92 protein-coding genes and 2 pseudogenes (1 of these 94 running past the window's edge) are annotated in these 115,343 nt (G+C 72.2%); 37 read left to right on the forward strand and 57 right to left on the reverse strand.

Annotated elements, in window-relative coordinates:
* Positions 1-184: 184 nt before the first annotated feature.
* From V6R91_RS07825 to V6R91_RS07855, 7 genes are all read right to left on the reverse strand, one after another.
* Entirely contained in the window at positions 185-1,099 is a 915-nt protein-coding gene (locus tag V6R91_RS07825; protein ID WP_336395069.1) for an ROK family protein, read from the reverse strand.
* On the reverse strand, positions 1,096-2,766 hold the full coding sequence (locus V6R91_RS07830) for an ABC transporter ATP-binding protein (protein WP_336395070.1): 1,671 nt from the start codon (positions 2,764-2,766) through the stop codon (positions 1,096-1,098). Before V6R91_RS07830 ends, V6R91_RS07825 begins: the two co-directional genes overlap by 4 nt.
* Positions 2,763-3,647, reverse strand: a complete 885-nt coding sequence (locus V6R91_RS07835; RefSeq protein WP_336395071.1) for an ABC transporter permease — start codon at positions 3,645-3,647, stop codon at positions 2,763-2,765. The genes V6R91_RS07830 and V6R91_RS07835 overlap by 4 nt, the downstream gene beginning before the upstream one ends.
* A complete protein-coding gene (locus V6R91_RS07840) occupies positions 3,644-4,672 on the reverse strand; it encodes an ABC transporter permease (RefSeq protein ID WP_084344699.1) in 1,029 nt (342 codons plus the stop codon). The genes V6R91_RS07835 and V6R91_RS07840 overlap by 4 nt, the downstream gene beginning before the upstream one ends.
* A gap of 10 nt (positions 4,673-4,682) precedes the next feature.
* Complete coding sequence (locus tag V6R91_RS07845) at positions 4,683-6,494, reverse strand: peptide ABC transporter substrate-binding protein (RefSeq protein ID WP_336395072.1); 1,812 nt, start codon at positions 6,492-6,494, stop codon at positions 4,683-4,685.
* A 265-nt stretch (positions 6,495-6,759) separates the two neighbouring features.
* Positions 6,760-8,247, reverse strand: coding sequence for a M81 family metallopeptidase (locus V6R91_RS07850; RefSeq protein WP_442928108.1), 1,488 nt, complete (start codon positions 8,245-8,247; stop codon positions 6,760-6,762).
* A 186-nt stretch (positions 8,248-8,433) separates the two neighbouring features.
* A complete protein-coding gene (locus V6R91_RS07855) occupies positions 8,434-9,597 on the reverse strand; it encodes an ROK family transcriptional regulator (RefSeq protein ID WP_271060378.1) in 1,164 nt (387 codons plus the stop codon).
* A 125-nt stretch (positions 9,598-9,722) separates the two neighbouring features.
* Here V6R91_RS07855 and V6R91_RS07860 point away from each other — a divergent pair, with 125 nt between their 5' ends.
* From V6R91_RS07860 to V6R91_RS07870, 3 genes are read left to right on the forward strand one after another with little or no spacing between them, the layout of a single operon-like run.
* On the forward strand, positions 9,723-10,799 hold the full coding sequence (locus V6R91_RS07860) for a M4 family metallopeptidase (RefSeq protein ID WP_271060377.1): 1,077 nt from the start codon (positions 9,723-9,725) through the stop codon (positions 10,797-10,799).
* Entirely contained in the window at positions 10,774-11,316 is a 543-nt protein-coding gene (locus tag V6R91_RS07865; protein WP_336395073.1) for a protealysin inhibitor emfourin, read from the forward strand. The genes V6R91_RS07860 and V6R91_RS07865 overlap by 26 nt, the downstream gene beginning before the upstream one ends.
* 37 nt (positions 11,317-11,353) lie before the next feature.
* A complete protein-coding gene (locus V6R91_RS07870; protein WP_336395074.1) occupies positions 11,354-11,635 on the forward strand; it encodes a hypothetical protein in 282 nt (93 codons plus the stop codon).
* Positions 11,636-11,644: 9 nt separating this feature from the next.
* On the opposite strand, the gene V6R91_RS07875 is transcribed toward V6R91_RS07870, so the two are convergent.
* From V6R91_RS07875 to V6R91_RS07895, 5 genes are read right to left on the reverse strand one after another with little or no spacing between them, the layout of a single operon-like run.
* Positions 11,645-12,556 (reverse strand): ROK family protein, encoded by a 912-nt coding sequence (locus V6R91_RS07875; protein WP_336395075.1) that lies wholly within the window; start codon positions 12,554-12,556, stop codon positions 11,645-11,647.
* Positions 12,553-13,266 (reverse strand): N-acetylmannosamine-6-phosphate 2-epimerase, encoded by a 714-nt coding sequence (locus tag V6R91_RS07880; RefSeq protein WP_336395076.1) that lies wholly within the window; start codon positions 13,264-13,266, stop codon positions 12,553-12,555. Before V6R91_RS07880 ends, V6R91_RS07875 begins: the two co-directional genes overlap by 4 nt.
* Positions 13,263-14,132: a carbohydrate ABC transporter permease gene (locus V6R91_RS07885; protein WP_271060372.1), complete on the reverse strand. Its 870-nt coding sequence runs from the start codon at positions 14,130-14,132 to the stop codon at positions 13,263-13,265. Before V6R91_RS07885 ends, V6R91_RS07880 begins: the two co-directional genes overlap by 4 nt.
* Entirely contained in the window at positions 14,119-15,099 is a 981-nt protein-coding gene (locus V6R91_RS07890; protein WP_271060371.1) for a carbohydrate ABC transporter permease, read from the reverse strand. Before V6R91_RS07890 ends, V6R91_RS07885 begins: the two co-directional genes overlap by 14 nt.
* A gap of 10 nt (positions 15,100-15,109) precedes the next feature.
* On the reverse strand, positions 15,110-16,396 hold the full coding sequence (locus tag V6R91_RS07895) for an ABC transporter substrate-binding protein (protein ID WP_336395077.1): 1,287 nt from the start codon (positions 16,394-16,396) through the stop codon (positions 15,110-15,112).
* Between the two features lie 124 nt (positions 16,397-16,520).
* On the opposite strand from V6R91_RS07895, the gene V6R91_RS07900 reads away from it, so the two are divergent.
* Both V6R91_RS07900 and V6R91_RS07905 read left to right on the forward strand, forming a co-directional pair.
* The gene (locus V6R91_RS07900; protein WP_067249035.1) at positions 16,521-17,237 is read left to right on the forward strand and encodes a GntR family transcriptional regulator; all 717 of its coding nucleotides are present in this window, start codon (positions 16,521-16,523) and stop codon (positions 17,235-17,237) included.
* Positions 17,238-17,283: 46 nt separating this feature from the next.
* Positions 17,284-18,795 carry a DUF4127 family protein gene (locus tag V6R91_RS07905; RefSeq protein ID WP_336395078.1) on the forward strand — a complete coding sequence of 504 codons (1,512 nt, stop codon included), beginning with the start codon at positions 17,284-17,286 and terminating at the stop codon, positions 18,793-18,795.
* 37 nt (positions 18,796-18,832) lie between these two features.
* Here V6R91_RS07905 and V6R91_RS07910 read toward each other — a convergent pair whose 3' ends face one another.
* Positions 18,833-19,810, reverse strand: coding sequence for a hypothetical protein (locus V6R91_RS07910; protein ID WP_336395079.1), 978 nt, complete (start codon positions 19,808-19,810; stop codon positions 18,833-18,835).
* Between the two features lie 86 nt (positions 19,811-19,896).
* On the opposite strand from V6R91_RS07910, the gene V6R91_RS07915 reads away from it, so the two are divergent.
* On the forward strand, positions 19,897-20,691 hold the full coding sequence (locus V6R91_RS07915) for a ribonuclease H family protein (RefSeq protein ID WP_336395080.1): 795 nt from the start codon (positions 19,897-19,899) through the stop codon (positions 20,689-20,691).
* A 364-nt stretch (positions 20,692-21,055) separates the two neighbouring features.
* Here V6R91_RS07915 and V6R91_RS07920 read toward each other — a convergent pair whose 3' ends face one another.
* Positions 21,056-21,466 carry a hypothetical protein gene (locus V6R91_RS07920; RefSeq protein WP_336395081.1) on the reverse strand — a complete coding sequence of 137 codons (411 nt, stop codon included), beginning with the start codon at positions 21,464-21,466 and terminating at the stop codon, positions 21,056-21,058.
* The gene (locus V6R91_RS07925; RefSeq protein WP_336395082.1) at positions 21,463-22,959 is read right to left on the reverse strand and encodes a hypothetical protein; all 1,497 of its coding nucleotides are present in this window, start codon (positions 22,957-22,959) and stop codon (positions 21,463-21,465) included. Before V6R91_RS07925 ends, V6R91_RS07920 begins: the two co-directional genes overlap by 4 nt.
* A gap of 263 nt (positions 22,960-23,222) precedes the next feature.
* On the opposite strand from V6R91_RS07925, the gene V6R91_RS07930 reads away from it, so the two are divergent.
* The gene (locus V6R91_RS07930) at positions 23,223-23,933 is read left to right on the forward strand and encodes a DUF3800 domain-containing protein (RefSeq protein WP_336395083.1); all 711 of its coding nucleotides are present in this window, start codon (positions 23,223-23,225) and stop codon (positions 23,931-23,933) included.
* A 339-nt stretch (positions 23,934-24,272) separates the two neighbouring features.
* Here the strand turns inward: V6R91_RS07930 and V6R91_RS07935 are convergent, their stop codons facing one another.
* The 4 genes from V6R91_RS07935 to V6R91_RS07950 all read right to left on the reverse strand — a co-directional run bounded on the left by V6R91_RS07935 (position 24,273) and on the right by V6R91_RS07950 (position 29,077).
* The gene (locus V6R91_RS07935; RefSeq protein ID WP_336395084.1) at positions 24,273-26,309 is read right to left on the reverse strand and encodes a BCCT family transporter; all 2,037 of its coding nucleotides are present in this window, start codon (positions 26,307-26,309) and stop codon (positions 24,273-24,275) included.
* Between the two features lie 263 nt (positions 26,310-26,572).
* Complete coding sequence (locus V6R91_RS07940) at positions 26,573-27,556, reverse strand: SRPBCC family protein (RefSeq protein WP_336395085.1); 984 nt, start codon at positions 27,554-27,556, stop codon at positions 26,573-26,575.
* Between the two features lies 1 nt (position 27,557).
* A complete protein-coding gene (locus tag V6R91_RS07945) occupies positions 27,558-27,959 on the reverse strand; it encodes an ArsR/SmtB family transcription factor (RefSeq protein ID WP_271060364.1) in 402 nt (133 codons plus the stop codon).
* Between the two features lie 341 nt (positions 27,960-28,300).
* Positions 28,301-29,077: an alpha/beta fold hydrolase gene (locus tag V6R91_RS07950; protein WP_336395086.1), complete on the reverse strand. Its 777-nt coding sequence runs from the start codon at positions 29,075-29,077 to the stop codon at positions 28,301-28,303.
* 108 nt (positions 29,078-29,185) lie between these two features.
* Here V6R91_RS07950 and V6R91_RS07955 point away from each other — a divergent pair, with 108 nt between their 5' ends.
* On the forward strand, positions 29,186-29,887 hold the full coding sequence (locus tag V6R91_RS07955) for a hypothetical protein (RefSeq protein ID WP_336395087.1): 702 nt from the start codon (positions 29,186-29,188) through the stop codon (positions 29,885-29,887).
* Here the strand turns inward: V6R91_RS07955 and V6R91_RS07960 are convergent.
* The gene (locus tag V6R91_RS07960; protein WP_336395088.1) at positions 29,884-31,620 is read right to left on the reverse strand and encodes an ABC1 kinase family protein; all 1,737 of its coding nucleotides are present in this window, start codon (positions 31,618-31,620) and stop codon (positions 29,884-29,886) included. The two genes, V6R91_RS07955 and V6R91_RS07960, sit on opposite strands and share 4 nt — an antisense overlap.
* Positions 31,620-32,210 carry a PadR family transcriptional regulator gene (locus V6R91_RS07965; RefSeq protein WP_219085026.1) on the reverse strand — a complete coding sequence of 197 codons (591 nt, stop codon included), beginning with the start codon at positions 32,208-32,210 and terminating at the stop codon, positions 31,620-31,622. The genes V6R91_RS07960 and V6R91_RS07965 overlap by 1 nt, the downstream gene beginning before the upstream one ends.
* 159 nt (positions 32,211-32,369) lie before the next feature.
* Between V6R91_RS07965 and V6R91_RS07970 the strand changes: the two genes are divergently transcribed.
* A complete protein-coding gene (locus tag V6R91_RS07970) occupies positions 32,370-33,200 on the forward strand; it encodes a G5 domain-containing protein (protein ID WP_336395089.1) in 831 nt (276 codons plus the stop codon).
* A gap of 121 nt (positions 33,201-33,321) precedes the next feature.
* Complete coding sequence (locus tag V6R91_RS07975) at positions 33,322-35,331, forward strand: DUF6541 family protein (protein WP_336395090.1); 2,010 nt, start codon at positions 33,322-33,324, stop codon at positions 35,329-35,331.
* A 12-nt stretch (positions 35,332-35,343) separates the two neighbouring features.
* Here V6R91_RS07975 and V6R91_RS07980 read toward each other — a convergent pair whose 3' ends face one another.
* Both V6R91_RS07980 and V6R91_RS07985 read right to left on the reverse strand, forming a co-directional pair.
* On the reverse strand, positions 35,344-36,717 hold the full coding sequence (locus V6R91_RS07980; protein WP_336395091.1) for a polysaccharide deacetylase family protein: 1,374 nt from the start codon (positions 36,715-36,717) through the stop codon (positions 35,344-35,346).
* Positions 36,714-37,802, reverse strand: coding sequence for a lysylphosphatidylglycerol synthase transmembrane domain-containing protein (locus tag V6R91_RS07985; protein ID WP_336395092.1), 1,089 nt, complete (start codon positions 37,800-37,802; stop codon positions 36,714-36,716). The genes V6R91_RS07980 and V6R91_RS07985 overlap by 4 nt, the downstream gene beginning before the upstream one ends.
* Before the next feature lie 244 nt (positions 37,803-38,046).
* Between V6R91_RS07985 and V6R91_RS07990 the strand changes: the two genes are divergently transcribed.
* The 9 genes from V6R91_RS07990 (at position 38,047) to V6R91_RS08030 (ending at position 49,340) form a co-directional block, all read left to right on the forward strand.
* Positions 38,047-39,072, forward strand: coding sequence for a LacI family DNA-binding transcriptional regulator (locus tag V6R91_RS07990; protein WP_336395093.1), 1,026 nt, complete (start codon positions 38,047-38,049; stop codon positions 39,070-39,072).
* A gap of 113 nt (positions 39,073-39,185) precedes the next feature.
* Complete coding sequence (locus tag V6R91_RS07995) at positions 39,186-40,076, forward strand: ROK family protein (RefSeq protein WP_336395094.1); 891 nt, start codon at positions 39,186-39,188, stop codon at positions 40,074-40,076.
* A complete protein-coding gene (locus V6R91_RS08000) occupies positions 40,073-41,938 on the forward strand; it encodes a class I mannose-6-phosphate isomerase (RefSeq protein WP_336395095.1) in 1,866 nt (621 codons plus the stop codon). The genes V6R91_RS07995 and V6R91_RS08000 overlap by 4 nt, the downstream gene beginning before the upstream one ends.
* A gap of 170 nt (positions 41,939-42,108) precedes the next feature.
* Positions 42,109-43,377 carry an ABC transporter substrate-binding protein gene (locus V6R91_RS08005; RefSeq protein WP_336395096.1) on the forward strand — a complete coding sequence of 423 codons (1,269 nt, stop codon included), beginning with the start codon at positions 42,109-42,111 and terminating at the stop codon, positions 43,375-43,377.
* An 8-nt stretch (positions 43,378-43,385) separates the two neighbouring features.
* The gene (locus V6R91_RS08010; protein ID WP_271062368.1) at positions 43,386-44,261 is read left to right on the forward strand and encodes a carbohydrate ABC transporter permease; all 876 of its coding nucleotides are present in this window, start codon (positions 43,386-43,388) and stop codon (positions 44,259-44,261) included.
* A 1-nt stretch (position 44,262) separates the two neighbouring features.
* Positions 44,263-45,075 (forward strand): carbohydrate ABC transporter permease, encoded by an 813-nt coding sequence (locus V6R91_RS08015; protein ID WP_271062369.1) that lies wholly within the window; start codon positions 44,263-44,265, stop codon positions 45,073-45,075.
* Positions 45,076-45,095: 20 nt separating this feature from the next.
* On the forward strand, positions 45,096-47,222 hold the full coding sequence (locus V6R91_RS08020; RefSeq protein ID WP_336395097.1) for a hypothetical protein: 2,127 nt from the start codon (positions 45,096-45,098) through the stop codon (positions 47,220-47,222).
* A 226-nt stretch (positions 47,223-47,448) separates the two neighbouring features.
* Positions 47,449-48,615 (forward strand): DUF4185 domain-containing protein, encoded by a 1,167-nt coding sequence (locus V6R91_RS08025; RefSeq protein ID WP_336395098.1) that lies wholly within the window; start codon positions 47,449-47,451, stop codon positions 48,613-48,615.
* A complete protein-coding gene (locus tag V6R91_RS08030; RefSeq protein ID WP_336395099.1) occupies positions 48,612-49,340 on the forward strand; it encodes an SGNH/GDSL hydrolase family protein in 729 nt (242 codons plus the stop codon). Before V6R91_RS08025 ends, V6R91_RS08030 begins: the two co-directional genes overlap by 4 nt.
* 63 nt (positions 49,341-49,403) lie before the next feature.
* Here V6R91_RS08030 and V6R91_RS08035 read toward each other — a convergent pair.
* Positions 49,404-49,724: pseudogene (locus V6R91_RS08035) on the reverse strand (PIN domain-containing protein); the annotation flags it as partial.
* 110 nt (positions 49,725-49,834) lie between these two features.
* Positions 49,835-50,071, reverse strand: coding sequence for a FitA-like ribbon-helix-helix domain-containing protein (locus V6R91_RS08040; RefSeq protein WP_271062074.1), 237 nt, complete (start codon positions 50,069-50,071; stop codon positions 49,835-49,837).
* Between the two features lie 255 nt (positions 50,072-50,326).
* On the opposite strand from V6R91_RS08040, the gene purL reads away from it, so the two are divergent.
* Positions 50,327-52,651: a phosphoribosylformylglycinamidine synthase subunit PurL gene (gene purL / locus V6R91_RS08045; protein ID WP_336395100.1), complete on the forward strand. Its 2,325-nt coding sequence runs from the start codon at positions 50,327-50,329 to the stop codon at positions 52,649-52,651.
* A gap of 505 nt (positions 52,652-53,156) precedes the next feature.
* Here purL and V6R91_RS08050 read toward each other — a convergent pair.
* The 6 genes from V6R91_RS08050 to V6R91_RS08075 form a co-directional block, all read right to left on the reverse strand.
* Entirely contained in the window at positions 53,157-61,082 is a 7,926-nt protein-coding gene (locus V6R91_RS08050; protein WP_336395101.1) for a DUF7927 domain-containing protein, read from the reverse strand.
* A gap of 566 nt (positions 61,083-61,648) precedes the next feature.
* Positions 61,649-63,334, reverse strand: coding sequence for an ABC transporter ATP-binding protein (locus tag V6R91_RS08055; protein ID WP_336395102.1), 1,686 nt, complete (start codon positions 63,332-63,334; stop codon positions 61,649-61,651).
* A complete protein-coding gene (locus V6R91_RS08060) occupies positions 63,331-64,128 on the reverse strand; it encodes an ABC transporter permease (protein ID WP_067248709.1) in 798 nt (265 codons plus the stop codon). Before V6R91_RS08060 ends, V6R91_RS08055 begins: the two co-directional genes overlap by 4 nt.
* Positions 64,125-65,150 (reverse strand): ABC transporter permease, encoded by a 1,026-nt coding sequence (locus tag V6R91_RS08065; RefSeq protein WP_336395103.1) that lies wholly within the window; start codon positions 65,148-65,150, stop codon positions 64,125-64,127. The genes V6R91_RS08060 and V6R91_RS08065 overlap by 4 nt, the downstream gene beginning before the upstream one ends.
* A 25-nt stretch (positions 65,151-65,175) precedes the next feature.
* Complete coding sequence (locus V6R91_RS08070; protein ID WP_336395104.1) at positions 65,176-66,774, reverse strand: ABC transporter substrate-binding protein; 1,599 nt, start codon at positions 66,772-66,774, stop codon at positions 65,176-65,178.
* Positions 66,775-66,802: 28 nt separating this feature from the next.
* Positions 66,803-68,026, reverse strand: coding sequence for a metal-dependent hydrolase family protein (locus V6R91_RS08075; protein WP_067248719.1), 1,224 nt, complete (start codon positions 68,024-68,026; stop codon positions 66,803-66,805).
* Between the two features lie 139 nt (positions 68,027-68,165).
* On the opposite strand from V6R91_RS08075, the gene V6R91_RS08080 reads away from it, so the two are divergent.
* Together V6R91_RS08080 and V6R91_RS08085 are read left to right on the forward strand one after the other, a co-directional pair.
* A complete protein-coding gene (locus V6R91_RS08080) occupies positions 68,166-68,948 on the forward strand; it encodes a GntR family transcriptional regulator (RefSeq protein ID WP_067248722.1) in 783 nt (260 codons plus the stop codon).
* Between the two features lie 213 nt (positions 68,949-69,161).
* Entirely contained in the window at positions 69,162-69,299 is a 138-nt protein-coding gene (locus tag V6R91_RS08085; RefSeq protein ID WP_219085011.1) for a hypothetical protein, read from the forward strand.
* A 140-nt stretch (positions 69,300-69,439) separates the two neighbouring features.
* Here V6R91_RS08085 and V6R91_RS08090 read toward each other — a convergent pair whose 3' ends face one another.
* On the reverse strand, positions 69,440-71,995 hold the full coding sequence (locus V6R91_RS08090; RefSeq protein WP_336395105.1) for a PQQ-binding-like beta-propeller repeat protein: 2,556 nt from the start codon (positions 71,993-71,995) through the stop codon (positions 69,440-69,442).
* Positions 71,996-72,190: 195 nt separating this feature from the next.
* On the opposite strand from V6R91_RS08090, the gene V6R91_RS08095 reads away from it, so the two are divergent.
* Both V6R91_RS08095 and V6R91_RS08100 read left to right on the forward strand, forming a co-directional pair.
* Entirely contained in the window at positions 72,191-72,514 is a 324-nt protein-coding gene (locus V6R91_RS08095) for a cupin domain-containing protein (protein WP_219085008.1), read from the forward strand.
* 70 nt (positions 72,515-72,584) lie between these two features.
* Positions 72,585-72,947, forward strand: coding sequence for a TraR/DksA family transcriptional regulator (locus tag V6R91_RS08100; RefSeq protein ID WP_336395106.1), 363 nt, complete (start codon positions 72,585-72,587; stop codon positions 72,945-72,947).
* A 77-nt stretch (positions 72,948-73,024) separates the two neighbouring features.
* On the opposite strand, the gene V6R91_RS08105 is transcribed toward V6R91_RS08100, so the two are convergent.
* Together V6R91_RS08105 and V6R91_RS08110 are read right to left on the reverse strand one after the other, a co-directional pair.
* Entirely contained in the window at positions 73,025-74,554 is a 1,530-nt protein-coding gene (locus tag V6R91_RS08105; RefSeq protein WP_336395107.1) for a multicopper oxidase family protein, read from the reverse strand.
* Positions 74,551-74,976 (reverse strand): hypothetical protein, encoded by a 426-nt coding sequence (locus V6R91_RS08110; protein WP_336395108.1) that lies wholly within the window; start codon positions 74,974-74,976, stop codon positions 74,551-74,553. Before V6R91_RS08110 ends, V6R91_RS08105 begins: the two co-directional genes overlap by 4 nt.
* Before the next feature lie 161 nt (positions 74,977-75,137).
* Between V6R91_RS08110 and V6R91_RS08115 the strand changes: the two genes are divergently transcribed.
* Together V6R91_RS08115 and V6R91_RS08120 are read left to right on the forward strand one after the other, a co-directional pair.
* Positions 75,138-76,319 (forward strand): sensor histidine kinase, encoded by a 1,182-nt coding sequence (locus tag V6R91_RS08115; RefSeq protein ID WP_336395109.1) that lies wholly within the window; start codon positions 75,138-75,140, stop codon positions 76,317-76,319.
* Complete coding sequence (locus tag V6R91_RS08120) at positions 76,316-76,984, forward strand: response regulator transcription factor (protein WP_336395110.1); 669 nt, start codon at positions 76,316-76,318, stop codon at positions 76,982-76,984. The genes V6R91_RS08115 and V6R91_RS08120 overlap by 4 nt, the downstream gene beginning before the upstream one ends.
* Before the next feature lie 63 nt (positions 76,985-77,047).
* Here V6R91_RS08120 and V6R91_RS08125 read toward each other — a convergent pair whose 3' ends face one another.
* The 9 genes from V6R91_RS08125 to V6R91_RS08165 form a co-directional block, all read right to left on the reverse strand.
* A complete protein-coding gene (locus V6R91_RS08125; protein WP_336395111.1) occupies positions 77,048-80,266 on the reverse strand; it encodes a hypothetical protein in 3,219 nt (1,072 codons plus the stop codon).
* 189 nt (positions 80,267-80,455) lie between these two features.
* Positions 80,456-82,120, reverse strand: coding sequence for a hypothetical protein (locus tag V6R91_RS08130; protein WP_336395112.1), 1,665 nt, complete (start codon positions 82,118-82,120; stop codon positions 80,456-80,458).
* 43 nt (positions 82,121-82,163) lie between these two features.
* Positions 82,164-83,057, reverse strand: coding sequence for a carbohydrate ABC transporter permease (locus V6R91_RS08135; protein WP_336395113.1), 894 nt, complete (start codon positions 83,055-83,057; stop codon positions 82,164-82,166).
* Entirely contained in the window at positions 83,054-84,028 is a 975-nt protein-coding gene (locus V6R91_RS08140; protein ID WP_067248088.1) for a carbohydrate ABC transporter permease, read from the reverse strand. Before V6R91_RS08140 ends, V6R91_RS08135 begins: the two co-directional genes overlap by 4 nt.
* 1 nt (position 84,029) lies before the next feature.
* A complete protein-coding gene (locus V6R91_RS08145) occupies positions 84,030-85,307 on the reverse strand; it encodes an extracellular solute-binding protein (protein ID WP_219085000.1) in 1,278 nt (425 codons plus the stop codon).
* Positions 85,308-85,527: 220 nt separating this feature from the next.
* Complete coding sequence (locus tag V6R91_RS08150) at positions 85,528-86,403, reverse strand: Gfo/Idh/MocA family oxidoreductase (protein ID WP_271061315.1); 876 nt, start codon at positions 86,401-86,403, stop codon at positions 85,528-85,530.
* On the reverse strand, positions 86,400-87,500 hold the full coding sequence (locus V6R91_RS08155) for a Gfo/Idh/MocA family protein (RefSeq protein ID WP_336395114.1): 1,101 nt from the start codon (positions 87,498-87,500) through the stop codon (positions 86,400-86,402). The genes V6R91_RS08150 and V6R91_RS08155 overlap by 4 nt, the downstream gene beginning before the upstream one ends.
* A gap of 46 nt (positions 87,501-87,546) precedes the next feature.
* Entirely contained in the window at positions 87,547-88,575 is a 1,029-nt protein-coding gene (locus tag V6R91_RS08160) for a Gfo/Idh/MocA family protein (protein ID WP_336395115.1), read from the reverse strand.
* A gap of 59 nt (positions 88,576-88,634) precedes the next feature.
* The gene (locus V6R91_RS08165) at positions 88,635-89,654 is read right to left on the reverse strand and encodes a LacI family DNA-binding transcriptional regulator (protein ID WP_336395116.1); all 1,020 of its coding nucleotides are present in this window, start codon (positions 89,652-89,654) and stop codon (positions 88,635-88,637) included.
* A 132-nt stretch (positions 89,655-89,786) separates the two neighbouring features.
* On the opposite strand from V6R91_RS08165, the gene V6R91_RS08170 reads away from it, so the two are divergent.
* Both V6R91_RS08170 and V6R91_RS08175 read left to right on the forward strand, forming a co-directional pair.
* A complete protein-coding gene (locus tag V6R91_RS08170; RefSeq protein WP_271061318.1) occupies positions 89,787-90,581 on the forward strand; it encodes a 6-phosphogluconolactonase in 795 nt (264 codons plus the stop codon).
* A complete protein-coding gene (locus tag V6R91_RS08175; RefSeq protein ID WP_336395117.1) occupies positions 90,578-91,720 on the forward strand; it encodes an N-acetylglucosamine-6-phosphate deacetylase in 1,143 nt (380 codons plus the stop codon). Before V6R91_RS08170 ends, V6R91_RS08175 begins: the two co-directional genes overlap by 4 nt.
* A gap of 432 nt (positions 91,721-92,152) precedes the next feature.
* Here V6R91_RS08175 and V6R91_RS08180 read toward each other — a convergent pair whose 3' ends face one another.
* The gene (locus tag V6R91_RS08180; RefSeq protein WP_336395118.1) at positions 92,153-92,836 is read right to left on the reverse strand and encodes a GntR family transcriptional regulator; all 684 of its coding nucleotides are present in this window, start codon (positions 92,834-92,836) and stop codon (positions 92,153-92,155) included.
* 127 nt (positions 92,837-92,963) lie between these two features.
* Between V6R91_RS08180 and manD the strand changes: the two genes are divergently transcribed.
* The 6 genes from manD (at position 92,964) to V6R91_RS08210 (ending at position 97,737) form a co-directional block, all read left to right on the forward strand.
* Positions 92,964-94,202 (forward strand): D-mannonate dehydratase ManD, encoded by a 1,239-nt coding sequence (manD, locus tag V6R91_RS08185; RefSeq protein WP_271061321.1) that lies wholly within the window; start codon positions 92,964-92,966, stop codon positions 94,200-94,202.
* A 46-nt stretch (positions 94,203-94,248) separates the two neighbouring features.
* Complete coding sequence (locus tag V6R91_RS08190) at positions 94,249-94,755, forward strand: gluconokinase (RefSeq protein ID WP_336395119.1); 507 nt, start codon at positions 94,249-94,251, stop codon at positions 94,753-94,755.
* 31 nt (positions 94,756-94,786) lie between these two features.
* Positions 94,787-95,101 (forward strand): hypothetical protein, encoded by a 315-nt coding sequence (locus V6R91_RS08195; protein ID WP_336395120.1) that lies wholly within the window; start codon positions 94,787-94,789, stop codon positions 95,099-95,101.
* 81 nt (positions 95,102-95,182) lie between these two features.
* Positions 95,183-95,884: an SGNH/GDSL hydrolase family protein gene (locus tag V6R91_RS08200; RefSeq protein ID WP_271061324.1), complete on the forward strand. Its 702-nt coding sequence runs from the start codon at positions 95,183-95,185 to the stop codon at positions 95,882-95,884.
* A gap of 48 nt (positions 95,885-95,932) precedes the next feature.
* Complete coding sequence (locus V6R91_RS08205; RefSeq protein WP_336395121.1) at positions 95,933-96,883, forward strand: hypothetical protein; 951 nt, start codon at positions 95,933-95,935, stop codon at positions 96,881-96,883.
* Positions 96,880-97,737 carry an SMP-30/gluconolactonase/LRE family protein gene (locus V6R91_RS08210; RefSeq protein WP_336395122.1) on the forward strand — a complete coding sequence of 286 codons (858 nt, stop codon included), beginning with the start codon at positions 96,880-96,882 and terminating at the stop codon, positions 97,735-97,737. Before V6R91_RS08205 ends, V6R91_RS08210 begins: the two co-directional genes overlap by 4 nt.
* Before the next feature lie 186 nt (positions 97,738-97,923).
* Here the strand turns inward: V6R91_RS08210 and V6R91_RS08215 are convergent, their stop codons facing one another.
* The 3 genes and pseudogenes from V6R91_RS08215 to V6R91_RS08230 form a co-directional block, all read right to left on the reverse strand.
* On the reverse strand, positions 97,924-98,787 hold the full coding sequence (locus tag V6R91_RS08215; RefSeq protein ID WP_271062912.1) for a fumarylacetoacetate hydrolase family protein: 864 nt from the start codon (positions 98,785-98,787) through the stop codon (positions 97,924-97,926).
* A 35-nt stretch (positions 98,788-98,822) separates the two neighbouring features.
* On the reverse strand, positions 98,823-99,830 hold the full coding sequence (locus V6R91_RS08220) for a C-terminal binding protein (RefSeq protein WP_336395123.1): 1,008 nt from the start codon (positions 99,828-99,830) through the stop codon (positions 98,823-98,825).
* An 88-nt stretch (positions 99,831-99,918) separates the two neighbouring features.
* Positions 99,919-101,072: pseudogene (locus V6R91_RS08230) on the reverse strand (MFS transporter).
* Positions 101,073-101,258: 186 nt separating this feature from the next.
* On the opposite strand from V6R91_RS08230, the gene V6R91_RS08235 reads away from it, so the two are divergent.
* Together V6R91_RS08235 and V6R91_RS08240 are read left to right on the forward strand one after the other, a co-directional pair.
* The gene (locus tag V6R91_RS08235; RefSeq protein ID WP_336395126.1) at positions 101,259-102,008 is read left to right on the forward strand and encodes an SDR family NAD(P)-dependent oxidoreductase; all 750 of its coding nucleotides are present in this window, start codon (positions 101,259-101,261) and stop codon (positions 102,006-102,008) included.
* Positions 102,001-102,342 carry a nuclear transport factor 2 family protein gene (locus tag V6R91_RS08240; protein ID WP_219084986.1) on the forward strand — a complete coding sequence of 114 codons (342 nt, stop codon included), beginning with the start codon at positions 102,001-102,003 and terminating at the stop codon, positions 102,340-102,342. Before V6R91_RS08235 ends, V6R91_RS08240 begins: the two co-directional genes overlap by 8 nt.
* A gap of 137 nt (positions 102,343-102,479) precedes the next feature.
* Here the strand turns inward: V6R91_RS08240 and V6R91_RS08245 are convergent, their stop codons facing one another.
* The 5 genes from V6R91_RS08245 to V6R91_RS08265 all read right to left on the reverse strand — a co-directional run bounded on the left by V6R91_RS08245 (position 102,480) and on the right by V6R91_RS08265 (position 108,017).
* Positions 102,480-103,277: an SDR family NAD(P)-dependent oxidoreductase gene (locus tag V6R91_RS08245; protein ID WP_336395127.1), complete on the reverse strand. Its 798-nt coding sequence runs from the start codon at positions 103,275-103,277 to the stop codon at positions 102,480-102,482.
* A complete protein-coding gene (locus V6R91_RS08250) occupies positions 103,274-104,356 on the reverse strand; it encodes an enolase C-terminal domain-like protein (RefSeq protein ID WP_336395128.1) in 1,083 nt (360 codons plus the stop codon). The genes V6R91_RS08245 and V6R91_RS08250 overlap by 4 nt, the downstream gene beginning before the upstream one ends.
* Positions 104,353-105,114, reverse strand: a complete 762-nt coding sequence (locus V6R91_RS08255; RefSeq protein WP_336395129.1) for an SDR family NAD(P)-dependent oxidoreductase — start codon at positions 105,112-105,114, stop codon at positions 104,353-104,355. The genes V6R91_RS08250 and V6R91_RS08255 overlap by 4 nt, the downstream gene beginning before the upstream one ends.
* Positions 105,115-105,190: 76 nt before the next feature.
* Complete coding sequence (locus tag V6R91_RS08260; RefSeq protein ID WP_336395130.1) at positions 105,191-106,579, reverse strand: hypothetical protein; 1,389 nt, start codon at positions 106,577-106,579, stop codon at positions 105,191-105,193.
* Positions 106,580-106,658: 79 nt separating this feature from the next.
* A complete protein-coding gene (locus V6R91_RS08265) occupies positions 106,659-108,017 on the reverse strand; it encodes an MFS transporter (protein WP_219084978.1) in 1,359 nt (452 codons plus the stop codon).
* 139 nt (positions 108,018-108,156) lie between these two features.
* On the opposite strand from V6R91_RS08265, the gene V6R91_RS08270 reads away from it, so the two are divergent.
* A complete protein-coding gene (locus V6R91_RS08270; RefSeq protein ID WP_271059395.1) occupies positions 108,157-108,831 on the forward strand; it encodes a GntR family transcriptional regulator in 675 nt (224 codons plus the stop codon).
* Positions 108,832-109,161: 330 nt separating this feature from the next.
* Here V6R91_RS08270 and V6R91_RS08275 read toward each other — a convergent pair whose 3' ends face one another.
* The 5 genes from V6R91_RS08275 to V6R91_RS08295 form a co-directional block, all read right to left on the reverse strand.
* Positions 109,162-111,318, reverse strand: coding sequence for a peptidase C14 (locus tag V6R91_RS08275; RefSeq protein WP_336395131.1), 2,157 nt, complete (start codon positions 111,316-111,318; stop codon positions 109,162-109,164).
* Between the two features lie 289 nt (positions 111,319-111,607).
* Positions 111,608-112,714: a hydroxyacid dehydrogenase gene (locus V6R91_RS08280; RefSeq protein ID WP_336395132.1), complete on the reverse strand. Its 1,107-nt coding sequence runs from the start codon at positions 112,712-112,714 to the stop codon at positions 111,608-111,610.
* Positions 112,711-113,787, reverse strand: a complete 1,077-nt coding sequence (locus V6R91_RS08285; RefSeq protein WP_067249303.1) for a dihydrodipicolinate synthase family protein — start codon at positions 113,785-113,787, stop codon at positions 112,711-112,713. The genes V6R91_RS08280 and V6R91_RS08285 overlap by 4 nt, the downstream gene beginning before the upstream one ends.
* Complete coding sequence (locus V6R91_RS08290; protein WP_336395133.1) at positions 113,787-114,821, reverse strand: NAD-dependent epimerase/dehydratase family protein; 1,035 nt, start codon at positions 114,819-114,821, stop codon at positions 113,787-113,789. The genes V6R91_RS08285 and V6R91_RS08290 overlap by 1 nt, the downstream gene beginning before the upstream one ends.
* Positions 114,822-114,874: 53 nt before the next feature.
* Positions 114,875-115,343, reverse strand: the 3' portion of a protein-coding gene (locus V6R91_RS08295) for a carbohydrate ABC transporter permease (protein ID WP_336395134.1). 437 nt of this gene lie beyond the right edge of the window; 469 of the gene's 906 nt are visible here — the last part of the coding sequence; its start codon lies off the right edge, out of view — the gene reads right to left on this strand; it ends in the stop codon at positions 114,875-114,877.

A 115,343-nucleotide genomic window follows, 5' to 3' on the forward strand; every position in this document is an offset into this window, starting at 1 on the left:
GCGCCGGCATCGGGCCTGGCGGGAGCCGACCGAAGGACGGCGGGGGACCGCGCGACGGACGAGGCCATCGCGCAGCGAACCGCACCCCACACTGCAGACCCGGTCACCGCGTTTCGTCTCGTCGCTGCGCTCCTCGCTCAACGACCGGAAAGGCGCCGACCGACAAGAGCCGAGCGGGGGCGCCTCAGGCGAGGGCGACGCGGGCGTCCGCGAGGCCGCGGAGCACCGTGCCGTAGGCGCCGGCCCACCCGCCGAGCGCCGCGGGGACGATCGGGGGGATCCGATGGAAGCTCGCCCGCGCCGTCGCCGCGTCTCGGGCCAGGGAGACGAGATGGTGCGGCTCCGCCGCGAGTCCCCCGCCGATCACGATGCACCCCGGGTCCACCAGGGCGCAGAGCGTCAGGATCGCCTCGGCCAGCCCCTCCGCCGCATGCTCGACGACGCTCGCGGCCTCGGGGCTCCCCTCGCCGTACGCGCCGAGCAACTGCTCCGGACCGCCGCTTCCCCCCGCTGCACGCCAGGCCTCGGCCAGGGCGGGAGCGCCGATCACGGTCTCCAGGCACCCGCGCCGACCGCACGAGCAGACCCGCCCGCCGGGCTCGATCGTGATGTGCCCGAGCTCGCCGGCGGACCCGTGCGCCCCGGGGACGACCTCGCCGCGGACGACGTGCGCCCCGGCGATCCCGGTCCCGAGCGCCAGGACGAAGACGTCCTCGTGTCCCGCACCGGCGCCCCACGCGGCCTCGGAGATCGCCGCGGCGTGGCCGTCGTTGATGACCGTCACCGGGACGCCCGTGCGCGCGCCGAGCTCCTGCGCCAGCAGGGTGTCGTCCAGAGCGGGCACGTTCGTGGAGCGGATGACCGCGCCGCGCTCCTCGTCGACGATGCCGGGGATCGACACGACGATCCGCGTCGGCTCCGCGCCGGTCCCGCGCACCTCCTCGGCGATCGCGCGCAGGCCCTCGACCGGATCGTCCGCCGGGGTCTCCCTGCGGCCGCGGAGGATCGGTTCCGGGCGCTCCCGCACCGTCCCGTCCGCGAGCAGGAACTTGACGCTCGATCCGCCGACATCCAGACCGAGCACACCGCCCGAGCTCATCGGGCGGCCGCCCGCGCGGCGAGCCGCTCCTCCCGACGCCGGGCCTGCTGGTCCGGATCCGGCACGGGGACAGCGGCGAGCAGGCGCCGGCTGTACTCGTGCTGCGGGGCCAGCAGCACCTCGTCCGCGGAACCGAGCTCGACGATCCGTCCCTGCAGCATCACCGCGACCCGATCCGAGATCTCGTGGACGACGGCAAGGTCGTGGCTGATGAACAGGCAGGCGAAGCCCATCCGCTCCTGGAGGGAGCGCAGCACCTCGAGGACCGCGGCCTGCACGGAGACGTCGAGCGCGGAGGTCGGCTCGTCCGCGATGATCAGCTCCGGCTCCAGGGCGATGGCCCGCGCGAGGCCGATCCGCTGCCGCTGTCCGCCGGAGAGCTCGTGCGGATACCGGTTCGCGTAGTCGCGCGGCAGCTCCACGGCCTCGAGCAGTTCGGCCACCCGGGCCCGGCGCTGCGCCGGCGTCGTGGCGTGGCGACGCCGCTGCACGCGCATCGGCTCCGCGATGGCCTCGCCGATGGTCATCCGCGGGTCGAGGCTGGATCCGGGATCCTGGAAGATCGCGCCGGTGCGTCCGCGGAGCTCCCGCTCCCTCCGCCGCGACACCCCTCCGCGCCCGATCCGCTCGCCGAACAGCGTCATGCTCCCGCCGGACAGGGGAAGAAGTCCCAGCGCGGCCCGGCCGAGCGTGGACTTCCCGGATCCGGACTCGCCCACCAGACCCAGGATCTCACCCGGCGCGATCCGGATGTTCACGTCGCTGAGGGCCTGGAAGGACCGCCCGCCGCGACGGTAGGTGACGGCCGCGTCCGTCAGCTCCAGCACCGGCGCGGGGATCGATGCGGACTCAGGCTCCCGCTCGACGACGGAGGCGAGGTCCGGCAGGGTCGGCACGGCGGCGAGGAGCCGCTTCGTGTAGTCCTCCTGCGGGTCGGTGAGCACGCGCCGCGTCTCGCCGACCTCCACCATGTCGCCCCGGTACATCACGGCCACGCGGTCGGCGATGTCCGCCACGACCCCCATGTTGTGGGTGACCAGCAGGAACGCCGTCCCGAGATCCGCGGCGAGGCGGCGGATGAGGTCCAGGATCTCGGCCTGCACGGTCACGTCGAGCGCGGTGGTGGGCTCGTCCGCGATGATGAGCTGCGGCTCGCACGCGAGCGCGATCGCGATCACGACGCGCTGACGCTGGCCGCCCGACAGCTCGTGCGGGTAGCTCTTCGCGCGACGCGCCGGGTCGGGGATCCCCACGCGGCCCAGCAGCTCCACTGCGCGCTCCCACGCCTCGGTCTTGGAGGGGGAGCCGTGGTTGAGGATCGCCTCGGTGATCTGGTCGCCGATCCGCATGCTCGGGTTGAGGGCGGTCATCGGCTCCTGGAAGACCATCGAGATCTCGCCGCCGCGGACGCGGTTCATCTCCGCCTCGGGAAGGCCCAGCAGCTCGCGGCCGCCGAGCGTCACGGATCCGGTCACCGTGGCGGTGCGCGGCAGGAGCTGCAGGACGGCCATGGCGGTGACGGACTTGCCGGATCCCGACTCGCCGACCAGCGCCAGCACCTCGCCGGGGCGCACGTCGAGGTCGATGCCCTTGACCGCGTGGACCGGCCCGTCCTCGGTGCGGAAGACGACCGACAGGCCGGAGAGGGAGAGGAGTGCGTCGCTCATGCGGTCCGCCCCTTCACGTCGAAGAAGTCGCGCAGGCCGTCGCCGATGCTGTTGAACGCGCAGACGGTCAGCACGATGCAGAAGCCGGCGGGGAAGATGAGCCACCACGCGCCGGCGTAGGTGTAGGTGATGCCGCTCGTGAGCATCGCGCCCCAGTCGGTCGCGGGCTTCTGCAGGCCCATGCCGAGGAAGGAGATGTACGCGACGAGGAGGATGGCGTCCGCCACCTGGAACGTGGCGTTCACGACGATCGTGCCCACGGTGTTCGGCACGATGTGGCGGAGCACCGCCCGTGAGTGGGACCCGCCCATCGCCTTGAGCGCGAGCACGTACTCCCGGGACTTCAGCGAGATGGACTCGGCGCGCACCAGCCGCGCGGGGACGAGCCACGACACGAGCCCGATCACGCAGATCATCAGCGGGACGCTCGGGCGCAGGATCGCGGAGAGGATCAGCAGCAGGAAGGTCGCCGGGATCGCGATGCCCGCGTCGACCACGCGCATCATGACGGTGTCCACGACCCCACCGACGTATCCGGCGATCGCGCCCCACAGCGTCCCGATCACGGTCGCGAGGATTCCGGCGGCCAGGCCGATGAGGATGGAGATCTGTCCGCCGACCATGAGGCGTCCGAGCACGTCGTAGCCGACGTCGTCCGTCCCGAGGGGGTGCCCCGCGGTCCCCGGGGGCAGCATCACGCTCTTGAGGTCGGTGTGCACCTGGTCCGTGGGGTGCACGAGGGGTCCCAGGAAGCAGAAGACGAGGAACAGGACGATCGTGACGATGCCGAAGACGGCGAGCTTGTTCTGCAGGAAGCGGCGCAGCGCGCGGCGGCGCGGGCCCATCGTCCGCGGGGCGGATGCGGCGGCGGTCGTGCTCACGAGAGCTCCTCTCGGGTGCGCGGGTCCAGGAGGGCCTGGATGATGTCGGCCAGGAGCGACCCGACGACCGTGGCGAGCGCGATCACGAGGATGCAGCCGAGCAGCACGGGGTAGTCGGAGGTCTGCGCCGAGGTCCAGAACAGCAGCCCCATGCCCGGGTAGTTGAAGAGCGACTCGACCACGATCATCCCGCCGAACATCACCGGCAGGTAGTAGCCGAGCATCGCGATCACCGGCGTGAGCGAGTTGCGCACGACGTGCCGCGTGATGACGACCGGCACCGGCGTGCCCTTCGCGCGGGCCGTGCGGACGTAGTCCTCGGAGAGGTTGTCGATCGTCGAGGAGCGCATGTACCGCGAGAAGGTCGCGATGATCGCGAGCGCGGCCGTGGCGACGGGCAGGACGAGAGCGGCGGGGTTCGCCAGCACGTCCCCCACCGTGTCCCCCTGCGGGGCCTGCGCGGGGAACCACGGCAGCCACTGGGAGAAGACGATCACGAGGATGAGGCCGAGGAAGAACGACGGCGTCGAGTAGACGATGAAGTTCCAGGTGGTGAGCGCGTAGTCGCTGGGCTTGCCGCGGCGCACGGCCTGGAAGATGCCCATCGGGATGGCGATGATGAGCGCCACGATCATCGAGATGAGGGCCAGCACCAGCGTCTTCGGCAGGCGCTGGCCGATCGCGTCGGCGACCGGGCGGTTCAGCTTGAACGAGTCCCCGAGGTCGCCGGTGGCGAGCTGCCCGAGGAAGTGGAAGTACTGCTGCCAGACGGGCAGGTCGAAGCCGTTCTCCCGATTGAAGGCGTCGATCTGCTCCTGCGTGGCCTGCATCCCGAGGACCCCGACCGCGGGGCCCTCGGGGAGGGCGAGGTGGAGCAACGCGAACACGATCAGCGTCACGATGAGGATGACGACGACCCCCTGGCCGATCCGCCTGAGCAGATACCACCAGAACCGGTTCCGGGTCCGCTGTTCCTTCGTCGCTCGGTCCGTCGTCGCTGTGCGCGTCGCTTCCACCCCGCTCATCCGTTCTCTCTCAGTCGGTCCAGGACCAGCGCTGCGGCAGGAACGACGCGCCCGGGTCCTGGTGGGCGATGTCGAGGCCCTCACGCACGACGGACACCTGGTACACCGGGTTCGGCATCCACATCACCGGGAGATCCGTGGCGAGGAACTCGGAGTACTTCTTGGCGATGTCGGGGTCGGTCGAGTAGGCCATCTCCTGGACGAGCTTCTCGGCCTCCGGGTTGTCGTACTGGCCCGCGTTCCACTTGGTGTCCTTCGCGAACACGCGCTCACCGGTGGCGTAGGGCGGGAAGTACCAGCTGCCTGCGGTACCGAAGAAGACGAGCTCCCACGTGCAGGTCGATCCCGTCTTGCACTCCTGGGCCTGCGTGAGGACGCTGTCCAGGGGCTTCGAGTCGATCGTCATCTTCACGCCGATCTTGGCGAGGGACGACTGGATCTCGGCCATCATGTTGTCGGTCTCCTGCGAGCCGCTCTGGGTCGTGACGACGATCTCCGCCTTCGCCCCCGCCGCGATGCCCTCACCGCACTGGTCGGCGCCGGCTCCGGCGTTCACGCACTCGAGGGTGCCGTCCTTGCCCTTCTCCCAGCCGTGGTCGGTGAAGAGCTTCTCGGCCTTGTCCAGGTCGAACGGGTACGGGTTGTCCTTCTGCACGTCCGAGAGGCCATCCGACTCCGCGGTCTGCGGGATCGGGCCGTAGTCCGGGGTGGCCGCGCCGTGCCAGATGACGTCCGAGATCGTCGGCTGGTCGACGGCGTGCTGCAGCGCCTGGCGGACGTAGAGCTGCTTGTAGAAGGCGCCCTTCTCCGGGTTGGCGAAGTTGTAGGGCATGTAGGTGATCGACCAGCCGGCCCACGGCTCGACGCGGTAGCCGAGGTCGGTGAACTGCTTCTCGTTCGTGAGCTGCGAGCTGGTGATGTAGCCGTAGTCCACATCGCCCGAGCGCACGACGTTCATCTCCGCGTCCGCCGAGGTGAACGGCAGGAACTTCACGTTCGGGATCTTCGGCTTGTCGACGCCGGTGTACTTCTCGTTGGCGGTGAGCTCCACGACGCCGGAGTCGGACCAGCTCTTGACCGTGTACGGCCCGGAGACGGTCTTCCACAGCGGGTTCGTGGCGTAGGTCTTCATGTCCTTCGCCTCGCTGAAGAGGTAGTCCAGGACCTGGGCGGCGCCCGCGGCGTCGCGGTCGTGGTCGCCGATCTCGCCGTCCGCGCTGGTCTTGTCCCACACGTGCTGCGGCATCGGGTACATCAGGCTGAGCTGGTTGCCGACGAGGAACTCCTCGTTGTACACCTTGTCCATCGTGAGCGAGAAGGTCTTCTCGTCGATGGTCGTGAACGCCGTGATGTTGTCGGGCATGAGGCCCGCGGAGTAGCCGCCGGTCTTCTCGCCGTTGAACCGGACGAGGTTGTACCAGAACTCCACGTCGCGCGAGGTGACGGGCTCGCCGTCGGACCAGTCGAGATCGTTCAGCGTGATCGTGATGGTCTTGAGGTCCTCGGAGAACTCGTAGGACTTGGCCGCCGAGGCCGCCTCGTCCCAGCCCATCTCCCCGTCGACGCCGTTGTACTCGAACAGGCGCGGCCACATGGTGGCCTTGATGGCGCTGTTGTGCGTGGCCATCGTGTCCGGCGTCGAGATCGGCAGGATCCAGTTCGGCCCGGTCCCCACCTGGAGAGCGAAGCTGACGCTGTCCTTCTTCTCGCTGCCGCCCTGGCCGGCCTGGGCGGAGCCCTGGCAGGCGGTGAGGGCGAGCGTCGCGACCGCCAGCGCGCCCACCGGGGCGAGCAGCCGTCGTCGCAGCGACTGAGTACGCATGAAACCTCCTTGTTTGTGGACGCGGGACGCCGAACGAGATCGTCCTGCGATCAGCGTACTTAGAATCATTGCCGAAGTAAGTACGCCAAGAATAGCCAGATTGGTTACGTTTCCGTCACAAAGACGGAGGAAGCCGTTTCGTCTCGCGGAGACCTGCACGGAGCGAGCGCAGCGAGTAGACGTGTCGCTCAACGACCGAGGCCGCAGAGCACCGGTCGTTGAGCGAGGAGCGCAGCGACGAGACGAAACGCGCCTACCCGAGAGGTCAGCGGACGATCTCGGCGGTGAGGTCGGGGGCGGACGGGAACGCGTCGAAGGGGTGCATGGGGCGCTGGATGCGGTGGTGCCCCAGGCGCTCGAGGTCCTGGTCCACCCCGCCCGGAGTGAGGGCGAGCGTCCACCCGCGCATGATCGCGTACAGCTCCGGCTCGAGGTATCCGATCTTCGTCACCACGATCTGCGCCGCCTCCGGGTCGAGCCCGATGGAGGTGAAGTCCGAGACGTCGTGATAGGCCTTGCGGAACTCCGTCACGATCACGTGGAGCCCGCCGACGCGGATGACGGCGATGCCGCCCGCGTCGGGGTCGCCCTCGTGCAGGCTGTGCAGGATCCCCTCGATGCGGACCGGCCCGTGCGGACCGTGGTCGACGCGTGCGCCGGCCTCGACCGAGACGGCGTCGCCGACGGCGTGCGTGCGCAGGATGTCGATCGCGCCCTTGTCGAAGACGGAGGCGCAGAGCACGACCGGGGCGTCGGGACCGGTGAGCTCCGGCTTCTGCAGCAGCTGCGCGAGCGTCCAGGTCACGTCGCCGGTCCCGCCGGCGCCCGGGTTGTCGCCCGAGTCGCTGATGAAGTACGGCGTCTCGGCGGCCGCGAGTCCCGCCGCGACCCCGTCGTCGAGAGTCCCGGGAGGGCCCACGAACTCGAACTCGTCCCGGACGTCCCAGAACGCCCGGCCCAGCTCCTCGGCCGCCGCGGCGGTGACGGCCTCGTCGGTGCCGGTGACGACGACCGTCGCGTGGCAGCGCGGCTCGTCCGCCCAGGCGTAGCCGATCCAGATCGCCGCGTCGATGACGCCGTCGCGCGCCTCGACCTCGGGGATCCGCGCGTACAGGCCCTTGGCGGGCTCCACGCGGGTGCTCGTCTTCTCGCCGGGAAGGAGGATGGGCACGCGCACCCACGCCTTGTGGGTCTCCGCATCCGTCTCCAGCGCCTCGACGAGGTTGCGGATCGCCCGGTCGCGGGTCTCCCAGGTGTCCTCGTGCGGAGCGAGCCGGTAACAGGTGATGAGGTCGACGTTCTCGATGAGGGTCCGGGACACGTTCCCATGCAGGTCCATGGACGCCGAGACGACGACGTCCTGACCGATGACCTCGCGGATCGCGGTGATCAGGTCGCCCTCGGCATCGTCCATCCCGACGACGCTCATCGCGCCGTGGATGTCGAAGAACAGACCGTCCAGACCGCCCTCCTGGGCGACGAGCTCGGCGAGCCCCGCGCAGATCCGCGCCTTGATGGACGCGTAGACCTCCGGCAGCACCGCGCCGCCGGGGATGGACCGGGCGTAGTAGACGGGCAGCCACTCCGCGCGATCCGTGAGCTCGCCCTCGCGCAGCGCGTCGTAGCGCTGGACGAGGTCTTCGCCCTCGATCCGCTGGAAGTCGCGCTCACCGGCGCGGTGCGGCGAGAACGTGCTGGACTCGATCGCCATGCCGGCGATCGCGATTCGGGGAAGGGGAGCGCGATCGGTCACCCGGCCAGCTTAGTGCGACCATCGATCTTAGTTCGACTACTTTTGACGATCCTGGCGCTGGTCGCGATGCCCGATCTGCACACCGGGGCCCGATCCGCGCACGGATCCGCGAGAAACCTGTGCAGATCGGGACCGGATGTGCAGATCGGGACGGGGGTCGACGACGCAAGGACGGGCGGGAGCGGGTCAGGCGGAGGAGGCGTCGATGCGGGACGGCTCCAGGAGCTGCTCCAGGAGGGACCACGCGACCCCGCGGGCCCCGGCCAGCACGCCGGCCCGGCTGGTGGAGATCTCCAGGAGGTCGGTGGACATCGGCAGGCAGAGGGTGAACAGCGCCTGGCGCACGCCCGCGACGAAGGCGTCCGCGGTCGGCAGTCGCCCGCCGAGCACCAGGGTCTGTGGATTGAAGAAGTTGATGATCGTGGCCAGGACCTCGCCGGCTCGGGTCCCGGCCTCGCGCAGCAGGGAGGTCGCCTTCGGATGGGCGTCGCGCGCGAGCACGAGCACGTCGTCGAGGTCGGCGACCTCGACGCCCGCTTCCCTCAGCGCGTCCACGATCGCCGCGCCGCTCGCGACGACGTCCAGGCACCCCACGCGCCCACAGGAGCAGATCACCGGGGGCGCGTTGTGCAGCGAGACGTGGCTGATGTCGCCGGCGACGCCACGGAAGCCGCGGTAGACCGCGCCGTCCACCACGACGCCGCAGCCGATCCCGCTGCCGGCCTTGACGAAGACGAGCTGCTCGTCCGTGCCGCCGCGGGCGACGTACTCCCCCACGGCCATCGCGTTCGCGTCGTTCTCGACGAGGACCGACAGCCCGGTCATCGCACGCAGGACCTCGCCGACGTCGACGCCGTTCCAGCCGGGCATGCGCGACGGCGCCAGCAGCCGCGACGTCCGGGAGTCCACCGGCCCGGGAACCGTGAGCGCGACCCCCTCGACGACCCGATTCCCGTGTGCGGCGGCGAGCTCGCGCGCCCGCTTCCACAGCAGCGCGATCACCGTCTCCACTCCGTCGAGCAGCGAGATCTCCTCGACCGCCGAGGCGACCACCTCGCCGCGGCGGTCCAGCAGCGCGAACGTCGCGTGGCGCTCGCCCAGGTCGATCCCGACGACGACGCCGCCGCCCGCCTTCACCGCCAGGACACGGGGACGCCGGCCGCCACGGGACTCGCCGTGGCCGGTCTCCTCCACGTAGTCCCGGGCGATCAACTCCTCCACCCGCAGGGCGACCGTGGAGGCGGACAACCCGGTCAGCCGGGCGAGGTCCGCGCGCGACTGCGCCCTCCCCGTGCGGATGAGCTGGAAGAGGTCACCCGCGGAATGGGGGGTGTGTGCCGCCGCGTTCACGCTGCCTCCGCATGATCTTCGTCCTTGGATCACACAAAGATACTCGGACGGACGACCGTCCCGACCTGTCCGCATGTCGGCGGCGCGGCGTATCGTCGGCACCGGGGAACGAGACCGGAGGCGACATGGACGGACGACACATCACCGGACCGGGCATCGTCCCGGGTTATCTGTTGGCGAGGCTCGCGGAGTCCGAACGCTTCCCCCAGGCCGCACAGGCGGCGCGCCAGACGCTGACCGCGGGGCGCCCGCCGCTGCGGCGACAGCTCGAGCTGTCGATCGGCGAGGACGGCACGCTCGTCGCCGAGGTCTCGGCGGCTCCGGACCGCACGATCAGCGACGCGGGCGGGACGGAGGAGCTGCCGGGCATCGTGGTCCGCCGCGAGGACGATCCCCCGGTGGCCGATGCCGCGGCCAACGAGGCGTTCGACGGCCTCGGCGCCACCTTCGACCTGCTGCTCGACGCGTTCGCCCGCGACTCCCTCGACGGCGCCGGCGCGCCGCTGCACGCGACCGTGCACTACGGCGTCGACTACGACAACGCGTTCTGGGACGGGGAGCGCATGGTGTTCGGGGACGGCGACGGAGAGGTGTTTCGCGGCTTCACCGGATCCGTGTCCGTCATCGGGCACGAGCTCGGGCACGGCGTGATCCAGGCGACGGCCGGGTTGGCGTACCAGGGCCAGTCCGGAGCCCTCAACGAGTCGATCGCCGACGTGATCGGCGTCCTCACCGAGCAGCATCTGCGCGGCCAGAGCGCAGAGGAGGCCACGTGGCTGGTGGGCGAGGGGATCTTCACGGAGGCGGTGCAGGGCCGGGCTCTGCGCTCGATGATCCAGCCCGGCACGGCCTACGACGACGATGAGCTGGGGCGGGATCCGCAACCCGCGCACATGCGCGACTTCGTGGACACGACCGAGGACAACGGCGGCGTGCACATCAACTCCGGCATCCCGAACCGCGCCTTCGCGCTGTTCGCACAGGCGCTCGGGGGCAACGCCTGGGAGGCCGCCGGCGGTGTCTGGTACCGTGCGCTCACCGGCGGTCTCCCCGCGACCGCGACCTTCGCGATGTTCGCCAAGGCGACGCTCGACGCGGCCGCCGAGGCCGGGGAGAAGACGGTCGCGGCCCTGCGTGCCGCGTGGACCGACGTCGGCGTCCTGGAGGAGGACCACGATGCGCGAGCCGACACCGCCCGATGACGGGCTGAGTCCGGAGGATGCGGCCGCATCCGACGAGCGGCGCCCGGACCCCAGCCCCGGGCCCGACTCCAGCACCGCGCCCGACTCGGGCGCAGGCCCCGCTCCGGGCCCCGAGGACGACGAGTCGGGGAGCGCCGGGCCGCGGCCGGGGAACGGGGCGGGGCCGGAGAGCGAATCGGGGCCGGGGAACGAATCGGAGCCGGGGAACGGATCCGAGCCGGGGAACCCATCGGCCTCCGCGGTCGTGGTGATCGTCATCCGTACGGGCGGGATCGCCGGCATCCCGCGGCGGTGGCGGGCGATGCCCGCACCGGACGAGGAGGAGCGCTGGATCTCCCTGGTCGAGCGGTGCCCGTGGGACGCGCCGGACCGGGACGAGCCCGGCGCCGACCGGTTCCGCTGGCGCATCGAGGCACGCACCCCGGCGGGCCGACGCGAGCGCGAGCTGCCCGAGACGCAGCTCGACGGGCCCTGGCGCACCCTCGTCGACGCGGTCCGCGAGGCCGACCCGGCCTGACCGCCCCGACGCCGCCCGCCGGGCGCACAATGGAGGCATGGGACTGTTCACACCGCGGCCGCAGCACGAACAGCAGGAGTGGGCCGGCCTGCCCTCGGAGCCGCTGGACCCGCAGAGCGCGGCCGAGCGCCTGGATGCGGCACCGGCCGCGGATCCGACGGGCATCGGCCTCGCCGCCGGCTCGACGTCGATCGTCTTCCCCGTCGCCCCGGCAGCCCCGGAAGCCGCGGACGCCGCCACCGCCGCTCCGCCGGATCCCGACGACGCCGACGGGGCTGCGGCCGCGAGCGCGAACGACCACCACGCGGACGAGGACTGAGGGGCGCGCTCAGGCGGCCGGCGCGACGAGCGCCGCGCCGGTGAGCGTCGCCTCGACGCCCAGAGCGGCGGCCCGCACGCGGGCCGCCCGCGGGCCCGGCATCGCCCGCTCGCGGTAGGCGTCGGCCACCGCGGCGCGATAGCGGTCGCCGATCTCGGCGACGCCGCCGCCGACGACGATCGTGTCCGCGTCGACGAGCGCGTTGGCGCTGGCCAGCGCGTGCCCCAGGAGACGCGCGCCCTCGGCGATCACGTCGAGAGCGACCGGGTCGCCGGCCGCAGCGAGGGCGGCCACCTCCCGCAGGGGCCGTGGGGACCCGGACATCTCCGCGAAGCGGCGCTCCAGCGCGGGCCCGGACGCCATCGCCTCCACGTGGCCCTCGACGCCGCAGGAGCACCGCCGCGTCGCCAGCCGCTCGGGGGCGAGGACGTCGATGTGCCCGAGGGATCCGGCCGTGCCGGTGGCCCCGCGGTGCAGCTCGCCGTCGATCACGACGGCGCCGCCGATCCCCGTGCCCACCGTGACGACGAGCAGCGTCCGCGCCCCGGCGCCCGCTCCGATCCGCGCCTCCGCCACGGCGGCCGCGTGCACGTCGTTCACGACCGTCGTCGGGGCGCCGGTCCGCTCGGTCAGGAGCGCGCCGAGGGGGAAGCCGGTCCACTCCCGGATCACGTCCGTCGCCGAGGCGACGGATCCGGCAGGGTCGATCACGCCGGCCGTGCCGACCCCGATCGCCGTCGGGATCGCGGGTCCGCACGCGGCACGGACGAGGTCGGTCACCGTCTCCAGGATCGCGGTGCCTCCGGCGAGCGCCGGCGTGCGCGCGGTGACGGTCGCCGTCGCTCGACGCACGTGGTCACCGTCACGGTCGAACCCGGCGACGGCGATCTTCGTGCCGCCGATGTCCACGCCGACGATCACCGCACCCCTCCGGCCGCCAGCGCGTCGCGGGCGCGGGGCGTGGCGGCGACGAACCGCGCGGTGATGGCGATCGGATCCGTGATCGCCCCGCCCACCACCACGGCGAGCGCGCCGGCGTCGAAGGCCCTCGCGACCTGGTCGACGGTCTGGTACCGCCCCTCGGCGATGGTGGGGATCCCCGCGGCGACGAGCTCCGCCACGAGCGCGAGGTCGGGCCCGTCTCCGCGCCCGGCGGACTGGGGCGTGTACCCGGACAGCGTGGTGCCCACCACCGCGGCGCCGTGCTCCCTGGCCCGGATCCCCTCGGCGAGGGTCGAGACGTCGGCCATCACGGGCACGCCGGTCTCCTCGACGATCGCCGCGAGGAGCCCGAAGTCGTCGCCGAGCGCCTCCTCCGTGGCGTCCACGGCGATGAGGTCGGCCCCGGCCCGGGCCAGTCCCCGGGCCAGCTCCAGGGTCGGCGTGATGATGTTGCGCACGCCGTTGTCCACCTTGTGCAGGCCGATGAGGGGCACATCGGTGTGCTCCCGCGCCCGCGCGACGTCCACCGGGCCGTTCAGCCGGAGCCCGCAGGCCCCGCCGAGGAGCGCCGCGCCGGCGAGCGCGGCGATCACGTCCGGGTCCCGGACCGGGCTCGCGTCGGTCGCCTGCACGGACGCGACGAGACCGCCGGCGAGCCGGTCGAGCGGGGAGGAGAGGGGTTGCGTCATTTGAGGGCTCCTGCGCTGGCACCGCCGATGAAGAACTTCTGGCCGATGAGGAAGATGATGACGGCGGGCAGCGTGAACATCGCGCACGCCGCCATCAGCGGCCCCCAGGCCACATCGTTCTCACCGAAGAAGGCGTACAGCCCGATGGACAGCGTGTAGGTCGATTCGTCGTTCAGATAGATGAGGGGATTGAGGAAGTCGGTCCAGGCCCAGACGAACTGGAAGATCGCCGCCGTGACGATCGCCGGTCGCGCCAGGGGCAGCACGATCGTCGCATAGGTGCGGAACTCGGACGCGCCGTCCAGCCGCGCCGCCTCGATCAGCTCGTCCGGCACGGCGAGGAGGAACTGGCGGATCATGAAGATGAAGAACGGCGTCCCGAGGAACGTGGGCACGATCAGCGGCAGGTAGGAGTTCGTCGCGTCCAGCCCGTTCCAGACGAGGAACAGCGGGATGAGCGTCACCTGCGGCGGCAGCATCATGGTCGCCAGGACCAGGATCAGCAGCGGACGGGCGCCCCGCCAGCGCACCTTCGCCAGCGCGTAGGCGACGAGGGGGCAGGACACGACCGTGCCGAGGATGCTCATCCCGGAGACGAACAGCGTGTTGGCGAGGTAGCGCCACACCGGGATCTGCTCGAACGCCTGGGCGAAGTTGTCGAGCGTCCATTCCCGCGGAAGCAGCGTCGGAGGAGAGGAGAACACGTCCGTGGGCGTCTTGAACGCGGTCGACAGCATCACCAGCAGCGGGAAGAGGAACAGCAGCGCGAGCAGCGCGACCGAGACCTGCTGCCGGATCCGCCGCCAGGTGCGACGGGAGCGAGGCCGTCGCGCGACGGCGACGACGGAGGAGTCAGCGCGAGCCATCGTGCACCCACTTCCGGGAGGACGCGAGCACGATCAGGCTCACGACGAGCGTGACGAGGAACAGCGTCCAGGCCATCGCGGAGGCGTAGCCCATCTTCAGGAACACGAACGCGTTCTGGTAGAGGTACATCGCGTAGGAGAGCATCGATTGCCCCGGGCCCGATCCCGCCTGGTTCAGCCGTTCCTGGGACAGGATGTACGGCTGCGTGAAGATCTGCAGGAACCCGATGATGCTCACGATCACCTGGAACAGGGTCACCGGCGAGACGGTCGGCCAGGTGACGTTCGTGAAGCGACGCCAGATGCCGGCGCCGTCCAGCTCCGCCGCCTCGTAGAGCTCCTTGGGCACCTCCTGGAGAGCGGCGAGGTAGATGATCATGGTCCCGCCCACCGTCCACAGCGACATCAGGATGATCGCGGGCTTCGTCCAGTCCGGCTCCTGCAGCCAGGCGGGTCCGGTGATCCCGAACCAGGACAGGAAATGGTTGATGAAGCCGTACTCGGCGTTCAGCAGCCAGCGCCACAGGTACCCGCCCACGACCACCGGCACGATGGAGGGCAGGTAGACGAGGGCACGGTACAGCGGCTGACCGCGCACCGGGGTGTTGAGCAGGTGCGCCCCGGCCAGGGCGATCCCTATCGCGAGCGGCACGCCGAAGACCGTGAGGATCGCGGTGTTGGCGAGCGACTTCCAGAAGACGCCGTCGCCGAACATCTGGACGTAGTTGTCGAGGCCCACCCATTCCGGGGCCTGGAAGAGGTTGAAGTCGGTGAAGCTGTAGAAGGCCGACGCCGCGATCGGGTAGGCGAACAGGAACAGGAACCCGACGATGAAGGGCGCGGCGAAGGCCAGCCCGATGAAGGTCGTCCTCCTGCTGCGCCGGGATCGCGCCCCGGCGGGCCCGCCCCGGGGCCGGGCGGACCCGGTGCCGGGGCGGGCGCGCTCCCGCGACAGTGCGCTGGTCATCGGGGACCGGTCACTTCGCGGAGTAGTTCGCCATGCGCGACTCGACCGTGGCGATCGCCTTCTCCGGCGTCGCGGTCAGCCGCACGACCTCGTCGAAGGCCGTCGCGAGGTCGGTCGCGTACTCGGCGCTGTAGGGCTTGCTGGCCAGCGAGCGCGCGTTGGGCGAGGACGCCGCGTCGGCCCACACGGAGAAGTCCTTGAGGTCGCTGTAGGCGTCGCTGCCGGCCAGCGACGTGCGCGCGGGGAGGTTCCCGAGCGCGAGGCTGAACTTCTCCATCGGCTCCTCGCCGACCAGGTAGGCCAGGAACGTCGCGGCCTCCTCCTTGTGCTGCGAGTTCGCGGGGATGAACAGCGTGCTGGAGGTCACCTGCGTGCTGCCGGCGAGGGCCGGGGTCGCCGCGGGGATCGCCGTGACGCCCCAGTCGAGCTCCGGAGCGACCTTCGCCGCGCTGGCCGAGCGCCACTCGCCGTCGATGATCATGGCGACGCGTCCGCTGAAGAACGGGTCCTGGGCGGACAGATACTCGCCCTGCCCCGAGACGAACGCGGCCATCTTGTCCGCGCCCACCGGCTCGACCACGTTCTGCTGGTACCACTCCAGCGCCTGGAGGTTGCCCGGCTCCGCGGGCGTGGGGCCGTCCGCGCCGTCCCAGCTGCCGCCGAAGGCGAACCCGAGGGTCGTGAGCGTGGTGCTGTCGTTGGCGGACCCGAGGCCGAGCTGGGTGATCCGGCCGCCCTCGACCTTGGTCAGCGCCTTCGCCGCCGCGGCGAGCTCGTCCATGGTGGTGGGGGGCGTGATGCCGGCCTCGTCCAGCAGCGTCTTGTTGTACAGGAGCTGGAAGCTGTGGATCGCGATCGGGAGGGCGTAGGTCTTGCCCTCGTAGGTCATCTGCTCCATGGCGCTGGGCACGAAGTCGTCGACGTCGATCTTCTCGGCGGCGATGGCGTCGTCGAGCGGGGCGAGGATGCCCTTCGAGGCCCACGCGCCGACGGAGTTGCCGAAGTTGTCGGAGATGTCGAAGGACCCCTTCGACGACGACATGGACGTGAGCTGCTTCTGCGTGTCGGGGCTGGAGACGCCCTTGACGACGATCTCGTCCTGGCTCGCGTTGAAGTCGGCGATGATCTCCTCCAGCGCCTTGGCCTCCTCTCCGCCCCAGAGGTAGGAGAAGGTGATCTCCGTCTTGCCGTCCGCGCCGGCATCGCCGCCGGAGCAGCCTGCGAGCGCCGCGACGGTCGCGACGGTCACCGCGCCGGCCACGAGGCCGCGCCGCGTCTTGTTCAGGGTGTGGTGCATCGCTGATCTCCGCTCGTCCTTGAGGAACATGAGATTGGAATAGACCAATCAGGGGGTGTTGGAGAACGACATTGACACAGCACAGACCTTGTCGTCAAGATTGGTTCGAACCAAAGGAGGATCTGTGGGCGCATCCGAAGCCGGGACGAAGCACGAGCGCGTACGTCGACACCTGGAGGAGGTGATCGACCAGGGTCTGGCGCCCCACGAGCGCCTCCCCACCGAACGCGAGCTCGCCGAGGCCCTGGAGGTCAACCGACAGACCGTCCGCCGCGCCTTGGACGAGCTGGAACGGGACGGCCTCGTGTACCGGCTGCAGGGCGCCGGCACCTTCGTCAGCGCCACCCGGATCAGCAAGACCTTCGAGCTCACCTCGTTCTCGGAGGACATGCGGATGCGCAACATGCGCCCCGGATCGCAGTCCGTCGACATCGCGCTCGCGACCGCCGGCCAGACCGCCGGATACGCGCTGCAGCTCAGTCCCGGGGCGCCGGTGGTGCGGATCCGCCGCATCCGCACCGCGGATGACGTCCCCATCTGCCTGGAGGAATGCGCGCTCGCGGCGAGCGCGGTCCCGGGCCTCGAGGAGGGCATCCACGGCGACTCCCTCTACGACGACCTGCGCTCCCGCTACGGGCTGACCGCCGTCCGCGCGGATCAGGAGATCCACGCCATCGTGCTCGACGAACAGCAGGCCGAGGCGTTGCAGACCCCCGCCTTCTCCCCCGCCTTCCTCGTCAAGCGCACGACCTACGACGCCCGCAGCCGACCGATCGAGTACGCCGAGTCCGTCTATCGCGGCGACCGCTACTCGTACCAGGTCTCGATCGCCCGCCCCTGACTCCCCGCCCCCTCGCCCTCCGCCCCGCCCGCTCAGAAAGGCCCTCGTGTCCGCTTCCCCCGCCTCCGCCCGTCGCCCCCGGATCGCGCTGCTCCCCCTCGACGACCGGCCCGTCAACGTCCGCCTCCCCGCGGACGTCGCGGCGGTCGCCGGCGTCGCGCTGGACGTGCCGCCGGCCTCGATCCTGCCCTCCTACCGCACGGCAGGAGACGCCGACGCGCTCGGCGCCTGGCTGCGCGAGCGCGCGCAGGATCCGGACACCGTCCACCTCGTGGTCTCGATCGACATGCTCGTGCACGGCGGGCTCATCGCGAGCCGCACCAGCCACGACTCCACCCGCACCGTGCTCGCCCGGCTCGACGTGCTGCGGCAGATCCGCCGGTCCCGACCGGACCTGCCGATCTCCGCCGTGTCGCTGGTGACCCGCGCGAGCAACTCCTACTCCGCCGCCGAGGAGCCGGAGTACTGGACCGCGCACGGCAAGGAGCTGCACGCCCTCGGCGGCGACGCGCACCGCCTGCTGGACGCGAACGACGTGCTCCCCCTGGAGGAGCTGACGCCGGTGCCCGCGCCTGTCGTCAGCGACTACTCCCTGCGCCGCGTCCGCAACCACATCGTCAACCTCTCCGCGCTCACGCTCGCGGAGGACGGCACGGTGGGCTTCCTCGCCATCACCGCCGACGACACCGCGCCGTTCGCGGCCGGCAGCGCCGAGCAGGTCTGGCTGCGCCACTGGATGCGGATGCTGCCGTCCGGTCGCGGCGTCCTCATGTACCCGGGCGCGGACGAGGTCGGGGCCGTGCTCGTCGCGCGAGCGCTCGCGACGCTCGCGGGCGCCCGGGCGTCCTTCTCGGTCGCCTGCGCGGATCCGGAGGGGCTGGACCGCGTCCCGCCGTACGAGAACATGTCGCTGGCCGCGTCGGTCAGCCGGCAGATCCGCGCCGCGGGGGCCGACGAGGTCTCCGACGGTGCCGACGTGACCCTCGTCCTGCACGCACCGGACCCCGATCGACACGACATGTTCCGCGGGCGGCCGGAGGCGATCGACGAGGGGGCCGTCGCCGGGACCGTCGCACTCGTGCGCGAGCGGGTCGCGCGCGGCGAGCGGGTGGCCCTCGCCGACGTCCGCTATCCCAACGGCGCGGACGAGGCCCTCGTCCGCGCGCTGTCCGAGGCGGGCCTGCTCGACGCGCTGGAGGCCTTCGGCGGCTGGAACACCGCGGGCAACACCCTCGGCAGCGTGGTCGCCGTCGCCGCCGCGGCGGTCATCGGCCGTCGCTCCGGCGGGTTCGACCCCGCCGCCGCCCGGGTCGCACTGCTGACGCGCCTCCTGGACGACTTCGCCTACCAGTCCGTCGTCCGCGTCGACGCCGGTCCGCGGCTGTTCCCGGATCACTACCCGATGGCCGACGACGCGCGGGTGGCCGAGGCCGAGCGCGTGGTGCACGAGGAGCTCACCCGGATCCTCGACGCCCACCTTCCCGCGGGAGGGGTGCGGATCGCCGCGCTCACGCTGCCGTGGCGGCGCTCCTTCGAGGTCGGGCTCGTCCTGGAGTGACGCCGGTCCGTCGCCGGACCGCGAGGACCCGCTCCGGTCACTCGGCGCGGGAGGCGCCCGGCGCCGTCCCCGCGACGGTCTCGGCGCTCGGGGCAGGGTGGGCCGCAGGGCGCACGCCCCGGACGACGAGCCCGGCGATCCCCATCACGACCGCGAGCGTGACCAGGGGGATGCCGACGGCGAGCGCCTGCACGAACACCTGTCCTCCGGCGGCGGCCATCTCCGTCAGATCGCCGTCGAGCACACGCAGGCCCAGGGCGTAGCGCACCGCGGTCAGCAGAGCGGGGATCAGCAGCAGCCCGGCGAGGACGAGGAGCCAGGTCACGACGCGCCCGAGAGGACGCAGCCCGCACCAGGCGAGGGCGGCGCCGGCGATCACGGCGGGCAGCCAGCGGAGCAGGAACAGCAGGAGCGGCGGGACGGCGGCGGGTCCGGCAAGCATGACCGCCCACAGCCCGGCCCACGACGCCAGCGGTGCCGCGACGAGCCCGAGGCCGAGGGCGGCGACGCCGACCGAACGGCGGGAGATCGCCCAGAACGCCGCCTGGGCGACGAGCGCGCTGGCGATCGTGCCGCCCAGGAGCCCGGCGAAGTACAGCGCGGCGCGGTCGTCCGCCGCCTCGGATCCGATCCTCAGGCCCCGTCCCACCACCGAGAAGCTCTGCGCGATGACCCCGGCGTGACCGACGAGCAGCCCCAGGGCCGCCGGCCACGCGGCCCACCCGCTGCGGCGGGCGAGGACGTGGATGCCGAGGCCCGCGAGCGCGCCGCCCGCCACGAGCATCGCGAAGATGGCGGTCGACTGGTACTGGCTCACCGGCAGCACCGAGAAGGGCATCTCGCCGGGGCCGACGGCCTCCGGCCAGAGGTTCTGCAGGGGGAGGCGTCCGCCTCCGACGACCTGCGGGAGGACTCCGACCATCGCCCCGAGAACGCCCAGGCAGAAGGCCGCCACGCCCGAGCCGCCGGTTCTCGGATGCGGCGCGAACGACGACGGAGGCGGCGCGGCGGTCATGTCCGGCATGCTTCCAGAGGATCCTGGGACGCGCCTGGCGGATCGGGGCTTTCGCCCGCGTCGGCGCCGCGCCGTACGGTGGAGGGATGACGATCACCGCCGCCGCAGACGGCTCCGCGCTGGGCAACCCGGGCCCCAACGGGTGGGCCTGGTACATCGACGAGGACACCTGGGCCGCAGGCGGATCCGCGCACGGGACGAACAACCAGGGCGAGCTCCAGGCGGTGCTCGAGCTGTTGCGCGCGACGGCGGGGATCGAGGACGAGCTCGTCATCGAATGCGACAGCCGCTATGTGATCGACTCGGTGACCAAGTGGATGCCGGGCTGGAAGCGCCGGGGCTGGCGGAAGGCCGACGGCGGGCCTGTGCTCAACCGGGAGCTGCTGGAAGGGATCGACGAGGCCATGCGCGGCCGCGCGGTGTCGTTCTCGTGGGTCAAGGGCCACGCCGGACACCCGCTGAACGAGGCCGCCGACGCCCGTGCCAACGCGGCGGCGAAGGCCTATCAGAAGAAGGAGGAGCCGCAGCGCGGTCCGGGCTTCCGCCGCGTCGAGGCCCCGGTCGGGGCCCCCGCCTCCGGAGTGTCGGCTCCCGCTTCCGCCGACGCCCCCGCCGCCGCGGCGGTCTCCGCGGGCACCGCCACGGGGGCTCCGGTTGCCCCGCGCGCGGCGGCTCCGGCTGTCGCGGGCACGGCGGCTCCGGCTGCCGCGGCGACCCCGCTCTGGGCCGAGACCGCGGATCTGCTCGACGGGCTCGACGCCCCAGTCGTGCCGCCGATCGAACTGCGGATCACCCTGTCCTCCGACGAGCACGCCCGGCTGCGCGATCGCGCCGACGCCCAGGGCGTCTCTCTGGAAGAGGCGCTGCGCCGCCTGATCTGAATCGCGTCTCGTCTCGCGGAGACCCGCACTGAGCGACCGGCACCACCCGCCCACACGGAGAACCGCGCCTCCCGCGGAGGAAAGCCACACCAGCGTCCGCCGCAACGCGCGAACTCCGCGTCCGGTCGTTGAGCGAGGAGCGCAGCGACGAGACGAAACGCGCCCACCCTCACCCACACGCGGACGAGCATCCCCGAGCCCGGGTCACCACGTTTCGTCTCGCTCGGCTCGCTCAACGACCGCCCCCTCCCGCGGAGGAAACCTACGCCACCGTCCGCCGCAACGCGCGATTACCGCGCATGGTCCCGCCGATCTCATCCGGATGCCGACGGCCACGGCCCGAACCGGAGTGGACCAGGTGCAGCTATCCGATCGCGATCCACCAGTCGTCGCCGATCTTCTCCAAAGTGAGACGCATGTCGCCCAGAAGACCCTCCCCCTCGGAGAGATCGCTCCCGGACACCTCCGCCCTGGCTCCGGTCACGGTCGCCGACTCAACGCGCACGCTGCCGATACCAGCGCCCTCCGCCTGCACCATGAACAGGCCCAGGACTCCGCCTCCGGATGAGATGCACCGCTGCACCTCGGCAGCGCTCAGCGGCCCATCGTCGTCGGCGAGCAAGCCGCACATCGCCGCCAGATCCTTCTCGATGACCGCGTTCAGGAACGTCTCCGCCGTGGTCGCCGGATTCGCCTGCACGTCCTCACCGGCGCAGCCGGCAAGGCCCACGGCGAGAACGAGCGCGACTCCGGCGAGAACGGGCGTCCTCCTCATTTGAAGCTCACCTCCACCGTGAACGGCTCCGGTGCGACGAACTCCTTGACGAGGTTCGATCCGATTCGGCTGTACTCGATGCTTCCCCTCGGCTGGAACGTGATCGTGATGTCAGTGACGTCCTGTCCCACCGCGAAGACGGTGTTGTCCGATGCGCCGATCTCCGGCTCAGCGTTGATCGCTTCCTCGCCGAACTGAGCCGTCCAACTCGCCACACGGTCGCGGCGCACCTCCATGCCCCACCCGCTCGACGACACCGTGATGTTCTCCGTCGGAACGACAAGCCAGACCTTACCTGCCGGCGCCCATCCCCTGCGCGCCTCGAACGGCGTGCGGAACACCGCCGGCACGTCGCCGCCGTACGTGATGGACTGCGGGCTGCCGTAGGTGCCGGCTTCCTCCCGCGACACGACCTCGAAGGCCTTCGACGCCCAGACCGCCGAGGTCTGCATGCGCGCCGTCCGACCGTCGTACGCCGCGGTCGAATGCTCTGACTTGACCTCTCCGCCGTCGAGCGACACGGATTCCTCCTGTCCGTCGGTGGAGGCGATCAGGCGCGGAGTGCCGTCCGACGGCGCGGAGACGACGAGCAGATAGTCGCCGCCAGCAGGGCGATTGCAGGGTAGCGATCCGCACTCCACGCGTGCCACGCCGTCCTTGGCGCTCAGCCCGCCCCCGCGGGAGGCGACGACGAGGCGCGTGCCCTCGGCATCCACCGCGAGTGAGAGGCTCGGATCGCGATCCTCGCGACTCGTGCCGAACAGTCCACGGTGTCCTGGCCCCATCTCGACGGGGTCCCCAACCCTGACGCGCCACGCGGTGAACGTCTGTCCCTCCGCCGGACGCCAGAAGGATGATTCGTTTTCGCGAGAGGCCTCATCGCCACGGAGCACTGACAACGCCGCGTCCGGGATGAGCGGCAGGGTGGCCTCGGCATCGATCGTGACCGTCGCCGCCGGTGCCGCCAGCAGCGCCGGATCGTCGAGCTCTGAGATCTTCACCGACGGGACCTCACCCCAGGGCAGCAGCACCGCGAAGTCCTTCTGGTCCGTCTGCGGTCCGCGAGGAGCGGCCACCGCATCAGGGTCGGACGGCTGTTGTCCCGCACGGAGAAGTGCGCCCTTCGGAGTCGCGTAAGGCCCCGGAACCGGGTCATCCAGCCGGACGCTGTCGTCCCTGCCCACCTTGGCAGTGAACGACATGCTGAGCCACGGATCCTCGTATCCGAGCTGACGGATCGGGCCGCAGAAGAGCCGGTCACCGACCTCGCCGCCGCCGGTGTCCTCGAAGAAGCACTTCGCGTCATCGGCTCGGACCGCGATGTCTTCCGGCAAGCCGGCGACAGCATCAAGGAACGCGGCATCGGCGTCGGCGAGGAACGCGTCGGCGTTGCGCACGGCGCTGCCTTCATGCTGCACGGAGACGGAGCACCCCGAGAGCACGAGCACCGCACCCACGAGCACGGCGATCTGAAGCGTTCGTCGCCGTGTCACGCTCCGTCACCGCAAACACATCCGAGGACGGACTCCGGGACGATCACGCTATCCAAGGACGAGGAAGAGGGTCTCATACGAACCTTCCTACGCGGCGCGGTAACAACGACCCGGCCTTGCCCACCGAAATAACAGTTGCGTCCCGACACCGCCCGGGTCCGCCCGGCGGCACCGATCCGGAAAGGACTACACGCGGAGGGAGACGAGGTGCACTAGTCACCGATGATCCTCGTTGGCACACCAGTTTCCGGTAGCGTCCTCCCATGCGCCTGGTGTATCTGGATGAATCCGCCCGCGACGATCGCTTCTACTTCTTCGGGGCACTGATCGTGGATTCCCAGGCGATCCGACACATAGAGCAGGGACTCGACTCCATCGGTGATCTTCTCGCACGTCACGTTCCGGGATTCTCCTCGTCGTCCGAGTTTCATGCCCACGACATGTTCCATGGGAAGGGTGATTGGGATTGCGTTCCAACGCCATGGCGAGTGAAGGCATGTGCTCTCATCGCCAAAGTGCTGGCACGCTCCTCCGGGCGTTTTGTGTTTCGCGGCGTGGATCTGGCTGCGCAGCGACTGCGGTACCGCGTACCTTTTCCACCGCACCTCCTCACCCTCGCGCACACTCTCCAGGACATCGACAAACACCTTCGGCGCCTCGACCCGCACGAGCAGCTCGGCCTCGTCCTCGCGGACGAGCACCATTCCGCACCGGGGGCGCGACGCAGCTTCCGAGATTTCCGGCTTGAGCGCGTTCCCGGCTACACGACACGGCCGGTGACCCGGATCGCGGACACGATCTACTTCGGGCCGTCCCATGAGAGCCGCCTCCTTCAGGCAGCGGATCTCGCCACGTACTTCCTCAACCGCGATCGGACGGTCACCACACGAGACGAGCGCAGTCGACGAGCCATCGCCAAGATCGCAGCGAGCATCCGAGAGATCACCGTGAGCGAGTACGTCTGGTGCCCCTGACCAGACAACACAACGCCCCGCGTGAACGGGGCGTTGGCGGGTGCGGGAGGCCCGGGGGCGTCCTGCCGCTCCAGACTAGCCGATGCCACGGACAACCGCCCATCACGTTTCGTCTCGCGGAGACCCGCACTGAGCGAGCGAAGCGAGTCGAAGTGTCGCTCAACGACCGGCACCACCCGCCCACACGGAGAACCGCGCCTCCCGCGGAGGAAAGCCACACCAGCGTCCGCCGCAACGCGCGAACTCCGCGTCCGGTCGTTGAGCGAGGAGCGCAGCGACGAGACGAAACGCGCCCACCCGCACGACGCGACGACGGCGTCCGAGCGAGACGCACGCGCGTCAGGAGGCGGACGGGCGCTCCTCCTCCGTCGCACCGGCCGCCGGGTCGGATCCGGTCTCGTCGGCCGGGACCTCCTCGGCGTCCACCGGGATGATGTCGATCGCCTCGGTCGCCGCCTGGTACACCTCGGCGAGGCTGTCGTCGACGTCCTCCTCGTCCACCCAGGCGATGTCGTCCGTCGAATGGTCGTACTCCACGGGGACGAGGGCGAAGTCGTCGCCGTACTCCTCCAAGCCCGAGCGGACGCTGTGCCGCACCGCGCGCACCGCGTACTTGTCGCGGAGGATGAGCGGATCGCGCTGCAGGTCGCGGAGGAACGAGATCATCATGAACGCCATGATGATCGCGAAGGGCAGGGCGGCGATGATGGTCACGTTCTGCAGCGACTTCAGACCGCTGCCCTCCTCGCCCGAGACGAGCAGGACCGCGGCGATCACGCCGACGAGCGTCCCCCAGGTCGCGGCCACCCAGCGGGCGGGCTCCGGACGGCCCTGCTGCGACAGCGTCCCCATCACGAGCGACGACGAGTCCGCGCCGGTGATGAAGAAGATCGCGATGAGCAGGATCAGGGCGACGCTCGTCACCAGCGGGAAGGGCAGGTTCTCGAGGACCCCGAAGAGAACCTCCTCCGGAGGGTTCGTCTTCAGCTCGGCGCCGCCGCGCTGCTGGTCGATCGCCGTGGTCCCGAAGATCGCGAACCAGATCAGCGAGATCACCGAGGGCACCAGGATGACGACGGACACGAACTGCCGCAGCGTCCGCCCCCGGGAGATCTTCGCGATGAACATGCCGACGAAGGGCGACCAGGAGATCCACCACGCCCAGTAGAAGATCGTCCAGCTGGACAGGAACGCCTGCGCCGCCTCGCCCTGGGATCCGGATCGTCCGATCAGCTGCGGAAGGTCCCCGATGAACTCCGCCGCCACCGCGGGGATGACGTTGAGGATCAGCAGCGTCGGTCCGACGAAGAAGACGAACAGGGCCAGGAGGATCGCCGCGACCGAGTTGATGTTCGACAGCGCCCGGATCCCCTTGGAGACGCCCGAGACCGCCGAGGCGATGAAGCACGCGGTCAGCACGGCGATCACCATGATCAGAACGCCGTTGCCGATCTCCCCGATCCCGGCCACGATCTCGATCCCGTGGCCGATCTGCAGCGCGCCGAGCCCGAGGGACGCCGCCGTGCCGAAGAGCGTGACGATGATGGAGAAGACGTCGATCGTGCGGCCCACGGCGCCGGTCGTGCGATCCTCGCCCAGCAGCGGCGCGAAGATCGACGAGATGAGCGGCGTGCGGCCGCGGCGGTAGGCGCCGTACGCGATCGCACCGCCCACGAGCGCGTAGAAGGCCCACGCCTGCGGGCCCCAGTGGTAGAGCACCTGTGCCTGGGCCTGGTGCATGGCCTCGAGCGTGTTCGCCTCGACGGTGCCCGGCGGCGGGCTCTCGTAGAAGGTGAGCGGCTCGGCGGCTCCCCAGAACACCAGCCCGATGCCCATTCCCGCGGCGAACAGCATCGAGATCCAGGAGAAGAGCGAGAACTCGGGCTGCTCGTCGTCGCGGCCCAGCGGGATCCGCCCGTAGCGGCTGAACCCCACGAACAGCATGAACACCAGCACGACGGTGGCGATCGTGGTGAAAAAGAACCCGACGTGCTCCACCACCCAGTCCAGCACCGTCTTGGTGGTGCCGGAGAGGTTGTCGCCGGCGAAGACGCCCCAGGCGATGAACGCGAGGGTGAGCGTGACCGCGATGCCGAAGACCAGCGGATCCGTCCGGTAAGTGCGCCCGGTCTCCTCGACGGCGACGCCGGGGATCAGGGCCGGATGGACGCTTCGCGGCGGGACCGCGGACATGTCCCGGACGATCTTGCGTGCCGCTTCCGTGGCCTTGTTGGCGGGACGAGCCGGAGGAGCGGGCGAGCCCGGCGGGACGCTCGGCGGCGGGACGGCGGATCCTCGGAGCACCGGGGGCCGTGAGCCCGCCGGCGTGGCCTGAGCGTCGGAGCGCGTCGTTTCCTTCTCGTCCGGAGTGTCCATGGAAATCCATCCTGACACGCGGTCTCCGCCGCTCCCAGCCCGGCGGCCGTGGCGGCGGACGGGTGCGGGTCGCACCGTTTCGTCTCGCTGCGCTCGCTCAACGACCGGGAGCCACACACCGTTTCGTCTCGCTGCGCTCGCTCAACGACCGGAAGCCCACGCACCGTTTCGTCTCGCTGCGCTCGCTCAACGACCGGGAACCCACACCGGTCGTTGAGCGAGGAGCGCAGCGACGAGACGAGACGCGCGCATCCGGCCCCGGATCAGGCCGGGGCCAGGACGGTGCTCTCCAGACGGGCGTATCCCGCCTCCATGCCGTCGGCCATGCCGGTGGCGAGGATCATGTCGCGGGTCTCCTTGTCCGGGTATTCGATGAGCAGGGTGATCAGCGTGGCGCCGTTCTCCTCATAGAGGCTGAAGTCGTTCAGCGTCGTGGGGCCCTCGGTGCCCTGCATCCTCTCCGTGGACACTTCGCGGTACGGCGGATCGACGAGCAGGATCTCGCCCTCGAAACCGAACGCCTCGCCGTCCGTGCCGTCGAGCGGGGCCCAGGACATGCGGTGCGCATCGCCGGCGGCAGCGCCGGGGACGCTCTCGGTCATGACCCAGCCGTCCGGCCCGGTCATCCACTGCGGGAGGAGCGCCGGGTCGTGGTGCGCGCGCCACACCAGCTCGCGCGGCCCTTCCACGAGCCGAGTGATCCGCACGTGGGTGTCGTCGAGCAGCTCGACGCGCGTGCCCTTGCCCTGCGCGTACTCCCGGAGGTCCTGCAGAACGGCGTCGAGCTGTGCCATGGCCATCTTCGTCCCCTCGACGGCGCCCATCTCGACCACCTGGTCCAGCGCCTCGACCGAGTCGAAGTAGCTCGTCGTGACCATGCGCGTCCCGTCGCCGGCCGGCTCGAAGGTGAAGGTCATCCGCATCGCCGGGAATCCGTCGAGCGGCGCGCCCTCGTCGTCCACGAAGCTGTCCAGCACCTCGAACCGGTTCGGCGCCTCGATCGCGAGGAACTCCCAGGATCCGGACGACTTCTCCCCGCGCGGGCCGCTCATCGAGTAGACGGCGCGGCCGCCGACCCGGTGGTCCCAGGCGGTGAACGTGGCAGGCCACCCGGGAGGACCCCAGAAGCGCTCGAGCTGACGCGGGTCGCTGTACGCGTCCCACACGCGCTCGACGGGGGCGGCGAAGTCGGCCGTGACGGTCATCGTCAGGGCTTCGGGGTCGGTGGTGACGTCGATGACGGGCATGTCATTCTCCTCGGTGGGGTGATGCGGAATCGGATGAGGGGGAGGACCCGCCGGTCGGGCCGGTGAAGCCCTCGGCGGCGAGCAGGTCGTCGAGGCGCGAAACGCGGGCGCGCCACAGCTCCTCGTACCGGGCGAGCAGAGCGCGGGCGCGGGCGATCATGTCCGGATTGGCGCGGACGAGCCGCTCGCGTCCCTCGGCGCGCTTGATGATGAGCCGCGCCTCTTCCAGGACGGCCACATGCTTCTGGACCGCGGCGAACGACATGTCGTAGTCACGGGCCAGTGCGGAGACCGACTGCTCGCGGTCGATGGTCCGGCGCAGGATGTCGCGCCGGGTCGAGGCCGCCAGTGCGTGGAAGACACGGTCGATCTCCGTCTCGTCGAGTTCTCGTTGTGCAACCATTTGGTTGTACGTTATGCCCGTGACCCCCGGGTGTCAAGACCCTCGTCGGACCGGGCTCGCGACGGCGGGGAGGCCGGTCGACGCACGGGAGAACAGCGCCGTCGACATCGGGGCGGGTGCGTGACGACCTGTTGCGATTACCCCCTCGCTATGTCGCCGACGGGCGAGGCCGAGGAAGGACTCCTCTCCGGTGCACGCTGCCCACGACCGACGCGCCTCCGCCACGGCAGGGGCGTGACGGAGTGCGCGCGGTCACCTCTCTCGGCGACCTCGCTCACGCGCGAGGTCGAGACGGCTCTGCGTCCGCGAACCCGCGCATCCGCGAACCCGCGGACGAGGCGTCAGAGTCGTGCGGAGATCACGCGAGCCGTCGCCGTCGGGTCGACCCGGTGCATGACCGACTCGGGCACGATGACGAGCTCCGCACCGGGGATCTGCCCAGCGGCCCAGTCCGACGCGGCGATCAGGAAGGGGAAGGTCTGCTCACCGCGCAGCACCGTGACGGGACGCTTCACGTCCAGCAGTTCGCCGCTCGGCTGGCGCATCCGATACACCAGTCGCGTGTCGTACACCGTGGACTGCGCGAGCGCCGTGAGGGCGGAGAGCATGCCGTTCGCGCGGCCGGCCTCGACCATCTCGCGAGGCAGCCCGACCGCTTCGATCTGGAAGGTCTCGATCGCGTCGCCGGGCCGCCCGTCGCTGACGAGCGCCTGCAGTCGCTCCGCGAGCTCCGGCGTCTGCGCACCGGAGCCGTCGACATCGATCGGCGGCTCGGAGAGGAAGAGCGCGCCGGTCGGGACGCCCTGCGATGCGGCATAGAGCGCGAGCACGGCCCCGGAGGAATGGCCGAGGACGGCATCGGCCCCGCCCGCCGCCTTGATCACCGCCGCCAGGTCGGCCACCTCGTCGTCGGGCGTGGAGCCGGACCGGTCGCCGCTCCCGCCACGGGCACGGCGATCCCAGGTGACCGCACGGAGACCGGCATCGGCGAGCGCCCGGGCGATCGGCGCGGCGTCCTCCGCCCTCGACAGGGCCCCGTTCACGATCACGACGGTTCGGCCGTCTCCGGTCGCCGAGAACTCGATGGGAGTGCCGTCTGCCGACGTTGCGATGCTCATGTCGTCATACAACCACGGGCGTCCGACATCGCCGCGTCGCCGCCCCCTCCGCCACCATCCCGATGGGATCCCGCGTCCGCGGTCGCGGCGAGGCGTCAGACTGAGGGGATGGACGAGATCCTCGCCGAGCTGGCCGCCTCGGCCGATCACCGCGACGCCGAACATTCGTTCCTCGACGCCGGGTGGACGCCGTGCGGGGCCGGGGACTGGGCGATCGCCCTGCGATCTCCGGACGGCGAGGCTGCGGTCCGGATCAGCCCGTTCGACCCCACCGGCCCGTACGCCGCGGAGCTCTATCGCGCGGCTGCGCACACCCGCCAGGTGCCTCGGCTGCATGCGCACCGGCGGCTCGCCGGCGGCGGCGACCTCCAGGTGATGGAGTGGCTCGCCGCCGTGCCGGAGGAGGAGGCGTCGGCGTTCCATCGCGCCGTGGCGAGCGGTGCCGCGCCGGCCGAGGAGCTCGCGGGCATCGTGCAGCGGATCCATGACCGGGCCCGCGCGGAGCTGCCCTGGTGCGGCCCGCTCGACGACAACCCGGCGAACGTCATGCGCGGATCGGACGGGCGCCTCGTCGTCACCGATCTCTTCTACGCCGACGGCCCCGCCCTGTACGCCCTCGCGGGCAGCGACCCCGACGCGTTCGTGCAGCGGATCCCCGAGCCCGAGCGCCGCTTCCTGACCGAGATCCCGCTCGCCGCGTCGGGGCCGTGGTCGCGGGCCGACCGCGACGCGATGCGGGCGGGCGTCGCCGCCGCGGATCGGCGCAAGGACGGCGTGCCTCCCCTCCGCGACACGGAACGACGGCGCTAGCGCGGCCCACGGCCGGCGGCGCCGGCGAACAGGGCGTGCAGCAGGGGCAGGACCGAGACGCCGATGAGGATCCAGCCGAGCACCGGCACCGGGCCGAGGAGCAGGGTCCCGCCGATGAGGAGCGCCGCGAACAGCACCGCCGAGACCGCCCGCCGCCCGATGCTCACCAGCCGGTCGAGCCGGCGCTCCAGCGGCGACGTGTCGAAGGTGAGCGTCCCGGCGTCGAACCGCGTGATCAGCGAGTCCACCCGCTGCGGCAGCCGCCACAGCACCCCCGCGTTCGCCAGGGCCTGCTTCCCGAGGTCCTGCGCCAGGTTTCCGCTCTCGTCGCGCAGGAGCCGGGTGGCATAGGGCTCCACCGGATCCCAGAGGTTGAACTCCGGCTCGAGTGCGCTGCACAGGCCCGACGTCAGCGCCACGGCACGCATGAGCAGCAGCAGCTTCTCGGGGAACTGCACCGGCAGGGCCCGCACGGTGTCGCCGAACTCCACGGCGAAGTCGCGGAACTCCCTCGGGTCCACATCGCGGAGCTCGCTGAATCCCATGCCGCCGAAGCGGGCGAACAGCGCGGTGAGCGCGCGTTCCAGCTCCACGGTGCTGGCCGACGGCAGGAGCACGCCGATCTCCTGCGCCGCCGCCACCAGCCCCCGGCTGTCGCGGGCCGCGATGGCGATGACGAGCGTGCGCAGGCCGTCCCGGATGCCGTCGGGCACCTCGGCCATCATGCCGAAGTCGACGAACGTGAGGCGCCAGGGCACCGAGCCCGCCGCATGGCCCGGTGCCGAGCCCGCCGCATCGCCCTGCGGCAACGGCGTCACGAAGATGTTGCCCGGGTGCGGGTCGGCGTGCACGAACGAGTGCGTGAACACCTGGTCGAGCATCACGTCCGCGAACACGTCCGCGACGTCGGACGGATCGATCCCCGCGGCGCGGAGGGCGACGGTGTCGTTGATCTTGATGGCGGTGACGTCCTCGAGCGTGAGCACCCGCCGCGTCGTGCGCTCCCACACCACCTGCGGGGCCGCCACGCGGGCGTCGGACGCCACGCACTCCGCGAAGCGCTCCGCGTTCGACGCCTCGTGCAGGTAGTCGATCTCCTCGCGGCAGGTGGCTGCGAACTCCTCGACGAGCGCCGGGGCATCCACGCGGTCGGACACGATCCGCACCCGACTCAGCCACCCCGCGACGCGGCGCAGCGCGGCGAGGTCGACGGCCACGACCGCATCGATGCCGGGCCGCTGCACCTTGACGACGACCGCCTCGAGCCCGGTGTCGGCGGAGTCATCGGCGGACAGCACGGCCCGGTGCGCCTGCCCCAGCGACGCCGCGGCCACCGGTGTGGGATCGAACGCCGCGAACGCACGGCTCAGCGGGACCCCGAGCTCCGCCTCGGCCAGCGCGCGGATGTCGTCGAAGGGGACCGCGGGGACCTCGTCCTGCAGATCTGCGAGCTCCGCCGTGATCTCCGGCGGCAGCACGTCCAGGCGCGACGAGAGGAACTGCCCGACCTTGATCATCAGCCCGCCGAGCTCGACCGCGAGGTCGCGGAACCGCCGCGCGAGCCGCAGCATCCGCCCCTCGCGGGTGCGCTCCGCGACGGCGACCAGGCCGAGACGCGGAAGCACGAGCTCGAACCACCAGGTCTGGACGATGGCGCGCGCCGCGAAGAGCAGGATGCGCCGGTAGCGTGCCCGGTACGGCCCGCGTGCGGCCTCCGGGACGCGATCGGCCATCAGGCGTCGGCCAGGATCGCGTACAGCTTGCGACGCGCATCCTCGAGCACGGTCACCGCCGCGTCCACCTGCGCGGCCGTGCCGGTGCGGGCGACTTGCGCGGCGGCGCCGGCGAGGTCCATGCCGGCCTTCGGCAGCGCGGTGTGCGAGCGTCCGCGCTCGCCCTCGCGCGTGCCGCCGCCGCTGCCCTCCCACGGCGCGGGCCGGTCGGCGGCCTCGTCGGCGACCTCGCGTCCGTCGTCGGTGAGGGAGTACGTCTTGCGGCCGCGGAGCTCCTCGGCCACGATCAGTCCCTCGTCCGCGAGGAGCTGGAGCGTCGGGTACACCGATCCGGCGCTGGGCTTCCACGCGCCGCCGCTGCGCTCCTCGATCTCGTGGATGATCTGGTAGCCGTGCATGGGCTGCTCAGCCAGGAGCGCGAGCACCGCCGCACGCACGTCCCCGCGCGCCATGCGGGTGGGTGCGCTGGGGCGCTGGTCGAACGCGGATCGGAGCTGCTCCATCGCCTCCCAGATCGCCGCGCCGGGACCGCCCCGACCGCCCAGCCCGCCGAAACCGCCGAACCCCTCGGAACCGAATGCGCCGCTCATGGTTGCCTCCCGTGTCGGATCGTGAACGATACTCAACGATATGTCGTTAACTGTCGCCGGGGAAGAGGCAAGGAGCACCTGGCGCCGTTCCGTTCCACGTATCCCCCCGGACGATATACCGGAGTGGCGGAAGCGCGACGGACGCACGATGATGCCTCTATGACCGCTCCTTCCCCCGCACCGCGTTCGACACGTCGCCGGTGGTGGATCCTGCCCCTGACCGCCCTCGGCGTGGCCGTCGTCGGCGGCCTCCTCGCGCGATGGGCCCTCCCCGTCCTCATCGTCCTCTGCCTCGCCCTCGCGGCCATCGCCGGCGTCGTCATCGTCCGAGGCGCAGCGCCGCGACTCGGGATCCACGGACGCGGTGCCGGGTGGGCGGCGCTCGGGGCCGTGGTGCTGCTCGTCATCGGAGGCAGCACGGGGAACGCCGCGACCACAGGCCCGTCGACGGCGGATCGCCCGGCCTCCGTCACCCCGTCGGCGTCGGCCACACCGCAGGGCTTCGTCGCGGCTGCGCCGAGCACACCCAGCCCGGAGCCGACGACGTACGCCGACATCGAGGTCCGCTCCGACATCGACTTCGAGCGGACGACCGTCGAGTCCGCCGACATCGATGAGGGGACGACCGCCGTCATCACTGCGGGTCAGGTCGGGACGAGGCTCACCGTGTTCCGGATCGGGACCGTCGGCGGTGTCGAGGTCTCACGCGAGATCGTGGGAGAGACCGTTCTCGCCGAGCCGGTCGCCGAAGTCACCGCCATCGGGACGCGCATCCCGCCCGCCGCCGAGCCTGTCCCCTTCGCCGCCCAGGAACCGACGGGGCCGGAATGCCACCCGAGCTACGCCGGGGTGTGCGTCCCGATCGACTCGGACGTCGACTGCCAGGGAGGAGGAGGAAACGGCCCCTCCTACGTCGCCGGACCGCTCTCCGTCGTCGGCCCGGACGAGTACGACCTCGACCGCGACGGAGACGGGATCGCGTGTGACTGAGCCGCGGGGTCGGTACGGGGAATCCCGCACCCGGCGCCGCGGGGATCGGCGGCGAGGGACACCGACGGGCGAGCGGGCGGGGGCGCGTCGGTAGACTCCGGCCGACGGAAGGGGACGGTCCATGACGTGGCTGGAGGTCGTCCCGCAGATCCTCGTCGCCCTCGCGATCCTGTTCCTTCCGGGAACGGCCTGCGCCCTGCTGCTCGGCGTCCGCGGGGCGCTCGCGGTCGGCGCCGCCCCGGCTGCGTCCCTGGCCGTCGTCGCGGGATCCGCCGTCGTCGCCGAGCGGCTCGGCGTGCCGTTCGGGTACGGGCCGGTCGCCGCGGGTACCGGCGTCGCGCTCGTGGTCGCGGGCGGCGTCGGTCTGCTCGTCCGCCGGATCGCGCCGCCCGCCCCGCGCCCCGCACGGACCGGCCCGGCGGACGACCCCGCCTCCGCGGCGAGCGCTCGGACCGGGCTCGGCCGCCTCGCGTTCGGCGGCGGGCTCGTGATCGCCGTCGGTCTGCTGACCTGGCGGGTGACCGAGGCGCTGATCGGCCCTCGGAACTTCTCGCAGCGCTTCGACATCGTCTTCCACCTCAACGGCGTGCGGCGGACGCTCGACACCGGCGACGGCTCGTCGCTGACCTTGGGCGTGCTCATGGGCCACGCCGACGGCGTGCTGGCGTTCTACCCCGCGGGGTGGCACGATCTGGTCGCCCTCGTCGCGCAGACCCTGCCGGCGAGTCCCTGGCAGATCCCGCTCGCGATCAGCGCCGCCAACGTCGCCCTCGCCGCGGTGGTCTGGTCCGTCGGCGTGCTCGCGCTCACCCGGGCGGTCGCGGGGCCACGCCCCGGCATCCTCCTCTTCGCGGGCGTGTTCGCCGCCGCCTTCACGGTCTTCCCCCTGCGGCTGCTGGAGTGGGGCACCGTGCTGCCGTACTTCTGCGGCGTCGCACTGGCCCCCGGTGTGCTCGCCCTCGTGCTCTCCGCTCTCCGCCTCGCCCGCGCCGACCGCTCCTCCTGGCTCGGCGCGCTCCTGCTCGGCGTGCTCGCCGCGGCCGGACTGGCGTTCTGCCATCCCAGCGTCGCCGTCGCCGTGATCGGCCTGTCGGTCCCGGCCGTCGGTGCCGCGATCGTCCGCTGGGCGCGGATCCGTCGCTCCGCCGGACGCGGACCGCTCCTCCCGGTCCTCGCGGCGGCGGGGACGGCGATCGCCGTGGTCGGCGTGTGGATCGTCACCCGGCCGCGCAACGGGTTCCCGGGATGGGAGACGCCGCACACGCTCGGCAAGGCCGTCCTCGGATTCCTGGCTTCCGCTCCGGTCGGCGGTCCGGTGGCCGTCGCCGCCGCGGGCTGCATCGCGGTGGCCGTCGTCGTCATCGCCGTGCGCCGGCGCGACCTGCTCTGGCTGCCGCTGTCCTACGCCGTCGCCGGGTTCCTGTACGTCGTCGTGACGGGGTTCCCGCGCTCGGCGTTCCGCACGGCCGTGACCGGCCCCTGGTACGAGGACTGGTTCCGGATCGCGGGTCTTCTCGCGATCCCGGCGGTGCCGCTGGCCGCCCTCGGCGCCGCGGCGATCGTCTCCGCCGCCACCGCGGCCGTCGGCCGCCTCCGCGGTGCGTCCCTGCCCGCGCTCGCGCCCGCCGTGACCGTCCTGGCGGTCGTCGCGCTGATCCCGCTCACGCAGGTCCGGGTGATCGACCACGAGGTGGGCATGACGCGGAACGCGTACGTGCTGACCGAGGACGCGGACCTCGTCGGCCCCGGGGAGATCGCGTTCATGCAGCGCGTCGCCGACGTCGTCCCCGACGGCGAGATCGTCGCGAACAACCCCTACGACGGCAGCGCCGAGCTCTACGCGTTCGCCGGCGTCCCCGTGCTCATCCCGCACCTCAACTACACCTACTCCGAGGACGACCTGCTGCTCATGGCGGACCTCGTCCACGCCCCCTCCCGCCCGGACGTGTGCGCCGCCCTGGAGCGCACCGGCGTGCGGTGGGTGATCCAGCTCGGCCGGGTCGTCGGCGGGTTCCCGGAGGCGGAACGCTACCCGGGGATCGGGACGGTGACCGGCGGCGACGGATTCGAGGAGGTCCTCGCCGACGGCGAGCGACGCCTGTTCCGCATCACCGCCTGCGGCCTCCGCTGAGGCCCCGACGCGTCAGGGCATCACGCAGCTGCGCCCGGTGTCCCCGGTCCCCTCGCCGAGGCACGAGTACTCCTCGCCCGCGACCAGGTCGACCCCGGCGAACAGCTGAGGGACCGTGACGAACGTGTAGCCGCGCTCCCGGAGCGTGTCGATGAGCTCCTGCTGTCCGGCGATCGTGGACGGATGCACGTCGTGCATGAGCACGACGCCCCCGGGCTCGATCCGGTCCCACACGCGCGGCACGAACACGGCCGGATCCAGGCTCTCCCAGTCGAAGCTGTCGACGCTCCAGAAGATCAGCGGTTTGCCCGCGGCCTCCCGCGCGGCTCCGCCCTCGGAGCCGTAGGGGGCGCGCACGGACGTCGGCGCCGGGACCCCGGCCGCGACCACCGCCTCGTCCGTGGCCGCGAGCTGCTCGCGGACCGCCTCGGCAGGGATCAGCGCGAGGTCGGCGTGATCCCACGTGTGGTTCTCGATCGCATGGCCGGCCGCGGCCGCGCGGCGGACGATGCCCGGATGCGCCGCGGCGTCGCGCCCCTCGACGAAGAAGGTCGCCGGGACCCGGGCCGCGTCGAGGAGGTCGAGCAGCTGCGGCGTCGTGACGGGGTCCGGCCCGTCGTCGTACGTCAGCGCGACGCACGCGATCAGCGTGCAGGGCACGTGCGGCGCCGCGCCGTCCTCGGGGCCGGCGAACGGCGCGGTGCCCTGCGCGGCGGCCTGGACCTCCCGCCCGGCGTCCGTGAGCATCGCCCGCGCCTCGTCCGCCGGCAGACCCGCGGCGGATCCGTCGCCGAACACGATCCCGCCGTCCCGGTCGAACGAGAGGCCGTCCAGCGCCGCGGCGCCGACGCGCTCGGTCAGCGCGTCCCGTGCCTCCTCGGTCAGCAGGTCTCGCCCCTCCCAGGCCCCGCCGCGGGTGTTCGCGAACACGGTCCGCCAGGCGACGCCGTCCTCGCGCCGCGCGCTCAGGCGCACGCCCAGGACGGTCCCCCGGTCCTGGACGACCGTGCCGTCGATGCGCAGCGTGGCCTCGGCCAGCTCCCCCGCGGCGATCCCCCCGTCGTCCGGGAGCCGTGCGGCGAAGCCCGGATGGTCGGCCTCGATCTGCGCGCGGACGAAGCCGTCGACCCGGCGGTTGAACTCCTCCGCACCGTCGAGCACGATCCACCGGCCCTGGAATCCGAGCTCCGCACTGGCATAGGCGACCTCCCGCGGCTGCGTGCCCGAGGGGGCCGCCGTCGCGGTCGGCGACGAGGCGGGCGTCGGCGGGGCGCCCTGCGACGAGGGGACCGGATCGGAGCCCGCCGCGACGGGCGCGCACCCCGCCACCAGGGCCGTCACGAGGAGGACGGCGACCAGCGTTCCCCCGCCGAGCGCTCGTCTCACGCCTCCTCCCGCGCCGGCGGCACGACGGCGACCTCGTCGAGGGGAGTCCGCGCCGACGCCTCGGGCGGCGCCGGGACGCGCACCCGCCCGGTGGTCCCGTCCCGCCGGGCACGGCCCCGCAGGACCGCGCCCCAACCGAGGGCGCCGCCGGCCAGAGCGAGGTCGCCGACGGTGAACAGCAGTCGCGAGACGAGGGCCGCCGCCAGCGCCGCACCGGTCCCGACCGCGGGCGCGAGCACGGCGACGATCACCGCCTCCCGCGCCCCGAGGCCCGCGGGAAGGATGAAGAACACCAGACTGGCGATCATCGCCAGCCCCATCGACCCGATGCACAGCAGCAGCGCGGACCCGTCCGCCGCGTGCAGCGGCAGCAGCAGCCACAGGTGCAGGCCGAAGAGCCCGTAGCCCAGGGCGCTCCAGCCCGCGGCGCGCAGCAGCGGGACGACGCGCAGGACCGCGTCGGGCGGGGTCACGCGGACCAGCCGCAGCGCGAGCAGCAGCAGCCGGTTGAAGACGGCGGGGATCAGCAGGACCACGATCACCGGCACGAACACGAACAGCCACAGGTAGGGGCGGTAGGCGGGCTGGCCGGAGAGCTCCGGGATCGTCAGGATCCCGACCGCGAGGCCCGAGACCGCGACCACCGCGACGTTCGCGAGCGTCGTCGCGAGCGTCTGGGTCCGGCGGATCCCCGCCCGGCGAGCGAGCGCGATCTGGAGGACGTAGGCCCACACGGATCCGGGCACGTACTTGCCGAGCATGCCGACGAAGTACAGCGGCGCCGCCCGGCGGAACCGGACGCGCGTGCCGAGACTGTCCAGCAGCGCATGCCAGCCGAGCGCCGAGCAGAGGATCCCGGCGAGCACGACCACGCCGGCAAGGGCGACGTGCCCCGGCTCGTACGAGTCGAGAGCGGCGGCCACGGCGCGTCCGTTGGCGCGCACGGCGAAGCCGGCGGCGACGAAGACGGCGGCGACGGCGGTCCACGTGAGCGCCATCCGCACGACGCGCATCGCGGTCCGCGGAGGACGGGCACCGCCGGGCCGCGCCCCCGGGGCCGCCACGGCGGGCGTCGCGTCGCCCATCCCCCGCTCCCCTCGCGTCGTCGTTCCCCTGCACCCTAGGTGGCCCCGCGCCCGCGCCGGACGGCGTGCGGGACGCCGACGGCGGTTCCTCCGTGACATCCCCGTCATTCCGGGCGTCGCGGGCCGGCGCGGGCCCGGCTCCCGCCGCCCGGGATACGGGGAAGCCCGTAGGCAGTGGAGCCGCGTACGGCGACGGCGTCCTTTGATAACGTTCCCTCAGCGGGCTGCGACGGGAGGGCAGGGCATGGGCGAACGAGCGCATCGTCCGACCGTCAAGGAGGTCGCCCAGCGCGCGGGCGTGAGTCCGATGACGGTCTCGCGCACGCTCTCGGGCGGCCGGAACGTCAAGCCTGAGGTCCAGGAGAGGGTGCTTGCCGCCGTCGCCGAGCTCGGCTACCACCGCAACGAGAACGCCCGGAGCATCCGCCCCGGGCACAGCAGCGGGCTCATCGGCGTCGCGATCACCAACATCGCCAACCCCTATTACGGCACGTTCGCGCTGGGCGTCGAGGAGGAGGCGGCCCTCGCCGGCCGCCGCATCCTCCTGGGAAACACCTCCGAGGACGCGTCCCGGGAGGCCGAGCTGGTCGGCGACTTCCTGGGCCGCCGCGTCGACGGGCTGGTCGTCGTGCCGGCCGCGGCGTCCTCGGCCCACCTCGAGCATTCGCAGCGACAGGGGGTCCCGGTCGTGCTCGCCTCCCGGCGGATCGAGGGGCTGGAGGCGGACAGCGTGGTCCTCGCCGACGAGGACGGGGCCTTCCGGGGCACGATCGCGCTGATCGACCGCGGGCACACGCGGATCGGGTACCTGGGCAACGCGCTGTCCATCTTCACGGGGGCGCGACGGCATGCGGGCTACCTGCGGGCACTGGCGGCACGCGGCCTCACGGCGGACCCGCGGCTGGTGGCGACCGCCCAGCAGACGGTGGACCAGGCCAGGGAGGCCACGCGCGCCCTGCTCCGGGCGGAGAACCCGCCGACCGCGATCTTCTGCGCCAACAACCGCAACGCGATCGGGGCGCTCAAGGAGATCGGCGTCCAGCTCGCCACGGGGCTCCGCACCGCGGACGCGTTCCCGGAGATCGTGAGCTTCGACGACTTCGAGCTCGCCGAGCTGTCGCCGGTGCCGCTCAGCGTCATCGACCACGACCCGCGCGAGCTCGGGCGCACCGCGGCACGTCTGCTGCTGGACCGTCTGGACGGCGGCGGCGGGGAGGCCGCGCCGCGCGAGATCGAGCTTCCGGTGTCCCTCCGCCTGGGCGTGCGCTGACCGGGCCCCCTCGGATCGCTGCGTCCTCCCGAGTCGTCAGGGCAGCCGGATCCGGCCGTTGACAGCGCCTCTCGGATCTTGATAACGTTACCAATCACGCGAGAGGAGCACCGATGGAGCTGTGCATCGACTTCGGCGGCACCGGGATCAAGATCGCCGTCGCCGCCGACGACCGGATCCTCTCCTCCGCCCGCCTCGACGCGCGCCGCGACGCGGGCGACCTCGACGCCGCGGCGGCCTCGGCTCGCGCGCTCCTCGCGGAGGCAGGAGACGCTCCCGACGCGGTCGGCATCGCGGTCCCGGGCGTCGTGGATCCGGACTCCGGCCGGATGCTCCATGCGAACGCCAAGTACGACGCGTTCCGGGACCTCGACCTCCGGGCCTGGTCCGCGGCCGAGTTCGGCGCCCCGGCCGTCGTCGAGAACGACGCGCGCGCCGCCCTCGTCGGCGAGACCACGAGCGGCGTCGCCGCGGGCGAGCGCGACGCCGTCCTGGTGACCCTGGGCACCGGGATCGGCACCGCGGCCCAGATCGCCGGCGTCCCGCTCCGCGGTCGCCGCGGGCACGCGGGGATCCTCGGGGGCCACGTCACGATCGACCGCAACGGCCCGGTCTGCCCCTGCGGCAACGTCGGCTGCGGCGAGGCGCTGGCCAGCAGCGCCGCGCTCGCGCAGCAGTCCCCGACGGGCGCCGCCCTCACGCTCCGCGACCTCTTCGCCGACGACGCCCATGCCGGCATCCGCGACGCCTTCCTGCACGTGTGGGGCGCGACCGTCGTCACCCTGATCCACATGTACGACCCCGCCGTGGTCGTCCTCTCCGGCGGAGTCCTGCGCGCCGGAGACGCCGTGCGCGCGCCCCTCGAGTCGTACGCCCGCGCCCACCTCTGGCCGTCCGTGACGGCCCCGCGCTTCCTCGTCCCGCCGGAGCCCGAGCTCTCGGTCGCCCGCGGCCTGAGCGTCCTGGCCCGCACCGCCCTTTCCCGTCCGCAGGAGGATCAGTGACCACCCCCATCAACGACATGCACGACGGCCACACGGTCCGGGGGCGCTACGACACGCAGCCCACCGTCCCGCTGCCGCCGGGCGAGCGGATCCTGCGGGGCCCGGAGGGCTGGCGGGCCGCCGCGGCGATCGCCGAGGAGCGCGCCCGCGCGGCCGGGACCTTCCCCGTGCTCCTCGTCGACGCCTACCCCGGCGCCGACGTCGTCGCGGTGACCGCCCGGATCCGTGCCGCCCTCCCGGACTGGACCGTGCGCGACGTCGAGGAGGCGGCGCACCCCGTCGCCGACGTCGAGCGCCTGATCGCCCCGAACCTCACCGACGACCGCGTCTTCGGCGTGATGAGCCATTTCACCCTCGCCGACTTCTACGACGACGCCGCCCTGGCGGCCCTCGCCGCGGAACTGCGCGGTCCGACCGTCGTCGTCGGCTGGGGAGCGGGGCTGCTCGTCCCGCATCTCGCCGGCCCCTCCGCCCTCGTCCTCGTCGACATGGCGCGCTGGGAGATCCAGCTGCGCCAGCGCGCCGGCGCGACCAACTGGCGCGCGGACAACCCCGGCGAGGACAACCTGCGCAAGTACAAGCGCGGGTTCTTCGTGGAGTGGCGGGTCGCCGACCGGCACAAGCGGGACCTCTTCGACATCGTCGACGTCGTCGTGGACGGCAACGCGATCGCCCCCGCCGAGCCGCACCCCGATGCGCCGGAGGCCGGGATGATCACCGGCGACGCCTTCCGCGGAGCCCTGCGGGACGCGGCGGCCCGACCGTTCCGCGTCGTGCCGTTCTTCGACCCCGGCGTCTGGGGCGGGCAGTGGATGAAGAACCTCATCGGGCTGGACCCGTCCAAGGACAACTACGCCTGGTGCTTCGACTGCGTCCCGGAGGAGAACTCGCTGCTGCTGCAGGGCGACGGCGGCGTGGTGGAGATCCCCGCCCTGGACCTGGTGTTCAGCCGGCCCGTGGAGCTCCTGGGCGCGAAGACGTTCGCCCGCTTCGGCGCCGAGTTCCCGATCCGCTTCGACTTCCTGGACACGATGGACGGCGGGAACCTCAGCCTCCAGGTGCACCCGCTCACCGACTACATCCAGAACACCTTCGGGATGCACTACACCCAGGACGAGAGCTACTACATGCTCGACGCCGGGGACGACGCCGTCGTGTACCTCGGCACCAAGGAGGGCGTCGACCGCGACGCCATGCTGCGCGACCTCGCCACGGCGCAGGACGGCGAGCACCCGTTCCCCGCGGACGAGTACGTCAACGCCTTCCCGGCGCACAAGCACGACCACTTCGCGATCCCGGCGGGCACTGTGCACTGCTCCGGGGCGAACTCGATGGTGCTGGAGATCTCCGCGACGCCGTTCATCTTCACGTTCAAGCTCTGGGACTGGGGGCGCGTGGGCCTGGACGGCGTGCCCCGCCCGGTCCACCTCGACCACGGCGCGCGCAACATCCAGTGGGACCGCGACACGGCCTGGGTGACGGAGAACCTCATCGACCGGGTCGAGACCGTCCGGTCGGACGACGACGTCGTGGAGGAGAGCACGGGCCTTCACGAACTGGAGTTCATCGAGGTGCGGCGGCACTGGTTCCGTCAGGGCGCCGACCACGACACGGAGGGCACCGTCAACGTGCTGAACCTCGTGGAGGGCGACGAGGTCCGCGTCGTCAGCCCGACCGGAGCGTTCGCGCCGTTCGTCGTCCACTACGCCGAGACCTTCATCGTCCCCGCCGCCGTGGGCCGCTACCGGATCGAGCGGACCGAGCACTCCCGCAGCGCGCGCTTCGCGACCGTCAAGGCGTTCGTCAGGGGGACGGCCATGACGGGGCCGGAGACGGCCCGCGCCGGCACGACCGACAACTGAACACCCGACAACCGAACACCGCACAACCGAACATCGAGGGGATCGCGGGGGCTTCGAGCCACTGCATCCCTTGCACCGCACCGATGCGGCTTGGTAGCGTGAGTCCAGGTTTCTGGTAACGATACCAAGTCGGATGACACCGAACAGCACCATGAACAAGGGAGTTCTGCATGATTTCGCGACGAAGGACCGCCGCCACGGCGGCGGGGCTGATCATCGCCGTCTCGGCGCTCGCCGGATGCTCCGGGGGAACCGGCGAGTCCGGATCCGGCGAGGTCACCGGCACGCTCGACTTCTACACGGACAAGGCCGCGTGGAAGCCCGACTTCGAGTCCCTGAACACCGCCAGCGGAGAGGCCGTCGGCATCACGCTCAAGACCACCGGCTACTCGGATGCGAACCAGTACGACGCGTTCGTCAAGCAGTCGTTCCGCACGAACAAGTCCCCGGGTCTGTTCACCTGGCACACCGGCGAGTCGCTCGCGCAGCTGGTCGAGGAGGGCCTGGTCGCGGAGACCACCGACATCTGGGAGAAGGCCATCGGCGAGGGCTGGGTGAGCGATGACCTCGCCAAGGGGTACACGTTCGACGGCAAGCAGTACTGCGTGCCGATGAACATCGCCTACTGGGTCATGTTCTACAACAAGGCCCTCTTCGCCGAGAACGGCATCGAGGTCCCGACGAGCTGGGCGGAGCTGAACGCCGCGGCCGAGAAGCTCAAGGCCGCCGGGGTGACGCCCTACTACCAGACCAGCACCCTGTTCACCTTCCCGTGGTTCCAGCACCTCGTCGCCTCGACCGACCCGGACCTCTACGCCGGGCTCACCACGGGCGAGGTGAAGTACACCGACCCCGAGATCGTCGAGGTGATGGAGCTGTGGCTGGACGAGCAGAAGAAGGGCTGGTTCAGCGATCCCGGCAGCACGACGGATCCGGCCGTGGCGCTCAAGCAGGGCGATTTCGCGATGATCGACTTCGGGACGTTCTTCGCCGGCAACCTCGAGGGGGCGGGCATGACGCCCGACGACTTCGGGATGTTCGCGATCCCTGCGGTGAACGACGCGCTCGACACCACGCCGGTGGCGGTCGAGTCCGGTCCGATCTGCGTGGCCGAGAGCTCGACGCAGAAGGATCTCGGGCTCGCCTACTCCGAGTGGTGGATGTCCGCCGAGGCCCAGACCGCGTGGAACGACGCCCACGGCGACGTCGCCTTCAACCCGAAGGCCACGGTCTCCGACCCCGCCCTCGCCGAGCTCGGCGAGCAGATCGCCGGCGAGGGCTACTCCCTGTACGACCGGTTCTTCGAGGCGATGCCCACGGCGATCGTCACGACGGCGATCGAGCAGTTCGGCGCCTTCAACGCCAACCCCGGCGATCCGATGCCGTTCCTCGAGAAGATCCAGGCCACGGCCGACAAGTACTGGGCCGAGCAGGAGTAGACGGGCGGATGGCGCGTCAGACCTCGCCCTACCAGTGGTCCGCCCGGGGCTTCATCGCCCCGGGCGTGCTCCTGGTCGCCGTCCTGCTCTACCTTCCGCTGCTGTGGACGGTGTTCCTCAGCTTCACCCGCTACAACGGGCTCGGCAGCCCGAAATGGGTGGGCATCGACAACTACGTGGAGATGCTCACCGACGGCGACTTCGTCGGCTCCGCCGTGAACACCGTCCTCTGGGTGGTCGGCACCCTGATCATCCCGGTCGGCATCGGCCTGACGATCGCCCTGCTCACCTGGAACCTGCGCGGCGGCGCCTGGCTGCGCCTGCCCTTCCTCATCCCCTACGCCCTGTCCGGCATCGGCGTGGGCGTGGTGTGGTCGTTCATCCTCTCCTCCGGCGGCGCGCTCGACCAGGCGCTGGCGGCGTTCGGCATCGCGGACCCGCCGCGGTGGCTCCTGGACGCGCCGCTGAACACGGTCGTGATGATCATCGCCTCGTCGTGGCAGGGCGTCGGCGTCAACGCCCTGCTGTTCACGATCGGCCTCCAGGCGATCCCGAAGGAGCCGCTGGAGGCGGCGCGCATCGACGGCGCAGGCGGCATCCGCCTCTTCGGCAGCATCCTGTGGCCGATGCTGCGCCCGCTCACCGCCGTGGTCGTCGGGCTCTCGATCGTCGCCAGCCTGAAGACCTTCGACATCGTCTGGGGCATGACCAAGGGCGGCCCCGGCACCGTCTCGGAGACGCTCGCGCTGACGATGTACAAGGAGACCTTCGTCAACAGCGACTACGGTCTCGGGTCGGCGATCGCGGTGTTCCTCACCGTGATCACCCTGATCGCCTCGGTGCTCTACCTCCGCCAGCAGCTGTCCCCGAAGAACGAGGTGTGACATGTCCCGCATCATCCGCACCGTCGTCCTCGTCCTCCTCGGGATCCTCTGGCTGTTGCCCGCCTACCTCCTCGTCGTGAACGCGATGAAGGATCCGGCGACGTTCACCTCCAAGGAGTCCTGGATCCCCACCGACTTCCACCTGCTCCAGAACTTCGCCGACGCCTTCGCGCTCTCCGGCCTCGGCAACAGCATCGTCAGCACGCTGGTGTACTCGATCGTCTCCCCGACGATCGCCGTCCTCGTGGGCGCCGCCGCCGGGTTCGCCATCGTCGCGCTGCGGCTGAAGCGGGGCTTCCTCTGGTTCGTGGTCATCTTCGGCGGCACGGTGTTCCCCCTGCAGATGGTGCTGCTGCCGCTGTTCGACGCGTACTCCCGGATCGGCCTGTTCGACACCCGGATCGGGATGGTGATCATCTACACGGTGATCTCGGTGCCGTTCTCCGCGTTCGTCATGCGGAACTTCTTCACCGGCGTCGCCCACAACGTCTTCGAGGCGGCGGTGCTGGACGGCGCGACGACCTGGCGGATCTTCACGCGCATGTACCTGCCGATGGCGTCGAGCGCGCTCGTGGCGATCTTCATCCTGCAGGCCACGTTCGTCTGGAACGACCTGCTGCTCGGCCTGACCCTGAGCCAGTCCGACGACATCCGGCCGATCATCACGACGCTCTCCGGCATGCAGAGCACCTACGGCGGCGCCCAGATGTCCGTCGTGCTCGCCGCGGCGGTGCTCGTCTCCCTGCCGACCGTCGTCCTGTTCCTGTGCACCCAGCGCTTCTTCGCCAAGGGCCTCGCGCTCGGCCAGTACTGACCCTCCCCCGGAAAGGCATCATGCTCCCGCTCATCCCCACCGTCGAGGATCTCGCCGCGGACCCCGTCACCCACCACGACGACGACATGATCGCGCCGTCCGGCCTGACGAACCTGATCGGGACCGTGCGGGTCGATCACGATCTCACCGCGCTGAGCGCCGTGCAGTTCCCGCCGGTGTCGCAGGGACTGACGCAGACCGCGATGCTGTTCGTCGACGGGAGGCTGTTCCTCTCCCACGGCGTGCCGGTCACGCACGAGTGGCGCCCGGACCGGGTCGTCCGCCGCGCGACGCTCGGCACGCTGGAGATCGAGACCACCACGGTCTGCGTCCCGGGGCGCACCGCCGTGGCCGTCGACATCGTCGTCCGCAACACGGGGGAGGCGGACCGGGACGTGCGGATCGGCCTCTCCGCCGCCGCCCGGGCGACCCGATCCCCCACGGCATGGCTGGATGCGGAGTCGCCGTCCGAGCAGGACGCGGTGATCGCGGACGACGGGCGCCTCGTGTTCTCGTCGGCGGATGAACGCGCCTGGAGCGTGCAGGGGATCGTCGACGGCACGGCGCGGCTGAGCGGCGTCGCCGGTGCCGCGACGGGCGGGGAGGACGCGTTCGACCTGGGGATCGGCGGGAACGGCCGCGGAGGGGAGCTGGGGACGACCCTCCGCGTGCCGGCCGGCGGATCCGCACGCGCGGGCTATGTGCAGGCGATCGGAACCACGCGGGCATCGGCCGTCGAGACGTACGACGCCGTGGCGGCGTCCGTCCCCGCGGCCGTCGGTGCGGCCGAGGAGTTCTGGAACCGCCAGTTGGGGGCCGCGTTCGACCCGGACGACGACGAGTTCTCCGGTGCGCTGCCGGTCCTGGAGACCTCCTCCGCGGCGCTGCGGCGGCTGTACTGGTGGGCCGTCCTCGGCGTCATCTGGTTCCGCCGGGACTTCGCGGGGAACGTCCTGGGCCGCTCCTACGACACCCTCATGCCGAACTACTGGGGAACCACCACCTTCATCTGGGACTACAGTCTCAGCTCCGTCAGTCACGCCCTGCTCGACCCGGCCGAGATGCGCAACCAGGTGCGGCACTGGATCTCGCTGGACATCCACTCGCACTTCGGCACGTCCTCGCTCACCGGGGGCCCGGTCGGGCGCTGGTACTCGGTGAACGACTACGCGATGACCCGCCTGGTGCACGACTACGTCCGCTTCACCGGCGACGCCGGGTTCCTCGACGAGGTGGTCGGCGATGCCACCGTCGCGGAGTCGGTCCGGCACTGGGCGACCGCGTGGAAGGCGCTCCGCCGCGACTCCCCGCTCGCCGACTACGGCGAGATCGACAACCTGCTCGAGTGCGTGAGCTCATACACGCACGAGGTCGCAGGGCTCAACGCCGCGAACGTGTGGAGCATGCGGACGGCGGCCGGCCTCGCCGATCTGCGCGGCGAGGAGGCGGAGGCCGCGGAGCTGCGTGCCGAGGCCGCGGCGCTGGTCCCCGCCATCGTCGCGCGCTACGTCCCCGGCGAGGGGGTCTTCTCCGCGGGGCAGCCGGACGGGACGCTCCTGCCCGTCCGGCACTGCTACGACTTCAGCGTCGTCGGGACGACCATCGCCGGGGACCTCTCACCGGACGTGCGCGACGAGATGGTGGCGTTCTTCCGCCGCGAGCTGCAGACGGAGAACTGGATGCGGGCGCTCTCCCCGTGGGACCCGGACGCCAGCTACAGTCCGCGGCCGGACCATCAGTGGAACGGCGCGTACCCGGCGTGGCCCGCCGATGCCGGGCGCGCCCTGGCGGCGCTGGGGGCGCCGGAGGTCCTGACAGCGTGGATCGAGGGGCTGTCGCGCACGGCGAACCAGGGGCCGATGGGGCAGGCGCACTTCGTCGAGGAGGCGGTCCCCGGCATCGGTGGCGGCGCCCGCAAGGCCCCGCCGCAGCTGCCCTACATCATCGACTGGGCGTGCTCGTCGTCCGGCGCGTGGATCGAGCTCGTGGTCGAGGCGCTGTTCGGCGTCTCCGTCTCGGCCGACGGCACCGTGCGCGCCGCCGGGTGCGTCGCGGCGCTGGACCCGCATGCGAGGCTCCGCGGCCTCCGGGTCGCGGGCCGCGCGTACGACGTGGACGCCGCCGGCGCCGTGACCCCGGTCGGCTGAGCGGACGGAGGAGGACACGAGGATCGGATCCCGCGTTTCGTCTCGTCGCTGCGCTCCTCGCTCAACGACCGACGCCCGCCCCGCCCCCGGTCGTTGAGCGACACTTCGACTCGCAGGCTCGCTCAGTGCAGGTCTCCGCGAGACGAAACGCCCCCACCCCCGGTCGGCTGAGCGAGCGAAGCGAGACGAAACGCAGTACCCCACCGAACACGAAGGAGTGATCGACATGAACAGACGATGGATCGCGGCGGCGGTCGCGGCGGCCTCCCTCTGCGCCGACGTCGCGGTGTCCGCCCCGGCGTCCGCGGCCTCCCCCGCCAGCCCCGGCGGCCGCGGCCCCGGGCAGTGCGCGCTCACCGACGGCACGCTCACGGCCACGACGACCGTGAACGAGGAGCTGACCGACCGCTTCCGCTCGTACGCGGAGACGGGCGGGGCATGGACCGGCGGCGACAGCACCTTCTCGCTGCCTCGGCCCGGCGGCACCACCGGGTGGTTCTTCTCGGACACCTTCCTCGGCACCGTGAACCCCGACGGCTCGCGCCCCGCGGACTCCCCGTTCGTGAACAACTCCGTGGTGCTCGAGGACCGCCGCGGCGGCATGACGACCGTGACCGGCGGAACGCCCGAGGCGCCCGCCGGCATCATCCCGCCCGAGCCCGACGGCCGCTGGTACTGGATCGGGGATCCGACGCCCGGCGCGCACGGCACGGTGCAGGTCCCGCTGCTGCAGTTCGAGCGGACGGGATCCGGGAGCTTCGATTTCCGCTGGACCGCCAATCGTCTGGCGATCCTCGACGGCGACGGCCTCCAGCTCGACACGATCGTCGACCGCCCCTCCGAGACGGGCATCAACTGGGGATCCTGGACGCTCGAGGAGGGTCCGACGACGTACATCTACGGGATCGCCGATCCCGGCGGCGTCCGCTCGGCCTATGTCGCCCGGGCGCAGGGGCAGGACGGGATCGCGGGCGACTGGTCGTTCTGGGACGGATCCGGCTGGTCCGATCAGGAGGCCGACGCCGTCCCGGTCGTCCCGTACGTCGCGAACGAGTTCAGCGTCGCGCGGTTCCGCGACGGCTACCTGCTCGTGACCCAGGACACCTCGGAGCTGTTCAGCACGCGCATCGTCGCCCGGACCTCCTGCTCTCCGACCGGGCCGTTCACCGACCCGGTCGAGCTGTACCGCACCCCGGAGACGGGGCTCGCCGGCAGCTACGGCGACGCGGACGTCTTCACGTACAACGCCCACGAGCACCCGAATCTGCGCACGGGGAACCGGATCCTCGTCACCTACAACGTCAACACCTTCGACAACGTCGGCGACGTGTACGACGACGCCTCGATCTACCGCCCGCGGTTCCTCGACGTGCGGCTGGACGTGCGCCGGTGAGCGAGGACCGCGCGCGACTGGCGGATGCGCTCGCCGCCGGGACGCCGCTGACCTGGGTGCTGACCGGGGACTCGATCACGCACGGGCTGATCCACACCCGCGGGGCGCGAAACTACGTCGATCACCTGCACGAGCTCATCCGCGGCGACCTCGGCCGTGTGCAGGACGTCGTGATCAACACCGCCGTCACCGGGTGGCGCGCGGATCTGATCCTGGCCGACTTCGCCCGCCGGGTCGCGGACTGGCGTCCGGACGTGGTCACGCTGATGATCGGGACGAACGACTGCACGACCACGTGGCTGGATCCGGTCATCGAGGCGGCGGACTTCGCCGCGTCGATCGGCGAGTTCGTCCGGCGGGTCCGCGGGATCGGCGCCGTGCCCATGCTCCAGACGCCGCCCTCGATCGACCTGCGGCACGCGCCGGACCGGGAGCGGATCGAGGACTTCGCCCAGGCGATCCGCGACGTGGCGTCCGACGCGGGGGTGATCCTCGTGGACCAGCACGCCGCGTTCACGGAGTTCTCGGCGGGCACCGGGCCGGGCAACGAGGGGATGCCCTGGGGCCTTCTCGACGACGCCTTCCACCCGAGCGCGGCCGGGCACGCCCTCCTCGCCCTGGGGATCGCGCGCACGCTGGGACTGGAGCCCCGCGATTCCGCGGTGCTCACGGACCTCGCCGCCCGCGTCGCCGTCGCCCGCCACCCGCAGTGGCCGCCCGCATGACGGCCGGCGATCTCCCCACCCGTCCCGAGGAGCACGCGGTCGCCCGGCCGCCCGGAGGACGAGTCAGTCCGGGGACGACACCGCCGTCCACGGATCCACGACCGTGATCCCCGTCGCCGAGAAGTCCCGCACGTTCCGCGTCGCGAGCGTCGCCCCGGCGGCGGCCACCATGGCGGCGATCTGCGCGTCGGCCAGCCCCATCGGGCGACCTTCGACCTCCCGCGTCGCCCGGATCCGGCCATACGCCACGGCGCTCGCGGTCGCGAACGGAAGAATCCGCCCCTCGAAGTCGTCCGCGATCATCCCCGCCAACTCCTCTTCGAATCGGCCCCGCTTCCACCCCTGGGGCATGCGAGCGATCCCGGCAGCCAGTTCGGCGATGGTGACCGCGGTGGTTCACAGCGTCGCGCGCGGTCGTCCCTCCAGCCATCGCATGACCGCTTCGTCCGGCCGCTCGCGCATCGTCTCGGAGATGACGTTCGTATCAAGGACGATCACGAGAGATCCACAGTCCGGCCCATGTCGGTCCGCGGCGGGATGTCCAATGGCCCCAATCCGCGGAACCGCTCCCTGAGCATCGTGCCGAAGCCGTACTCGTCGCCGTGCCCGCGGACGGCATCGGCGAGGATCTCGCGGACCTCTGCCTCCATGGACCGGCCGGCCTGTGCGGCGCGGACCTTGAGCGCCCGGACCGTCTCGTCGTCGAGACCGCGCACCGTGATGGTCGCCATCGCGCCACCCCCTCGAGCGATTGCTGTCATTGCTGTCATCAGAGTACGACTCCGTTCGGTAGGGCACCAGGTCCCTGCACGATACGGAGCGGCGTGCGGGCGCGGATGGCCGTCGACGCGGGCCGGGGAGAAGATCGCGGCGAGGGCGATCCGTGGAGGACGAGCGCCGTCTCGCGCCGCCCGCGGCGGGGATCGCGCGCGGCACCCCGCCGGTAGACTGGACGGGCCCCGCCTCCCTCTTCTCCAGGAGCCCGCGTGACCACGTCCGAAGCCCCCGTCCACGTCCCCGACTCCGTCGAGAACGCCCGCGCGACCCCCGAGAAGGAGCAGCCGTACGCGGCGCTCGGCCTCAAGGACGACGAGTACGCCCGGATTCGGGAGATCCTGGGCCGCCGCCCCACCTCCGGCGAGCTGGCGATGTACTCCGTGATGTGGTCGGAGCACTGCTCCTACAAGTCGTCGAAGAACTACCTGCGCCGGTTCGGACAGAAGGTGTCCGACGAGATGCGCGAGCGCCTCATGGTGGGCATGGGCCAGAACGCGGGCGTCATCGACGTGGGCGAGGGCTGGGCCGTCACGTTCAAGGCGGAGTCGCACAACCACCCGTCCTTCATCGAGCCCTTCCAGGGGGCGGCGACCGGCGTCGGCGGCATCGTCCGCGACATCATCTCCATGGGGGCCCGCCCCGTGGCCGTCATGGACGCGCTCCGCTTCGGCGCGATCGACCACCCCGACACGGCCCGCGTCGTCCACGGCGTCACCAGCGGGATCAGCTTCTACGGCAACTGCCTGGGCCTTCCGAACATCGGCGGGGAGACGGTCTTCGACGCCGTCTACCAGGCCAACCCGCTCGTCAACGCGCTCGCGGTGGGCGTCCTCCGTCACGAGGACCTGAAGCTCGCGAACGCGACCGGCGTCGGCAACAAGGTCGTCCTGTTCGGCGCCCGCACCGGCGGGGACGGCATCGGCGGCGCCTCGATCCTCGCCTCGGACTCCTTCGACGACGGCGGGCCCACCAAGCGTCCCGCCGTGCAGGTCGGCGACCCGTTCGCCGAGAAGGTGCTCATCGAGTGCTGCCTGGAGCTCTATCGCGACGAGCTCGTCGAGGCGATCCAGGACCTGGGCGCCGCCGGGATCTCCTGCGCCACGAGCGAGCTCGCCGCCAACGGCAACAGCGGCATGCACGTGTCGCTGGACAACGTGCTGCTGCGCGACCCCACGCTCACGGCCGAGGAGATCCTCATGTCGGAGTCGCAGGAGCGCATGATGGCGATCGTCGCGCCGGAGAAGCTCGACGCCTTCCTCGCCGTCACCGGCAAGTGGGACGTCGAGACCTCGGTGCTCGGCGAGGTGACCGGCGACGGGCGCCTCGTGATCGACTGGAAGGGCGAGCGGATCGTGGACGTCGACCCGTCCACCGTCGCCGTCGACGGTCCGGTGTACGACCGCCCCGTCGCCTACCCGACCTGGATCGACGCCCTGCAGGCGGACGCCGCCGAGCTCCTGCCGCGCTCGAACGACCCGGAGGTCCTGCGCGAGCAGTTCCTCGCCCTCGTCGCCTCCCCGAACCTCGCCGACACCCGATGGATCACCAACCAGTACGACTACTACGTGCTCGGCAACACGGCGCTCGCCTTCCCGGACGACGCGGGCATGATCCGGGTGGACGAGGAGTCCGGCCTCGGATTCGCGATCGCCACCGACGCGAACGGCCGCTACTGCCAGCTCGATCCGTACGCCGGCGCGCAGCTCGCGCTCGCCGAGGCGTACCGCAACGTCGCGGTCACCGGTGCGGTGCCGACCGCGATCACCGACTGCCTGAACTTCGGCTCCCCGGAGAACCCGGAGGTCATGTGGCAGTTCGGCCAGACCGTCGACGGGCTCGCGGACGGCTGCTACGAGCTGGGCACGCCCGTCACCGGCGGCAATGTCTCGTTCTACAACCAGACCGGCGACGTCCCCATCCACCCGACTCCGCTGGTCGGCGTGCTGGGCATCATCGACGACGTCTCCCGTCGGATCCCCTCGGGCTGGCAGGACGCGGGCCAGAACATCTACCTGCTCGGCACCACCTCGACCGAGCTGTCCGGCTCCGCCTGGGCGGAGACCGTGCACGACCACCTCGGCGGCACGCCGCCGAAGGTCGACCTCGCCGCCGAGAAGCGCCTCGCGGGTCTGCTGTCCGCCGCGCGCGACGAGTGGCTGGTGTCCAGCGCACACGATCTGTCCGAGGGCGGCCTCGCTCAGGCGCTGGCCGAGGGCGTCATGCGCTTCGGGGTCGGCGCGCGCGTCTGGCTGACCGAGCTCATGGAACGCGACGGGGTGGACGCGGCGACCGCGCTGTTCTCCGAATCGACCGGCCGCGTGATCGTGACCGTGCCGCGCGAGGACGACGTGAAGTTCCGCGGCCTCTGCGAGGGGCGCGGCTACCCGGTGCTCCGCATCGGCGTGACCGACACGGAGCCGACGCTCGAGGTGCAGGACGTGTTCACCGTCTCCTCCGAGGAGCTGCGCCGGGTCTCCCGGTCCACGCTCCCCGCCGCCTTCGGCCCCACCGTCTCGGAGCCCGCCCCGGCCTGACCCGCCCCCTTCGCCGCAGCGTCCGCACCGCCGCGTCTGTTGTCGCGGCGTCCGTTGTCGCGGCGTCCGCCCCGGCCCCGACCCGCCGGAGTGCACCCGCCGGAGTGCACCCGCCGGAGCGCACCCGCCGGACTGCTCCCACCGGAGTGCCCCCGTTCGCACGGAGACCCCCGTACACGCGGAGCACGCCCGCTGGCGCGGAGACCCCCGCCCCACCGGAACACGCCCGTTCGCACGGGGAATTGCTCGGGAGCCCTCCGCACGACCAGGGTTCTTCCGTGCGAACGGCGCCCCTCCTCCAAACCCACGTCAAGACGCAGAATCCGCCGCTCAGGCGAAGCACCACTGCGCTGCCGGGTATCCCCCGTCCCGCCGGGTTTCCCCGGTCGTGCGGAGAAACGAACACCGAGTCTCCGCGCGAACAGGGCACCCCCACGAGAACAGGGCACCTCCGCGACGAACGGCCGGTCCCCCACACGGGGTGACCGGCCGTCCGGCTCGGGCCTCAGACGTCGAGCGACGCTTCTCCGAGGCGACGTCGTCGCGTCACCAGGACGAGACCGCCGAGAAGAGCGAGGAGTCCTGCGGCGATGACTCCCAGGCTGATCTGGACGCCGGTCGCCGGGAGCGATCCGACGGGGATCGTCACGTCGTCGGCGGCGCGGGGCGCGTCCAGGTCCCCCGGCGGTGTCCCCGTCGCCGTTGCCGCGTTGCGGACCTCGCCCCGGGCGACGTCCCCCGCGGTGAGGACGTACGTCGCGGTTCCGGTCGCGGACTCGCCCGGTGCGAGCATCCCCGGAGCCGACGGCGTCGGCCAGGAGTACCGGATCTCGGACAGGCCGGGCAGCTGGTCGGTGATCGTCACGTCGGTCAGCGTCACGGTGCCCGTGTTGGTCACGATGAAGCGGAAGTCGACGATCCCGCCCGCCTCGCCCGTTCCGCGCAGCGCCCCCGACTTCTCAAGCGCGATCGACGTCTCCTGCGCGAGCGGGAGCTCGGCGGTGTCCTCGGCGTCGACCGGGCTCACCGCCGATCCGCCCGGAGGCATCCCGGAGACCGTGGCCGTGTTCGTCACTCCCCCGGCGTCCACGTCGGACTGGGTGAGCACATACTTCGCGGTGGCCGCCGCCTGCTCACCGACCTCCAGCACGCCCGGCGCCGACGGGTCGGGCCACGCGTAGGCGATCTCGCCCAGGCCAGGCATCGGATCCTGCAGCCGCACGTCGGTCAGCCGAGTGCCGCCGGTGTTGCTGATGACGAAGGTGTACGTCACCTCGTCTCCCGCCACCCCGTCGCCGTGCAGGTCGCCCGTCTTCTCCAGGGCGATGCCCGGGATCGGATGCACGGTCCGCTGCTCGCCGCCGTCGAGGACCGCACCGCCCGGTGCCTGCGCCTGCGAGCTCGCGATGTTCTCCAGCTGCCCCGTGGCCTCGTCGCCGACCGTCACGGCGTACGTGACGACGACGCGCTGGCCCGGCGCGAGCGCACCGCTCCACGAGAGCGTCGTGCCCTCGAGGACCGGAGCATCGGCGGCGTTCCCGTCGATCGTCGCCGTCGGCTCACCACTCATCGCCGCACGGGAGAGGACCTCGGACAGGTCGTCCGTGATCGTCACCGGCTCCAGCGGGGCGTCTCCGGTGTTCACCCCGGTGAGGGTGTACGTGACGGTGTCGCCGACCTCAACCGTCGTCTCGCTGACCGGGTTCGCGCTCTTCTCGAACGTGTACGCGGGCGAGAGGACGTCGTGGGTCGTCGAGACCTCGGGCGCGGGAATCGCTTCCGCACCCGGAGGTGTCGCGGACCCGCTCGCGCTGTTGCGGAGCGTCACGCCAGCGGCATCGGCGTCCACCGTCACGGTGTACGTGATCACCACCTGCTCGCCCGGTTGCAGCACGCCGACCCAGGACAGGGTCGTCCCGTCCACGGTCGGCGCCGCAGCGTCCGCGCCCCCGATCGAGGCGGTCGGCTCGCCGGTCATCGCGGCGTGGGCGAGGACACCCGACAAGTCATCGCGGATCTGCACCGGATCCAGCGCGGTCTCGCCGGTGTTCGATCCCGTCAGGGTGTAGACGATCGTCGCGCCCGGGTTCACGGTGGAGCCCGGGGCCGGATCGGACGACTTCGCCAGTGCGAAGCCGGGAACCGGCACGCCGTGCGTGGTCTCCTGCGGTCCCGCCTCCAGCGCCGGTCCGGTCCCCGGCGGCTGAGCCGTCGCGGTCGCCACGTTCCGGAGCGTCACGCCGGCCGCGCCCTCGTCCACGTTCACCGTGTACGTGATCGCGACCGACTCGCCGGGCTGCAGTGCCCCGGTCCAGGACAGGATCGCCCCGTCCACCGTGGGTGCGTCGCCGATCGACGAGACCGGGTCCCCGGTCAGGGTCGCGTTCGACAGCACGCCGGACAGGTCATCCGTCACCTGCACGGGATCGAGCACGGTCGCACCCGTGTTCGTGCCGGTCACGGTGTAGGTGATCGTCTCGCTCGGGTTCACCGTGGAACCGGATGCCGGATCCGCCGTCTTCGACAGGTCGAAGCCCGGCACCGGGACGGGGTGCACCGTCTGCTGCGGATCGCCCGTGAGGGGCGGCGCCGAGCCCGGAGGCTGCGCCGTCGAGCGTGCGCCGTTGCGCAGAGTGGCTCCGGCGGCGTCGTCGTGCACGGTCACCGTGTAGGTGATCGCGACCGACTCACCCGGCTGCAGGACCCCGGACCACGACAGAATCGTCCCGTCGACCGTCGGCGCGTCGCCGATCGACGAGACCGGGTCTCCGGTCAGGGTCGCGTCGTCGAGCACGTCCGACAGGTCGTCGACGATCTCGACCGGATCGAGCGGGGTCTCCCCGGTGTTCGTGCCGGTCAGCGTGTACGTGATCCGTCCGCCAGGATCGACGGCGGTGCCCGAGACGGGATCGGATGTCTTCACGAACGTGTAGCCCGCAGCGGGCACCGAGTGCGTCGTCTCCTGGGGCCCGGGCGTCAGCTCCGGTCCGGTCCCCGGCGGCTGCGCCGTGGCGGTCGCCAGGTTGCGCAGGGTCGCCCCCGCGGCGTCATCGTACACTCGCACCGTGTAGATGACCGTGGCGGTCTGACCGGCATCCAGCGCACCGGACCAGCTCAGGGTGGTGCCGTCGACGACGGGCGGTGCCGCCGGGTCCCCGTCGATCGTCGCCTCGGGCGCTCCGGCCAGCGTGGCCGCACCCAGGACCCCGGACAGGTCATCGGTCACGGTGACGGGATCCAGCCGGGTGTCGCCGGTGTTCTCCGCCGTCAACGTGTAGGTGATCTCGTCCCCCGGCGCCACCACGGAACCAGACACCGGATCCGACGACTTCGCGAACGCGAACGCCGGCACCGGGACCGTGTGTGTGGTCTCCTGCGGGTCGGTGGTGAGGACCGGTGCGGTCCCCGGCGGCTGGGCCGTCGCGGCAGCGCGGTTGCGCAGCGTCGCTCCGGCGGCGTCGTCGTTCACGCGCACCGTGTAGGTGATCACCCCGACGGCGCCGGGCGCCAGCCGCCCGGTCCAGGTCAGCGTCGTGTCGTCCACGACCGGCGGTGCGACCGTCTCGCCGCCGACGGTCGCCGACGGCGTCCCGGACACCGTGGCGCTGTCCAGGGCAGCGGACAGGTCGTCCGTCATCGTCACGGGGTCGAGCGTGGTCTCACCCGTGTTCGTCACGGTGACCGTGTACTCGATCTCCTCGCCCGGGTCGACCGAGGAGCCGGAGGCGGGGTCCGCCGACTTCGCGACCGTGAAGGAGGAGGGCAGCACGCGGTGCTCGGTCGTGACCGGGCCCTGCTCCAGCGGCGCTCCGGTCCCCGGCGGTTGGGCCGATCCTGTCGCGGAGTTGCGCAGGGTGGCAGGACCGGCCACGTCGTCGTTCACGAACACCGAGTAGGTGATGACGACGCTCTTGCCCTGCTCCAGCGGCCCGGTCCAGGTCAGGGTCGTCCCGTCCACGACGGGCGGGGTCACGGCCACGCCGTCGACGGTGGCGACAGGGTCTGCGCCCAGACGCGCGGAGTCCAGCACCGCGGACAGGTCGTCCGTGATCGTCACCGGATCCAGGCGGGTCTCGCCCGTGTTCTCGCCGGTGAGCGTGTACGAGATCTCCGTCCCCGCCGCGACGGTCGCGCCGGAGACCGGCGACGCCTGCTTCCCCAGAGCGAACCCGGGCTCCGGGATGGGGTGGAAGGTCTGGACCTCCGGCGTCTCGATCAGCGGTCCCCCGGGAGGCAGCCCAGTCCCGCTGGCGAGGTTCTCGACGCCGCCGGTCGCATCGTCGCTGAGCGTCACCGTGTAGGTGATCGAGACGATCTGGCCCGGCTGGAGGACCCCTCTCCAGTTCAGTGTCGTTCCGTCCACGGTCGGCGCGTTCGCGGGTTCGCCGTCGATCGTCGCGACCGGATCGATCGTGATCGCGGCCTTGTCCAGCACCTGCGCCATATCGTCGGTCAGCGTCGCCGGATCGAGCACGGTCTCGCCGGTGTTCTCTCCCGTGATCGTGTACGTGATCGTGTCACCCGGGTTGCGCTCCGTGCCGGAGGCCGGGTCGGCGCTCTTGGCGACGTCGTACCCCGGCACGGGGACCACGTGGGTCGTCTCCCGTGGTCCGTCGTCGAGGACGGGGCCCGTGCCGGGCGGGTCCGCCTGCGAGGTCACGACATTGTGCAACCGCGCCCCGGCGGCGTTCTCGTCGACCACGACGGAGTAGGTCAGCACCAACACCTGACCCGGCTGCAGCGTCCCAGTCCAGGACAAGATCGTGCCGTCGAGGACGGGGGCGGCGGCCGGTTCGCCGTCGACGGTCGCGGACGGCGCCCCCTGGACCGCCGCGTCGTCCAGCACGTCCGCCAGGTCGTCCGTGACCGCGACGTCCAGCGGCGTCTCACCCGTGTTCGTCCCGGTCACCGCGTAGGTGATGCTCTCGCCCGGATCGACGGAGGCCCCCGACGCCGGATCCGATCCCTTCGCCAGGCTGAAGCCGGGCCGCGGCACGTCGTGCCTGGTCTCCTGAGGAGCGGCATCGATCCGCGGCGCGGATCCAGGGGGCTGGGCGGTTGCGGTCGCGTGGTTCACGAAGCTCGCGCCGGCCGCATCGTCGTCCACGCGCACGGTGTACTCGATCACCACCTGCTGACCCGCCGCCAAAGTCCCCGTCCAGGTCAGCGCCGTGCCGTCGAGGGTCGGATCGGCCGCGTCCTGACCGTCGATCCGCGCCGTCGGGCCCTGGGTGAGCGTCGTGGCCGCGAGAACCTGAGCCAGGTCGTCGGCGATCATCACCGGATCCAGCGTCGCATCGCCGGTGTTCTCCCCGACGAGACGGTACGTGATCTCGTCCCCGGGGTTCACCGCGGTGCCCGACTCCGGGTCCGAGGACTTCGCGAACGTGAAGCCCGCTGCGGGCACGGGGTGCACGGTCGTCTGCTCCGGCGCCTCGATCGGCGGGGCGGTGCCGGGCGGGAAGGCCGTGGCCGTGGCGCCGTTCCTCAACTCGACGCCGGCCGCGTCGTCGTTGACGCGCACGGTGTACGTGATCACGAGGGTCTGCCCCGGGGACAGGTCGCCCTCCCAGCCGAGGTGGTCTCCGTCCACCACCGGAGCGCCCGCGGGCTCGTCGTCGATGGTCGCGGTCGGCGCGCCGACCAGGGCCGCGTGGGCCTGCACGTCGGACAGGTCGTCATCGACCGTCGAGTAGTAGGTGGTCTCTCCGGTGTTCCGCCCCGTCAGGGTGTAGGTGATCTCAGAGCCCGGGGCCACCGTGGTTCCGCTGGCCGGGTCCGACGACTTCGTGAACGTGAACCCGGACGCCGGGATCCGGGTCTCCACGGTCGCGTCGTCCCTGATCGGGTCGGACCCCGGCGGCTGAGCCGTGCCCGCCGCCGTGTTGCGCAGGACCTCGCCCTCCGCATCGTCGTGGATGACGACGGCGTAGGTGATCACGACGTCCTGCCCCGGCTGGAGCGCGCCGGTCCATGTGAGCGTCGTGCCGCTGAGCACCGGATCGTTCACCGGGACGCCGCCGATCGTGGCCTGGATGCTGCCCTCCTCCAGCGTGGCGTTGTCGAACACGTCCGAGAGGTCGTCCGTGATCGTCACGGGGTCGAGCACCGTGCCTCCGGTGTTGGACCCCGTGAGCGTGTAGACGAGGCGGTCGCCGGGCTTGGCCTGGGCGGCGGAGAACGCGGCGAAGAGATCGCCCGAAGTGCCGTTCTCGATCCTGTTGTCCTTCGTCAGCTCGAAGCCTGGCGTCGGGATCGGGTGGGTCGTCCCCGCCTGCGGCGGGTGGATCTCGGCCCCGCCCGGCGCCGTGCCCATGCCATCGGCGGTGTTGCGGACCGTGTTGCCCTCAGTCCCGGCGTTCACCCGCACGGTGTACATGATCGTGACGGCCTGGTCCGCCTGAAGGACGCCGTTCCAGGTGAGAGTGTCACCGGAAAGGACCGGCGCGGCGGCGGGCTGCCCGCCGATCGTGGCCGTCGGCGCGACGGTGATCGTCGCGTTGGCGAGCACGTCCGTGAGATCGTCGGTCACCTCCACCGGGTCGAGCACGGTCGCGCCGGTGTTCGTCCCGGTGATCGTGTAGGTGATGTCCTGACCGGGGCTCACGGCCTGACCGCTCGCGGGGTCCGAGGCCTTGTGAATGTCGAAGCCCGGCGTCGGCACGTCGTGAGTCGTGGAGACGGGAGGGGGAACGATCTCGGGGTCGTTCGGCGGGACGGCCCGGGCCGAGGCGCTGTTGGTCAGGGTGTTGCCCGCTGCGTCGTCCGCGACCGTCACGGTGTACGTGATGGTGACGACCTGGTCTGGCTGCAGCACGCCGGTCCATGTCAGTGCGGTTCCATCCAGGGAGGGCGCGGTGGCCGGCTGGCCGTCGACGGTCGCTGTGGGTCCCGTCGTCATCGTGGCCCGGTCGAGCACCCGGGCGAGGTCGTCGGTGATCTCGACCGGGTCCAGCACCGTGTCGCCGGTGTTGGAACCGGTGATCGTGTACGTGATCGTCCGACCGGGATCCACGTCGGTGCCCGATGCCGGGTCGGAGGTCTTGGCCAGGTCGAAGCCGGGAGCGGGTCGGACGAGACCGGCGTCGCGATCCAGGTCCTGCGGGTTCACCGAGCTCAGCGTGGCCGATGAGGTGACCCCGGTGGCGGGATCCGCGGCGGAGGACACGTCGGGGTTCCCGGCGGCCTGCGTGGTGTAGCTCCACCCCGCGGGCAGGTTCGAGAAGGCGACGCGGTACGTGCCGTACGGCAGCTGCTCGAACCGGTAGGCACCCGATCCGTCGGTCGTGGTCGTGATCGAGGTGCCGTTCGCATCGGTCACCGGGTTCCCGTCTCCGTCCAGGAGCGCGACGACGATGTCGGGGACGCCCTCCTCGCCGGGGTCCTGGAGGCCGTTGCGATCGGCGTCGAGCCAGACCCGGTCGCCGAGGACGCCGAGCTGCGCCATGCGCACGGAGACGTAGCTCAGATCCGACTGGCTGGAGTCCCTCGGGACCGTGCCTCGGATCGCGGGGAGTCGGATCGCCTCATCCCAGACCGTGTTGAGACCGTTGACGCCGTCGGCGAAGGCGTTGCCGAGGTTGCGGGTGTAGTACTGACCGGTGTTGTACTGGGCGCGCGGCCACGTGCTGAACGGGGACACGATCCCGTCGATCTCGAACTGGACCTGCTGGAACGTGCCGCGGAGCTGGAGCGTGCCGCATCCGGCGAACTCCATGTTCGGCGACTCCTCGGTCGTTCCCTGACGCCACTTGTCCCGCGCGTTGCAGGTGCCGGAGCTGTTGACGCCGTTCACCCGCATGCGATCGCGCTCGACGTTGAGGTTCGTGGCGTTCGAGCCCTGCGCGAGGGCCATCGAGACGCCGGGCGTCATCAGACGCCACACCTGCGAGTTGAACGATCCCTTCACGTAGCCGTCGGTGTGGTAATACCCGGCCCACCCCCCGATTCCGCTGACGTCGATCACGGGGTCGGTCACGGGAGCATCGAAGTCGAACGTGAGCGTGCCGATCTCGCAGGCCCCCTCGAAGTTCTGGTGACCGGCACTCCCGAGGGGGCCGCCACAGGACGACGCGTTGGTGAGGAGCCCGAAACCGGGGAGGTTGCGCGGCGTGGGATTGCCCGCGAACATCCCCGAGGCGGCCGAGAAGATGCCCTGATCGCTCACGCCCTCGATGTAGTTGGTGCCCCGCACCTGGTCCCCGGCCGCGGTCATGGTCGCGGTGACGCCCACGCTGCCGGTGCGCAAGGGAAGGGAGGAGGTGGCGCGATCCGTCGCGCGGGACCGTTGACCGGGCTGTGTGTTGGTCGTCGCCTGGGAGCCGGCGTTCACGAGCGTCCAGGCGTCGTTGAACACGTAGCCGTTCTCCTCGGCGGCCAGGGCGGCCGGTGCCGTCGCCACGCCTCCGACCACCAGACCGGCGGTGGCCATGAGTCCCGCCGCGAATCCCGCGAGAGACTTCCTCCATCGACGCGTCATGCACAGACCCCCATCTGGCGTGCTGTCGGGACCCCCTGCCCCGTCATCCACGAATTCTTGCGGCACACCAAAGAGACATCTGGCATGCAGCTTTCTCAGCCTGTCACACAGGAGACGCTCAGACAAGCGGCCCGGAGCGCACGGTCGCGTCAGAGCCGGTGGTCGCCCCGTTCGCCGTTCCCTCGGCGCTGCCCGTACGTGCGGAGAGCCGCGCCCGTGCGGAGAGAAGCCCGGGATCGCCCCGTACGAAGCAGGATCTCCCCCGGAGCGCGGCGGCTCCGGCTGAGCCGCCGCCCGTTGTCGAGTGGTCAGTTTCTGTGGGTTCAGCGCCGCTCAACCCACAGAAACTGACCACTCAACTGACGGAGCCGGCACCACCCATCCGCGCGGAGAAGCTACGCCCGCGCGGAGAGAGAACCGGAATCGCTCCGCACGAAGCGAGATCTCCGTGAGCGCGGCGACGACCGAGGGGCGAGGCGCGGGGGCGAGGCGCGGCGGCGAGGCGCGGCGGATCGAGGCTAGGCGGGGGCGTGGGAGCCGGGGATCGCGGCGATGAGCTCGCGGGTGTAGTCGTGGGCGGGGGCGCCGAGCACCTGCGCCGCCGCGCCGGACTCGACCACCCGGCCCTTCTGCATCACGACGATCTCGTCGGAGATCTGCCGGACCACTCCGAGGTCGTGCGAGATGAACAGGTAACTGAGGCCGAACTCGGCCTGCAGGTCCACGAGCAGCTGCAGGATCTGCTCCTGCACCGAGACGTCGAGCGCCGAGACGGGCTCGTCGAGGATCATCAGCTCCGGGCCGATCGCGAGCGCCCGCGCGATCGCCACGCGCTGCCGCTGCCCGCCGGACAGCTCCGCCGGACGACGCGCGGCGAGCGCGGGATCCAGCCGCACGCGCTCCAGCAGCTCCCGGACGAGGGCCCGCTGCGAGCCGCGGTCGCCGACCCGGAACGCCCGCAGCGGCTCGGCGACGATCCGCTCCACCGACATACGCGGATCCAGGGATCCGAACGGGTTCTGGTACACGACCTGCATCCGGCGTCGGAGCTGTCGCAGAGCCTCGCCCCGGATGCCCGTGATGTCCTCGCCGTCCAGCAGGATCGTCCCGGCATCGGGCACGACGAGCCGCGCCGCGATCCGGGCGCTGGTGGTCTTGCCCGATCCGGATTCGCCGACGATCGACAGGGTCCGCCCCCGCGGGACGACGAAGGAGACGTCGTCGGCGGCGAGGAAGGACCCGCCGCGGACGCCGTAGGTCTTGTGCAGGCCGCGCACCTCGAGGATCCCCGCGGTCGCGCTCCCCGCGGACGCATCGGGATCGCCCGCGGGGTCAGCCGTGGGCACGCGCTCGCGGAACGACGCGAAGAGCGCCCCGTCCGCACGGCCGCCCGCCCGCGGGGTCAGCCGGCCCTCGCGCAGCCCCGGCGCTGCGGCGACGAGAGCGCGCGTGTACTCGTGCGTCGGGGAGCCCAGCACGTCGGCGGTCGCGCCGCGCTCCACGATCTCGCCGCGGAACATGACGATGATCTCGTCGGCGCGGTCGGCGGCGACGGCCAGGTCGTGCGTGATCAGCACCACCGCTGTCCCGTGGTCCTGCACGAGCGCGTCGAGCTGGTCCAGGACGTGACGCTGAACGGTCACGTCGAGCGCGCTGGTCGGCTCGTCGGCGATCACGAGCTGCGGCCCGCACGCCCAGGCGATCCCGATGAGGGCCCGCTGCCGGAGCCCCCCGGACAGCTCGTGCGGGTACTGCGTCGCCCGCAGCGCCGGGTCGGGGATCCCTACCTCGTCGAGGATCTCCACCGCCCGTGCGGCCGCCGCGGCGCGGGGCATCCGCCGGTGGATCCGCAGCGACTCGGCGATCTGCTCGCCCACCCGCATCAACGGGTTGAGCGAGGAGCCGGGATCCTGCGGGACGAATCCGATCTGCGCGCCGCGCATCCTCCGCAGGGCCCGCTCGGGGAGGCGGACGAGGTCGTGCCCGGCGAAGCGGACGGCGCCGCCGGTGATCCTCCCGTTGTCCGGCAGGCGGCGGATGAGCGCCTGCGAGACGGTGGACTTCCCGGAGCCGGACTCGCCGACGAGGGCGACGACCTTCCCCGCCTCGACCGTGAAGGAGACGCCGTGCACGACCTCGGCCCAGCGGCCCCGCGTGCGGTACTCGACGCGAAGGTCGTCGACGCTCAGCAGCGGTGCGCTCATCGTTCGTCTCCGATTGCTCGTGCGATCCGGTTCACGGCCAGCACCACCGCGAGGATCACCAGACCCGGGATGATGCTCAGCCAGGGCTGGGTGGCGATGAAGTCGCGACCGGTCGAGGACAGGGCGCCCCACTCCGGCGCGGGCGGCGGCGCGCCGAAGCCCAGGAAGGTGAGCGCCGAGACGCCCAGGATCGCGGTGCCCAGCTCCAGCGCGGCGACGGCGATCACGGGACGCGCCGCGTTGGGCAGCACGTGCTGGAACACGACGGCGGGAAGCCTCGCGCCGAGGGTCCTCGCGGCCTCGACGTACTCCTCGTTGCGGACGCGGAGCACCTGGGCGCGCATCACGCGCGCGAAGCTTCCGGCGGCTCCCAGCCCAACGCCGAGCCCGATCGAGACCGGGCCGAAGCCGAGGGTCGCCACGACGATGAGGGCCAGGAGGATCCCCGGGATCGCGACGAGGACGTCCACGACCCGCATGACCGCGAAGTCGACCACGCCGCCGAGGAAGCCGGAGGCGAGTCCGACGAGTCCCCCGACCACCACGCCCACCGCGACCGCGAGCGCCGCGGACACGATCGACAGCGCCGCGCCGTGCACCACGCGCGAGTAGAGGTCGCGGCCGAGGTTGTCGGTGCCGAAGAGGTGCTCGGCGCTCGGCGGCAGCAGCCGCTCCTTGGGCACGGACAGGTACGGGTCGTGCGTCGCGAGCAGCGAGGGCGCGGCGATCGCGACCGCCACGACGAGCAGGACGAGAACGCTCAGCAGGAAGCCGGGCTGGCGGAGGAGCCTCATGCCGCCGCCTCCGCCGGGGCGGCCGGTCTGGCGGCGCCGCGCCCTCGGCCGGAACGCCGCGTCCGCGGGTCGATCACCCCGTACGCCAGGTCGACGACCAGGTTCGCCGTCGCGTAGACCGCGGCGATGAGCAGCACGATCCCCTGGATCACCGTGATGTCTCTGGCCAGCACCGCGTTCACGGTCATCCGGCCGATCCCGTCACGGGAGAACACCGTCTCCACGACCGCCGTCCCCGCCGCGAGATACCCGATCGTGAGCCCGAGCATGGTGATCGACGGGAGCAGCGCGTTGCGCAGCAGATGGGCCGTGAAGATCCGGCGCGGCGGGACGCCCTTCGCGACCGCGGTGAACACGTGCTGTCCCGCCTGCGCCTCGATGACGGCCGCGGAGAACACCTGGAACAGGATCGCGCCCACGGGCAGAGCGAGCGTGATGGCCGGCAGGATCGCGCTGCCCGCCTGCCGGGTGCCGGAGGAGGGGAGCCATCCCAGGCCGAACGAGAACACGCTGATGAGCAGGAGCCCGGTCAGGAAGGCCGGGATCGCGACGCCGAACGGCGGGATCTGCAGCAGGACGTTGCGCAGCCACCGCGTCGGGGCGAGGAAGGCGAGGAACGTGACGAGCACGGCGAGCACGATCGCGATGACCAGCGCCAGGACCGCGATCTCCACCGAGTGCGGCAGGGTCCGGGCGATCATCGTCGCGACCGGCTGCCCGGTCGCGAGCGAGATCCCCAGATCGCCCTGGAGGAGCATTCCGAGCCGGTGCCAGTACTGCTCCCACGGCGTCCCGGCGAGGCCGTAGCGCTCGCGCAGCCGCTCCAGGGTCTCCGGGTCGACGACCGTGTCGCCGCCGCTCTTGCTCGCCAGCGCGGCGAGCACGGGGTCCCCGGGCAGGAAGGTGATGAGGAGGAACACGACCGTGTACGTCGCCAGCACGACGAAGACGAACTGAGCCACCCTGGGGAGGATGTAGCCCACGATGCGCCGGCCACGGCCGGGTGGGATCGTCCCTGTCATCGTCCTTCCCTCCTGCCAGGGGCGGTCAGCGCTCGACCGTCGCGTCGTACAGGACGATCCGCGAGGAGGAGTCGAAGGCGACGCCGGTGACGCCCTTCTGCGCCGCGTGCACCTGCGCGACCTGCAGCAGCGGCACGAGGTACGCCTGGTCGAGGATCCGCGTCTGCGCCTGTCCGAGCAGGTCCGCGCGGGCCGCAGGGTCGGAGGTCTCGGCCTGCGTCGCGAGCTCGGCGTCGAGCTCCGGGTCGGCGACGACGGCCCAGCGGGCGGCGGAATCCGCGGAGAACATGACGCGCAGCACGTCCGGATCGGTCCGGGTCAGGCCCGCCCCGAGGAAGTCGTAGTCCCGCGACGAGACCGCGCCGAAGAAGTCGCCGGAGGTGACCATGGCGATCTGCAGATCGATCCCGGCCTTGGCGAGCTGGGCCTGTGCGGCCTCCAGCACGTCCTGGCCGTAGAACGCGGTGACGGTCATGCGCAGGGGCGTGCCGCCCTTCTCCCGGACCCCGTCGGCTCCGGCCTTCCAGCCGGCGTCGTCGAGGAGCTTCTTCGCCGCGTCCAGGTCCGTCTTCAGCGCGTCGGCCTGGTCGAGGAACGACGGCGTCGCGCTGCTGAGCACCCCGGTGGCCGGGTCGACGTGGCCGGATCCGGTGAGCTCGGAGATCTCCGCGCGGTCGGTCGCCAGGATCATCGCCCGGCGCACAGCCGGGTCGGACACGACGGGGCGCTCGGTGTTGGGGACCAGGGAGTGGGGGACGCCCGGATTGGCCCGCGCGAAGATCTGGAACTCCTCGGTGCCGAAGCGCGCCTCGTCGGCGGCGGGGAGGTCGAGGATCATGTCGAACTCGCCGGTCTGGAGGCCGCCGGTGCGCACGCCGGGCTCCGGCGTGACGGCGAACGTGACGGTCTTGACCGCGGCGTCACCCTCGTGCTCGCGCAGCTCCGAGGCCCAGCCGTAGCCCTCCCGCGCCGTGAGCACCACGGAGTCGTTCGACGTGTAGGTGTCGAGCACGAACGGACCGGATCCCACGGGCGACTGACAGCGCTCCTCGGCGCTGAGCGCGGCCGACGCGTCCGAAAGCAGGCCGAGGGTGATCGTGCTCGCGCCCTGCAGGAACTGCGCGTTCGGCTCCGCGAACGTGACGCGCACGGTGGCGTCGTCGACGATCTCGGTGCCCTGGTAGCCGGCCAGGTACTGGGAGGCGAGCGCCGCGGTGGTGCCGAGCGCGGCGAGGGCGTCGAAGTTCGCCTTGACCGTCTCCGGGGTGAGCGCGGAGCCGTCGCTGAAGGTGACGTCGTCGCGGAGGGTGAACGTGAACGCGGTGAGCGTGTCGTCCGCCTCGTAGGACTCGGCCAGCCACGGCACGATCTCGCCGGTCTCGGGGTCCTGGTCCACGAGCGAGTCGACGAGCTGCCGGCCGATGTTGAGCGCGGTCGTGAGCGTCACCTGCTGCGGATCCAGGCAGACCGGATCATCCTGCACGGCGATGTACAGCTCGTCCGAGGCCGAGCCGCCTCCGCCGCCTCCTCCGGCGGCGCACCCCGCGAGGAGTCCGGCGCCGACGACGGTGGCGCCGAGGGCCGCGGCCCAGCGCGAGGCGGTGAGTCTTCCTGAAGTGTTCACGTTTGTCCCTCTCGGAGTCGGGCGGGGCTCAGGCCGCGCCGGTCTGGACGCTGGTCGGAAGGGCGCCGTGCACGAGGCGGCCCCGTGACACGACGGCGACGATGTTCTCGACGCGGAGGTCCTCGATGTCCTCCCACGGCCGGCCGCGGAGCACGACGAGGTCGGCGGCGCGCCCGGGGGCGAGCGAGCCGATCCGGTCCCCCATGCGGACCACGTCGGCGGCGTCGGAGGTCGCCGAGACGAGGGCGCGTTCGGCCGTCCAGCCGAACATCCGCGCCATCAGGCGCACCTCCTCCATCTGGTCGCCGAACTGCACGAACACGCCGTTCGCATCCGTGCCGAGGACGAAGCGGATCCCCGCGCGTCCCGCGTCGCCGAACAGCGAGTCGCGGTAGGCGACGACGTCCTTGGCCTTCGCCTGCGCCTCCTCGCCCACGTTCACGCGGCCGTCGGCGATGGCGTCGTTGATGAGCAGGGTGGGGGCGATGGAGACGTTCCGCTCGATGAGACGATCCCACTGGTCCCGCTCCAGCCCCGTGCCGTGCTCGATCGAGTCCGCGCCGACGGCGAGGGCGATCTCGTTGCCCTCGGCGGAGTGGCTGTGCGCCGCGACCGGCATCCCCAGGGCGTGCGCCTCGTCGATCGTCGTCCGGATCTCGTCGAGGGTCTGGTTGCGCCAGCCCACCTTGTCGCCCATCGAGAGCACGCCGCCGCTCGTGAAGATCTTGATGCCGTCCGCGCCGAGGCGGGCGTACTCGCGGACGAGCTTGCGGCACTCGTCCGGGCTGTCGGCGACCCGGCCGCGGTGCGGGTAGTGCGGAGGGATGAAGAGGTCGCCGTGGCCGGCCGTCATCCCCACGGCTCCGTGGACGAGGATCCGCGGCCCCGGCTGGATCCCCTCGTCGAACGCCCGCTTCACGGCGAGCTGCCGCTCGTCCCCGGACAGGTCCCGCAGCGTGGTGACGCCGCCGCGCGCCGCCTTCTGCGCGTTGTGGGCGATGTGGAAGACCTGCTCCTCCCACGGCGTGATGAGGGGCCAGGACGACCAGTCCGCGTGACCGGTCCCGGAGTAGGCGCCCAGGTGCACGTGCGTGTCGATGAGTCCCGGGATGACGCACAGGTCGTCGTGCGCGGGCTCGTCGTCCGCGACCGTCTCGATGCGGTCGCCCGACCACTCGATGCGGCTGGCTCCGCGGAAGGCGACGCCGTCCCAGAGCGGGACGCCGCGGATGGACTCCTGAGTCGATGGCACTGCTCACTCCTCTGTGCGGGTGGCCCGACGCTAGCAGATTCCGTGAAACTTGTTGAGAGGTTCTGCTTGATTCGCCGGAACTTGTTGACTTGTTGTGACGAACACCGCCATCTAGGCTGTCCGAGCGGGGAAGGACGGCATGACCAAAGGCGCGATCGGTTCCTGGAGCGAGCGGAAGCCGCGCGCTCCCCTCAACGACGACGAGCGCATCCTCAGCGGCGTGCTCCGACACGTGCGGGAGTCCGCCGAGGCGGATGCGCCCCTGCCGGGCGAGCACCGGCTCGCGGAGCTGCTGGGGTGCACCCGGCAGCAGATCCGGCACGCGCTGACCCAGCTGGAGAGCCAGGGGATCGTGATCCGCCGTCAGGGGGCGTCGACGATGGTCGATCCGCTCGCCCTGCGGCTCAGCGCCCGGTTCGACGCACGCGTCGAGTACGGAGACGTGCTCGCACGGATGGGATACACGCCGTCCGTCGAGGTCATCTCCGCGTCGTTCGAGCCCATGCCCGAGGACATCGCGCCGCTGCTGACCCCGGACGTCGAGCCCGTCACCGCGCGCATCGTGCTGCGCTGGTTCGCGGACGAGCGACCCGCGATGATCGGCACGTACACGGTCCCCTTCCCCGCCGGCACGGAGCGGCCGTTCATCGATCCGACCCGCTCGGTGTTCGAGATCGCCAACGATCTATGGTCCGAGGCGATCGCCTGGGAGGTCGTGACCGCGGGCGTCACCGCGCTCTCGGAGGAGCAGGCCCCGCTGCTGGAGCAGCCCGTCGGCGGTGTGGCGAAGATGTGGCAGATCGTGGGGGTGACCCTCAGCGGCAAGCGGATCTATCACGCGCACGAGGTGCACCACCCCGACCTCGTGACCTATTCGTTCGTCCGCACGGTCAAGGAGCCCTGGAACGTCACCTGGCGCTGACCCCCTCCCTCACCCCACCCCGCCCCTTCTCGTCGAGTGGTCAGCTTTTGTGGGTTGAGCGCCCCTGAACCCACAAAAACTGACCACTCGACGGGGGCGGGGGATGTGCATCGGGAGCGGGGATCACGTACGCTCGCGCTAGCGGATCCCGGGACGGACGGCGCGACCGTCGAGCCCCGGGAACGCACGGCGGAGGACGAGGACGGGAGCCCGGTGAGCGACATCGACGAGGAGTACGGCGACTTCGGCGAGCGCCGCAACCGCCGGATCCGGGTCGTCGCCTGGGTGACGATCGTGTCCCTCATCCTCGTCGGCGGCGGCGCCACCACCCTCGCGGTCCTCTTCGGCTGACGCGCTCGACCCGGGCCGTCGCCCGCGTCAGAGCTCAGAACGAAGGCGCGATGGCGAGACCCAGCGCCGCCCCGGGGATCGTCATCGAGTCCTCTCCTCCCTCGCGGCGGGGCGACGCGTCGCTGCCCCCGCCGAGGCCGTCACGGGACGACCACCAGTTTCACCGCCGGCGACGAGCCGGCCGGGGTGACCACGACGACGTCGGCACGTCCCGGCCGCACGTCCTCGGGCACCCGCACGGACGCCCGGAGGCTGCCGTCCTCGGAGACGGTGGCCTCGCCGAGGGCGAGGTCCCCGCGACGCAGCTGCAGGGACACGGTGTCCCCGGGCGTGAATCCTGCGCCCGTCACCTCCACGATGGAGCCGCGGCGCGCCTGGCTGCGGTCCACCGAGATCGTCGGCGGGTGCTGCGCCGATGCCGGCGCCGCGTACGCTCCGGTGGCGGAGGCGTTCCAGGCGGAGTCCTTCGCCCGGTACTCCAGGGTCGCCCCATACGGGACGACGGCGCGCGCGGGCGAGGCGCTCGTCCGCCACTCGCCGCCGTCGATGCGGAACTGGACCACCGGATCGGGGTCGACGGCGTCGGCGGCCGAGACGAGGACGACCACGCCGTCCGGCGACTGCTCTCCCGCCACGAGAGCGGGCTCGGGGGCGACGACGTCGTCGGGCAGGTCGTAGGAGACGAGCCGGGTGTGCTCGGCGATCACGTAGAGGTCGCCCGCGGTGTCCTGTGTGAGCTCCAGCACCTCGTCGACGCCGTCGTCGCGCCCGCTGCCCGTGCCCAGCAGGACCGTGGTCTCCTCCGTGACCGGGTCGAGGACGAGCAGGCGGTTGGCCAGCGACGCGAAGAGGCGGCCGTGGTCGAAGAGGATCCGGTCGTTGTCGCCGAAGCGGTCGATCGCCGCCTCGTCGTCGATCGGGATCGTCCGCGTCACCGTCCGCGTCTCCGGGTCGACCTCGATGATCCGGCGCCCGTCGACGGTCGCCCAGATCATCCCGTCCTCGGCGACGGCCACACCGGCGACATAGGTCGCGTCGGGCACGGGGATGCTCCATCGCGTCGTCGCCGTCGCCGGATCCCAGGCGAACAGCACCGGTTCCGCGGCCACCGGGTCGATGCCGTAGCCGCCGTGGATCGAGGTGCCGCCGTACACGATCCCGTCGTGCAGGGCGATCGACGACGGCGTCTGGTCGGGGACGACGCCTCGATGAACCGAGAAGGTCGCGTCCTCGGGCCGCCAGAGGGTCAGCGCTCCCCCGTGCTCACCCGGCTTCGGGACGGAGGCGACGACGACGGTGTCCTGGTCCAGCTGGACGAAGCCCTGCGGGCGGCTCTGTCCCTCGCCGAGCTCGAGCGGCGCCGCCGGGTTGGTCCCGTACGCCCAGGAGCGGCTCGGATCGTAGACGTACAGGGATCCCTGCGGGTAGCGACCGAAGACCACCTTGCCGTTGAACGTCCCGTACCCCTCGACCTGACTCGTCCCCGCGAGCAGCGTGGTCTCGCCGGTCGTCGAGTCGTAGCGCCCCATCCCCGGAGGGCTGAGGAAGGCGCCGGAGTAGACGCCGCCGCGGTCGTCGTGGCCGAGGCTGATCAGCGGCGCGGCTGCCCCGAGCAGCGGAGGCGAGAGGTAGTAGCCCTTTCCTCCCGTGACGCTGAAGCCGTACGTCCGGCCCCCGTTCCAATAGGTCATCACCAGGAGCGGATCCGCGGAGGTGATGGGCAACCAGGCCCAGGACTCGGGTGTCGCGTTGGGGCGCGCGTTGATCGGCGCGATCGCGCCGGTGACGAGGTCGTAGCTGTGGATCTGTCCGTTGATCCGGGCGTAGACGAGGTCGGGGTCGTGCGGGTCGACCGGCGACACGCGGTTGTCCGCGCCGGTGATGGCGTCCACCCACTCGCCGCGGGCGAGGTCGCGCACGTGGATGGTGGTGCCGGTGCTGACGAACATCAGATCCCGGCGGACGTCCAGCGCGCTGATGGCGGTCTCGTGGTGACCGTCCGGCATGGCGATCTCCGTGTACGCACCGCTGACGCGGTCGAACGCCGCCAGCCGCCCGTTCGGCTGCGTGCCGACGTAGACCGTGTCCCCGACGGCGGCGATGGAGTCCACGTATTGCTCGCCCGGCAGAGCCTGTCCGTGATCCGCGAGCGCGTTCGTGACCGGGTCGAACGAGTACAGCTTCCCGGAGGGGTACGCGCCGACCCACACGGTGCCGTCCTGCCCAACGTCCATTCCCCACGCCAGCTCGCCCGAGGGCAGCGCCGTCAGATGTTCGACGGCGTCGCCGCCCGGTCGGTAGCGGTAGAGGTGACCGACGTCCGAGGTCCCGATGTAGACCGCGCCGTCGACCGGGGACTGGGCGATCGCGCGCTGGCTGCTCGCGCCCTCGTCGATCCGGGTCTGCAGCAGGGGCCGGCCGGAGCGGAGGTCGATCACCGACACCTCCGCGGTCACGTTCGGATTCCCCGACACGACGTAGACGCCGATCGGCGTCCCGTCCGGCGCCGTGGTCGTCAGCGAGGCGAGCACCTGGGACTTCTGCACCTGCTCGCCGAGGTCGGTCACCGGATCGCCGGGAGCCGACGCCTCCGCGGTGTGGGGGGTGAGGGCGAGCGCCGGCGCAGCGGCTCCCGCCGTGGCGAGGGCGACGAGGAACGCGCCCGCCGCGATGAGGCGTGGTCGATGAGGATGCATGCCGTCTCCCTTGACGTCACAGATTCATATTTGCACATCGGATTTGCTGAATGAACGGGCGATCCCACAGCATTGCCGCTCGATGCTGACCCTATTAACACATGAAGATGTGGAAATGGCAAGCAAATGTCAGGGGACCTGTGCCGCGGGGGCGTCGGCGCGTAGCGTGGGCACGGACACCGTGACGGAGGCGCCATGACCATCCAGCCGATCGACGTCGCCCGTGACGCGAACCTCGAGGGGTTCGTGATCGGGTCGCCCGTGAGCATCATCCGGGAGTACGTCACCACGCCCGGCACGGGGCCGCGGCTGCACCGCCATCCCTATGCCGAGACCTTCGTCATCCATCGCGGCCGGGCGCTGTTCACCGTGGGCGACGAGCGCGTCGTCGGCGTCGGGGGCCAGATCCTGGTCGTCCCGGCCCTCGTCGCGCATCGCTTCGAGGTGCTCGACGGCGGGACCTACGAGGCCACCCACGTGCACGCGAACGACCGCTTCGTCACCGAGTGGCTCGAATAGCGCCGGCTGATCGCCTCTCCTCGGCACCGGTGTCGGTGCCGGTGTCGGTGCCGAGGAGGATGCTGGACGGATGGAGAGTCAGGACCCCGACCGCGCACGGCTCACCCTGGAGGGGATCCGCGCGGAGGCCGCGAGCCGCGTGGCGGCGGCCGAGGCCGCGCTGGCGGCGCTCATGCACGACCGGGAGAGCGCGAACGACGACGACGAGCACGATCCCGACGGCGTCACGCTGTCCGCCGAGTGGTCACGCCTCTCCGGCCTCGCCGATGCGGCGCGCGGGGAGCTCCGCCAGGTCGACGACGCGCTGGCCCGCACGGCGGCGGGCGTCTACGGCGTGTGCGTCGACTGCGGACGCCCGATCCCGCCCGCACGCCTCGCGATCCGGCCGTTCGCGGAGCGGTGCGTGCCGTGCGCCGAGAAGCGCGGGCGCTGACCTCCCGCCCGCCGGCCCGAAGCCCCGTGACGCCGCGCCGGCCCGGCGACACCCGTCGCCGGGCCGGCGCACCCGCGTCAGTGGTGTCCGCCGTGGCCGCCCGTACCGCCGGACGGGACGGCGCCGTCCGGGGCCCGCACCCGTGCCTCGTCTCCGCGCTCGATCACCACGAACTGCCCCATCATGCCCTCGTCCTCGTGCAGGAGCATGTGGCAGTGGTACATGTACGGCATCGCCGGGTCGGCGTAGTCCTCGAAGCGCAGCAGCAGCCGGTAGGTGGTGTTCGGGTTCAGGTAGATCGTGTCCTTGCGCCCCGCCAGCTCCGGGGGCGGCGCGTGCCCTCCGACGGAGAGCACACGGAACTGCACGTCGTGGATGTGGAAGCTGTGCGGGATCGGCTGCGTGCTCGTGACCTCCCAGATCTCCGTGTCGCTCACGTAGGCGACCTCGTCGATCCGGCTCATGTCCATCTCCTCGCCGTTGATCTCGCGCGTGTTGAGCACGAACGACCGGGTGGTCGCCGCATCCGCCTCGTGCAGCTCGTCCGCCCCCGCCTCCGCCGACTCCGGCCACGACGGTGCCGGGACCGGGGCGAGGGAGTCCGCCGCGCGGAACTCCATCACATCGAACGCGTCGTTGCCCCCGGAGGTCGCGGGGACGACGATCCCGCCCAGGTCCGTCTTCTCCGATCGCAGCCGCACCCGCTCGCCCGGCTGGAACGCCACCACGACCTCGGCGCGCTCGCCCGGGGCGAGCCGCAGCCGGTCCCGCTCCAGGGGCTCGTCCAGCAGGCCCCCGTCCCCGGCGATCATCGTCATCGGCCGGTCGGCGAAAGCGAAGGTGTAGGTGCGCGCCGTGGAGCCGTTCAGCAGCCGCAGCCGCACGCGCTCGGTCGTCACGTCCTGATAGGCGCCGGGTGTGCCGTTCACCAGGATCGTGTTCCCGAGCATCCCGGGCTCGGATCCGTCGCGGTCGAGCACGAGCGCGCCCTCGTCGTCGAAGCGCTTGTCCTGCACGATGAGCGGCAGGTCGTCCACGCCGTACGCGGAGGGGAGGTCGGCGGCGAGGCTCGCGTCGTCGTCCAGCACGAACATGCCCGCCAGGCCCCGGTAGACGTGCTCCTCGGTCGCCCCGTGCGGATGGGGGTGGTACCAGAGCGTCGCCGCCGGCTGGTCGATCGTCCACGTCGGCCGCCAGGTCTCCCCCGGCGCCACCGTCTGGTGCGGACCGCCGTCCATGGCCGCGGGCAGGTGCATGCCGTGCCAGTGCACGCTGGTCGGCCGATCAAGCGTGTTGCCGACCTCCACGGCGACCCGTTCGCCCCTGCTGGCCCGGAGCGTCGGGCCGAGGAAGGCCCCGTCGAACCCCCACGTCTCGGCCTCGCCGATCCCGGGGAACTCCGTGGTCCCGCGCTGCGCCGTCAGGTGGAAGGTGCGGACGCCCTCTTGGACCGTGGACGGCGCGAGCGGCGGGATGGCCAGGGGGTTCGCGAACTCCCGTTCCTCGATCGGCGAGGTGGACAGCGTGTCGCATCCGGCGAGCACGGTCGCCACGAGCGCCGCCGTGGCCACCGCCGCTGCGCCGAGCGGTCTTCTCGGCCGCTTCATCGCCGGCCTCGCATCTTCTGGATGGCGAGCGCGAGGAGCCCCGCGATCAGGCCGATCAGAGCGTCGGCCGCGAGAAGGATCGGTGTGCCCCAGACGTCGGGGCCGTTGTAGCCCCGGGTGATGAGTCCGACGAACGTCAGAATCACGCCGTAGCCGATGCCCACGAGCACAAGGGTGAGCACCGGTCGGCGCACACGGGCGAAGCCGACCACGCCGATCCAGACGACGGCGATCAAGCCCATGATCGAGAGCGCTCGCGGCCCGCCGTCGCCGATGCCGAGCAACCCGGTGAGCGGCCAGAGCAAGGCGAGGGAGGACAGCCCGAGGATGAGCAGCCAGGGCAGGCCGGGACGCCGAGGGGCACCCTGAGCGACCGACGGATCGGCGGCGGACGGAGACGGGGGAAAGGGTGAGTTCGTCATGCCTCCACGCTCCACGGACGCCGACGGATGCGCGTCGATGCGGAAGCGTCACTCTCGCTCGACTCGGATCGACTCCGACGGAGGTTGCCGTCGCCCCCGATCGATCGGCCGATCGCCCCGGATCGATCGCGGTCGAGCGGCGCGGTTCCTACTCTGGAGACATGACCGCACGCACCGGCATCGAGCCGCGTCTGGGCGACGCCGGCCTCGCGCTCGCCGTCGCCCTGGTGATCGCGGTCGTCATCGCGTCGGACCCGGCGCGTCGAGGCGGCGTCGGCGCCTACGTCTGCGCCGCGACGTTCGGTGCCGTCCTGCTGCTACGGCGCCGGTACCCGCGCACGATCGTCGTGGTCACGGTCCTCGGGATCTTCGCGTTCTACTGGGCGGGATTCCCGCCGGTCGGCATGGTGCTCCCCGCCGTCGGCGCGCTGTACTCGGCCGCCGAGCAGCGCCGCACCGGCTGGGCGATCGGCAGCGGCGCCCTCCTCCTCGCCGTCGCGTCCTACTTCCGGCTGGACGGCTCGGAGCCCGAGGCCGCCTTGAACGGCTACACCTTCGTCACCGAGCTGGCGCTCGCCGCCGCGGCGATCGCGCTCGGGGTCGCGGTGCGCCTGACCCGCGAGGCGCGGGAACGTACCGCCCTCATCGCGGAGCTGACCGCCGCGGAGCAAGCGCACGCCGCCGAGGCGCGCATGCAGGAGGAGCGGATGGGCATGGCTCGCGACCTCCACGACACGATCGGTCACACCCTCTCGGTCGCGGCGCTGCACGCCGGGGTCGCTGCCGAGGCGACGGACTCCGGCGCCGCCCGGGCCGCGATCGCGCAGGCCCGTGCCGCGGCCTCCGAGGCCCTTCAGGAGCTGCGCCGGACCGTGAAGGTGCTGCGCGCGGACCGGACGACGGATCCCGCACCCGTCCTCGGCCTCGCGTCGGCCGACGAGCTGTTCGCCGCGGCGCGCGCCGCGGGCCTCCGGGTCGACGCGGACGTCGCGGTCCCCGCCGACGCGCTGAGTCCTGCCACGGATGCCACCGCCTACCGCATCGTGCAGGAGTCGCTGACGAACGTGCTCCGCCACGCCGCCGCATCCCGTGCGGTCGTGGGGGCGCGGATCTCCGAGGGAGAGCTGACGCTGCGCATCACGGACGACGGGCGCGGCGCGGCGCCGACCTCACTGCGCAGCGGGGCGGGGATCCGCGGGATGCAGGAGCGGGCCGCGCTGGTCGGCGGAACGGTCACGGCACGGCCGGCGCCGGACGGCTTCGTGGTCGAGGCCCGCCTTCCGCTCGACCCGCCCGCACCCGAGTCCGGATCCGGACCCGAAGCCGACAGGGAGGGACGATGACCCGTCCACCGATCCGCATCGTGCTCGTCGACGACCAGGAGCTCGTGCGCGCCGGGCTCCGGGCCCTCGCCGAGCGCGACCGCGACATCGCCGTCGTCGGCGAGGGCGCGGACGGCCGCGCCGGCCTCTCGCACGTCCGCGAACAGCGCCCCGACGTCGTGCTGATGGACATCCGCATGCCGGTGATGGACGGCCTTCAGGCGACCAGGGAGATCGTCCAGGACCCGGCGCTCGACGAGGTGCGGGTCCTCGTGCTCACCACGTTCGACGAGGACGAGCACGTGTTCGAGGCGATCCGGGCGGGCGCGTCCGGGTACCTCTTGAAGGACGTCTCCCCCGAGGACCTGCGCTCCGCGATCCGCGCCGTCGCGGCCGGCGACTCGCTGCTGTCCCCCTCCGTCACGGCGACCGTGATGCGAGCCGTCACCGCGGGGTCCCGGACCGACGACACGCCGCTGCAGGGACTCAGCGGGCGGGAGGTCGAGGTGCTCACCCTCATCGGGCGCGGACGCACGAACGACGAGATCGCCGCCGCGCTCTTCCTCAGCCCGGCGACGGCGCGCACCTACGTGAGCCGGCTGCTCGCACGGCTCGGCGCCAGGGACCGGGCCGCGCTCGTGGTGCTGGCGTACGAGACCGGACTGGTCACCCCGGGGACCAGCTGACGCCGTCCCGACGCGCAGGAGCGCCCGCCACCCGATCTCCGGGCGACGGGCGCTCCCGTCTCGTCACGCGGTGCGGCGACGCCTCACCATCAGGCCCCCGCCGACGGCCAGCAGAGCCGCGAGCGCGACGAGACCGGCGATCCCTCCGCCGTCCAGGCCCGTGGCCGGAAGACCCGCTCCGCCGGGCCCCGGAGCCGGAGCACCCGGCGTCGGAGCGCCCGGGGTGGGCGCGGGCTCCGTCGGGGTCGGGGTCGGGGTCGGGCCCGGGTCCGCCACCACGGTCAGCGCCGCGTCCGCACGCCGGTCCCCCTGGACGAGGGAGACCTCGTGGGCACCCGGCGCGACGCCCGAGACCGTCAGGGTGCGGTGCAGCTCGCCGTTCGCGTCCGCGGTCGCCTCCTGGACGACCTCGCCGTCGAAGAGCACCTGTACGGCCTCACCCGCGACGAGATCGCGCCCGACCAGGCCGACGCCGTCCTTCGCCAGGGCGCCCACCGTGACCTCGCCGGTCGACAGCTCCAGCGTCGGCGCGCCCGGGCGGGGATCCTCGGTCACGGTCAGGGTCGCGGTCGCCAGGACGTCGCCCACCGCCGCCGCCGGCAGCCCGGCGGCTTCCGAGCGCACCCGCTCGCCCGCCTGGATCAGCTCCACGGTGTGCGCTCCCGGCTGCGCGTCCGAGACGGTGAACGAGACCGAGCCCGCTCCGTCCGCGCCGCTGGTGAAACGCGCGACCTCGACGCCGTCGAACGCGACGCGGACCGGCGTGCTCGCGGGGAGTCCCGCGGCACTCAGCGCCACGCCGTCCGTGGCGAGCGCGCCGGCGGCGATCTCGTCCGGCGACAGGGTGACCTCGGCCGGCGTCGTCGGGTCGGCGGTCACGGTGACGTCCGCGGACGCCTCCTCCGCGCCGCTGCGCACGGTCACCGGGTAGGTGCCGGGGGCGACGCCGTCCCGCACGACGGTCGCGACGAGCGCGCCGTCCGCATCGGTCGTGACGGTGTCGACCACCTGGCCGTCGAACAGCACCTCGGCCTCGGCGTCGGCGGGGAAGTCCTCGCCGGTGACCCCGATCCCCGACGACGCGAGCGCCGACACGGTCAGCGTCGTCGGGTCCAGGGCCACCGTCGGGTCCTCGTCGACCGGGTCCGCGGTCACGGTGAACGAGGTCTCCGCAGCCCAGCGCCCGCTCGTGAGCGTCACCGCATGCACGCCCGTGGCGGCGCCGGCGGCCTTGTGCGTGTAGGCCAGCGCGCCGTCGGCGGACGACCGGACCGTCGCCACGTCGGCGCCGTCCACCGCGATCACCACGTCCGCGTCCTCCGGGAAGCCCTCCCCGGTCAGTCTCACGCCCGTGGCTCCGAGTGCGGAGACCGTCAGGGAGGCCGGGGACGCCGAGGCGGTCGGGTCGTAGTCCACCGGGTCCGCCGTCACCGTGAGCACCGTCGCGGCGGACCAGCGCCCGCTCGTCAGCACGATGTCGTGCTCTCCCGTGCCGCGGTCGGTCGCGGTGAACACGTAGGACACCTCGCCGCCGGCGTTCGAGGCGACCGTGGCCTCCTCGGTTCCCGACACCGAGACCACGACGTCGGCGTTCTCCGGGAAGCCCTCCCCGGTGATCGTCACCCCGGGTGACGCGAGCTCCGACACGGTGACGCTCGACGGGGCGACCGCCACCGTCGGGTCGTAGTCCACCGGGTCCGCCGTCACCGTGAAGGAGGCCTCCGCCGACCACTGCCCGCTCGTCAGGGCCACCGTGTGCCCGCCGGTCGCGGCGCCCGAGACGGTGTGGACGTACGAGACGTCGCCGGCGGCGTCGGATCGGACCGTCGTGACGGTCGAGCCGTCGACGGCGACCGTGACGTCCGCGTTCTCCGGGAAGCCCTCGCCCGAGATCGTCACCCCGGAGCCGGCCAGCTCCGACACCGTGAGGGACTCCGGGGCGACCGACGCCGTGGGGTCGTAGGTCACCGGGTCCTCGGTCACCGTGAGCGTCGTCGCCGCGGACCACGTGCCACTGGTGAGACGGAGCTCGTGCGAAGCGGGGAGAATCCCGGCACGCACGAAGTCGTGCTGCACGGCCCCGGTCGCGTCGGTGCGCAGCGTCGCCATCTCGGTGCCGCTGAGGGTGAGCACGACGTCGGCGTCCTCGGGGAAGCCCGTCCCGGAGATCCGCACCCCCGTGGTGCCCAGCGCCGACCGCGTGACGGTGGCCGGATCGACGGTGACCGCCGGCTGGTACGGGTCCTCGGTCACGGTCAGCTCCGCCGACACCGTGTGCGGTCCGCTGGTGAGCGTGACGGTGTGCGCGCCGGGAGCGACGTCGGCCCGCCGGAGGGAGTAGGTGAACCGCCCCTGGGCGTCCGCCGGCATCGACACGATGGCGCTGCCGTCGAAGGTCAGCGAGACGTTGTCGTCCGTCGGGAAGCCGGTGCCCGTGATCGTCACGCCGTCCGCCGCCAGATCCGACGGCGAGATGGTCGTCGGATCGAGGGCGATCTCCGGGTTCACGACAGGGTCGGCCTGGATGACGAGCATCGTCGTCGCGGACTTGCCGCTGCCGGCCATCCGCACCTCGTACTCCCCCGGGACCGCGTTCGCCACGGTGAGCCGCGAGGTCGCCGTGCCGGACGCGTCCGTCTGCATCGTCCCGAGCTCGTCGCCGTCGAAGGACACCGTCACCGTGGACTCCGGGGCGAAGCCCGTGCCGGTGAGCGTCAGGTCGCCGGCCAGCGCCTGCGACACCGTCGCCGGGTTCGGCGCGATCGACAGCTCCGCCGCCACCGGGTCGAGCTCGGCGGTGTAGGTGAACTGGGTCGCCTCACACAGCAGGCCCGGCATCACGGCGTCCGCGGCGTTGGAGCCGCTGTTGACGATCACGCCGTCGTCGCTGACGACGCCGCCGAACCAGAACTCGAAGTACAACTCGTCGGACGGATCGGAGTCGTAGGTCCAGTGCGCGGAGAAGGAGCCGTCCGCCGCGATCGGAGTCTCCGGGATCCCGATGAACTGCACCATCTGCGGGGTCGTGCCGGGGAAGTCGGGGGACGCGCACCAGGTCCAGGACTGCGTGTCCACATCGGTGACGGCGCCGCCCTCGACCGTGACGGCGATGTCGAAGCCGTCGCTGGTCGTGCCGGTGTAGACGCCGTCCTGCGCGGCCGCCTGCGCGGGCAGGGCGAAGCCGAGGACGCTCAGGCCTGCCGCGAGCAGGCCGGTGAGGAGCATCGCCAGGCTGCGCGCCCAGCGGGGTCGTCGGGGGGTCGTGGGTCCGGTTCTCATCATCGGCGGCTTTCCTGTCGTCGGGGACGCACTCCCCCGACCGACGCGGATGGCCGCGACGCGGGGGCGCACCCGTAGTCTGTCCGCGACGCTCCGTGAGACGGAGAAATCGGAACGAATCCGAACGGCGCCGACCCGCCGGCGGCACGCGAAGGAGCCGCCGCCCGAAGGCGGCGGCTCCCCGGGTGCGGGTCAGGGCAGCGCCGGGCCACCCGGGCCGGCGCCCGGGACCGGGTAGTACACCGGGGGCTGGTCCTCCCACGCGGACGGCAGTGTGAGCAGGTCGTCGTAGTGGTGCATCGCGATGCCGCCGAAGGACGGCTCGTCGCCGAAGGCCGCGTAGACCTTGTCCAGCTCGGCCTCCAGATACGTCCGCCCCTCCTCGAAGAACGTCACGCTCTCGGGATCGCCGGTGCCGGAGAGGTCCTTCGTCTCGATGCCGATCACGACCGAGTCCGGCTTGCCGATCGCGTTCGCGTAGTCGATCTCGTGCTGGGCCTGGGCGATGATCCCGGCGCCGCCGTCCGCGGTGTCGCGGTAGTCCATGATCGAGATGTAGTCGGTCATGTCCTGGATGTGGTCGGACAGCGGCTTGGTCTCGCCGTTCCACGTGATGGCCGTGCAGCAGGACGACGTGTCCAGCCAGCGCGGGATCGCGGGTCCGACGAGAACCGGGAGCCCCGAGGCGTCGCGGCGCTCGATCAGCGTCTGCAACACCTCCAGCCAGCGGTTCGGCAGGTCGTTGCCCGGCACCTTCCACTCGCCGAGGATGTACGGCTCGATGTCGACGTTGATGCCGTCGAAGCGGGCGTCCTCGGGCACGGCGAGGTTGTAGTCCAAGACCTTCTCGAACTCGTCCACGGCGAAGTGCTCGAACTGCTCCAGCGCCCCGAAGTACGGCGGGCGCGTGCCTCCGGCGACCGTCGCCTGAACGTGGTATCCGCGCTCCTTCGCCCATCGCACGAACGCCGCGACCTCGTCGCGGGCGTCCCGGAGCATGTCACGGTCGCCGTAGCGGTCGACGCCGAGGTAGATCGTGCGGATCGGATCGGATCCGAACGTCTCGGTGTCGTCCATGACGGCGCCGAGACGGTCGCGCGCAGCGGTCGAGAACACCGCCTCGTAGGAGGCCCGCTCCCAGATCCACATCGAGCGGTCCTGGTCGTAGACGACGGGATCCTGCGCCTGCGCGCCCCCGACCGAGACATAGGTCGTCGGCGACAGCGAGACGTGTCCCGCGACATCCGTCGCCCGGGCCTCGATGCCGACGAACCCGGCCTCGCGGACGGGGAAGACAGCGCGGTAGTCGCCGGTGTTCCCGGGGGCGGGCGTGGCACGACGCCATTCGCCGCCGTTGACGCGGACCTCGACGCTCTGCACCGCGTGCTCGGACGCGACCCGGACGACCGGCTTCAGCACTCGTCCGTCCTGCGGGCCCTCCTCCGGCGAGACGATCGTGACGACCGGCTTCGCGGCCGCGGGGTTGTCGACCTCGACCGCGACGAACGACGACCACGTCGTGTAGAGCGTGGTCAGGTCCCGGCCTCGGACGGCGAGGTCGAGGCGACCGTCGACGTCGGCGATGTCGATCGACACCTGCCAGTCACCGTCGTCCTCCACCTGCTCGATGGGCACGAGCTCCTGACCTCCGACGGCCAGGACGAGCTCGGAGACGTTCGCCGACGTGCCGGCGACCGTCAGCGTCTCACCCTGCACGGTCGCGCCGTCGTCCGGCGAGGTGATGGCGATCGCGGTGACGGGGTCCTCGGCGGCGGCCGGGGTCGCGGCGACGACCGTCAGCGCCCCGCCGAGGAGTCCCGCCACGGCCCACGCCGCGACTGCTCTCTTGGTTCTCATGTCCGTTCCTCTCCGACCGCGCCCCGATGCGCGGTGCGTTCGTTCAACCCTTGACCGCTCCCGCCACCATCCCGGAGGCGAGCCGCCCCTGGACGATGAGGAAGAGGATCACCACGGGCACCGAGATCAGCGTCGCGCCGGCCATGATGCCGGCCCAGTCGGTCGCCGACATCTCGCTGCTGAAGGTCTGCAGCCACAGCGGCAGCGTGGCGTTGCCGGGCTTGGTCATGACGACGAGCGCCAGGGTGTACTCGTTCCAGGCCTGGAGGAAGGAGAACACCGACGCCGTGACGATCCCCGGCCCCAGCAGCGGCAGCGTGACCCGGAAGAAGGCCCCGAACCGGCTACAGCCGTCCACCATCGCCGCCTCCTCCAGGTCGGCCGGGATGCCGTGGATGAAGCCGCGCAGGAGCCACACCGTGAACGGGACCACCGTGCCGACGTACAGCAGCGACAGACCGCCGACGGAGTTCAGCAGTCCCCAGCCGTCCAGCATCCGGAACTGCGAGATGAACAGCGCCTCGCTCGGGATCATCTGGATGATCAGCACCATGAGGATGATGAGCCCGCCCCCGCGGAACCGGAACCGGCTGACGGCCACCGCCGCGAGGAAGCCGAACAGCACCGCGACGACCACCACCACCGCGGTGACCGAGGCGCTCATGCCGAGGGCCGACCAGAAGCCGTTGTCGGCGAGGATCCCGGCGAAGCTCTCCGCGCTGAACGGGATCGGCAGGAACCGCGGCGTCTTGCTGAACAGGTCGTCGTTGTCGGAGAAGGCCGTGTTCACCATCCAGTAGACGGGGAAGACCAGCAGCGCGGCCGCGGCGATCGCCACCGCGTTCCATCCGCGGCGGTGGGTGTCGCGGCGGCTGCGCCGTCCGCGCGGCGCGACGGCGGGGAAGTCCGTCGTGCGCAGGTCGACCGGAGCGCTCATTCGCTCGCCTCCCTCTGCTGGGCGAACATCCTCGCGATGTACTTCCAGGTGAGCAGCAGCGTCAGCAGCAGCACGACCGTGGCCAGCGCCGAGGCGTCGCCGTACTCGCCCTGCCCGATGCCGACGCGGTAGATGTAGGTGCCGAGGAGGTTGGTCTCCTCCACCGAGACACCCGCCTGCTGCAGGACGTAGATCTGGGTGAACACGCGCAGGTCCCACACGATCTGCAGGAGCCCGACGATCATGACCGCGGGGGTGATGATCGGCAGGGTCACCTCCCGGAACCGCTGGAACGGCCGGGCGCCGTCGAGCTCGGCGGCCTCCAGCACCTCCAGGGGCACCTGGGTCAGCGCCGAGTAGATCATGAAGATGATCAGCGGCAGGCTCCCCCAGATGACCGTGAGCGCCGCGATCGTGAACACGCCCATCGGGGTCGACGTCCACGGGAAGCCGGCCATGTCCCGGAACCCGATCGAGGCGAGCAGCCAGTTCACCAGTCCGTACCGGCCGTCGAAGAGCCACTGCCAGATGACCATGGTGACCAGGGCGGGCGTCGCCCAGACCAGGAGCAGGGCGACCTGGAGCACGATCCGCGCCCAGCTGCTGACCTTCGTCAGCAGCACCGCGACGAGGCAGCCGATCACCATCGACAGCGTGGCGCAGATCGCGCAGAAGACGATGGATCGGAGGAACACGAGCCACATCGTGGGGTCCGTGAGCACCGAGACGTAGTTGTCCAGGCCGACCCACTCGGGCTCCTTGCCGAACTGCTGGGCGAGGCCGAACTTCTGCAGCGACATGATGAACTGCTGCAGCAGCGGCCATCCCAGCGCCACGGCCACCGCCGCGATGAGCGGCAGGACGAGGAGATAGGGGAGGACGGCGCCCCGCGCGCGGCGACGCCGCCGCGCGCGGGGGACGGGCTCGGGCGCCGGGGGCGCCTTCTGTGGTTCGACGACGGTCGCGGTCATGTCAGTCGGCGTTGAGCGTCTCTTCGATCTTGGCCCCGGAGCGCTTCACCACGGCGTCGATGTCCTCGCCCTTGGCGATCGCGGAGAAGAGGTCGACCGGGATGTTGTTGCCCTCGACGATCGCCCAGGCGGGGGCGGTCGGGGTCAGGCGCGACGTCTCCGCGATCTGCTGCTGCAGCGAGGCGGGGACGAGGCCGTCCGGGATGGCGTCCGCGTAGGCGGTGTTGCCGGGCACCCAGCCGGAGTCCTCGGCGAGCTGGCTCATGAAGTCCTCGCTCATGATGAGCTCCAGCGCCTTCTTCGCCAGCGGCTGGTTCGACGAGTTCGCCGAGACGGCGACGTTCGAGCCGCCGAGGAACTGGTGGCTGTCGCCGCCCGCCTCCGCAGGCGGGAGCGCCATGACCCCGGTGACGTCCTTCAGCTCGTCCGAGATGCTCGCCTGCGCGAACACGCGGTACGAGAACATCGCCACCTCGCCGTCGTTGTACGGCACCCAGGGGCTTCCCGCGGTGTCCTTGCCGTCGAGCGCGCCGAGCGCGGACGTCGACCAGATCGTCTGCATCTGCGTCAGGGCCTTCTTGGCCTCCGGGGTGTCCAGGGCGCTGACCCACGCGTCGCCGTCCTTCTCGGCGTAGTTCGCGTCGTTGCTGAACAGCCAGCCCTCGAGGCCGTGCGTGTCGACGACCGGGAAGTAGATCCCCTTGAAGCCCTCGACCCCCTCGGGGTTCGCGGCCTGGATCCTCTGGGTCGCCGCGACGAGCTCGTCGAGCGTCTTCGGCACCTCGATGCCCGCGGCCTGGAACAGGTCCGTCCGGTAGAAGAGGACGCTGGAACCGGCGTACAGGGGCAGCGCGTAGCGCTTGTCGTCGACGGTCGCGGCGTCGACGAAGCTCGGGATGAGCTCGTCCCCGCCGAGGTCCTCGTACACGTCGGTGAGGTCCGCGAGGGCGCCGACGCTGGCGAAGGTCACCGTCTTGGTGTTGCCGATCTCGACGATGTCCGGGGTCTCGGTCTTGCTGGCGAGGGAGGTCTGGAGACGGGAGACGATGTCCTCCCACGGCTGCATCTCGACCGTGAGGGTCGAGCCGGGGTTCTCCTTCGCGAACTCCTCCTCCAGCCACGCCACGGCGTCCTCGGACACCGAGTCCTGCATGAACCAGACCCGCAGGTCCCCGGTCTCGCCGTCGCCTCCGCCGGCCCCGGCGCCGCCGCCGGAGCAGGCCGTCATCGCGAGCGCCCCGGCCAGGGCCGCCGCCGCGATCATGGTGCGTCTTGCCATTGTCGTTCCTCCGTGGTCTTCCTTGACGAGCGCCGGACGGCGCCCGATGAACGGGCGGATCTCTGCTGGTGTCACGCTAGCGTGCAATCGGTTGCATTACAAGCGAAACGTCGATCGGGATCCGCGAATGGAGTTTTCATCCCAGGTCAGACGGCCTTTCGACGCCGATCCTCTGATCTGGTTCCGCGCGCACCGCCACGTCCGGCGTGCACGCCGTGCGTCAGTGTGCAGGCACGCGCGCCGAGGCGCCGAGTTCCTGCGCGACCGTCTCGAGAAGACGGATCGGCGCCCGCATCTGCGCGGCCGGGATCGGCGGCGCCCCGGTCGCGAGCATCTTCGCGAACGCGTCCACCCCGGGCTGCACGTAGTCCTCGCCCAGCCGGATCTCTCGGCTGAGCACGCCGTGCCTGCCGACGGCGGTGGCACGGAACGGCACCCGCCCGTCCTCGTCCGGGCGGACGAACTCCAGAGCGACCAGCGTGTCCGCGACCCGATACCGCGCGACGACGGCGTGCGGGGTGCGGCACACGTCGATTCCCTCCGGGTCGCCGGGCAGGAGCCGCTGAGCGGCGTCGGCGATGTGGATGCCGTAGAAGAAGATGCCGCTGTACTCGCTGTCGGGGTCGGCGGGTCCGGTCAGCGTGAGGGTCTGGAGCTCCCCGACGCTGCCGAGGTCCCTCGCCAGATCCTGCGTGTCGGCGACCCAGCGCAGCGCCGAGGAGGAGGTGAGCGGAGCACCGCCGCGCTCGGCGGCGGCGATGATCTCGTCCGCGTCGGCCACGCCGGCCGCGAGCGGCTTGTCCACCCACACCGGCACGCCCGCCTCCAGGAACGGCACGGCGAGGTCGCGGTGCAGCGCGCCGTCGCGCGAGGTCACGATCAGGGCGTCGACGCGGCCGCGCAGCTCGGCGACGTCCTCGACCACCGTCTCGATGCCGCCCAGGCGCGCGAGCTCCGCCGTGCGCTCCGGCTCCCCCGCGACCAGGGCGGTCACACGGACGGGCACGTGCGAGGGGCGCAGGACGTTCAGGTAGTGGACGATCTCGGTGGCGTGGCTGTTCTCGATGCCGACGATCGCGACGCGCGGGGCGTTCATGCGTTCTCCTTCAGGGGCTCGGGGGTCGCGGCGCGCCGCGCGGCGGGGGCATCGCCGGCGGCGTCGTGCTCCAGGGTGACGGGACGCCCGGTCCGCGCCGACTCGTACACGGCGAGCACGACCTGGAGCGCGCGACGGCCGTCGCGGGTGGTGATGGCGGGGGCGCGGCCCTGCGCGATGGCGTCCAGGACATCACGGTACTGGCGGAGGTGCGCCACGTCGACCGCGCTCCAGCCCTCCGGGACGCTCCGCTCTTCGACGTCGTCGGGCCCCGGCGCGAGTCCGGACGCCGCGGCGAACACGGAGAGCCGGTCGTCCTCGATCACGCCCGTGCCGCGGTCGCCGTGCACCGCCAGGCGCACGGGGAGTCCGGGATACGCCGCCGTGCTCGCCAGCAGCACGCCGATCGCGCCGTTCGCGAAGGTGATCGTGGCGCCGGCGACGTCCTCGACCTCGATCCCCTCGTGGGCCACGCGCCCGGTCGCCGCCTGCACCGAGACGGGGGTGCCGAGCATCCAGAGGAGGAGGTCGAGCGCGTGGATCCCCTGGTTCATCAGAGCGCCGCCGCCGTCGATCGCCGCCGTGCCGCGCCAGTCGCCGGAGTCGTAGTAGGCCTGCGGCCGGAAGAACGCGGACTCCGCGATGCCCGAGGTGATCCGGCCGAGCTCGCCGTCCTCGATCGCACGGTGCAGGAACGCCGCGGCCGGCTGGAAGCGGCGCTGGCTGATGACGGACACCGTCCGCCCGCTCGCCCGTTCGGCGGCGATCACCCGGTCCGCGGCGTCGAGGGCGATGTCGATCGGCTTCTCCACGATGACGTCGAGGCCGGACTCGAGCGCCTCGACGGCGGCGTCCGCGTGGTAAGCGCTGGGCAGGCAGATCGCCACGACGTCGACGCCCGCCTCCGCCCGTGCCTGCGCGAGGGTCGTGAAGGCCGGGACCCGATACGGCTCGGCGAGGGCACGGGCGCGCGCGGGATCGACGTCGACGATCGCGGCGAGCACCCCCTCCGTCTCGGCGAGGGCGGACACCAGTCGGGCGTGCACGGCGCCGATCGCGCCGGCACCGAGGACGGCGATGCGCTGCGGGGCGGTCATGGGATCTCCTGTCTGCGGGTCTGAGCCGGGGGAAGGACGACGACGGTCAGCGCGACCAGGGACGCGGCAGCCCGTCCTGGTCCGCCGACTCCTGGGCGAGCAGGGCGAGACGGGTGGCGAGGAGCGAGGCGGCCGTGTCCACGGCGCCCGGGCCGGCCGCGACCCCACCGGCGGCGCCGGCGCCGGACGCGCCCGAGGCCAGGGCGTCGAGCGCGTCCTGCGCAGGGCGGCGCCCCTCGGGAAGATCGAGCAGTCGCGCACCGCGGCGGTGCGTCGTCACCTCGACCCGGTGACGCGCCCAGGACACCTCGGCGGTGCCCTCGGTGCCGACCAGCCGGAGGCGGTAGTCGCCGTGCACGTCCGACTCCGCGGGCGTCAGCCAGCTCACCTCGGCGGTGACCACCGCCGAGGACGTGCGCAGCGTCGCGACGCCGTAGCGGGCGAAGTCCGGGACGTCTTCGAGGGGCGCGGAGACCGCTCCCTGGACCACGCCCTCGTCCGCCGGGGCGAACAGCAGCGCGATGTCGAGGTCGTGCACCGCGAGGTCGGCGAGGACGCCTCCGTAGCGGGCACGGTCGAGGAACCACTCGGGCCGCCTCTCCCGCTGCAGCTTGTGCGGCGCCGAGGTCGTGACGCCGACGATCTCGCCCAGCTCCCCCGCGGCGACGACCTCGGCGACCGCCAGGGTCTCCGGATACCCGCGCTTCTCCAGGAGCAGCGACACCGTGCGATCCGCCGCCGCAGCGGCCTCCTCGATCGCGGCGAGCTCCGCCAGGCTCGTGCAGAGGGGCTTGTCCGCGATCACGTGGGCGCCGGCGCGGAGGGCGGCGACGACATCGCGTCCGCGGTCACCGTAGATCCCGGCCACCATGACCACGTCGGGCTGCTCGGACAGGAGCGCCTCGGCGTCGGTGACGCCCGGGACGCCGAACCGTTCGGCGTACGCGCCCGCGATCCGCCGGTCGGGATCCTGGACCCCGATGAGCGTGAAGCCCCGTCGGTCCTCCCGCGCCAGCTCGTCGAGCAGGTACTCGACGTGCGGGTGGGCGGCACCGACGATGGCGATCCGGGTCATGGGCGTCAGTAAAGCATGCGACCGGTTGCATAGTCAACCGGTCGCACGCGGAGGACGCCTCACTCGCGGGCCGCGGGCCGCGCGGCGTCCGTGGTCTCCCGGACCACGAGGTGCGTCGCGATGGCCACCCGCTTGGCGGGGCGCTCGGCGTCGGCGAGACGGGCCAGCAGCAGCTCCGCGGCGGCCTCGCCCGCGGCGGCCGAGGCCGCCGAGATCGTCGTCAGCGCCGGGTTGGTCCCGGAGGCCAGCGTGTCGTCGCAGCCGATCACGCTGATGTCCCTCGGCACGGCGATGCCGCGGAGGGCGAGCCCCGCGAGCACCCCCTGGGCCACGACGTCGTCGAAGGCGATCACCGCCGTGGCGCCGGAGGCGAGGATCCCGCCGACGGCGTCGCGCCCGCCGGTCGAGCTGGGGCGGCCGAGGTCCTGCACCGCCACCTCGATGCCGACCCTCTCCGCCGCACGGTTCAGCGCCGCACGCCGTTGCTGGTCCGACCACGACTCCCGCGGTCCGGACAGATAGACCACGCGCCGATGCCCGAGGCGGTGCAGGTGCGCCACCGCCTCGTCCAGCCCGCCGCTCGGGTCGATCAGCACCCGCGCGAGGCCCTCGATGTCCCGGTTCACCAGCACGACGGGCCGCTGGGCGTCGAGCTCGCGGATGCGCTGCTCGTCGAGCCGCGGCGCGGCCAGCACGAACCCCTCGACCTGGGCGCTCAGTCGCGAGGTCAGGTTCGCCTCGCGGTCGGCGATCTCGTCCGAGTCCCCGAGGAACACCGCGTAGTCGGCCTGATCCGCGAGGGTCTGCACCCGGCGCACCAACGGCGGGAAGAACGGGTTGGCGATGTCCGGGACCACCACCGCGATGTTGCCGAAGCGCCCGGTGGACAGGGCGCGGGCGGCATGGTTGACGACGTATCCGAGCTGGTCGGCGGCGGCGCGCACGCGGTGCACGGTCTCGCCGCTGAGCATCTCCGGACGACTGAACGCGCGGGAGACCGTGGAGCGGGACACACCGGCCACCCGGGCGATGTCGCCGATCGTCACCGGGTTCGTGGCGCTTCTCCGTTTCCCTGTCACGACAGACACACTATGCCCGCGGACCGCGTGCGCGCCTCGGGTCACGGGGTCCGGCCGCGGGATCCTCGCGGCTCCGCACCCGATACGCATCAGCGCTTGACTTCGCAACCGGTTGCACTAATGTGGCCAATCATGAGCACGCCCACGTTCGCCCTCCACGCCCACCCCGACCGGGACTCCCTGGGCGCCGCCGCCGCCCGCTCGGCCGCCCAGACGCTGCGCGCGGCCATCGCCGAACGGGGCGCCGCGCGGATGATCGCCGCCGCCGCTCCCAGCCAGCAGGACGTCTACCGCGCCCTCGTTCAGGAGCCGGGGATCGACTGGAGCGCCGTCACCGTCCTGCACATGGACGACTACCTGGATCTCGACCCGGGGGCGCCGCAGCGCTTCGCCGCCTGGCTGCGCGTCCATCTCGTCGATCACGTCCGCCCCGGGCGCTTCCTCGCCATGCGCACGGAGCTCGGCGCGGAGGCCGCGGCGGCGGAGTACGAGGCGTACCTCGACGAGGGGCCGATCGATCTCGTCTGCCTCGGGATCGGCGTCAACGGGCACATCGCCTTCAACGACCCGCCCGACGCGCGCTTCGACGACCCCTCGCGCGTCCGCGCCGTCGCCCTGGACGAGGCGAGCCGCATCCAGCAGGTCGACGACGAGTGCTTCGATACCCTCGACGACGTGCCCACTCACGCGCTGACCCTCACCATCCCGACGCTGCTGTCGGGATCGCACCTCGTCTGCGCGGTGCCGGGCGAGCGGAAGGCCGCCGCGGTGCGCGCCCTCGTGGACGAGCAGGTGGACGAGTCCTGGCCGTGCACGGTCCTGCGCCGCCACCCGCACTGCGAGGTGCACGTCGACCGCGATGCGGCGTCGCTGCTGCCCGTGTCGGCGACGCTGCCCCTGTCCTCCGCCGCGGTGCCGGCGTCGTGAGCGCGACGGTCCTGCGCGGACGCGATGCGTTCGGAGGAGGCGGGATCGACGTCGTGGTGGACGACGGGATCATCACCGCCATGACCCCCCGGGAGCCGGTGGCGGAGGAGCCGTGGATCGGGCCCGGCCTCGTGGACCTGCAGGTCAATGGGCACGGGGAGGGCGACGCGAACGCCGCCGATCCGCATCCGGACCGGATCGCGGAGATGGCGCTCAGCCTCGCCGCACGCGGGATCACCCGCTTCCTGCCGACCGTCATCACCGCGTCCGCCCCCGAGATGCGGGCGCGCATCCGGGCCATCGCCGAGGCGCGGCGGGATCCGCGCATCGGAGGCATGATCGCCGGCGTCCACGTCGAGGGGCCGTGCCTGTCCCCCGAGGACGGGCCGCGCGGCGTGCACCCGCGGGAGCACATCCGCCCGCCCGATCCCGACGAGCTGCAGTCGTGGCTCGACGAGGCACCGGGGCTGATCCGGATCGTCACCCTCTCGCCGCACCACCCCGGCACGGAGGAGGCGATCCGCCTCCTCGTCTCGCAGGGTGTGCGCGTCGCCGTCGGGCACACGCACGCCGACGACGCGCAGATCCGCGCGGCGGCCGCCGCGGGCGCATCCCTGTCCACGCACCTCGGCAACGGCGCGCACGCCGTGCTGCCCCGGCATCCGAACTACCTGTGGTCGCAGCTCGCCGAGCCCCGGCTGGCGGCGGGCCTGATCGCCGACGGGCATCACCTGCCGGACGAGACCCTGTCGGCGATGCTCGCCGCGAAGCGCGAGCACGGCGCGTTCCTCGTGAGCGATGCGGTCGCGACCCCCGCGGAGCTCCGCGAGGGCGGCGTCTCCTCCGTCGGCGGCGGGGTCCGCATCGCGCCCGACGGTGCGCTGCGGCATGCCGCCACCGGCTTCCTCGCGGGGTCGATCCAGGCGCTCGACACGGGCGTCGCGACGGCCGCGCGGGTCACCGGGTCCCTCGCGGAGGCCGTGCGCCTCGCCGCCGTCGCCCCCGCCCGGATCCTCGACGACGCCGAGCCGTGGCGCGTGGGGGCCCAGGCGGACGTGCTCCGGTTCCACTGGGCGCCGGGGGACGCGGCGATCCGCCCCGTCTCCGTCCACGTCCAGGGCCGAGCGCTCGTCGGCTGACCCACATCCCCCATTCCCCGCACTCCCCGCTGCCCCGCCGCTGCGCCGCGCCGCTCCCCCGTCTCAGGCAAACGCGCGAGATCAGGCAGCAATCCCCACCCCTGGCCTGTTCTCGCGTGATCGCCTGGCCCCGCCGCGCTCAACGCGACATCAGGCAAACGCGCGGGATCAGGCGACAATCCTCACTGCCCGCCTGAACCCGCGTGATCGCCTGAACTCGCGTGCCCCGCGCAGACCCGCCAGCGGACAGCGGGCCCCGCACTCCTCCACGCCAGCGCAGGCAAACGCGCGAGATCAGGCAACAATCCCCATCACCCGCCTGAACCCGCGTGATCGCCTGAACCCGTGTGATCGCCTCACCTCGCGCGCTCGCAAGTCTCGCGGGATCGCCTGAACCTGCGTGGCGTCTCGCATCGAGACCGGGGCGCGGGGTCAGCGACGCTTCGGACGACCGGTGCGCGAGGGGGCCGGGGGGCCGTCGAAGTGCTCCGGGTGTCGTGCGCGCACGGCCTCCAGATCGGCGAACACGAAGCGCAGGTGCTCGCGCAGCGCCGCGATCGCCCCCTCGACATCGCCGGCGGCCAGAGCGTCGAGCACCCGCTCGTGGTCGTCGACGTAGTCCTGCACGCCGCGGGTGGCGCTCATCCCCACGTAGCGCGCCCGGTCGAGATGCCCCTTCGCCGCGGAGACCGCCGCCCAGGCGTTGGCGTGACCGGCCAGCCCCAGGAGCATCCGGTGGAACTCCTCGTCGAGCGGATAGAAGGCGTCGCGATCCGCCGCACGGCGCTGGGACGCGATGGCGGCGCGGAGGCGGGCCTCGGCGGCGGGATCCGGCGTCCGGCAGGAGGCGAGGGACGTGAGCTCGATCGCCTCGCGGATGAACTGGGCCTCGCGCACCCGGTCGGGATCGATCAGGGTGACGTAGGTGCCGCTCTGCGGGCGGACCTCGACGAGTCCCTCCTGCGCGATGAGCAGCAACGCTTCGCGGACCGGCTGCCGGCTCAGCCCGAGGGAGACGGCGAGGTCGTTCTCGGACAGCAGCGCGCCGGGCGCGTGCACCCCCTGAATGACGTCGTCACGGATCCGCGCATAGGCGACGGACCGGGCGGAGGGCATGCCGACACGATAGCTTGACGAAACTAGTATGGCAGTGATTCGATGGACGGACGATGACCAGACGGCGCCGGCGGGTCCCGGACACAGGGCCGGACACCGAGCCGACGACCGAGGACCAGGAGCGCGCATGACCATCGACAAGGCCGAGGTGATCGTCACCAGCCCCGACCGGAACTTCGTGACCCTCAAGCTCACGACGGCGGACGGGATCACCGGCCTCGGCGACGCGACGCTCAACGGGCGCGAGCTCGCCGTCGTTGCCTACCTCTCCGAGCACGTCGTGCCGCTGCTCGTGGGCGCCGACGAGGGCCGGATCGAGGACACCTGGCAGTTCCTGTACCGCTCGGCCTACTGGCGGCGCGGACCCGTGACGATGGCCGCGATCGCCGCGGTCGACATGGCGCTGTGGGACATCAAGGGCAAGCGCGCCGGCATGCCCGTCTACCAGCTCCTCGGCGGCGCGAGCCGCACCGGCCTGCTCGCCTACGGGCACGCCTCCGGCAAGGAGCTGCCGGAGCTCTTCGACTCCGTCCGCGAGCACCTGGAGCAGGGCTACCGCGCGATCCGGATCCAGACGGGCGTCCCCGGCCTGAAGGCGATCTACGGCATCGCCTCCCAGGCCGCGGACACCTTCGGCGGCGAGGCGCGCTACGACCATGAACCCGCCCGCCGCGGGGTGAAGCCGGTCGAGGAGGACTGGGACACCCGCTCCTACCTGCGCCACCTCCCCGGCGTCTTCGAGGCCGTCCGCAACGAGTTCGGCGCAGAACTGCCTCTCCTCCACGACGGGCACCACCGCATGACGCCGATCCAGGCGGCCAAGCTCGGCAAGGAGCTCGAGCCCTACGACCTGTTCTGGCTGGAGGACTGCACGCCGGCGGAGAACCAGGAGGCCCTGCGCCTGGTCCGCCAGCACACGACGACCCCTCTCGCGATCGGCGAGATCTTCAACACCGTGTGGGACTTCAAGGACATCATCCGCGAGCAGCTCATCGACTACGTGCGCGGCGCCGTCACGCACATGGGCGGCATCAGCCCGCTGAAGAAGACCCTCGACTACGCCGCGATGTACCAGATCAAGTCCGGCATGCACGGGCCCACGGACATCTCACCGGTCGGCATGGCCGCAGCCATGCACCTCGGGCTGGCGATCCACAACTTCGGCATCCAGGAGTACATGCGCCACGGCGCGCGGACGGATCATGTGTTCCGCCAGTCCTTCACCTGGCGCGACGGCCTGCTCCACCCGGGGGACGCCCCCGGGCTCGGCGTCGAGCTGGACGTGGACGAGGCGGGCAAGTACCCGTACGAGCAGGCCTACCTCCCGTACAACCGTCTCGCCGACGGCACCGTCCACGACTGGTGAGCCCGCGCGCGCGTCCCCGGATCGAGGGCAGGAGGAGGATGGACGCATGAACGCTCTCCCGCCCGTGGTGGTGATGGGGGTCTCCGCCGTCGGCAAGACCTCCGTGGGGATCGAGATCGCCCGGCGGACCGGCGGCGTGTTCACCGACGCCGACGACCTCCACGGCGAGGCGAACATCGCGAAGATGTCCGCGGGGATCCCGCTCGACGACGCGGACCGGTGGCCATGGCTGGACCGGGTCGGCGAGGCGCTGGTGCCCGGAGCGGTCGTGGCGTGCTCGGCGCTCAAGCGCGCCTACCGCGACGTCCTGCGGCGCCACGCGCCGGCCGTCGCGTTCGTCCATCTGGACGCGGATCCGGATCGCCTCCTCGCGCAGGCCTCCGGCCGCAGCGCCCACTTCATGCCCGCCTCCCTCCTGCGCTCGCAGCTCGACGCCCTCGAACCCCTCGGCGCGGACGAGCGGGGCATCGTGGTCACCGTGGACGCGGAGCCCGCGACGCTCGCCGCCCGCGCCGTCGCACTCCTGACGTCCCCCGGCGGCTCCGGCGCCTGATCCGCCCGAGGGCCGCTGCTACGCTCCGGCCATGGCATCCCCCACCTCCTCCGCCCCGCCCCGGCACGGCCTCGCCGTCGCCGCGCTCGTCCTCGGCGTCGTGACCGCGGCGGTCGCGGCCATCGGCTGGGTTCTGACGCTGTCCACGCCCGGCATGGGCTCGCTCTCGGTGATGATCCTGGCGGCGATCGCGGTGTGGGCGCTGGCCCTCGCGACCGCGATCGTCGCCGTGGTCGCCCTGATCCGGGCTCACGCCAAGATCCTCGCCGTGATCGGCCTGGTGCTCGCCCTCGTCCCCGCGGTCATCGCCGTCGCCTGGGTGGTCCCGCTGCTGACCGCGCTCTGACGCGATCGCTCCGCACGGCCCCGACTCGTGGGGCGGAGGACTCCGTACGGGCGCCGGCCCGCGGGACGGAAGAATGGACCCATGACCACCGCCGATCGTGATCGCCTGCACGCCCTGCTCACCGACGAACGCCCCGTGAACTGGGTGATCACCGGCGACTCGATCACCCACGGCCTGGTCCACACGCAGGGTGGGCGCAGCTACCCCGAGCACCTGCACGAGATCGTGCGCGGCGAGCTCGGGCGCACGCGCGACGCCATGATCACCACCGCGATCAGCGGTCACCGGATCGTGCAGATCCTCGACGACTTCGACCGGCGTGTCGCCTTCTGGGCGCCCCACGTCGTGACCCTGATGATCGGCACGAACGACTGCTCCACCGGCGGCGTGTTCCCGATCATCGAGCCGGAGGAGTTCGGGGCCTCGCTCACGACGTTCGTGTCACGCGTGCGGGACCTCGACGCGATCCCGGTCCTGCTCACGCCACCGTCGGTCGACGCCGCCCACGCGCCCGAGCGCGCGCGGATCGGGGAGTTCGCCGAGGCCGTGCGCGAGGTCGCCCGCGCCGAGAGGACGATCCTCGTCGACATGCTGGCCGCGTTCACCCGGATCGGCAACGGCGGCGTCCCGTCGGCGCTGATGAACGACGCGTTCCATCCCAACGCCGCCGGGCACGCGGCTCTCGCCCTGGAGGTCGCCGCCGCCCTGGGCCTGGAGCCGGAACCGTCGCGCACCCTGACGCTGCTGCGCGCCCGGGTCGCCGCCGCGACGTTCCTCCCGTGAACCGCCGCCGTTTCGGTGCGCCGTCGCGGATCGTAGGCTGAGGGCATCATGGATGAGATCCTCAGGGCGCTCGGGGAGTTCGCCCGCGACTACTGGTGGCTCGTGTTCCCCTTCATGGGCGTGGCCGGCGGTGTCGCCAAGGCGTGGGAGCGCGGCGCCAAGCGCCGCCACCAACGCCGTCTGGAGACCATCCGCGTCAAGGGGGAGATCAAGGCCGCGCAGCTCGCCGCGCGGGGCAAGGCCGTGCCGGCGCAGGTCGTCGCCGCCGACCCTCCCGTGTCGTCCACGGACCTGTTGGAGCGGCTCTTCGCCGAGCACGACGAGATCACGGCACGATGGCTGGACTACGAGCTGGACGTCGCGAAGCTCATCGCCTTCCCCGCCATGAGCGACGGTCGCCAGCCGCTGACGGCCGCGTTCCTGCGGGCCAAGCGCACCGCCGACGCCCTGCGCCCGGCGACGGCCGACGCGAAGATCAGCGAGCAGCGCGTCGCGGAGTACCTCGACGCGGTGGGCGCGTACGCCGTGGCCTTCGAGGTCGCGGAGAAGGATGCGCGACGCCTGCGGGACTCGAGCTTCAGCGAGGCCGAGCGCAAGCGGCTGGAGCGCGCGCAGCACATGCTCACCGTCGCGCTCGACCAGTCGGCGACCGCGGCGGAACGCCAGACCGCGTACAAGCGGGTGCGGGAGGAGCTGGACGGCCTGCTGTCGCTGTCGGAGGAGGCCGTGGAGAACCTGGAGAAGCGCGTGGCGCTGCAGCTCGAGGCGCCCACGGCGACCGGATCGGAGGGAGCGAGGAGCGCGGACGCCGCACCGGCGACCGCGCCCGGGGTCACGGCGCCCGCCGCCGAGCCCGCTCCGTCCCGGCCGAACACGGCCCCCGCCGACGCGACGACAGGGATCCGCGACGGCGCGGAGCCCGTCGCCGACCCGGTCCCCGCCCCGGATCCGCTCCCCGCCCCGGATCCGCTGCGAACCCCGGGACGCGACCGCCGGTGACGCCCGAGAACGTCACCGGCCCCGTCGCCCGCCACGCCGAGGCGCCCGTGTGGTGGCCGGGATGGGGCGGGCTGCGCTGGGTCGACGGGGACGCCGGGGACCTTCTGACCCTCACGGACCACGGCGTGCGGCGGCAGCACGTCGACGACCGCTACCTGGCCTTCGCGCGGCCGCGCCGGTCGGGCGGGTTCGCGGCGGTGGGCGCGCAGGATCTGTACCTCGCGGACGACCCGGATGGACCCGCGCACCCGGTCCTGCGCCTGCTCGACGGCACCGGCACCCGGATGAACGACGGCTGCTGCGATCCCCGCGGCCGCCTCCTCGCCGGCTCCATGGCGACCGACGACGCGTCGGGCACGGGTGTGCTGCGGCGGATCGATCCGACGCCCGACGGCGCCACGGCGACGACGCTCCTGCGCGGGATCACGTGCTCCAACGGGGTCGGCTTCGCCCCGGACGCACGCCGCGCCTACTACGTCGACACGGCGACGCGGCGGATCGACGTCCTCGACGTGCACGACGGCGAGCTCGGCGGGCGACGCACGTTCGCCGCGTTCCCCGAGGACGCCGGGTTCCCGGACGGCCTCACCGTCGCTGCGGACGGAAGCGTGTGGGTGGCGGGATGGGGCGGCGGCGCCGTGCTCGGCTTCGACGCGGACGGCGCGCTGCAGGAGCGGATCGTCCTTCCGGTGCCGCAGGTGAGCGCGTGCACCTTCGGCGACAACGACCTCGGCACCCTGTACGTCACGACGTCGGCGCAGGGGCTGGATCCGGATCACGGGACCGCCGCCGGATCCGTGTTCGCCGTGCGCCCCGGCGTCCGCGGCACCCCGGTGACGCCGTACGCCGGCTGACCCGCGCCCAGCCCCGGGTCACCACGTTTCGACTCGCTGCGCTCGCTCAACGACCGAGAAGCACCCAGTCCCGGGCCACCACGTTTCGACTCGCTGCGCTCGCTCAACGACGGACGGGCTGGGCCCGCGGCACGGTCGCACTCAGCGGGAAGGACCGTGCCGCGGGCGCAGCCCGCCGGCGGCACCTCAGGCCACGACGGCGCGCCGCAGCCGCTGCCGCTGGCGCCCGAGCCCCTCGATCTCCACGGTCATCTCATCCCCGTCCCGGAGGTACGGGAAGCGGCCGGACAGCGCCACGCCCTGCGGCGTCCCGGTGTTGATGACGTCGCCCGGCTCCAGCACCATGAACTGGCTCAGATGGTGCACGAGCTCCCACACCGGGAAGATCATGTCGGCGGTGGACGAGTCCTGACGCGGCTCGCCGTTGACCCAGGAGCGGAGCCGCAGCGCCTGCGGATCCACCTCGTCGGCGGGCACGAGCACCGGCCCCAGGGGGTTGAACGTCTCGGCGCACTTGCCCTTGGACCACTGGCCGCCGGAGACGTCGAGCTGGTAGGCGCGCTCCGACACGTCGTTCGACACGGCGTATCCCGCGATCACGTCCCTCGCCGCAGCGGGCGCGGACAGGTAGCGGGCGGTGCGGCCGATGACCACCGCCAGCTCCACCTCCCAGTCCACCTTCTCCGCGCCCGGCGGCAGCAGCACGTCGTCGTCCGGGCCCACGACGGTGTTCGGATGCTTGAAGAACACGATCGGCTGGGCGGGCGGCGCGGATCCCGACTCCGCGGCGTGCGCGGCGTAGTTCTGCCCGACGCAGATCACGGCCGTCGGACGCGCGATCGGCGCCCCGGTGCGCCACCGCTCGACCGTCGGGTCCGCGACCGGCAGACGTCCTTCCCGCAACGCCGCCCGTACTCGCCCGATCCCATCGTCGGCGAGGAAGGCGCCGTCGATCTCCGCGGTCACGGACGCCAGCTCGCGCAGCGTCCCCTCGTCGTCCCGCACGAACGGGCGCTCCCGGCCCGGCTCTCCTCGGCGCATCAGCTGCATGGTGTTCCTCTCGTTCGGGTCCGGGTGCGTGCGGATCAGCGCGAGCTCGGCGCGACGTCCGCGGAGGCTCCGCGCACGGCCCGGTCGGGGTTGACGATCGCGTCCACCCGCTCTCCGGCCAGGAAGCGGACGATGTTCTCGGCGGCATGCACCGGCAGATCCTGCAGCGCCTCGGGCGAGTACCAGGCCGCGTGGGGTGTGAGCAGGACGTTCGGGGCGTCTCGGAGAGCGGCGCCGGCCGCCAGAGGCTCCTCCTCGAACACGTCCAGCGCCGCCGCGCCGATCCGCCCGTCGTGCAGCGCCGCGACCAGTGCGGTCTCGTCGATCAGCGGACCGCGACAGGTGTTCACGATCACCGCTCCCGGCTTCATCGCGGCGATCGCCTCCTCGTCCACGAGGTGGCGGGTGTCGGCGGTCAGCGGCACGTGCAGGGTGAGGATGTCCGCCTCGGCGAGAGCCTCATCGATCGCGACCGGCTCGCAACCGGCCGCCCGCACCGCCTCGTCGGGGGCGTAGGGGTCGGCGACCAGGACGCGGAAGCCGAGACCACGGCACCCGCGCGCGACGAGCGACCCGATCCGCCCGAACCCGAGCACGGAGATCGTCGTGCGGGATGGCCGCACGGCCATCGGCTGCGCGGCCACGGAGCGCCACTCGCCTCGGCGGACCGCACGGTCGTAGGCGAGGAGCCCGCGGGCCTGCGCCATGATCAGGGCGACCGTGTGGGCGGCGACCTCCTCGATGCAGTAGCTCGGGGTGTTGGCGACCGCGATCCCCCGCTCGGAGGCGGCGGCGACGTCGATCATGTCGTACCCGATGCCGAGCCGGCTGATCATGCGCAGTCGCGGCATCCGGTCCATGAGAGCCCCGTCGATCCGGTGCCACTGCACGATGAGGCCTTCCGCCTCGGCGCCGAGCTCGGCGATCCGGTCGTCGGTCGCCTCGGGGGCGCGGACGGCGCGGAGCCCGGCGGCGCGGAGCGTCCGCTCGGCGGCATCGCCGGGCAGGTCGCAGTCGGTGAGGAGGATCAGGGACTCAGCCATGGAACCAAATGCTATAGCATCTAGCATCCGCGTGCGACCGCCGGACCGGCGAGCCATCCGGCCCGCTGGTCCGGCACTCCCGATCCGCTCATCCCTGCCGCGCGTCTCGGCGGCCCGCCAGCGCCCACGGCGACGCGAGCGCCGCGACGCCGACCGCCAGCGTCGCCGCCAGGAGCACCGCGGGCGCACCTCCGCGGTCCTGGGCCGCGCCGGCGACGGCCGGCCCGAGGGTCGCGCCGAGGTTCAGCGCCACCGTCGCGAAGGCCCCGCCGAGCACCGGAGCCCCGGCGGCCTCGCGGACGATCCGGCCGATGACCGCCGAGCCACGGCGAAGCTGAGCGCGCCGCACACCGGCGTCAGCACGAACACGCCGACGGGACCGCCCGCGACGAGCGCGAACCCCGCCCATGCGCCTCCGAGCAGCAACAGGCCCGTCACGATCCACCGCCGCTCCCGGGGCGCGGCCCACCGCCCCGTCGCGCTCACTCCCGCGAAGGCGCCGACGCCGAACGCCGCGAGCAGCACGGGGACGAGGACGGGGACGATCCCCGCCGCCTCGGCCACGACGCCGAGGTACGTGAAGACCCCGAACGTCGCGGCATTGACGAGGACGCCGAGAAGGATCCCGCCGAGGACCGGCCGACGGCGCAGCTCCGCGACCTCGCGCCGCAGGGCGAACGACGCGCCGCCTCCGGGCGCGACCAGTGTGCGGTCGCGCGCGATCGCGATCAGCGCCGGCATGCACAGGGCCGCGACCGCCCAGAACGTCGATCGCCATCCCAGGACGGACGCGAGCGCCGCCCCGGCGGGGACGCCGACGATGGTCGCGAGCGTGGTCCCGGCCAGCAGCACACTGACGGCGCGGGTCGTCAGCGCGGCGGGCACGATCGCTCGGACGGCGCCGAGCGCCACCGCGAGGAAGCCCGCGTTCGAGACCGCGGCGACCAGACGCGTCAGCAGCAGCAGCCCGAAGGTCGGCGCCAGGGCAGCGCAGACGTGCGCGGCGAGGAACACGGCGAGGAGGACGAGGAGGGTGCGGCGGGGGTGCCACCGCACGGCGAACAGGGCCATCGCGGGCGCGCCCACCACCATCCCCAGCGCGAAGGCCGAGGTGAGGAGGCCGGCCGTCGCCGGGGAGACGCCGAGATCGGCGGAGATGTCGAGCAGGAGGCCGGCGAGCATGAACTCGCTCGTGCCCTGGGCGAAGACGGCCAGGGCGAGGACAGGGATCACGAAGGGCATGGTCATCCAGACACGCGGACGCGGCCTCCCGCACGGGAGGACGACGAGTCGAAAAGGGGTCGACGAGAGGCGGGGAGCGCACGACGTGCGCTCGCATCCGCGGTCTAGTGTCTGGACGCCTCGGGACTCATGGCCCCGATCCTACGCGAGATGCCCTGGCCTCCGTTTTGCTATAGCGTTTGGGGCATGACTGTTCGCCGTGCCCTGCTCACCGGGGCGAGCTCCGGCATCGGAGCCGCCGCCGCCCTCGAACTCGCCGGGGAAGGCACCGCTCTCTGGCTGACCTATGCCGGACGGGAGGCCGAGGCCGGACGGATCGCCGACGAGTGCCGCGCCGCCGGATCGCCCGACGTGCGCGTGTCCCGCCTGGATCTGCGGGATCCCGCCTCCGTGTCCGCCCTGGTCGAGGAGGTGTCGGGCGCGTGGGGGTCGCTCCACGTGCTCGTGAACAACGGCGGTGTCTGCCCCTACGTCCCCTTCGACGAGATCGACATCGACGAGTGGGACCTCGTGATGGAGACCAACGCCCGAGGCACCTTCCTCCTCACCCGCGCCGCCCTTCCCCTCCTGCGGGCGGCGGACGGCGACCGCTCCGTGGTGAACATCTCCTCCATCGCGGGGCAGGTCGGCGCACTGCAGACCGGGATGCACTACGCCGCGAGCAAGGGGGCGATCCTCGCGATCACGCGCAGTTTCGCGCGGCTGCTGGCCGGCGAGGGGATCCGGGTCAACGCCGTGACCCCCGGCCCGGTCGCGAGCGCCATCACCGACCAGCTCCAGGGGGAGGGGCGCGACCGCCTGGCCGCGTCGATCCCGCTCGGCGCATTCGGCGAGCCGCAGGACGTGGCCTGGGTGATCGCCTCGCTCGCCTCGGAGCGTGCGCGCTTCGTCACCGGAGCCACGTACGACGTCAACGGAGGAGTGCGCATTGACTGACACCGCCCGCAGCCCCCTGGACACCGTCCGGGCGCAGCTCGACGCGTTCAACGCGCACGACCTGGACGCGTTCGTGGCGACCTACGCGGACGACGCCGTGATCACGGGCGTGGCGCCCGAGCCGATCGCCGGATCGGACGCGATCCGCGCCTTCTACGAGCCCCGGCTGCAGAACCCCGACCTCTCCTGCGTGATCGAGACGACCGTGCTGTTCGGCGACCGCTGGGTCGTCGCGCAGGAGCAGGTCGTGAACGCCGGCGTCGCCACGGAGACGATCGCCACCTTCGACGTGGTGGACGGCCGGATCGCCCGCGCGTCGATGCTGAAGGCCTGATCCACCCCCGGACGTTGAGCGAGGAGCGCCCAGCCCCGGGTCACCACGTTTCGACTCGCTGCGCTCGCTCAACGACCGAACACCGCCGGTCGTTGAGCGAGGAGCGCAGCGACGAGACGAAACGCGGCCACCCAGGATCAGCGGGTGAAGCGGCGGCGGAGCTCCGGATCCACGGACACGTCGCCGAAGGACGCCGACCAGCCGCCGTCCACCGCGATCGACTGGCCCGTCAGATACGGCGCCTCGTCGGAGAGCAGGAACGCCACGACGGCGGCGACCTCCTCCGCCCGGGCGATCCGCCCCATCGGCGGCCCCTCGGCGAGCGCCCGTTCCGCGGCCCCCGGATCCGGCGAGGCGGCGATCTGCGCGTCCAGGTGCGGCGTGCGCACCCCTCCGGGGGCCACCGTGTTCGCACGGATCCCGAGCCCGCCGTACGTGACGGCGACGCTGCGGGTCAGCGCGTCGATGCCGCCCTTGGTGAACTCGTAGGCGGCGTGGTCGGGGTGGCTGAGCCGACCGTGGATCGAGCCGACGTTGACGATCGCGCCGGCCACGCCCTGATCCACGAACGCCGACACGGCGGCGGCGCAGCCCCACACGTATCCGAACCCGTTGATGCCGACGAGCTCGCGGACCGCGTCCTCATCCAGGGCGTGCAGGGGCGTGCGCCGGGTGATCCCGGCGTTGTTCACCCAGCCGGCGAGGGGCGCCCGCGCACGGGCCGCCGCGGCCGCGCGCTCGTGCGCGCCGCGCTCGGACGCGTCGCCGAGGACGACCTCCGCACAGGCGCCGTCCTCCACGCTCCCGGATCCGGCCGTCCGTTCGAGGCCGACCACGATCCATCCGTCGGCGGTCAGACGCTCGGCGATCGCTCGCCCGATCCCCTTGCCGCTCCCGGTCACGACCGCACTGCGCGTCACGGCTCCCCCGCTCACGGCGTCCTCCCGTCGAACGCGAACACGTCCGGGGCGAAGGTGAACCCGAGTCCCGGCTCGGACGAGGGCGTGACCCGCCCGGCGAACACCGGGCCGCCGCGGACGAGCGTGGGAGCCGGGTCGTACGGGTTGCCGTCCCGCGCGAAGGTCTCCACCTCGATGCCGAGGTGCGCGGTCACCTCGGGGTACACGTGCCCGGACACCGGGACGCCGCGCTCGGCCGCCCATGCGATGACCTCGCGCGCCGGGGTGATGCCGCCGATGGCGACCACGTCCAGGCGCAGCGCGTCCACCCCGCCGACCTCCACGAGGGCGCGCAGGACGGCGGGGTCGGTGACCTCGTCGCCGACGGCCACGGGCAGGCCGGTCTCCCGGCGGATGCGCGCGACGCCCTCGGCGTCCTCGGGCAGCAGCGGATCCTCCACCCAGCGGAGGGCGGGCTCTCCCCACCGCCGGATCTCGGTGATCGCCTCGTCGGCGTCGCGCCAGCCGAACCCGACGTCGACGACGAGCCCGGTCTGCGCGGGCAGCTCCCGGCTCAGGATCCCGAGGAGCGCGTGCATGTAGTCCGGGTCGGGCAGGCGCGAGATCTTCACCGCGGACCACCCGTCGGCCTGGGCGAGGACCTCGTCGGCGACCTGCCGAGGCGAGCGGGACGGGGAGGGGTACGCGGCGACGAGCATCCCCTCGCGCGGGTCGTCGCCCATGTCGAGCAGGCGCCACAGCGGGAGGCCGGCTCGCCGCGCGGCGATGTCCCACAGGGCGATGTCCACGAGCCCGATGGCGCGGCGGACGAGCCCGGTGCGCCCGACGATCGCGCTGCCCCGGAGCATCCGGTCCCAGGTCCCGGCCGGGTCGTCGGCGTCGGCGCCGCGCGCGTGTGCGGCCACCAGCCGCTCGACGATCTCGGCCATCGGCGCCTCGCGCGTCAGCGCATACGCGAGGCCCGTCGTGCCGTCCTCCGCCTCCGCGCGCACGGCCGCGTACTCCCGCCGCGTGACCGTCATCGCGCCGAGCTCCAGCGGCGCGGGCAGCGCCAGCGCCGCGGTCGCGGCGTCGACGCGCGCGATCCTGGTCATTCGGGCTTCCTCGCGAGGGGCACGCCGTAGTCCACCATGAAGCCGCCGTCGACGTACAGGGTCTGGCCGTTCATGTAGCGGGCATCGTCGGACACGAGGAAGCTCACGGCGGCGGCAATCTCGGCGGCATCGGCCAGGCGCCCGGCCGGGATGCGCGCGAGGATCGTGTCGAGGCTCAGCGTGCCGGCCTCCACGCCCTGGCGGAAGACGCCGGTGTCGACGTATCCGGGCGCGACCGCGTTCACCCGCACGCCCCGCGACGCCCATTCGGCGCCCGCGGTCGCGGTGAGGCCGATCACGGCGGCCTTCGTCGTGGCGTAGGGCGCCCGGCCGGCGGATCCGCGCGACGAGATGGACGAGATGTTGACGATCCGCCCCTCCCCGCGCGCCAGCATCCGGCGGCCCGCCGCCTGCAGGCAGGCGAAGACGCCGTTCAGGTTCACGTCCACGACGGCCGCCCACTCGTCCCAGGCGAGATCCTCGATGGCGCGGTGGCGCTGGATCCCCGCGTTGTTCACGAGGACGCCGATCGGGCCGACCTCGTCCTCGATCGCGGTGAACACGCGATCCACGGCTGCCGGGTCGGTGACGTCGAGCTCCCGCCAGAGCACGCCGGCGGCGTTGTCCCCCGCCGTGAGCCCCGGGACGCGGTCCGCGGCGACGACCGTGAGCCCGTCGGCGGCGAGCCGCTGCCCGATCTCCCAGCCGATGCCGGCGGCGCCGCCGGTGACGACGGCGACGGGTGCCTGAGCGGTCATGTGCTGTCCCTTCCCTCGCGACCCGGACAGGGCCGCAGTTTGCTATAGCAAGCCTATCGGCGATGCGTGCGTCGCCTCATCCGGCGAGCGCCCGGGCGACGAGGGCGCATGCGTGTTCCTCGAGCCGCTCCAGGGCGCCGGGGGCGAGCGGCGTCTGCCACGCCTGGTAGGCGCCCCGCGCATAGGCCTCGCGCGTGGGCAGGTACACGAACCCCGGGCCGTTCGTCAGGTTCATCACGACGATCGGGACACCGGGGAACCGGTCGCGCAGCGTCGTCTGCAGGCGTGAGTACGCCTCGCCGGGATGCCCGACGACCACCGCGTCGCCGAGCCGCCACACCCAGACCGGATGACGCACGGTCGGGCCGTCGATGTAGCCCTCGCGCAGGTTCCGGGCCCGCCCCAGGCGTTCCGCACGTGAGCGGGGATCGATGTCCTTCCATTCCTCGGCGAGCTCGTCCAGGGTGGGGAGGTCGCGCAGCGGCAGCTCGACCGCCTCGTGCAGCGACACGGCCGCCTCGCCTCCCGCGGCCGGCCGAGGCGACCACACGGCCAGCGGCGCGCCGGACTCGACCACGTCGTCGAGCACCAGCTCCGATCCGGCGACCGGGAGGGCGTCCAGTGCGGCGACCACCGCGTGGCCGAGCGAGCGCCCGTGCCGGTCCGCGACCGCCGTGTCGCCGGTGTACTGCTCCCGCGGGGCGAGCTCTCCGGACGCTCCCTGGACGAACAGGCACGGGGCGCCCGTCGCCGCCTCCACCACCTCCCGGGTGGCGCCGACGTAATCCGGCGAGACCCCGCGGTGCTGCCACGCGAGCGTGGTGGGGTGGCAGGCGTAGTTCACGAGGGTCGCGACGGTCGCGCCGTCCGCACTGACCCGGCCGATCATGACCGTGTCGTCGGCCGGCGCGGCCGCGGGGTTGAACCCCACCAGCGCCCGGCCGTCCAGGTCCAGCTCGCGCTCGGCGGCGAGCGCGCAGCGCCCGGTCGTCCATTCGATCAGCCCGGGCCGGGCACCGGCGATCGCCTCCCGCCCGGCCTCGATCCCGGCCGTAGCGAGCGCGTCCAGATACCCCGGGATCAGCTCGCCGCCCGGCAGGTGCGCATCCGCCGCGCACAGCACCGCACCCGCGTGCGTGTGGGACAGGGAGATCATCACCTGATCCGCGTCCAGCCCGAGCCCGTCACGCACCGCCTGGCGCACGCCGTGCTCATCGGAGACCCGTCGCCACCAGGTGCCGTCGACCGCCAGCAGCAGCCGCACCCGGTCGTCGCCGCCGATCACGGCGAGCGCGGTCAGCGCGAACGGGCGGTGCACGCGCTCGGAGCGCTCCCAGTCGGCCGGTCCCCAGTTCTTGGCCCGGATGCCGAGCGGCGGGGTGATGTCGCGGCGGGCGACGCCGACGGCCGCGCGCGTGCGGGGGACGCGGATCCGATCGCCCATCGCGGGGACTGCCTGGCTCATGGGTTCCATCCTTCTCCTTCCGCAGCCCGGCGCCGACCCTCGCGGATCGGCGCCGGCCCGTCGTGCGTCCCCGTGCGGGTCAGCGCTCCGCGGCGCCCACCGCGGCCGGCTCGGCGGACGGCGGGGCGGAGAACTCCGGCCGCCGGCTGAGCACGAACCCGATCACGGCGCCCATCAGCGTGAGGGCTGCGATGAGGAGCAGGCCCCAGATCGCCGAGCCGGTGCTCTGGCTGATCCATCCGATCGCGTACGGGCCCGCGAACCCGGCGAGGTTGCCGACCGAGTTGATGAACGCCAGGCCCGCTGCGGCGGCGGTGCCGGTGAGGATCATCGGCGGCAGGCTCCAGAACAGCGGCGTCGTGGAGAACAGCGCCGACATGCCGATGCAGAGGGCGACCAGCGCCAGTGCGGGGGTGCCCTGCGCGGCGACGGCGGCGATCAGGGAGAGCGCCGTGATCGTGAGCGTGATGCCGATCTGCAGGGGGATGTTGCCCTGCTTGCGGGCGGCGCGCTCCCACGGGAGCATCAGCAGCGCCGCGCAGATGTTGGGCAGCGCGACGAGCCATCCGGTCGTGCCGGTCGAGAAGTCGCCCATGTTCTTCACGATCGTGGGCAGCCACAGGCCCAGGCCGTACGCGCCGAACACGACGCCGAAGAACAGCAGGATGAGGGTCCACAGGCGCCCGTTGCCGAAGACGGCGGCCAGCCGGATCCGTCCGTGCCGCTGCTCGGTCGCCGCGGTCTCGCGAGCGATGGTGTCGGCGATCCATCCCTGCTCGGCGGGCGTCAGCCAGGTCGCGTCCTGCGGGCGGTCGGGCAGCCAGAAGAAGACGACGAAGGCCAGCAGCACCGCCGGGATCCCCTCCAGGACGAAGACGAGCTGCCATCCCTCCAGGCCGAAGAGTCCGTGGAAGCCCATGATCCATCCGGACAGCGGGGCGGCGACGGCGTTGGCGAGCGGGTTGGACAGCGCGAACACGGCCAGCACCTGGGTGCGGTACTGCCGGGGGAACCACAGCGTGAGGTACAGCAGCACGCCGGGGAAGAAGCCGGCCTCCGCGACGCCGAGGATGAAGCGGGCGATCGTGAACTGCAGCGAGTCCTGCACGAACGCGGTCAGCACCGCCACGATCCCCCAGGAGACCATGATCCGGGTGATCCACTTGCGCGCGCCGAACTTCTCCAGCAGCAGGTTGCTGGGCACCTCGAACAGCAGGTAGCCGATGAAGAAGATGCCCGCCGCCAGGCCGAAGGCGGCCTCGGTCATCTGCAGCGCCTCGGTCATCTCCAGCTTGGCGAAGCCGGCGTTGTTGCGGTCGATATAGGCGACGAGGTACAGCAGGCCGAGGAACGGCCCGAGGCGCCAGATCGCCTTCTTCATGGCGCTCGCGCCGAGATCGGCGTCGAGCGGGGCGGCGCCGCTGCGGGGCTGGGACATGACAACTCCTTCGTCATCCGGGATTGCGGCAATGCTATAGCATCTAGCAAATCCTGCAACCCTCTCGTCTTCCGCGGATGCCATAGCATCGGGGGAGCAGTCGGCCCCGCCGGGTCGGACGGAGCGGGGAGGAACGGCCATGCGGAGCGTGTCGGATCAGAACATCGCCGAGCAGGTCGCCGACGAGCTGCGATCCGCGATCCACTCCGGCGAGCTCCTGCCCGGCGAGCGACTGGTCGAGCGCAAGCTCGCCGAGCGCCTCGGCGTCAGTCACATCCCGGTCCGTGAGGCGCTGACGCGACTCGCCCAGGAGCACCTCATCGTCCGCGAGCCGCGCCGCGGGGCCCGGGTCGCGGAGCTGACACCGCGGGACCTGGAGGAGATCTCGAGCCTGCGGATCGTGCTGGAGCAGTTCATGGCCCTGCGCGTCCAGGAGCGATGGACCCGCGCCGCGCACAAGCGCCTGCAGGGGATCGTCGACGCCATGGACGCCGCGGCCGTCGGGGACATGGCGGAGGTGCTCGCGCAGGACAGGGCGTTCCACGAGGCCATCGCCGAGCTCTCCGACCACCGGTTCGTCATGGAGCTGAACGCGCAGCTGCGCGGGCGCATCGCCGGGTTCATCCAGGCGGCGAACGCGGCGCTCCCACCCCAGGAACAGGCCGAGCACGTCCGCAGCCACCGCGTGATCCTCGATGCGATCGCGAGCGGCGACCCCGACGCGGTGCGCGCGGTGATCGCCGAGCACGTCACCCGGGCGGTGGAGCGGATCAGCCCGCTCGCGGCGCCGGTCCCGGACGAGACCCCCGCCTGACGCCCCGGGCCCCCGCGGCCACCCTCGGTCGTTGAGCGAGGAGCGCAGCACCGAGACGAAACGCGCCCAGCCCCGAGTCACCGCGTTTCGACTCGCTCCGCTCGCTCAACGACCGGAACTCCGCACCCCGGTCGTTGAGCGAGGAGCGCAGCACCGAGACGAAACGCGCCCAGCACCGGGTCACCACGTCTCGACTCGCTGCGCTCGCTCAACGACCGGAACGCCGCCACCTCGGGTCACCCCGTTTCGACTCGCTGCGCTCGCTCAACGACCGGAACGCCGCCAGCAGCGAGGAGCGCAGCGACGAGACGAAACGGTGCGCCGGGCGGATCAGACGACGACGTTGCCGGACAGCACCACCGCGGGTCCCTCGGGCGGCATCGCGGTCCGCGCGACGCCGGCCTCGGTGTTCGCCGCGTGCAGCAGCGTCGACCCGCTGCCGAACGCGGCGGGGTCCAGGGAGAGGGATCCGCCCTCGAAGCGGTTCCCGATGATCCGCGCCTGGTTGGCGCCGGACCCCAGGTCGACATGCGCGCCGGATCCCGTGAAGGCGCTGCCGTCGACGCTCAGCCGCAGCTCCGCGTCGCCCGCCCGGGACAGGAACCCGCCCGCGCCGGCGTCGACCCGCACCCCCGAGAACGACAGCGACTGCGCGCCGTCGCCGGTCGCGCGCACACGCGCACCGGTGAAGGCCGTGCCCTCGAACCGCACGGACCCCGCCGCGACCTGCACCGGATCCGCGTCCTCGGCCGCGGACCACGTCCCGCCGCGGACCGTGACGGGGCCGGAGCCCGCGATACGGACGCCGCCGACCCCGGAGAGATCCGTGTCCACGAGCGTGACCGGGGTCGTGACGGTGTCGTTCGTCAGGTCGCCCGGGGCGGCGAACGAGAAGCGCGAGTCTGCGATCACCGTGGGGCGGGCGGAGGCGTCGGAGGCCTGGGTGACGATGAGCGTGTGGGTCGCGCTGCATCCGCGCAGCTGCGCGCCGTCGGCGTTGATCCAGAGCATCCCGGATCCCTCCAGGGAGGGCTTGCCGATGACGTGGACGTCCTCCAGCGTGAGGTCGGTCACGCGCACCCGGGCGACGAACCACGAGCACACGTGGCCGCGCACCGTGATGCGCTTGGCGGCGGATCCCCACGGCGCCCCCGAGTTCGCGAAGGTCATCAGCCCGGAGTTGCCGACGTACGTCAGGTCGTGCTCGTACTGCCCGTGCGTCACGAACGGCCCCTGGTCGTCGCCGTCGCCGTGGCAGTTCTCCACGAGGCAGTAGGCGCTGGCGGTGAAGTCGTTGAGGTGGCGCGCGTTCGAGGTGCGGCAGTTGGCGACGTAGCCGTAGAGGCAGGAGATCTGCTGCGTGAGGTACCCCGCACCGCCGAGCGTCACCGAGACGGGGTTGGCGAGGGTGCAGTTCTCGGTCCTGTAGTGCGTGTTCCACCGGCGCATGATGAGCGGCCAGAACGTCCGCTCGCCCTCGATGCCGTCGACGTCGCACCGGATCGCGTACTCGAAGGCGAGCGGGTGGGATCCGGTGACGTCGTCGGAGCCCCCGCCGCGGAACCGGAGCCGCGAGACCCGGACGTCCTGCACCGGCTCGATCCGCCGCCACGTCATCGTGCGATCGGCGCCCAGCGGCCAGCCGATCTTGTACGCGATGCGGATGTGGCCGCCGTCGACGATGCCGGTCACCTGGACGAGCCGCTGGACCTCCCGCTCCCACCGCCCGGCGAGCGCGTTCACCTCCACGGCGTACCACGCGCCGACCGCGAAGAACGACGAGTCCGCCACCGGCAGGACGTCGGCGAGGTCCGGCACGTCCTCGCCCAGCGTCGCCTCCTGGACCTCCTCGGTGACGACACCGCGGAAGAACATCACCGCCGAGAACGGGTCATTCGCCGTGGCGTTCTCGATGCCCTCCGTCGTCATCAGATGCCCGCCGAAGTCCACCTCCAGGAACGAACGGGTGAGGACGTGCCGTCGGACGAAGTTGAGGTCGGTGTGCGCCTCGATCCGGCGCACGGAGGGATCCCCGACCATGGCGTCGAGCGCGTCATCGGCGGGGGTCTCCGGCCCGAAGACGCCGAACGCGCGGAAGTCGAGCGTCCCGTCGTGCAGCCGGACCCACACGGCACCGCCCTTGCCGGGGACGACGCGGCCGCCGTCGACGGCGGGGGCGTCCCGGGTGACGCAGCGGAACAGACCGCCTCCCCCGTCCCCGGCGGCGGCGTAGCCGGCGACCGCGACGACGTCGTCCTGCTTCCCCTTGCGGCCGGCCAGGTCGCCGACGGTCGCCGCGCCGTCCACGCCCCGCGCCAGGACCGGCGTCGTGGCGGGTGTCGCCGCCTGGGCCGCGGCGGGGGCGGCGACGGCGGCCACACCGCCGAGCGCCGCGGCCCCGAGGCCCGCGAGCACGGTGCGCCGGGTCCGTGGCGCACGGTCGGCCGCCGGATCGGTCGGGAAGTCGGGCAGGGTTCGATGCGTCATCGTCATCCTCTCCGCGCGGCGTCGGTGCCGCGCTGTCGTTTCCTTGGTCTTGGGGTGCGACGTTTCGTCTCGCTGCGCTCGCTCAACGACCGGGGGGAAACCGCCACCACCGGTCGTTGAGCGAGGAGCGCAGCGACGAGACGAAACGGCGCCACCGCCGGTCACCGCGTTTCGTCTCGCTGCGCTCGCTCAACGACCGGGGGCCACCCGCCAGCCCCGGGTCACCCCGTCTCGTCTCGCTCCGCTCGCACCGGCCTCGGGCTCTGCGCTCAACGACCGGGGGCCGGCGTCAGCCCATCGTCGCGAGGTGCGCCCGCGTCACCGCATGGCCGAGCTCCCTCCCGGAGACGAAGGCGTCGATCTCGTCCGCCACGATCCGCCCCTGCCGGAGGCGTCCCTCGCGCGTCCCCGCCGCACGGTGCGGCGTGAGCAGCACGTTCGGCAGGGTGCGCCAGGGCGAGGCCGCCGCGAGCGGCTCCTCGTCGAACACGTCGATGGCCGCGCTGAGCCGCCCGGACGACACCTCCGCCTGAAGCGCCCGCTCGTCCACGAGCCACGACCGCGCGGTGTTCACCAGCCCTGCGCCGTCCGGCATCAGGGCGAGCTCGCGAGCGCCGATGAGGTGGTGCGTCTCGGGCAGCGTCGGCGCGTGCACGGCGACGATCCGCGCGCGCTGCAGCGCGGCGTCGAGCGGCAGCAGCTCGGCGCCCAGGGCGTCCGCCTCCGCGGCGTCGACGGTGGGGTCGACGAGGAGCGGCCGGGCGCCGAGCGCGCGGATCATCTCCAAGTACGCGCGCCCGGTGCGGGACGCCCCGATCACGGCGATCGGCGCCTCGGCGATCTCGTGCTGGGTCCCCGCGGCCGGGTCGTACCACCCGCCGGTGCGCACGCCCTCGTGCAGGGCGGGGATCCGATGCAGCAGCGCCAGCGTGAAGGCAAGGGACACCTCGCCGACCGACCGCGCCATGCCCGCACCGGCCTGCGTCACGATCACCCCGCGGTCGAACAGCGCGTCCGTCGCGAAGGGCTTGACCGTCGCCCCGGTGTGCGCGACGAGCTCCAGCCGCGGGAACCGCGCGAGCACGTCCTCGTCGAGCGGACCGACGCCCCAGCTCGTGACGAGGACGCGAACGGCTCCGGGATCGGGGATGTCCGCGATCCGGTCGACGCGCACGAGCCCGGGCGCCGACTCCGGCGACGCGGAGGGCGGTCGCCGCGTTTCGTCTCGGTCCGCTCCGCGGTCCTCGCTCAACGACCGGGCGGCGCGGTCCTGGCTCAACGACCGGGACGCGCGATCCAGCCGTGCGGCGTCCTCCGGGGAGAAGAACTCCGCGAACAGCTCCGCCGACACCACGGCGACGACCGCCGCACCGGACCGCCGTCCCCCCTCGGTCATCGCAGCCACGCGTCCCGGTGCTCGGCGATGAAGGCGTCGTCGTTCAGGTCGGGATAGGCGCGGCGCACGCGGGCGATCTCCTCCGCCTGGCCCGGCGAGAGCCCCTCGTCCGGGTTGAGGCACCAGATCCCCTCCAGGAGCCCCTGCTGCCGGAGCATCTCGTGCACGCCGGCGATCACGCCGTGGAAGTCGTGGCCGGGGTCGAAGACCGCCTGGTTGACGTCGACGAGGTCGATCGCCTCCCGGCTGAGCTCCAGGGTCGCCTGCGCGTCTCCGGCGGCGGCGCGGTGGGCCCGCTCCAGGAGCGCGACGGCCGCGCGGGTCCCGACCGCCCACTGGCCGAGGAGGCCTCCGACGAAGCGCAGCGTCCGCGGCCCGTCCGGCGAGTCCACGTGGAACTCGGACAGGAGGTCGGCGACGATCGCGTCGTCGTTGCCGGTGTACAGCGCGATCTCGTCCGCGCGGCCCGACGCCGCCACGCCCCGGACGAGCTCGAGGGTCCGGTAGCGGTCGAAGGGCGCGGCCTTGACGGCGACGACCGAGGGAATGGAGGCGAACGCGCGCCAGAAGTCCCGGCTGAGCACGGGTCCGCCGATCGCGGTCTGCAGGTAGAAGCCGACGACCGGGAGCACCTCGCCGACGGCCCGGGCGCGGTCTAGCAGCACGCGCTCGTCGGCCCCCGCCACGCGCGGGCTCACCAGCACGGCGTCGTAGCCGAGGGAGCGGGCGAGCTCCGCCTCCGCGACTGCCTGGGCGGTGCCGCCGGCGACGCCCGCGATGCGCACCACGTCGGCTCCGGCCCGCGCGTCCAGCTCCTCCGCGGCGAGCGCGAGGACGGGCTCGAAAAGGGCGTGCTCGGCGTCGCGGATCTCGAACTGGGTGGTGTGCACCCCCACGGCGATCCCGCCGGCGCCCGCATCGAGGTAGTACCGGGTGAGCGCGCGCTGGCGGCGCTCGTCGAGGCGGCGGTCCGCCGTGAGGGCGAGCGGGTGCGCGGGGATCACCGCGCCGCGGGCGAGCGTGCGGGCGGCCTCGGGGCGAAGCACCGGGTGCACCGCGGGGACGGTCGCCATCAGAACCTCCCGTCGCGGACGGCCCACTTGGTGGGCTTGGCCGACAGGGGAAGACCGGACTCCAGCCACGCGGCCTGCCACGCGATGAGCGTGTCGGCCGAGTACGGCGGATAGCCGAACAGCGCCATGCACCGGCGGGAGTCGCTGAGCAGGGCCGTGGGCTCGGGCTCGTCGACGATCTCGACGTCGCGCCCGAAGAGCTCGCCGAAGCGTCGGGCGACGGCGGCGACGCTCAGGGTCTCGGGCCCGGTGAGGTTCACGGTGAAGGCGTCGGTCGACGCGTGCCCGAGGCTGCGCAGCACGACCTCGTTCGCGTACCCCTGCCACACCACGTTCACGGCGGCGGTGGCGACGGACACGGGCTGACCGGCGTGCACGGCGCTGGCGATGTCCGCGAGGACGCCGTAGCGCAGGTCGACGGCGTAGTTGAGCCGGATGAGGGCCACGCGGGTGCCGCGCTGCTGGGCGGCGAACTCGAACACCCGCTCGCGACCGAGGCACGACTGCGCATACTCGCCGATCGGGGCGGGAGGGACGTCCTCCGTCGCGCCGCCCGACGAGGCGGGAAGGAACGGGTACACGTTGCCGGTGGACAGGACCGAGATCGCGCTGTCGCGGTAGCGGCGGGCGACTCGGTCGGGGAGCGCGGCGTTGACCTCCCACGCCCACGACGGGCTCGTCGCCGCCCCGAACTTCGCGCCGACCATGAAGACCACGTTCGAGGCGTCCGGGAGCGGGGCGAGGTCGTCGTTCTCGATGAGGTCGAACGGCACCACGCGCACCCCGGCGCGCTCCAGGCGCTCGCGCACGGCGGCCTCGCCGAACCGGGACACCGCGTGCACGGCGTCGCCGTCGCGGCCGGCCGCGTCCAGCGCGCGCCGCGCCAGGATCGCGAGGGTCGGGCCCATCTTGCCGCCGGCGCCGAGGATGACGAGGTCCCCGCTGCCGCGGGCGAGGTCGGCGACGAGGGCGTCGCTCGGGGTCGTCAGGGCCTGTTCGAGGTCGGCTTCGGAGGCGAATGCCTGGGTGGTCACGGAGGATCCTTTCTGATCGGGGACGGCGAGGCCGCGGGCGTGGGGCGGGCGGCTCAGCCCTTGATGCCCGAGCCGGTCACGCCCTCCTGCACGTAGCGCTGGGCGACGAGGTAGGCGAGGAAGATCGGCAGCAGCGCCACGACGGACCCGGCGAGCATCGTGCTCAGCGGCACGTTCTGCTGCTGGAGCGAGGAGATGCCGACGGTGAGGGTGAACATCGCGTTGGACTTGGCGATGATCAGCGGCCACAGGAAGTCGTTCCAGTGCCACAGGAAGACGAAGATGCCGAGGGTCGCGAGGATCGGCTTGCACAGCGGCAGCACGATCCGCAGGAAGATCCGGAACTCCCCGGCGCCGTCGATCCTGGCCGCCTCGAACAGGTCGTCCGGCAGCCCCTGGATGAACTGGCGCATGAGGAACACCGCCTGCGCGTTGGCGAGGGTCGGGAGGATGAGCCCCCAGTACGTGTCGATCCCGCCGAGTCCCGCCATCATGATGAAGGTCGGGATCAGGGTGACGTGG

This window comes from Microbacterium sp. CCNWLW41 (genome assembly GCF_037083505.1).

What these genes read in the sequence shown, in the direction of transcription:
- V6R91_RS08095 (WP_219085008.1), top strand. Translation starts at nt 72,191, where the DNA reads ATGACCATCCAGCCGATCGACGTCGCCCGTGACGCGAACCTCGAGGGG.
- V6R91_RS08005 (WP_336395096.1), top strand. Translation starts at nt 42,109, where the DNA reads ATGATTTCGCGACGAAGGACCGCCGCCACGGCGGCGGGGCTGATCATC.
- V6R91_RS07895 (WP_336395077.1), bottom strand. Translation starts at nt 16,396, where the DNA reads ATGCACCACACCCTGAACAAGACGCGGCGCGGCCTCGTGGCCGGCGCG.
- V6R91_RS08205 (WP_336395121.1), top strand. Translation starts at nt 95,933, where the DNA reads ATGGATGAGATCCTCAGGGCGCTCGGGGAGTTCGCCCGCGACTACTGG.
- V6R91_RS08050 (WP_336395101.1), bottom strand. Translation starts at nt 61,082, where the DNA reads ATGGCCACCGCCGGTCTGGTGGTCGGAGGCGTGGCGACGGCACCGGCC.
- V6R91_RS07845 (WP_336395072.1), bottom strand. Translation starts at nt 6,494, where the DNA reads ATGCGTACTCAGTCGCTGCGACGACGGCTGCTCGCCCCGGTGGGCGCG.
- V6R91_RS07880 (WP_336395076.1), bottom strand. Translation starts at nt 13,266, where the DNA reads ATGACGCAACCCCTCTCCTCCCCGCTCGACCGGCTCGCCGGCGGTCTC.
- V6R91_RS07985 (WP_336395092.1), bottom strand. Translation starts at nt 37,802, where the DNA reads ATGGGCGACGCGACGCCCGCCGTGGCGGCCCCGGGGGCGCGGCCCGGC.
- V6R91_RS08285 (WP_067249303.1), bottom strand. Translation starts at nt 113,787, where the DNA reads ATGGCGACCGTCCCCGCGGTGCACCCGGTGCTTCGCCCCGAGGCCGCC.
- V6R91_RS08140 (WP_067248088.1), bottom strand. Translation starts at nt 84,028, where the DNA reads ATGACCGCGACCGTCGTCGAACCACAGAAGGCGCCCCCGGCGCCCGAG.
- V6R91_RS07870 (WP_336395074.1), top strand. Translation starts at nt 11,354, where the DNA reads ATGGGACTGTTCACACCGCGGCCGCAGCACGAACAGCAGGAGTGGGCC.
- manD (WP_271061321.1), top strand. Translation starts at nt 92,964, where the DNA reads ATGACCATCGACAAGGCCGAGGTGATCGTCACCAGCCCCGACCGGAAC.
- V6R91_RS07885 (WP_271060372.1), bottom strand. Translation starts at nt 14,132, where the DNA reads ATGGCTCGCGCTGACTCCTCCGTCGTCGCCGTCGCGCGACGGCCTCGC.
- V6R91_RS08080 (WP_067248722.1), top strand. Translation starts at nt 68,166, where the DNA reads ATGACCAAAGGCGCGATCGGTTCCTGGAGCGAGCGGAAGCCGCGCGCT.
- V6R91_RS08040 (WP_271062074.1), bottom strand. Translation starts at nt 50,071, where the DNA reads ATGGCGACCATCACGGTGCGCGGTCTCGACGACGAGACGGTCCGGGCG.
- V6R91_RS08025 (WP_336395098.1), top strand. Translation starts at nt 47,449, where the DNA reads ATGAACAGACGATGGATCGCGGCGGCGGTCGCGGCGGCCTCCCTCTGC.
- V6R91_RS08120 (WP_336395110.1), top strand. Translation starts at nt 76,316, where the DNA reads ATGACCCGTCCACCGATCCGCATCGTGCTCGTCGACGACCAGGAGCTC.
- V6R91_RS07955 (WP_336395087.1), top strand. Translation starts at nt 29,186, where the DNA reads ATGGACGAGATCCTCGCCGAGCTGGCCGCCTCGGCCGATCACCGCGAC.
- V6R91_RS08255 (WP_336395129.1), bottom strand. Translation starts at nt 105,114, where the DNA reads ATGACCGCTCAGGCACCCGTCGCCGTCGTCACCGGCGGCGCCGCCGGC.
- V6R91_RS08125 (WP_336395111.1), bottom strand. Translation starts at nt 80,266, where the DNA reads ATGATGAGAACCGGACCCACGACCCCCCGACGACCCCGCTGGGCGCGC.
- V6R91_RS08250 (WP_336395128.1), bottom strand. Translation starts at nt 104,356, where the DNA reads ATGACCAGGATCGCGCGCGTCGACGCCGCGACCGCGGCGCTGGCGCTG.
- V6R91_RS08200 (WP_271061324.1), top strand. Translation starts at nt 95,183, where the DNA reads ATGACCACCGCCGATCGTGATCGCCTGCACGCCCTGCTCACCGACGAA.
- V6R91_RS08145 (WP_219085000.1), bottom strand. Translation starts at nt 85,307, where the DNA reads ATGGCAAGACGCACCATGATCGCGGCGGCGGCCCTGGCCGGGGCGCTC.
- V6R91_RS07910 (WP_336395079.1), bottom strand. Translation starts at nt 19,810, where the DNA reads ATGACCGCCGCGCCGCCTCCGTCGTCGTTCGCGCCGCATCCGAGAACC.
- V6R91_RS08135 (WP_336395113.1), bottom strand. Translation starts at nt 83,057, where the DNA reads ATGAGCGCTCCGGTCGACCTGCGCACGACGGACTTCCCCGCCGTCGCG.
- V6R91_RS08015 (WP_271062369.1), top strand. Translation starts at nt 44,263, where the DNA reads ATGTCCCGCATCATCCGCACCGTCGTCCTCGTCCTCCTCGGGATCCTC.
- V6R91_RS08280 (WP_336395132.1), bottom strand. Translation starts at nt 112,714, where the DNA reads ATGACCGAGGGGGGACGGCGGTCCGGTGCGGCGGTCGTCGCCGTGGTG.
- V6R91_RS07920 (WP_336395081.1), bottom strand. Translation starts at nt 21,466, where the DNA reads ATGAGGAGGACGCCCGTTCTCGCCGGAGTCGCGCTCGTTCTCGCCGTG.
- V6R91_RS08160 (WP_336395115.1), bottom strand. Translation starts at nt 88,575, where the DNA reads ATGACCCGGATCGCCATCGTCGGTGCCGCCCACCCGCACGTCGAGTAC.
- V6R91_RS08270 (WP_271059395.1), top strand. Translation starts at nt 108,157, where the DNA reads ATGCGGAGCGTGTCGGATCAGAACATCGCCGAGCAGGTCGCCGACGAG.
- V6R91_RS08110 (WP_336395108.1), bottom strand. Translation starts at nt 74,976, where the DNA reads ATGACGAACTCACCCTTTCCCCCGTCTCCGTCCGCCGCCGATCCGTCG.
- V6R91_RS07990 (WP_336395093.1), top strand. Translation starts at nt 38,047, where the DNA reads ATGGGCGAACGAGCGCATCGTCCGACCGTCAAGGAGGTCGCCCAGCGC.
- V6R91_RS08265 (WP_219084978.1), bottom strand. Translation starts at nt 108,017, where the DNA reads ATGTCCCAGCCCCGCAGCGGCGCCGCCCCGCTCGACGCCGATCTCGGC.
- V6R91_RS08275 (WP_336395131.1), bottom strand. Translation starts at nt 111,318, where the DNA reads ATGACGCATCGAACCCTGCCCGACTTCCCGACCGATCCGGCGGCCGAC.
- V6R91_RS08010 (WP_271062368.1), top strand. Translation starts at nt 43,386, where the DNA reads ATGGCGCGTCAGACCTCGCCCTACCAGTGGTCCGCCCGGGGCTTCATC.
- V6R91_RS08100 (WP_336395106.1), top strand. Translation starts at nt 72,585, where the DNA reads ATGGAGAGTCAGGACCCCGACCGCGCACGGCTCACCCTGGAGGGGATC.
- V6R91_RS08150 (WP_271061315.1), bottom strand. Translation starts at nt 86,403, where the DNA reads ATGAACGCCCCGCGCGTCGCGATCGTCGGCATCGAGAACAGCCACGCC.
- V6R91_RS08090 (WP_336395105.1), bottom strand. Translation starts at nt 71,995, where the DNA reads ATGCATCCTCATCGACCACGCCTCATCGCGGCGGGCGCGTTCCTCGTC.
- V6R91_RS08180 (WP_336395118.1), bottom strand. Translation starts at nt 92,836, where the DNA reads ATGCCCTCCGCCCGGTCCGTCGCCTATGCGCGGATCCGTGACGACGTC.
- V6R91_RS08055 (WP_336395102.1), bottom strand. Translation starts at nt 63,334, where the DNA reads ATGAGCGCACCGCTGCTGAGCGTCGACGACCTTCGCGTCGAGTACCGC.
- V6R91_RS07825 (WP_336395069.1), bottom strand. Translation starts at nt 1,099, where the DNA reads ATGAGCTCGGGCGGTGTGCTCGGTCTGGATGTCGGCGGATCGAGCGTC.
- V6R91_RS07860 (WP_271060377.1), top strand. Translation starts at nt 9,723, where the DNA reads ATGGACGGACGACACATCACCGGACCGGGCATCGTCCCGGGTTATCTG.
- V6R91_RS08155 (WP_336395114.1), bottom strand. Translation starts at nt 87,500, where the DNA reads ATGACCGCCCCGCAGCGCATCGCCGTCCTCGGTGCCGGCGCGATCGGC.
- V6R91_RS07945 (WP_271060364.1), bottom strand. Translation starts at nt 27,959, where the DNA reads ATGGTTGCACAACGAGAACTCGACGAGACGGAGATCGACCGTGTCTTC.
- V6R91_RS08195 (WP_336395120.1), top strand. Translation starts at nt 94,787, where the DNA reads ATGGCATCCCCCACCTCCTCCGCCCCGCCCCGGCACGGCCTCGCCGTC.
- V6R91_RS07965 (WP_219085026.1), bottom strand. Translation starts at nt 32,210, where the DNA reads ATGAGCGGCGCATTCGGTTCCGAGGGGTTCGGCGGTTTCGGCGGGCTG.
- V6R91_RS08260 (WP_336395130.1), bottom strand. Translation starts at nt 106,579, where the DNA reads ATGAGCCAGGCAGTCCCCGCGATGGGCGATCGGATCCGCGTCCCCCGC.
- V6R91_RS08065 (WP_336395103.1), bottom strand. Translation starts at nt 65,150, where the DNA reads ATGACAGGGACGATCCCACCCGGCCGTGGCCGGCGCATCGTGGGCTAC.
- V6R91_RS08220 (WP_336395123.1), bottom strand. Translation starts at nt 99,830, where the DNA reads ATGGCTGAGTCCCTGATCCTCCTCACCGACTGCGACCTGCCCGGCGAT.
- V6R91_RS08020 (WP_336395097.1), top strand. Translation starts at nt 45,096, where the DNA reads ATGCTCCCGCTCATCCCCACCGTCGAGGATCTCGCCGCGGACCCCGTC.
- V6R91_RS07935 (WP_336395084.1), bottom strand. Translation starts at nt 26,309, where the DNA reads ATGGACACTCCGGACGAGAAGGAAACGACGCGCTCCGACGCTCAGGCC.
- V6R91_RS08215 (WP_271062912.1), bottom strand. Translation starts at nt 98,787, where the DNA reads ATGCAGCTGATGCGCCGAGGAGAGCCGGGCCGGGAGCGCCCGTTCGTG.
- V6R91_RS07890 (WP_271060371.1), bottom strand. Translation starts at nt 15,099, where the DNA reads ATGACCAGCGCACTGTCGCGGGAGCGCGCCCGCCCCGGCACCGGGTCC.
- V6R91_RS07930 (WP_336395083.1), top strand. Translation starts at nt 23,223, where the DNA reads ATGCGCCTGGTGTATCTGGATGAATCCGCCCGCGACGATCGCTTCTAC.
- V6R91_RS08235 (WP_336395126.1), top strand. Translation starts at nt 101,259, where the DNA reads ATGACTGTTCGCCGTGCCCTGCTCACCGGGGCGAGCTCCGGCATCGGA.
- V6R91_RS07940 (WP_336395085.1), bottom strand. Translation starts at nt 27,556, where the DNA reads ATGCCCGTCATCGACGTCACCACCGACCCCGAAGCCCTGACGATGACC.
- V6R91_RS08190 (WP_336395119.1), top strand. Translation starts at nt 94,249, where the DNA reads ATGAACGCTCTCCCGCCCGTGGTGGTGATGGGGGTCTCCGCCGTCGGC.
- V6R91_RS07995 (WP_336395094.1), top strand. Translation starts at nt 39,186, where the DNA reads ATGGAGCTGTGCATCGACTTCGGCGGCACCGGGATCAAGATCGCCGTC.
- V6R91_RS07915 (WP_336395080.1), top strand. Translation starts at nt 19,897, where the DNA reads ATGACGATCACCGCCGCCGCAGACGGCTCCGCGCTGGGCAACCCGGGC.
- V6R91_RS07950 (WP_336395086.1), bottom strand. Translation starts at nt 29,077, where the DNA reads ATGAGCATCGCAACGTCGGCAGACGGCACTCCCATCGAGTTCTCGGCG.
- V6R91_RS07960 (WP_336395088.1), bottom strand. Translation starts at nt 31,620, where the DNA reads ATGGCCGATCGCGTCCCGGAGGCCGCACGCGGGCCGTACCGGGCACGC.
- V6R91_RS08115 (WP_336395109.1), top strand. Translation starts at nt 75,138, where the DNA reads ATGACCGCACGCACCGGCATCGAGCCGCGTCTGGGCGACGCCGGCCTC.
- V6R91_RS07865 (WP_336395073.1), top strand. Translation starts at nt 10,774, where the DNA reads ATGCGCGAGCCGACACCGCCCGATGACGGGCTGAGTCCGGAGGATGCG.
- V6R91_RS07975 (WP_336395090.1), top strand. Translation starts at nt 33,322, where the DNA reads ATGACGTGGCTGGAGGTCGTCCCGCAGATCCTCGTCGCCCTCGCGATC.
- V6R91_RS08060 (WP_067248709.1), bottom strand. Translation starts at nt 64,128, where the DNA reads ATGAGGCTCCTCCGCCAGCCCGGCTTCCTGCTGAGCGTTCTCGTCCTG.
- V6R91_RS08105 (WP_336395107.1), bottom strand. Translation starts at nt 74,554, where the DNA reads ATGAAGCGGCCGAGAAGACCGCTCGGCGCAGCGGCGGTGGCCACGGCG.
- V6R91_RS08170 (WP_271061318.1), top strand. Translation starts at nt 89,787, where the DNA reads ATGAGCACGCCCACGTTCGCCCTCCACGCCCACCCCGACCGGGACTCC.
- V6R91_RS07970 (WP_336395089.1), top strand. Translation starts at nt 32,370, where the DNA reads ATGACCGCTCCTTCCCCCGCACCGCGTTCGACACGTCGCCGGTGGTGG.
- V6R91_RS07830 (WP_336395070.1), bottom strand. Translation starts at nt 2,766, where the DNA reads ATGAGCGACGCACTCCTCTCCCTCTCCGGCCTGTCGGTCGTCTTCCGC.
- V6R91_RS07840 (WP_084344699.1), bottom strand. Translation starts at nt 4,672, where the DNA reads ATGAGCGGGGTGGAAGCGACGCGCACAGCGACGACGGACCGAGCGACG.
- V6R91_RS08130 (WP_336395112.1), bottom strand. Translation starts at nt 82,120, where the DNA reads ATGAGAACCAAGAGAGCAGTCGCGGCGTGGGCCGTGGCGGGACTCCTC.